This window comes from Acidimicrobiales bacterium (assembly GCA_035546775.1).
Lineage (GTDB): Bacteria > Actinomycetota > Acidimicrobiia > Acidimicrobiales > JACCXE01 > JACCXE01.
Map to the genome: position 1 here is coordinate 1 of DASZWD010000014.1, position 114724 is coordinate 114724.

The following is a 114724-nucleotide window of genomic DNA, read 5'->3' on the forward strand; positions in this document are numbered from 1 at the left end:
AGGAGCTTGGCGGGATCGGGACTGTCGCCGGTCTGGTCGTAGGGCAGATCGGCCCCGGCGAGGCGCACGAGGCGCTCGTCGAGTGCGGTGATGCGTGCCAGCTCGTCGTCGGTGTAGCTCTCGAACCGGCGGATGTGCGGGCGGGAAAACGCGGTGTGCAACGCGATGCGGGTGCCGGGCGCGGTGCGCCCGCCGCTGCAGTGCCACGTGTGGCCCGTCCAGATCGCGATCGACCCGCGGGGCGCTTCGATGGCGACGGAGTCGTCGCGCCCTTCGCCCGGGCGCGGGTGACGGAACTTGTGGTGGCTGCCGGGGACGACCCGCGTCGAGCCGAGCTCGCCGCTGAAGTCGTCGAGGCACCAGATCGCGGTGGCGACGTGGATCTGGGGCGGGAACGGCTCGGGGAAGAACTGGTTGTCGGCGTGGATGTGGCCGGCGTTCGAGCCCTGGTGCAGCATGCTGCCGGTAATCGTGTTGACGACGTAGCCGGGGCCGAGCAGGTGCGTCATCAGCGCCACCAGTTTCGGCGTGAGGACGGCCTCGGCCACCGCGTCGTCGTGCGCCAGGAGCCGGTAGACCATCGACGTGTTGGGGCCGAAGTTGAACGGCTCCGAGCCGCGGGCGTGGTGCTCGTCGGTCACGCGGATGATCGCGGCGCGCAGCCGGTCGAACAACTCGATCGGCGCCGCGTTCTCGACGACGGTGTAGCCGATGGTCGCGAGATCCGACACGTTGCGCTCGAGCCCGAGCTCGGCGATCGCGGCCGGCATTGGCGTCAGCTCCGCGGGACCTGCGACCACGGCAGGTCCTTGTCGACGCGCGGGTCGCCGGGGAGTCCGAGGACGCGCTCGGCGAGGATGTTCTTGCCGATGTCCGCGGTGCCGCCGCCGATCGTGCCGCCCTTGGAAGTGAGGAACGCGCGCGCCACGTCGGGGTTCTCGTCGTTCATGGCTGATCCACCCATGAGCGTCGGTTGCACCATGTCGTAGTTGTCGATGAGCAGGCCGTCGGGTCCGAGGAACTCGAGAGCCAGCGCCCACGTGTCGTGCAGGATCGTGGTGTAGGCCAGCTTCACCACGGACCCTTCGGGGCCGGGCGTGCCCTGATCGCGCATCTCCTGGGCGCGGATGGTGGTGAGGCGCACCAGCTCGTTGTCGATCCAGGCGCGCACGAGTTCGTCGCGCGCCGCGTCGTCGTCGCGCCAGCGCTCCCGGAACAGGCCCATCGCCTCGCCGATGGCACCCGACCCACGCGGCGCGCGCGACAGGTGCCCGAAGGCAACGCGCTCGTTCATGAGCGTGGTGAGCGCGACCGCCCAGCCGTCGCCGACGTCGCCCACACGCAGTGCGTCGGGCGTGCGGGCGTCGGTAAAGAACACCTCGTTGAACTCGGCTTCGCCGTTGATCTGGCGCAGGGGCCGCACCTCGATGCCGGGCTGGCGCACGTCGATGAGGAAGTACGTGAGGCCGCGGTGTTTCGGCTGCTCCGGATCGGTGCGGGCGAGGATCATGGCCCAGTCGGCGATGTGGGCGAGCGTCGTCCACACCTTCTGGCCGTTGATGACCCACTCGTCTCCGTCGCGCACCGCCCGCGTCGCCAGCGACGCGAGGTCGGAGCCGGCGCCCGGCTCGCTGAAGAACTGGCACCAGATCTCTTCGCACGTGAACGCCTTGCGGAGGAAGCGCTGCTTCTGCTCCTCGGTCCCCCGGGCGACGATCGTCGGCCCCGCCATGCCGATGCCCATGAAGTTCACGTTCACGTTGCTCGGCGCGCCTGCTTCTTCGAGCCGGGCGTCGACGTCCTCCTGCAGCTTCGGGTCGAGCGCCAGCCCGCCGTAGCCGACCGGGAAGTGCACCCACGCCAACCCGAGGTCGTATTGCGCGCCCCAGAACTCCGCAGGTGGCGTCGTCGCCGGCGGGTGCTTGCGCAGCAGCTCGTCGATCAACTCGTCAATCATCAGGGGCTCCCTCGGCAGCCAGAATGTGAACCGTCATTAATGTAATCAGCCGATGTCGATCGTCGGGCCGGTGTAGTTGAAGCAGCCGCAACCGTCGTCGAAACGAACAAGTCGCGCCGCGCTCGCGCCGTCGTGGCGGCCGGGACCGAACGTGTCGGCGATCGAGTACACCGGCTGGAACGACGTGCCCATCGACTCGACCGCCGTCCGCAGGGCGGCGGCGTCGAAGCGGCCGGCGCGCTCAACGGCCGCCTTGAGGAAGAACAGGGCGTCGCAGAACCGCGCGATCGAGGTGTTCTGCGCCGCCTGGTAACACAGCTTCGTGGCGTCGTTGGGTGGCGGCAGCTGGGCTGGATACACGTCGCTCGGCGGCGACCAGCCCACGGCGAGCGCGCCGTGCAGCTGACCCGCCGGAGCCTGATCGGTCACGAAATACGGGATGTCGAGCGAGTTCATGGCGTAGCGCGGCTTGAATCCCTGGGCCTGCGACGCGCTCATGAACAAGAAAGGCACGGCGCCGCCGGTCGGTACGAACAGCACGTGATCGACCCGCTCGGCGCGCATGCGGAGGATGGCGCTGCCGATCTGCGCGCCGACGTCGGCCGCTTGCGCCGCCGAGTCGGGGTGGTTGAGGGCCACCTCGTCGACCACGTTGACGTGATGTGCGGCCAGCCGGGGCCGCAACACGTTGGCCACGAAGCGCGCGTGCTGGTCGAGGTCGTAACGCACGATGGCGACGCGCGCACCGGCGTCGAAGTAACCGCCGGACGCCAGGACGTCGACGTAGAAGCCCATGCGGTCGGCGTTCACCGAAAAGGGCATGTACAGGTAGGGCAGGTACTGCTTCCACTGCTGGCCGTCGACGACGTAGTGGTAGTCCCAGATCAGCGGAACGTGCTTCTTCGACAGACAGTCGGCGGTGACGATCGTCGGCAACACCGCGCCCGAGATCACCGCGAAGACGTGGTTGTCGTCGGCGAAGTCGGTGCACGTCGCCTGGCCCTCGGCGTCGAAAGAGCCGTCGAGCGGGTTGCTGAGGTGGAAGACGGGATCGATCTTGCGCCCGGCGATACCGCCGTGGTCGTTGATCCAGTTCACGAGGTTGCGCACGTAGGGCGTGGAGTCGGGTGGGGCGTTCTTCGCTCCGAGCGCGGTGTAGGCCGCGCCGAGGTCCTTGCTCAAGTGGAAGCCGATACGCACGGGCGCGCTCGTCGCGCGTCCGGCGACGGACGTCGCGCTCTTGCCCTTGACCGTCGACGCCGTACCCGCGGCCGCCGTTGGCGCTGTCGTGTTGCCGGTCGCAGTGTCGCCGGCCAGCGCACTCGTGGCACTGGCAGATGCTGCACTCGAGCTCGTCGACGTCGTGGCGTCGTTGCGCAGCAGCGCGTTCACGTCGACGCGCCGGCCGCCGCCGGTCGAGCACGCCGACGCAAACAGCACGAGCGTCGCCGCGGCCACCACCAGCGGTGTACGTCCCTTGTCGCTCATTGTGAGTTGTAGTTAACTTCTTTTCGCTGGGCTGCGCCGGACGAAAGGGGTCGACTGTGACCTACCGCATGGGGATCGCCGACGGCTATCCGATCATCGACGCTGATACGCACATCACCGAACCTCCGGATTTGTGGACGTCGCGCTTGCCGAAGAAGTACCTCGAGCAGGCGCCGCGCGTCATCGACGGCCTGCACGGTGGCAAGGCGTGGGCGATGCCGAACGGCAACACCATGTCGCTCAGCATCCTGATCAACACCGCGGGTCAGCACCCCATGGACTGGGAGATGATCCCGAAGGACGGTTTCGACCGCATGCGCAAGGGCGCGTGGGATCCCGCCGAGCGCATCCAGGACATGAACATCGACATGGTCGACGTGCACCTGATCTTCCCGTCCTACGCGTTCATGATCATGGGCAACGACAAGGATCACGACGCCTACCTGGCCAACGTGCGCGCCTACAACGACTGGATGGCCGAGTTCTGCTCGTACGCCCCCGACCGCTTGTACGCCTACGCCGCGCTGCCCCACAGCGGCGTCGAGGACGCGATCGCCGAGGCCAAGCGCATCCGCAAGTACCCGTGCTTCAAGTCGGTCGTGCTGCGCACCTGGCCCAGCGGGGCGACCGTCGCCAAGCACCCCGTCGACGACCCGTTCTGGTCGGCGATGGAGGATCTCGATCTCGGCGTCGCCTGCCACGTGGGCTTCAACATCGGTGGCGAACTACGCGATCCGGACGTCCTGCTCAATATGGCGACGCTGCCGTTCATCAACCAGGAGAAGCTCGCGATCTCCGCCATGCCGGTGCTGTCGGAGATGGTGCTCGGCGGCGCGCTCGAGCGTCACCCGCGGCTGCGCTTCGGGCTGCTCGAAGTGGGCGTCGCGTGGGTCCCGTTCTTCATGGAACAGTCCGACGACAACTACATGCGTCACCGCTTCTGGACCAACTCGCACTTGTCGATGCCGCCGTCGGAGTACTGGAGCCGGCAGTGCTTCGCCAGCTTCCAGGTCGACACGTACGGGCTCGCCAACCGCGACCGTGTCGGCATCGACACCATCATGTGGACGAGCGACTACCCCCACGCCGGTTCCGACTGGCCCTACGCCCGTGAGCGCATCAACATGCAGCTCGGCCATCTGCCCGAGGACGAGAAGCGCAAGATCCTGTGTGACAACGTGGCGCGCTTCTACGGTCTCGACGCCTCCGACCTGGCGCGGGCGACGGGCGCGAGCACGAACGAGGCGAAGCCCAAGCGGGCGGCGAAGGCGCCCGTCAAGGCCCGGGCCTGACGCGCTACGTTATTTCCCGTTCACATCGCGCCGGGTAGCTGAGCTCCCGGGAGAGGAGCCAGTTGCGGGTGGTGGGGTCCCCAAACCGGGCACGCGGCCTTCGTTGGTGGCGCGTCCTACTGGTGCTCGGTGTCGTGCTCGTGGCGCTCTTCCCCGCGACGCGCGGCCTGGCGGACGCACCGGCGCAGCAGGGCTGGTGGTACCGCCTGCACAGCGGCAGCATCGCCGCGCCGGCGCCCCCTGACGCACCCGACGGCGGGCTCTACGTCGCCGCCGATCCCGCCGGTCCGTTGGCGGTCGCCGCGCTGCGCTTCCGCGCCGCGGTGCCGGGCACGCTCACCCTGAAACTCGCGGACAGCACGGCGCCGGCGAGCACGTCGGTCGCGCTGTCGCCGGCGACCAAGGCGTGGACGGCAGTCCAAGACGGCGACTGGGCCAAGGCGCCGACCTACGACGCGTCGGTGTCGATCGCCGGCAAAGCCGCGGCGGACGGCAAGTCGATCACGTGGTCGCTACCGGCGACGTTCCCGCTCCGAGATGGCGCCATCGACGTCGTGCTGCTCCAGACCGGTTCGGGCCTGGCGTCGACGCCGCTGGTGAAGCCGGGTGGCGACGCCTACCAACCGACGGCGCCGCCCGTGACGGCGTCGACGGCGCCCGAAGTGGCGGTCACCGACGACGGCGCTGCCTTCGCCCCTGACGAGTTCGCCGGCGACATCGTTTCCGGCGACACCGTGCCGACCGACGACACGGTCGTGACCGAACCCCCGGCGCCCGCCGGCGGCACGTTTGCCGAGCCGGGCAAGACCTTCGCCAGCGGTAGCGTTGGCAGCGGCAAGTCCGCCGGCGGCCTGCACCACCTCGAGTTTCCGTTCCCGGTGCTGGTGCTGGGCGCCATCACCGGCATGACCTACGGCATCCTCGCCGTCGGTCTGGTGCTGATCTACCGCTCGAACCGCATCATCAATTTCGCCCACGGCGAGATCGGCGCGTTCGCCGCGGCGGTGCTCGGCGTCACCGTCACGCGCTGGCACGTGCCGTACTGGATCGCGTTCCCCGGCGCGCTCGCCATCGCGGCGGGGATCGGAGCGCTGAGCGAAGTCGTCGTGGTGCGCCGCCTGCGCAAAGCGCCGCCGGTGATGAGCATCGTCGGCACGCTCGGCCTCGCCAGCTTCCTGCTGGTGTTCTCGTTGGTGGTGAACAGCCAGGCGAGCGCGGGCCGGTTGTTCCCGCAGCCGGCGTTCCTCCCCGAGTTCGACATCGGCGCCCTTCGAGTCACCCGGGCGTACTCGGCGATGCTGTTCATCACGCCGCTGCTCGTCGCCGGCCTCGTCGTGTTCCTGCGCAAGAGCCGGTCGGGCCTCGGCATCCGCGCCGCGGCGGCCAACCAGGACGCGGCGCGCCTCGCCGGCGTCTTCGCGGCGCGCATGTCGACGCTGGCATGGGCGATCGCCGGAGCGGTGTCGGCCTTCACCGCCATCCTCGTGTTGCCGACACGCGGTTTCGCCAACGCGCAGTTTCTCGGTCCGGGCCTCCTGCTGCGTGCCCTCGCCGCCGCGGTGGTCGCGCGGATGGTCAGCCTGCCGATCGCCCTGTTCGTCGGCATCGCCGTGGGCATCGTCGAGCAGATGCTGTTGTGGAACTACCCGCGCGGCGGCCTCGTCGAGGCGGTCCTGTTCATCGGCATCCTGGCCGTGCTCGTGTTGCAGCGCAGCCGCGGGCTCACCCGCGACGAGGAGAAGGGGAGCTGGGCCGCGGTGCAGCCGTGGGAGCCGCTGCCCGAGAAGCTGCGCGAGATCTGGCCGATCCGCAACCTCGGCCTCATCATGGCGGGCATCGGCCTCGCCGTCGCCTTGTTGATGCCGGTGTTCTCGACGAACGCCACGTCGGTCACGCTCGTCGTGATCATGGCCTTCGCCATCGTCGGCCTCTCCGTCGGCGTGGTCACGGGCCTCGGCGGTCAGCTGTCGCTCGGTCAGTTCGCACTCGCGGGCGTCGGTGCCACGGTGTCCTACGTCGTCACGTACCACACCGGCAACTACTTCCTCGGCTTCCTGTGCGCCGGTCTGGCCGCGGCTGCGGTGTCGCTAGGTATCGGGATTCCGGCGCTGCGCATCCGCGGGCTCATGCTCGCCGTCACCACGCTCGGCTTCGCGCTGGCCACCCAGGGCTGGCTGTTCCAGCAGTCCTGGATGCTCGGCGAGGGCATCGATCCCGGCCGGCCGATCATCGGCCACACCACCTTCGACACCGGCAAGAAGTACTACCTATTCGCGCTCATCCCGCTCGTGCTGACCGTGTGGCTGGCGCGCAACATCTGGACGAGCGGCGTGGGCCGGCGCCTGCGCGCCATCCGCGACAACGAGGCGGCGGCGCGGGCCTTCACCATCCCGTCCACCGCGGTGAAGCTGCAGGGGTTCGTGCTCGCCGGCTTCCTCGCGGGCGTCGGCGGCGCGGTGTACGGCCACGCACTGTCGCGCCTGTCGTCGACGGCGTTCCCGATCGGTGCGAGCATCAACGTCGCGGCGATGACCGTCCTTGGTGGCATCGGCGTGCTCGCCGGCCCGCTGATCGGCGCGTTCTACATCATCGGCATCCCACAGTTCCTCCCGCTCGACAATGCAGGGCTCGCGGCGACGTCGCTCGGCTGGCTCGTACTCATCTTGTACTTCCCGGGTGGCATCGCGCAGATGCTCAAGGGCGTGCGCGACCGGGTGATCGACTTCATCGCCCGGCGCGCCGGCGTCGACCCCGTCGCGATCCGCGCCGAAGAGGACGCCGCCGACGACGCCGTGCACGCGGCCGGACCGCTGGAGCTCACGCGCCACATCCCGCGCCACGTCCCCGAGGAGGGGCCGCTGCTCGAAGTGCGTGACATTGCCAAGTCCTTCGGTGGCGTGCGGGCCGTCGACGGCGTCAGCTTCGACGTGCGGCCGGGTGAGACGCTCGGGCTCATCGGCCAGAACGGCGCCGGCAAGACGACGCTGTTCGAGCTCATCGGCGGCTTCACCAAAGCCGACGCCGGCCAGGTCATCCTCGCCGGCAAGGACATCAGCAACTTCGGCCCCGAGGCCCGCGGTCACCTCGGCCTCATTCGCTCGTTCCAGGACGCGGCGCTGTTCCCGACGATGACGGTGCTCGAGACGGTGATGCTGTCGCTCGAGCGCGCTGAACCGACGCGGCTGCCGCTTTCACTCGTCGGGCTCGGCCGCACGGAGCGGCGCAAGGAGGAACGCGCCCGCGAACTCATCTCGGCGATGGGCCTCTACGCGTTCCGCAACAAGCAGATCGCCGCGCTGTCGACGGGTACGCGCCGCATCACCGAGTTGACGTGCCTCGTCGCCCTCGAGCCGACGCTGTTGCTGCTCGACGAACCCGCGTCGGGCATCGCGCAGCGCGAGACCGAGGCGCTCGGTGACCTGCTGGCGCGCCTGAAGCAGACCCTCGACATGACGCTGATCATCATCGAGCACGACATCCCGCTGATCATGCGACTGTCCGATCGCGTGGTGGCGATGGAGTCGGGCCGCGTGATTGCGGACGGGACGCCCGACGAGGTGCGCAACAACCCACTCGTGGTCGAGTCGTATCTCGGCGGCGACGTGCGCGCCATCGAGCGTTCGGACGCACTCGTGGGGGTGGGGAAGTGATGCGCCGCCTTGCCTTTGTCCTCGTGGTGTTGACGCTGCTGCCGGCGTGCGCTGTGAGCGGACTCGGCTTCTCGAACGACCACCGCGTTGACATCGTGGCGCCCGACAACCGCGCCAAGGTCGACCTGCCGGTCACCATCAAGTGGCGGGCGCCGGGCATCACGCACGCCGCCGACGGCACGCCGTTCTTCGTCGTGTTCCTGGACCGGGCGCCGATCCGTCCCGGACAGACGCTGCGTGCCGTGGCCGACGACAGCTGCAACCGGACGCCCGGCTGCCCGGATCTGGCGTACTTGCGCGACCGGTACGTCTTCGTCACAAAGAAGACTTCGCTCACGCTCGCCGTCGTTCCCAAGCCCACCGGTCAGCGGACCGGGGCCAAGGAGTCGCATGAGGCGACCATCGTCCTCGTGAACGCCGACGGCCGTCGCATCGGCGAAGCCGCCTACACCGTCGACTTCACGGTCAAGTCCCGATGACGACGACGTCGCGACGCACCAAGAAGACGGAGAAGCAAATGGCTGCGACCGTTGAACATCTCACCGAGATCCACGAGGCGGAGGCCGCCGTCGACACCCTCGAGTTGAGCCAGGACCGCCTGCGCGAGCGGGCGCGCCAGGTCATGGGCATCACCGGTGAGAAGGATGAGTCGACGCTCGTGCGGTTGCGCGACGGGATCGCGCAATCCAAGACCGGGTGGTACCCGCTGATCGCGCTCGGCGCACTCATCATCGTCGACCAGTTCCAGGGATTCGCGTTCTCGATCCTCGGCCCGGAAATCAGCCGCTCGCTGGGCGTGAGCAAGGGGCTGCTGGCGTTCCTCGTCCTGATCAAGACGATCACGATCACGTTCTCGTCCCTGCCGATCGCCGCCATCGTGCAGGGCAAGCCGCGCCGCGCCATGGTGGCCAAGGTCAGCGGCGCGGTGTGGAGCCTCGCCACTCTGGCGTCGGGCTTCGTCATCAACGTGTGGGGTCTGCTGCTCGTGCTGGTGGCCGACGGCGCGTCGACGGCGTCGGTCGAGTCGGTACACGCGCCCCTCATCATGGACAGCTACCCGACGAACGTGCGCGTGCGCGCCCTGTCGGCGTATCGCGGCGCCGTCGCCATCGGCACCGTGGCGGCGCCGCTGCTCGTCGGTCTCGTCACCGGCGTGTTCGACAAGACGTGGCGCTTCGTGTTCGTATCGATGGGCATCATCTGCTTGATCGCCGTGGCGGTTGCCTCGCGGTTGAAGGACCCGGGCTTCGGCGTGTTCGACACGGAGAAGATCAAGCAGGAAGTGCACCGCGACGCCGGCAACGGCACGGCGGAGGCGGCTCCGGACGTCGAACTCGGCTTCTTCGAGATCGTGCGGCGCGTCATGCTCATCCCGACGATCCGACGCCTGCTCGGAGCGTGGGCGGCAATCGGCGTGATGCTGTTCCCGTTCTACACGTTCCTCTTCTTCTTCCTCGACGAGAAGTGGGGCATGGGGCCGGGCGCCCGCTCGGTGTTCTTCGCCTTCGTGTGGGCCTGCGCCGTGCCGGCGCTCGCGTGGTTCGGCCGGCGCGGCGAAGCGATGTTCCGGGAGGACCCGGCCAAGCTGACGCGCTTCGTGTCGTTGCTCCTCATCGGTGTCGTCATCGGCCTCGCCGTGGGCGTCGCGTCACCGGTGTTCCCCCTTATGGTCGCGGGCTTCGCCCTTGTGTTCCTGATGGCCACGATGCTCACCCCCGCCGTGAGCATGATCGTGCTGTCGGTTGTCCCACCGAAGATGCGACCGCACACCTCCGCCCTGCTCGGCATCTTCCTCGCCGGAGTCGGTGGCATCGGCGGGCTGCTGCTGCTGAGCGGGATCGACCGCCGCTTCGGCCTCGCGGGCGCCATCGTGTCGCTCTCGGGCCCGATCCTCATTGCTGCCTTCGTGGTCTACCGCACAGCGCCGCAGGTGCCGCTCGACCTCGATCGCATGATCGACGAGATCGTCGAGCGCGAAGAGCTGCGCGTCATGCAGAGCCAGGGCGTGCACCTGCCGATGCTTGCGTGCCGCCACATCGACTTCGCCTATGACCGCCTGCAGGTGCTTTTCGACGTGAACTTCACCGTCGACGACGGCGAGATGGTGGCCCTGCTCGGTACGAACGGCGCCGGCAAGTCGACGCTGCTGCGGGTCATCTCCGGACTCGGCCTGCCGTCGAAGGGCAGCGTGCACTTCCGCGGCGCCGAGATCACCTACCTCGACGCCGAGCGAAGGCTGCATCACGGCATCACCCAGATCCCGGGCGGGCGCGCCGTGTTCGGCCCGATGACGGTCCTCGACAACCTGCGCGTCTACGGCCACAGCCTGGGACGCCGGCCGAGCGCCGTCGATGCCGGAATCGACAAGACCTTCGACGCTTTCCCCCGCCTCGCCGAGCGCCGCAACCAACTGGCCTCGACGTTGTCGGGCGGCGAGCAGCAGATGCTCGGTCTCGGCAAGGCGTTCATCCTCGAACCCCGCCTGCTGCTCATCGACGAGTTGTCGCTCGGTCTCGCGCCCAAGATCGTCGGCGAATTGCTCGAGATGGTGCGCCAGATCAACGCCCAGGGCACCGCCGTCGTCCTCGTCGAGCAGTCGGTGAACATCGCGCTGTCGCTCGTGAACCACGCGTACTTCATGGAGAAGGGCGAGATCCGCTTCGACGGGCGGGCCCAAGACCTGCTCGACCGCCCCGACTTGCTGCGCTCGGTGTTCCTCGAAGGCGCGGCGAAGGGCCTCGGCCACTGACCCCAGGAGAGTCATGACGTACAAGAACGAAACCATCCTCGTCGACATCGACGGCGGCGTGGCCACGGTCACGCTGAACCGTCCCGACGCCCACAACGCCATGGACGCGGCGATGCTCGACGAGTTTCACGCCGCGCTGCGCGGCCTCGACGCCGACCCCGCCGTGCGCGCCATCGTGCTTACCGGCGCCGGCAAGTCGTACTGCGCCGGGGTTGACATCTCGAGCGGGGCCGATGCCTTCCACCAGGACGAGAACAGCGCCCTCGAAGCCGACGCGGCGATGGTCGTCGACAACTTCTCGCTGTGGCGCCTGCGCACGCCCCTCATCGGCGCCATCAACGGCGCGGCGATCGGCGCCGGGCTCACGCTGGCGTTGCTCGTCGACATCGTGTTCGTGGCCGACGACGCCAAGCTCAGCTTCCGCTTCAGCCGCCTCGGCATCCTGCCGGAGGCCAACTCGCTGTGGCTGCTGCCGCGCCTCGTCGGCATCCAGCATGCGCTCGACCTGTTGCTGTCGGGCCGCGACTTCTCCGGCGCCGAGGCCGCGGCGATCGGTCTTGTCAAGCAAGCGGTGCCCCGCGCCGAACTGCTGGCGACGGCGCAGGCGTACGCCCGCGACATCGCCGACAACGCATCACCGATGTCGACGGCGCTCATCAAGCGCCTGACGTACCAGTACCTCCAGGAGACCGACCGCGGCGCGGCCATGACCGAGGAGACCGACTGGACGTGGTGGACGGGAACGCAGCCCGACATCGTCGAGGCCATGACGGCGCGCATGGAACGCCGGGCGCCGCAGTGGATCACCACCAAGCTCGACGTGCCCGACAAGCTCCCGCCGCGCGACTGACGTGAGTGCCACTCCGCTCACCGTGAAGGACGCAGCCGCGGCGCTACGCGCCGGTGAGGTCACGAGCGTCGCGCTCACCCAGGCGGCGATCGATCGCGCCGAGCGGCTCGACAAGGAACTCGGCACCTACATCGTCCGCGGTGACGACGCGGCGCTCGCCGCCGCGGCGGCCGCCGACGCCAAGTTCGCCGCGGGCGTCGACGACGGCCCGCTGCAAGGCATCCCCGTCGGCGTGAAGGACATCGTCGCCACCGCCGACGCGCCGACCACGTGCCAGAGCCTGGTGATGGACCCGGAGTGGTGCGCCGGAGAGGACGCGCCGGTCGTCGCCCGCTTGCGCGCCGCCGGTGCGGTGATCACCGGTAAGACGACGACGATGGAGTTCGCCATCGGTACGCCCGACTTCTCCAAGCCGTTCCCGATCCCGCGCAACCCTTGGAACACGGAGTGCTGGGCCGGCGGGTCGAGTTCGGGTACCGGCAACGGCGTCGCCGCCGGACTGTTCTTCGCCGGTATCGGCACCGACACCGGCGGCAGCATCCGTATCCCGTCGGCGTTCTGCGGCGTGACCGGGCTCATGCCGACGTACGGGCGCGTGCCGAAGTCGGGCGTGTTCCCGCTCGGCTACTCGCTCGACCACACCGGCCCGCTGGCGCGCGGCGCGTGGGACTGCGCGGCGATGCTCGACGTGCTCGCCGGCTACGACGCCACGGACCCGTACTGCTCGCAACGTCCCGTCGACGACTACGTCGGCGCGCTTACCGGATCCGTCGACGGCCTGCGCATCGGCGTGGTGCGCGCTTTTCACTTCGCGCCCGACGACGACCCCTCCGTCGTTGCCGCCTTCGACGCCGCCGTCGCCCAGTTGGGCGACCTCGGTGCGCGCGTGACGGAGATCGTGTTGCCGTACTACCTGGAGATCACGGCCGCGATGCTCGTCACGATGTGCGCCGAGGCGTTCGCCATTCACCGCCGGGATATGGCGAGCCGCTGGGACGACTACTTCGAGAACACGCGGCAGATCGTGGCGCTGGGCGCGCTGTTCAGCGGTAGCGACTACGTGCAGGCGCAGCGCGTGCGCCGCGTTGCGCAGCGCGCGCTGGCGGGGTTGTTCAGCGACGTCGACGTGATCCTCACGCCCACGGCGACCGTGGGGTCTCCGACGTATGCCGCCATGGAGGCGAGTGGCCCGCTCGGCCTGCTGGCCAAAGTGCACACGGGATACTGGGACGCGGTCGGCAACCCGGTGCTCGCGCTGCCAATCGGCTTCACCTCCGAAGGCCTGCCGCTGAGCATGCAACTGGCGGGTCGACCCTTCGACGAGGCCACGATCCTGCGCGCCGGCGACGCGTACCAGTCGGCCACCGACTGGCACGTGCGTATCCCGCCCATGGCCCAGGAGGTGCAGGCATGACCGACGAGGAGAAGGTCTCGGTGCTGTTCGCCGCGGCCGGGATCTCCCCGCACGCCGAGGAGCTGACGTTCTTCGCCAACGCCTACCCGATGATGCGGATGATGGCCGACATGCTCTACACCGTCGACGCCGCCAAAGACGAGTCTCCCGGACTCGTCTTCGAGCCCGCGCCGTGATCTTGGGCGTCGCGCGCGGACTGCTGTGTTTCGCGCTCGCGAGCGTGCTCGGTATCGCGGCGTTCGCTCCCGCGGCGGGCGCGTCGGACCCAAACGCGTACACGTTGACGCAGACGTACATCGCGTCGAGCAACGGTGTGAAGTTGCACACGGCGGTGTTCCGTCCCGCAGGTGCCGGGCCTACCGCGAAGACCCCCGTCATCCTCACCGTCAGCCCGTACTTCACGAGCGGCATGACACCGCTCGGTCCCTACGACCCCTCGGGCAACCCGACGCCGACCCCGGGGAGCTTCGCCGAGCGCGCGTCGGTCTTCGCCCACGGCTACAGCGTGGTGCAGGTGGCCTTGCGCGGCTACGGCGCCAGCACGGGTTGCTACGACGAGGGCGGCCCGGGTGAGCGCCAGGACGTGAAGCGCGCCGTCGAGTGGGCGGCGTCGCAGCCGTGGTCGACGGGCAGGGTCGGCATGGTCGGCCACAGCTACGACGCGCAGACGCAGTTGATGGCGCTCGGCATGCACCCGAAGGGACTTGCCGCGGTCGTGCCGTCGGCGGCGCCCGCGGGCTACGCCAACTTCTTCTCCGCGGGCGTGAGCACGGTGACGGGCCGCGCCTTCGGTGCCTTCTACGGCGTCAGCGACCTCCTGCCGCCGAGCACCAAGGCGCCGGCGTCACAACAGGTGAACGCCGCGCACGGTCCGCTGTCGTACCCCACGTGTTATGCGACCACGCCGGTGGGCACCTACTCCGATCGCGCCGACAGCCGGTACTGGCGCGACCGCGACCTCGGCGCGCTGGCGGCGGGCACCACCATCCCGGTGATGGCGGAGCAGGGCTTCGACGACTTCAACGTGCGGTCGTCGAACTTCACCGCGTTCTGGTCGGGCCTCAAGGGCCCCAAGCGCGCCTTCCTCGGTCCGTGGGATCACGGCCTCAGCCACGACGGGCCGGGCAACACCTTCGAGACGCTGCGCTGGCTCGACGCGTGGGTGAAGAACGACCCCGCAGCGCAGGCCTACGAGCGTGCCGCGCCGCCGATCACGGTGCAGGACATCGACGGTCGCTACCGGGCCGAGGAGACGTGGCCGCCGGCCGATGCAGTGGGGAAGGCGTTCCGCATCCGCAGCGGCGACTACCTCGACAGTGCCGTCAACTTCAGCGAGAACGGGCTGCCGCCCGCGGTGACCGGCGCCGCCGGACTCAAGAAAGCGCCCACGCCGCTGCCCACCGGCGTCGGCACGTGGACGTTCTCGCAGCCGCTGGCGCAGTCGCTGCGCATCTCCGGTCAACCGTCGGCGCGCGTGCACGTTCGCAGCGTCGCGCCCCGCACGACGCTGATCGCCCTGCTCTACGACGTGGCGCCGAACGGCAACGCCAAGTTCGTCGGCCGCGGCGGTCGCCTCCTGCGCGCCCGCGGCGAGCAGACCGTCACCGTCACGCTGTACCCGAACGACTGGGAGTTCGCACCCGGCCACCGCGTCGGTCTACTGCTCACCGGTTCTGACGGCGTGTGGCTCGAGACCGGCAACACCGGCACCGTCGTCCACGTCATCGGCGGCAGCCTCGTCCTACCGGCGCTCACCCAGCCGCGCACCGCGTTCTTGCCCGGTGGCCCCTATCCGGTGCTGCCGCAGATCCCGCCGTTCCGCATCAGCCCGCAGACGATCCGCCAACGCAGCTAGGCGTTCAGGCCGAACCAGAGCCCCCGGGGGCGTCGTCCGCTACCGCGGCGAGGAACTCGCGCACCGCGCGCTTGGTGCGCAAGACGTGCAGCGTCACTCGATCGGCGTGGGTCTCCAAGACCCGGAGTTCGAGCGCAGGCTCCGAGTTGCGAACGCGCCAGATCCGGAAGACGAGCCACCACTCGTCCTTCATCCGGCGCCAGGCCGAGTCGACGCATCCGTCGGGCATTTCGGTTCCCGCCGGCCGCCGAATCCCGCGCACGAACGCCCGCGCGGAGCAGACCCACCACGGGGTGTCGAGATACACGACCGTGTCGGCGCGCTCGACCCGCAACTCGAGGGTCTCGTGATAGTTGCCGTCCGCGATCCACTCGTCGCCGGCGAGCAGGGCACGCTGCTTCTCCCGCCACGCTTCGGCCGAAGGTTCCACCCAGCCAGGCCTCCAGAAGTGGCGATCGAGGACGACGAGGGGAAGGCCGGTCTTGGCCGCCAGCGCGCGCGAGAAGGTGCTCTTGCCGGCGCCGGCCAAACCCGACACCACGACGCGTCGCCCCACTCGAGTCGCCGGCGCGTTCGTCGTCATAGCAAGCGAGCCTTAGAACGGCAAAGGTGGGAGCACCATCGGACCGGGCTCGGGCTGGATCGGGAGAGTCACGTAGCTGGGGTGCTCGGCGTCGTGGAACAACGCGGTGTGGGCGACGGGGCCCGAGGCGTCGTCGCCGACCGAGTTGCCGGTGTTCATATTGCGGTCGAGGTGGGGGAACGCGCTCGACGTGATCTGCAAGCGCACGGACATGCCGGGTTCGAAGCGGTAGCCGCAGGGACCCAGCTGCACTTCGATGCCGTAGACGGCGCCGGGTTCGAGCAGTGACGGCGTCGTGTACCCGTCGCGGTAGCGGGCGCGCACCGCGCCGTCGGCCAGGTTGATCGACGTGCCGCCGGGCCACACGACGCACAGCTTCACGACGAAGTCGGTGTCCTTGACGTCGGTGCTGAACCACAGGTTGGCGGTGATGTCACCCACGAGTTCGGTCGGCTCGGTGAAGGGCGGCGACGTGTAGCAGAGGACGTCGTCGCGCTGCTCGACGCGGGTTTGCTCGTACGGTCCCGCGACCGTGGTGCCGCCGGTGTACATGACGCGGAAGCCCCACGACGGCGCTGGGTCGTGCGGGTTGTACTCGTAGCAGTCGGGTGACTCGCTGGACACGGGTTCGGCGCGGGACAGAACACCGTCGCCCGCGGCCGAGTTCGCACGGCCGCGGGAGTGGAGGTACCAGCGCTGGAACTCGGTGCCGGGGATCGGCCAGGCATCGGCCTCCCGCCACTCGTTGACGCCGAGCACGAAGTAGCGCACCGGCGCGATGTCGACGTCGGCGCCGCGGAGGTGACGGTCGTAGTACTTGAGGTGCAGCGCGGCCACGCCGGAGCCTTCGGCCGAACCCAGCCCGCCGACGCCGAGACAGCCGACGAAGTTGCCGGCGAAGTTGTGCGTCCACGGACCGATGATCATGCGCGTGTCGTTGCGGGCCACTTCGGTGGCCGACGTCTCGCGCATCAAGTTGAACTGGTCGGCCCCGCCCGCGTTGTCGTACCAGCCCCACGTCCATAGCGCCGGCACGTGGAACAGCTTCTCCTGATGGCCACCCTTGAGCGTCACCACGTTCTCGACCATCTCGACCGTGTCGGTGTAGCGCGGCATGCCGGCGCTGCGCAGCGTGAGCAAGTCTCGTAGTGGCAGCGTCTGTGACGCCAAGTCGGGACGGGTCATGGCGTTGAGCAGAGTCGTGAGGTCGGCCGGGTCGGCGCCTCCCGTCGGCAGCAGCTTCATCACGCGGTCGATGGCGAGGCCCGACATCCAGCCGATGGTCATCGACTCGAGCGGCAGACTGCCGTGGCCGATCGCCCGCACCGGTCCCATGCCCATGAGCGACGGGGCGATGGCGCGCAGGTGCGGCGGGTTGCTCATGGCCGCCGCGATCTGGGTTTCGGCGACGTACGAGCCGCCCGCCATGCCGACGTTGCCGTCGCTCCAAGGCTGCGACGCCACCCACTCGATCGTGTCGTACCCGTCGTCGACGTTGGCGGCGGTCAGATCCTTGAAGTCCCACTCGCCCTCGGACGCGAAGCGGCCGCGGATGTCCTGCAGCACGTAGGCGTAGCCCGCCTGCGCCGCGGTCCACGGCGGGCAGTACCGGTTCGTGGCGAACTGGACGCCCTTGTTGTACGGCGTGCGCGACACGATCGCCGGCACCTTCGCGTTGATGTCGGGGCGCACGACGTCGGCGCGCAGGATGACGCCGTCGCGCGTCTTCATCTCGACGTCATAGTCGATGCGGATGCTGTGAGGCATTTGCGCTACCAGCCTTCGGTGAGGACGCGGTCGAGCGTGTCGACCACGCGGTCGGCGTCGTCGAGGGTGAACATCATCGGCGGCTTGAACTTGAGCACGTTGTCGAAGCGCGCGTTGGGGTAGGTGATCACGCCGAGGCGCATCATGCGCTCGCTGATCAGATACGCCTGGCGCGTGGCGGGTTCTTTGGTGGCGCGCGACGTGACCAGTTCGACGCCGGCGTAGAGGCCCTTGCCGCGCACGTCGCCGACCAGTTCATGGCGGTCCTGCAACGCCGTCAGCCGGGCGACGAAGTGCGAACCGACGACCTCGGCGTTGTGCTGGAGGTCTTCGTCGTCGAGCACGTCGAGCACGGCGTGGGCGATGGCGCACGAGACCGGGTTGCCGGCGAAGGTGTTGAAGTAGCGCATGCCGTTGTCGAAGGCGTCGGCGATCTCGCGCGTGGTCGCTACCGCGGCGATCGGGTGACCGTTGCCCATTGGCTTGCCCATCGTGACGATGTCGGGCACAACGCCGTGGTCCTCGAAGCCCCAGAAGTTGGTGCCGAGGCGGCCGAAGCCGACCTGCACTTCGTCGCTCACGCACAACCCGCCGGCGGCGCGCACGGCGGCGAACACCGCGGCGAGGTAGCCGTCGGGCAGCACCACCTGGCCGGCGGTACCCATCAACGACTCGGCGAAGAACGCGGCGGGCGGTCGGTTCGCGGCCACGAGGCGATCGACGACCGCGACGGCGTCGGCGGCGTAGTGCTCGCCCGCGCGCGCGTCGTCGTAGCCGTACGCGCCGCGGTAGCGGTCGGGCTGGGCGAAGGCGTGAGTCGTCGCCGGCGCGCCCGTACCCCCGGGACCGTCGTAACGGTTCGGGCTGATGCCGGTGACCGCGATGGTGTTGCCGTGGTACGCGGCGTCGAGCACGTACACGTCTTCGCGCTGCGTCGTCGTGCGCGCCATGCGCAACGCCAGGTCGTTGGCCTCGCTACCGGTGCACACGAAGAACAGCACGTTCAGCGGATCGGGCAGCCGGGCCGCCAAACGGTCGGCGTAGGTCGCCAACGCTTCGTAGACGAAGCGGCTGTTGGTGTTGAGCCGCCGCATCTGGCGAACACCGGCGGCGACGACGTGGGGGTGGCAATGGCCGACGTGGGTCACGTTGTTGACCGCGTCGAGATACTGGAGGCCGTCCTCGTCGGTGAACCACGCGCCGCGGCCGCGCACGAGGTTCGGCGGGCGCTGGTAGTACGAGCGCTGCGAACGGGCGATGCGCTGCTCGCGCACGCGCAGCACGTCGTCGACGCGCAGCGCTGTGGACGCATGGGGGGCGACACCGAGAAGCTGCGTGGGATCGAGCGCGACCCCGCGCCAGAACTCGCGCTCGCTGGCGCGCACGCGGCGGGGCACGGCGGTCGGCAGGCACAGGACCTGCACGTGTAGAGCTGCGGTGGCCGTGCCCAGCGTGTCACCGGCCGCGAGCGCGGCCACGGCGCTGGGCGCGAGGCCGCGGACGTGCGTCCAGAACGTGACGCCGTCGCCGGTCGCGTGTCGTAGCACGAGGCCGTCCCCGTCGCGTGTCTCCACCATGCCGGCGAAGGGCGCGTGGATCGTCGTGCCGGCGGGGCAGAACACGTCGACGCCGAGGCTGATGGTGGCGGGTTCGACGGCGCCCTCGCCCCGCGGCGCGGCGTCGCCGAAGCGCGCCTCGTCGTAGCCGGCGTAGACCGCGCCCGCCGAGCCAAGCGCCGCGGGTTCGTCCGGGCCGTCCCAGCGTTCCGACGCCGGGGAGAGATCGACGTAGCTCACCGGAGCGTCGCCGAGCAGCGGGGCTGTGTTCGCGGTCGCGAGCCATGCGGCAACCCGGGACGCGGCGCCCACCGCCACCCGCCCGCACGCGTGGCGCAACCGCGCCTCGGCGACGCGCGGTTCGATCAGTGCCAGGTGCTCGATCACCGGAAAGGTGTGGCGCATGCGGGCCCGGCCGTACTCGTTGGCGCCGTCTTCGGCTTGGCGCCGGGACCAGGTCGTCGCGTTGGCGCACAAGCGCACGGCCGCGAGCGGGAACACCACCGCGAGTTCGTCGTCGCTGAGCGGGCGCACGTCGTCGAAGCCGCGCACGACTTCGCACGCCGCGGCGAGCGGATCGGGCTTGCGCAGCATGGCGTAGGCGACTGCGATCGCGAGTTCGGCGACCTGCACGGTGTGCAGGGCGTCGCTCGGGTCGATCACGCCGCTGACGTGCGCCGTGCCGTCGGGCGCGTGCGTGACGAGCACGTTGAAGTCGTTGAGGTCCTGGTGGACGATCCCCGTCGGAAGGCCGTCGAGCTTGGGCGTCACGTACTCGTCGAACCAGCCGACGATGCGGTCGATCGCGCCGCGCCGCGCCGCGTCGTCCACGAAGCCGACGCATTCGCGTACCGCTTCGGGGGCGCGCCGCATGTCCCAGTGGTGGGTGCGCGCTGCGGCCGGATCGTCGAAATCGGACAGCGCCTCCGTGAGCCGGGCGGCGGTCGCGCCGACCTCGCGCAACAATTCGGGCCGATGCCACGGCAGTGACGACAGCAGCGTGCCCGGCACCCAGGTCAGCAGCCGCGCCAGGTGCTCGCGGCCGCCGAAGCTCGTCGCGGCCACGTACTCACCGGTCACCGTCGGCAGCGCGCGCGGTACTCCGAAGGGCAGTTCCTTGCCCGCCAGGTGCTCCAGCAGGCGGACTTCGAAGTCCAACTCGGCGCGCGACGCGCCGGCGCGCGCCACCTTCAGGACGTAGCGCCGGGCGTCGTCCGTTTCCACGAGCACGTTGCGGTCGGCTTCGCCGTGCAGCACCTCTTCGGTGACGGCCATCTGCGCAAAGGCGTCGCGCGCGAGACGGACGGCGTCGCCGGCCGCGAGTTGCGCGCTGCCCTGCGTGCTGCGCTCGTACGGCGCGGCGCCGCTCACCGAACCACGCGTCCGTCGAGGCTCCCCACGCGACGAGCCTAGCGGTGCGCCGGGAACCGGGACCGGAACAGCGGTTAACCTCCGGGCGATGCGACTCCGGGGGATCACAGCGGTCCGGATCGTCACCGCCGCGTGCGTCGCGTTGTTCTACGGGGGCCTCGTCGGCCTCGCGGTCAGCGCGACGTTCGGCCGCGACGACGCCCGCACGGGCCCCGTCGGCGGGACGGCGCTGGCGCGCCGCGACGTCGGCCTGACGGTGCCGAGCGAAGGTGACGCCTCCGTACCCGACGCGGCCACGATCGCCGGCGCGCCGACCACGTCGAACCTCGGCGTGAACGCGGTTGCAACCGCGAGTCCGCCCTCGACGCGCCCCACGAACCCGGCGGCAATCAAGTCGGCGGCGGCGCGGCCGATCCAGGTCGGGATCCAGTTCAACGATCCGAGTTCGGACACGGCCTACAACGTGCTCGGCGTCAAGGGCACGACCACTGGCGACGGCAAGGGTGCGTACCAAGCGCTCATCGCCGACATCAACGCGCGCGGAGGTCTCGGCGGGCGCAAGGTCGTTCCCGTCTTCTATTCGAACAACAACACGCAGGGCACCTTCGACTCGCAGAGCCAGGCGGCGTGCTCGGCCTTCACCGAGGACAACCGGGTGGAGCTCGCGGTCGTCACCGGCACGGCGAGCCGGCTGCTGCCCAGTTGCATGGCGGCGCACCACGTGCCGACGCTGCCGGTGGGCAACATCATCCTCGACGACACGCTGATGTCGCAGTGGGCGCCCTACGTCTACTGGGAAGGCATGCTGAGCCTCGATCGGTGGGCCCCGTGGATCGACCTGCTCGCGTCCAACGGCTACTTCGACCCGGGCGCCCGCGTCGGGCTCGTCGCCTACGACACGGCGATGCACCACCGTGTCGTCGAGCGCGTGATCACTCCCGCGCTGGCGCGCGTAAAGCACGCACCGGTCGACGTGGCCTACGTCGGCGAACCGCAGTCGGTCAGCGGCCTGGGCTCGAGCGCGACGGAGTTGAGCAACGTGATCCTGCGCTTCCGCAGCCAGCAGATCGACCACGTGATGTTCGTGGCGACGCAGGGCGCGGTGCCGTTCCTGTGGATGCCCGAAGCCGATTCACAGGGGTACCGCCCGCGGTACGGGCTGACGACGGCCGACTTTCCCTACGTCGTGCAGGCGAACGCGTCGGCGAACCAGATGCGCGGCGCGCTGGGCATGGGGTGGACGCCGGTGCGCGACGTCAACTACGCGCAGGACCCGGGCGGCAATCCCGCGGCCACGCGCTGCGAGGCGCTTATGGCCAAGGCCGGGAACGCGTCGTCGGATCGTTCGGCGGATTGGCAGTCCCACATTGCGCCCTGCGAGGCGATGTTCTTCTTCGAGGCGGTCATGGCGCACGGCGGCGAAGCGGGTGGCGCCGCGTTCCGATCGGGCGTCGACCAGCTCGGCACGTCGTACGAGTCACCGCACACGTTTGCCACCCGCTTCGTGTCCGGTCACTTCGACGGCGCGTCGAAAGTGCGACTCCTGCGCTACGACCAGGGGTGCGCGTGTTTTTCCTACGCCGGCCCGCTCGTGGACGTCCCGTAGCCGCCTAGCCGAAGCGGTGCGTCACGTAGTCGTGGCGCGACGGTGGTCCAGCGGTGAGATGCAGCGCGGGTTGGCCCGCGAGTGTCATGACGACCGAGTAGAAGGTGAAGCCGCGATCGCCGCCCGTGCCCCGGCACAGCGGCGGCTCGCGCAGGAACGCCGCGGCGTCGGCGACACCGATCGGCCCGACGGAGTTTTCGAGGTGCTGGCGGATCGCGTCGAGGCGCTGCTCGGAGTTGGTGACGTGCCCACCGCTCGTTCCGTCGACGGCCGCCGCGCCGATCGGGTGATTCGTGTGGGCCAGCCACGGCGACGTGCCGGTGACGTCGCGCACGCCGCCGGCGCCGCACTCGAGGTCGGCGACGCCGTCGGGCGAGCCGACGATGTAGTTCTGCCCTGACGCGTGCGGCACCGAATTCACCACTGCTACGGCATCGGCGAACGAACGCTGGTCCGCCATTAAGCGGATAACGAAGGCGACCGGCAGCCCGTGCGCGTCCGTCGGCAACTGGTCGAGGGTGTTGACGCACACGCCGATGCCGTGTTCGTTGAGTGCGTTGGTCGCGACCATCCCGGCATACGACGGCGCCAGCACGCGCGGGCCGCGGCTCGGCCGGACGTCGAGCAGCACCTGCAGCCCGTCGAGCCACGAAGGCAGATCCATGTTCTGACCGATCACCGCGTCTTGCGCGGGACCGGGCTGCACGCCGAAGCCGCTGCACGCCTCCGCGCGGATGTTGGCCGCCCGCGTCCACCAGTCCTCGTCGAGCAGGTTGAGCGCCCACACGGTGCGCACGTCGACGCCCGACGCGCGGGCAACGCCCTCGAGTTCTTCCACGAGCCACGGTGTGCGGGCGCGGGCCGTCGCCTGGAAGCCGCCGTGGTCGACCAGCGCCGCGAGGTGGTCGGCCCAGTGCTCGCCGACGTCGTGACGCCACCGTTGTGCCGCTTCGACGATGAGATCGCGCGCCTGCTCCCCGTGCGCCTCACCCCGGGCCGCGGGCTCGCCTTCGAGCAGCAACGTCCGTGTCACAGTCACGGCTTACCAGCCGCGCGGTTCAGAAGGCGTACTTGCGCATGCGGCGCCGCGTCATCTCGTAGACGCCGCCCATCGCGGCGAGCGCCGCGAGGATCGCCACGATCTGCCACGTCCAGTTCGACGGAGGTTCGGTCGCGACCGCGGCCACCGCCGAGTTCGTCGCCTGCGGCGCCGGCGCGGTCCGTGCGCCCTGGCGCGCCACCGTCTTCTTCGCCGACGGGCCGATCCACTGGAACGTCGGGCCCGCGGCGGGCGCGGCGTCGTCGATTACTTCCTCGGCGCCGTCGGCGACCGACTCGAGTTGGTACGCGAGCAGGCCGCCGATGTGGGGCAGCTTCGTCGCGCCGCTCGCAGGGAACGCGACCTGGAACGGGAGCGTGGGATCGGGAACCTTGAACGGCGTGATGGCGATCCCGAAGTTCTCCGCGCCATCGGCCCACGCTTCCATGAACGGACCGAGGTCGACGCGGAACTTGCCGCCGCCGTAGGACAGCGGGCTCGACGTGCCGCAGTCCATCTTCGGTGCGGTGGCGAGCGATCCTCCGACTTGATTGTGGAACCCCGAGGTTGCGAGGCACGCCTTCATCTGGGCGTTCTCGGGCTTGATCGTGCCCGCCGTCGGACGGGTGTCGACGGGCAACGTCAACTCGCCCTCGGAGACCTGCGCGCCGTCCGGCAGTGAGGACAGGTCCAGCTTGATGTAGGTCCGTGCCGTCTCGACCGCTCCGATGAAGCCGACGTGGAGCGAGTCGGCCGGATACGGGCTGACCGCGGGAACGTCGAGGGGCACGGCGCTGGGCACCGTCGGCATCGTGTTGAGCTGCGCCAGCAGACACCCGGCGGGCGTACCGCACGTGTTGACGCCAGTGAGTTGGTACCAGGCCTCGACCACGGTGCCGATGGTGAGCTGCGTCGGTTCGACGTCGGGCACTGCGGGCGCGTCGGGAATATCGGCGGTCACGTCGTCGGCGGTCGCCGTGCCGGCCGTAATCAGCAGGGTCGTCATGAAGACAGCCGCCGCCAGTGCCGCCATCCGCCGTGTACTTCGCATTTCGCCCTCCCCTCGGCTGAGAGGCCAACGAATTAACCGTCGTTTTCTCGCGTGGGCCGCGGGCGTCGCGTCAGGCGGCCTCGTGGAGCGTCCGTGCCGTGATCCGCGGCGTCTGTGGCGTCCGCGGCATGAGCACCCGGTACATCGTGAGGAAGGCGACGACCGCCGCGGCCGTCGCGTAGGCGCCGAAGAGGACGAGGTTGCGGTGATCGGCCCCGGCAGTGAAGCCGTGGGCCGTCGCCAGCACGAACCCGCCGAAGCTCGCCGCGTGCACCCGCCGCCACAACCGGCGCGGCAGGCGCTTCATGAGCAACGACGTCGCTTCGACCGCCAGGGAGCAGTAGAACGCCAGCACACCGAGCGCGACGGGAAGCGGTTTCCAGTGGCTGGCGAAGGGCACCAGGATGTCGGCGCGACCGAAATGGACGTAGCCGTCGGCGACGATCGTGGCGAGGTGCAAGCCGAGGAAGACGACCGACAGTCCACCGAGGAAGCGGTGCAGGTCGAGCAACCACTTCGGCGCTGACCGTTTGCGCACGAGGCGCGTCGACAGCAGCAGGCCCCAGATCACCGACGCCGACAGCAATCCCCACGCGACGATGCCCGTCGCGCGCGCCAGATACCACCACGCCTGCGGATTCACGCCGCCAACTCCACAAGATCTTGGGAGCCGATCAGCGAGCCGTCGCCGCGCACGGCGATCACCGATGCGTTGCTGGCGACGCTGGTGTCGCCGGCCACCATGACTGCGGTCGCCAGCGCTTCAGCCCACCAGCCGTCGCCGGCGACGACGGTGGCGGCGACGAGATCATGGGTTGCGGGCGCGCCGCTCGAGGGGTCGACGATGTGGTGCCAACTGCCGTCCGGGCCCCAGCACCGGCGCAGCCGGCTGCTGGTGGCGACTGCGCCATCGGTCAGCGCGAGATGCACGAGCGCGGACTTGCCGAATGGGTCGGCGATATCGACCACCCAGCGCCCGGCCGCGGGACCTTGTCCGGCGCAGCGCACGTCGCCACCGAGGTCGACGAGCACGCCCTCGGCGCCGCGTGCCATCAGTTCGGCCACGAGCATGTCTCCGGCGAGGCCCTTGCCGATGCCGCCCGGATCGACGCCGACGCCAGGTGGCAGGAGCACCGTGCTGGCGTCGGCGTCGAAACTGATCGCAGCGCATCCGGGCGCGGCGGCTGCCACGGAGCGGGGTGTCGACGTGGCCTCGAGGTCGCCAAATGATCGGTCGTATCCGTTGGCCGCGACGGCGTCGAGCACGGTCGGGTCGTAGCGGCCGGCGGTGGCGCGCCAGGCGGCGCACGCCGTTTCCACCAGCCGGTACGTGTCGGCCGTCACCGCAACCGGGGCGCCGTTCGCGCCGCGCAGACGGCTGATCTCGCTGTCGGGCCGGAAGCGGCTCCAGCGCGACTCGAGTTGCTCGACGCGCGCGGCGGCATAGGGCAGCAGGCCGGCGTCGCCCTGCACCGCGACGAGACACGACGTGCCCATCGCGTCGAAGCGCAGTTCAGCTGGCACGGCTGGCCGTTGTCGGCGGCGACGATGGCGGTGCCGCGATCACGACCGGCGGGGGCGCCTGCTGGGCGGTGGGCGGTGCAGGTGGCGTTGTTGCCGGCTGGGCCGCGGGGGCGGGGGGAGCGGCCGCAGCCGGCGGACGTGACGCGACCGGCGCAGTGGCCCCTGCGACGGGGGGCGCGGCCGGTCGCGTCACGACGACGTGGATGACGAGCGGTTCGGGCGCGGTCGTCGTGGTTGGTGCGGCCGCCGACACAGTCGCGGTCGTGGCACCCGACTCCGCGAGGAGCGAGGCGATGGCCGCCACCGCGGCGGCGCTGAGGCCGAACACGATGCGCCGGCTGGCGCCGGCGGCGTGCGGCCGCTTAGTCATCGCCCTGGTGCGGATCGGTCGTCGCGGTGGTGTCGGGGTGGTCGTCGTGGTGGTCGAAGCGGGCCGTTGTCGAGGTGGTCGCGGCGAACATCGTGGTGGTCGTCGTCGACGGCCACGAGGGTGTCGTGAGGTCACCCGACGGCGCCTGTGTCGCCGCGACAACCGAGCCATAGGTCACCGGGGTTGTCGGCGCGGTCGGGGCGGACGCCGCGACGTCGTCGGTCGGCGTCGCCGGTTCCTCGTCGTAGACGTACTCGACCGGGCGGGGCGGGGCGGCAGACGTCACGCTCAGCCGGCCGACGTTGTCCTTGCCGGGATGAGTGACGAGGTTCGTCGCCGCGTAACCGAACGAGCCGACGACCATGGCCAGAGCGGCACCCGAAGACGCGAGAAGAGCCATCCGTCGATCCATAACGGCACGGTACGAATCGGCGGATGAGGCGCGGCTTCGTGCAGGGTTAGCCGACGGTAAAGGTTGCGCGCCCTTTCTCCTCAGGCCGGACGAATCGGGCGCGTGACCCGGAGCGTCACGACGGCGTCGATCCCGCCGCCGTCGCGGGCCAGCAGTTGCGCCGTGCCGCCGCAGCCGTTGGCGAGCTGCCCCACGATGGCCAAGCCGAGTCCCGTGCCGCCGGGAGACGCGTCGGGGCCGCGCCAGAACCGGTCGAAGGCGCGCGCCCGCTGGTCGGCGTCGAGGCCGGGGCCGCGGTCGGCGACGTGCAGCACGGCGTGATCGTCGACCACGTCGACGGACACGGCGACGACCGACGCGTCGGGGGCGACCTCGAGGGCGTTGTCGATCAGGTTGTCGAGGATCTGCTCGAGCGCGTCGGTCGTCGCCAGGACCCACACGTCGTCCGGGGTCACCAGCGAGATCGAGACGCCGACTTCTGCGGCGACGGACTGCCACGTGTCGACGCGGGCGCGCACCACGGGTGCCAGCGCCACGGGAGCGACGGCCGAAGTTGTTTCCGGTACCCGCGCCAGCGTGAGCAGCGTGTCGGTGATGCGCGTGAGTCGGGCCGTCTCTGACCGGGCCGCGGCGAGGTCGCCCTGCAATTGCGCGGGCGCGCGCGACTCGATGTTCTCGAGTTGTAGGCGCAGCGCGGCGAGCGGCGTGCGCAGCTGGTGCGAGGCGTCAGCCACGAACGCTTGCTGCGCATCGAGTGCCGCCTGCACCTGCGCCGCTGAGTCGTTGAACACCATCGCCAGCTCGCGCAGTTCGGGCGCGCCGCTGTCGGTCGGCGCGCGGGCGCCGAGGTCGCCTGCGGCGATGTGCCTGGCCGCTGTCTTCAACCGCTCCACCGGCGACGTGACCAGCCGCGCCAGCCCGAAGCCGATGGCGGCGGCGATGGCGACCACGATCACGCCGAGGCTGGCCAGCGCAATCCACAGGTTGCGGATACGCGTGTCGAGGGTCGAGCTCGGATACGTCACCCGCACGGCCCCGTGGACGACCCCGCTCGAGGCCACCGGAATGGCGACGAAGAGCAAATCCCCGTTCAGGGTCTTCGAGTGGCGCTGGCCTTCGGCCAGCCTGCCGCGCAAGGCGGCGCGGATCTCGGCGCGGTTCGTGAAGTCGACACCGAGGTTCGCCGGTTGTTGCGAGTCGGCGACGCTGTGTCCCGAAGTGTCGACCACGACGATGCGACCGCCCGGGTTCTTGGCGTAGCGGGCCAGGGTCGCGTCGATCGGCGGCTTCGTGTGTTGCTCGAGCGCATCCTCCGACAGCGTCGCGATCACTTGGGCGTCGTGTTCGATGTCGCGGAAGAGCTGGTCGCGCTCGCGTGACGAGAACGTGTGGCCGAGCGGCCAGGCGAGCGCCACCACCACGAGCACTGTCAGCACGACGTAGCTCAGGACGAGCCGGCGCGTCACGCTGTCGTCTCGAAGCGGTAACCGACGCCGCGGATGGTGCTGATGAGTTCGGGGCGGCCGAGCTTCTTGCGCAGTGAGGCGACGTGGACGTCGAGCGTCTTGGTGGGTCCGTACCAGTGCGGGTCCCACACTTGATCCACGATGTCTTCGCGCGTCCGGACGACGCCGGGTTGCTCCATCAGCATCGCCAGTAGTTCGAACTCCTTCGGTGTCAGTTCGAGTTCGGCCCCGTCGACGAAGACCCGCCGGGCGCCGCGGTCGACCCGGATGGGGCCGACGGTCTGCACCGAGGCCGGCGGCGCCGCCGCGCCCGACGTGCGGCGCGTTACCGCCGTGATCCGCGCCACGAGCTCGCGGAACCCGAAGGGCTTCACGATGTAATCGTCGGCTCCGAGTTCGAGCAGCACGACGCGGTCGATCTCGTCGCCGCGGGCCGTCACCACGATGATCGGCACGCTGCTCGCCTTACGAATGTCGCGGCAGACCTCCTTGCCGTCGATGTCGGGGAGCCCGAGGTCGAGCAGCACCAGGTCGTGTTGCGCCGCGGCGTCGACCGCCTCCCGGCCCGTCGTCACGTGATCGACCTGGTAGCCGTAGCGGACCAAACCCTCGGCCAGCGGGTTGGCGATGCTCGGGTCGTCCTCGACGATCAGGAGGCGCACGAGAGGGATCTTCTCATCCCGTAGATTCGGGCCATGCCCGAAGACGTCGCCTACCAGTCGCTCTACCGGCGCTTCCGGCCCCAGACGTGGTCGGCCGTGCGGGGCCAGGACCACGTCACCGTCGCCCTGCGCAACGCCGTACGTGACGACCGCGTCGGCCACGCCTACTTGTTCAGCGGACCGCGCGGGACGGGCAAGACGACCTCGGCGCGCATCCTGGCCAAGGCGCTGAACTGCGAGAAGCCGATCGACGGCGAGCCGTGCGACGCGTGCGAGAGCTGCATGGCGATCGCCGGCGGCACGTCGCTCGACGTGCAGGAGATGGACGCGGCGTCGAACAACGGCGTCGACGCCATCCGCGACCTCGTCAGCCGCGTCGCCCTGGCGACGCCCGGTCGCTGGAAGATCTACATCATCGACGAGGTGCACATGCTCTCGCCGGCGGCGTCGAACGCGCTGCTCAAGACGCTCGAGGAGCCGCCGCCTCACGTCGTGTTCGTGCTGGCGACGACGGACCCGCAGAAGGTGTTGCCGACGATCCGGAGCCGCACGCAGCACTACGAGTTCCGCCTCATCTCCGCCGAGACGCTCGCCGACCTCGCGCGCGACATCGCGGCCGAGGCGGGGCTGCCCGTCGACGACGCGTCGATCGACGTGGTCGCCCGCCGCGGTCAGGGCTCGGCGCGCGACGCGCTCTCCGCTCTCGACCAAGTGGCGGCGTCGGGCGGCGCGGCCGTCGAGGAGGCCGACCCGACCGTCGACATCGTGGCTGGGCTTGCCGCCCACGACGCCGGGGCGACGCTGGTGGCCACGGCGCGGGCGCTGGCCGCGGGGCGCGACGCCCGCCGTCTCGGCGAAGCGATCCTCGCCCGGCTGCGCGTCGGGTTCCTGGCGCTGCTGGCGCCCGACCTCGACGTCGACGCCCGCGACGCCACGATCGAGGAGCACGCCCGCCAGCTCGGCGCCGCCGGCATCACCCGCGCCCTCGAAGTCGTGGGCGACGCCGTTACGTCGATGAAGGAGGCGGTCGACGCCCGCGTGGCACTGGAGACGGCGCTGGTGCGCCTCAGCCGCACCGACCTCGACGTCGCTCCGTCCGCGCTGCTCGAACGCATCGACCGCCTGGAGCGCCGACTCGGCAACGAGGGCCGCGCCGGCGCAGCCGAGCCCGCCGCCGGCGAACCGGCCAAGGCCGTGGCCCCGCCGCCGGCGCGCCCGACCGCCGCCGCGGCCGCAGCGCGGCCGTCCCTGCGCATGGAGAAGCCGGCGGCGCCCAAGCCGACCAAGGCTCCGGCGGCGGCACCGGACACCGAGGCGGCGGCGTCGCCCGCCGCGCCGCCGTCGCTCGCTCCCGGCGAGCTGCCCGACCGCGAGACGCTCACCCTGGCGTGGGCCGACTCGATCCTCGACACCCTCAAGCCCGGGGTGAAGGCGAAGTTTCGCGGCGGGCGCTGGGTCGACGCGCCCACGCCGACGTTCGCCCTGCCGACCGACATTCACCGCAAGCGCTGCGACGAATTCCGCACCGAGGTGCAGGAGGCGCTGAGCAAGCACTTCGGCGTGAAGGTGCCCCTCACGCTGGTGACCGACGGCTCGACGCTGGCGCGTTCCGAGCCGTCGCGCGCTGTCGACGCCGCGCCCGACGACGTCGTCGAAGACGTCGGCGACGTGGCCGATTTGGAGGACGCCGGGCCGGTAGCCTCGGGCGCGGCCCGACTGCTCGAAGCATTCCCGGGCGCAGTGGAGGAAGAGTGAGCGACGACGACGCACCGCAGCCGCAAATGCAGATGCCCGACATGGGCGAGTTGCTGCGCCAGGCGCAGGCGATGCAGCAGCAGCTGGTCGACGCGCAGAACGAGATCGCCGACCAAGAGGTCGAGGGCGAGTCGGGCGGCGGGGTCGTCCGCATCGTCGCCACCGGCGGCGGCGAGTTCGTCTCGGTCCACATCGACCCCGAGGTGTTCGCCGACGGCGATGCCTCGATGGTCGAAGACCTCGTGCTCGCCGCGCTGCACGACGTCGCCGACAAGGTGCAGGAACTCAACGCCAACGCCTTGGGCGGTCTGAGCGGGCTCACCGGCCTGCTCGGCTAGCGGTGTCGGTTTATGCCCAGAGCGTCCAGCAGCTGATCGACGAGCTGGGCCGGCTACCGGGGGTCGGGCCGAAGTCGGCGCAGCGCATCGCCTACCACCTGCTGCGATTGCCGAAGGAAGACGCGCACCGGCTGGCCAGCAGCATCGAAGAGGTCAAACGCCGCATCACGTTCTGCCGCCGCTGCTTCGACATCGCCGAGACCGACGGCACCGGCGCCAACGACGACGTGGAGTGCGGGCTGTGCCAGGACCCGCGGCGCGAAGAGCACGTCCTGTGCGTGGTCGAGGAACCCAAGGACGTCGTCGCTGTCGAGAAGACGAATCGCTACCGCGGGCGCTACCACGTCCTCCAGGGGCACCTCGACCCGATCCGGGGTGTCGGCGGCGACCAACTGCGGCTGGCGGAGCTGATCAAGCGCATCGACGCCGAAGCGATCACCGAGATCATCGTGTGCACCAACCCCAACATCGAGGGTGAGGCGACGGCGCTGTTCGTGGCCAAGGAAGTACGCGAGGGTCATCCCGACGTGAAGGTCACCCGCATCGCGTCAGGTCTGCCGGTCGGCGGCGACCTCGAGTACGCCGACGAGCTAACCCTCGGCCGCGCGCTGGAAGGCCGCCAAACCATCTGAACCTTGCGTTCTGTGAAGGGTTTTCCGTGCTCTGCACGGAAAACCCTTCACAGAAGCGTGGTTAGAGCGTCTTGACGATCAGGGCGTCGCCCTGGCCGCCGCCGCCGCAAAGGGCGGCGGCGCCGGTGCCGCCACCGCGGCGCTTGAGCTCGTGCAGCAGGTGCAGCGCCACGCGGGTGCCGGACGCGCCGATCGGGTGACCGAGGGCGATGGCGCCGCCGTTCACGTTGCAGATCTCGTCGGTGATGCCGAGGTCGTCCATCGACGCGAGGCCGACGGCGGCGAAGGCCTCGTTGAGCTCGAACAGGTCGACGTCGCTGACCTGCTTGCCGATCTTGCCGAGCGCCTGCTTGATCGCCCGCGCCGGCTGGGTCAGCAGCGACGGGTCGGGACCGGCCACTTGGCCGTAGGCGAGGACCTCGCCGAGCGGGTCGACGCCGAGCTTCTCGGCCACGGCCTTGCTCACCACGATGACCGCGGCGCCGCCGTCGCTGATCTGCGACGCGTTGCCGGCGGTGATGGTGCCTTCCTTGTCGAAGGCGGGACGCAGGCCACCGAGGCTCTCGGCGGTCGTGCCGGGACGCACGCCTTCGTCGGTGTCGACGATGACCGGATCGCCCTTGCGCTGCGGGATCTCGACGTTGACGATCTCGGCGTCGAAGCGGCCGTCCTTCATGGCGGCGGCGGCGCGCTCGTGCGAATTGGCCGAGAACGCGTCCTGCGCCTCACGGCTGATCTTGCCCGCCGCGTAGCGCTCCGTGGCGAGGCCCATGGCGCAGTGGTCGAACGAGCAGGTGAGCCCGTCGTGCATCATCGAGTCGACGAGGGTGCCGTCACCGAGCTTGTAGCCGGAGCGGGCACCCGGGAGGAGGTGGGGCGCCTGGGTCATCGACTCCATGCCGCCGGCCACCACGATGTCGGCTTCGCCCGCCTGGATCATCAGGTCGGCGAGGTAGATGGCGTTGAGGCCCGACAGGCAGACCTTGTTGATCGTCGCGGTCGGCACGTCCATGCCGATGCCGGCGTTGACCGACGCCACGCGCGACGGGTTCTGCCCCTGCCCCGCCTGGAGCACCTGGCCCATGAAGACGTACTGCACGCGGTCGGGCGTCACGCCGGCGCGCTCGAGCGCCGCCTTGATGGCGATGCCGCCGAGATCCATGGCGGTCAGCGATGCGAGCGCACCGGAGAGCTTGCCGATCGGGGTACGGGCACCAGCGACGATCACGGACCCGGCCATGGGTCAACCTCCAAGAAGACGTGTTGTTAGGAAGAGATCAGCTTACTAACCGGTAACGTCGATTCCCGCGGCCTTGGCGATCACGGGTAGCTCCGAGACGATGTTGTCCAGCAGATCCCACAGGTCGGGGATCAGCTCCCGGCAGCTGACGAGGCCCCAGTCGAGCGAGTCGCGGTAGCTCTGCACGGTGATGTTGAGGCCCTGGCCGTCGAGGATCGTGGAGACGGGGTAGTAGTGCAGCAACTCCGCGCCGGCCATGTAGAGCGAGTTGCGCGGGCCCGGCACGTTGGAGACCGTCACGTTAGCCGCCGGGTTCAGCCGCTCGCCGAGGCGCAGCCGGGTCGACAGGCGCGTCGCCTGGGCGAACACCGCGGGGGGTGAGAACTGGGTGAAGTCGGTGAGCGTCTCGGCGGGCACGGCCATGAACAGGTCCTTGGCCTCGTTCATCGACTCGTGCACGAGCCGGATGCGCTCGAGCGGGTCGGCCTCGTTGGTCGGCAGCGCCGCGAGCAGGCCCGACACGCGATTGGTCCACTTGTGCTCTTCGAGACCCGTGCGGATCGAGACGGGCACCATGGCCACGAGGGGATCGTCGGGCAGCACGCCGTGGTTCTCGAGGTAGGTGCGTAGGCCGCCGGCGCACATCGCCATCACCACGTCGTTGACGGTGGCGCCGATGGCGTTCTTGACCGTCTTCACGTCGGCGAGCGACGACGAGCGGAAGGCGAAGCGGCGGTGGGCGGTGATGGTGGCGTTGAACGGCGTGCGGGGCGCGCTCAGGTTCGCCATCGCCGGCGGTCGCTTGAGGCCTTCCTCGCGCGGCCGGCCGAGGTTCAGCAGCGTGCCGACGGGGCCGCGCAGCTGGGCTCGCACCTGCCGCGCCGTGGTGGCCAGCACCGGGTTGCGCGTCGCCTCGCCGAGTTCACGCGCCGCGCGCGCCGCCAACAGGACGAATCGTCCAGGCTTGCGCGCCAGGCTGGCGGCGGTACGCGCCAGCACGTCGGCCTGTGACGGTGCCGGCTCGGGCCGCCAATCGTGGTCGGGCGGTGGGATCTCAGCGCCCTCCGGCGTGTCGTCGAGCATCATCGTCAGCAACTCGGCGCCCGACGCACCGTCGACCGTGGCGTGGTGGACCTTGGTGAGGATGGCGAACTGCCCGTCCTCCAACCCTTCGATCACGTAGGTCTCCCACAGCGGGTGATGCCGATCGAGGGGACGGCCGATGATGCGGGCGATCACGTTCGCCAGCTGGTCGGGGCCGCCCGGGGGCGGCACGGCGGTGTGGCGCACGTGGTAGTCGAGGTCGAAGTCGGGGTCCTCGATCCAGAACGGGTGGTCGAGGCCCAAGGGCACCTCGACGAGGCGGCGGCGCAGCGGCTCGAGCAGGTGCAGGCGCTCGGCGATGCTCGCCTTCCAGGCGTCGTAGGGCGAGTAGGCCGGATCGTCGGGTCGGCGCAGGATCGACAGGCCCGACACGTGACCGAACTGCTTGTCGGTCTCGACATACAGGAACGTTGCGTCCAAACCGGTCAGCTGTTGCATACGGGCGAGAGTACGCCCCGCTGAAAGTGAATGCGCCTGTGTACACCGGTAGCTTGTTCGCTCTATGGGAAAGACCGTTCGTGCCTACGCCATCGCCACCGACGCCATCGCCGCTGAGAAAGAGCGCGCCGGCACTACCGACGACATGGACATCACCAACGTCGTCCACCTCGACAAGCTCGAGTTGCGCGACGTCGGTCCGAACGACGTGCGCTTCAAGGTGCTCGCCGTGTCCGCCGAGCACAACATCAACCACGCGGCGCTCGCCGACACCATCAACATCGCCGAGGCCCGCGGCGGCAAGATCTACCCGGGCAACTCGGCGCTCGGTGAGGTGGTCGAGGTCGGTGGCAACGTCACCAAGTTCACGCCCGGCGACATCGTCATCACGCACTGCAACGGCGAGCCCGACGAGTACGGCTATCCGCTGCGCATTTGGGCCTACGACCAGCCCGAGTCGATCGGCTGGTACGGCGAGGAAGCCGTCGTCGGCGACTGGCAACTGATCAAGGCGCCGCTCGACTGCGGGCTCAACCTGTGGGAGATGGCGGCGCTGCCGCTGCGGGCGCCGACGGCGTACCACCTGTGGCGTCGCGCCATCGGCATCTATCGCGTCAAGGTGCCCTACGAGCGCCGCGCCACGATCAACGTGCTCGGCTTCGGCGGCGGCGTGTCGGAACTATTCCTGCAGCTCGCCAAGGCCGAGGGCCACAACGCCTACTTCTGCTCCGGCTCGCCCGAGCGACGTGAGGCGCTCGAGAAGCAGGGCATCGTCGGCATCGACCAGAAGCAGTTCAACCGCTTCGCGTCGAAGGACGACATCAAGGCGTTCCGCAAGCACTGCTCGCAGATCACCGGCGGCGAGGACTTCCACGCGGTGTGCGACATGCTGCGCGGCCCGGTGTTCGAGGCGGGCCTCGCCGTGGCCGCCCGCATGGGCGTCAACGTGTCGGCGGGCTGGCAGCTCAGCCAGGTCGTCACCTACAACTCGACGGTCATGTCGGTGAAGCAGGTCACGATCGACCACACGCACTACGAGACGCCGCTGGGTTGCGAAGCGGCGACCGAGCTGTACGGCAAGGTCTTCCGCCCGACGGTGCACAAGGAGATCTACTCGTTCGAGGATCTGCCCCGTTGCTTCAAGGAGATGCACGACAACACGCAGACGGGTATCCCGATCATCCGCATCGCCGAGGAGATGCCCGACTCGGTGAAGGGGTTGCTGTAGATGCTGCTGACCGAAATCGACCACGTCGCCATCGCCGTCAACGACCTCGAAGCCGCGATCAAGTACTACCAAGACGCCTTCGGCGCGACCGTCGACCATCGTGAGGTCGTCGAATCCGACGGCGTCGAAGAAGCGTTGCTGAAGGTGGCCGAGAGCTATATCCAGCTGCTCACGCCCACGCGCCCGGACTCGCCCGTCGCCAAAGCGATTGAGAAGCGCGGTGAGGGCCTGCACCACGTCGGCTACCGCGTCGACGACTGCGCCAAGGCACTCGAGGCCATCGTCGCCGCCGGTGGCACCGGCATCGACAAGGCGCCGCGTCCTGGCTCGCGCGGCACGACCGTCGCCTTCGTGCACCCCAAGGGCTCCTTCGGCACGCTCATCGAACTCGTCCAGGAGTAACCGGCGTGGACATCGGGGGGGATGTCGCGCCGGGTTTCGAGCCGGTCCGCGACGCGTTCGTCGCCAACTTCGCGCGCGGCGCTGAACTCGGCGCGGCGGCGGCGATCTTCAAGGACGGCGTGAAGATCGTCGACGTGTGGGGTGGTGTCGCCGACAAGGACACGGGCGCCCCGTGGAACGACGACACGCTCCAGTTGGTGTTCTCGACGACGAAGGGCGCGACGGCGGCCTGCGCCGCGTTGCTCATGCAGCGCGGCTTGCTCGACGTCGACGCGCCCGTCGCGGAGTACTGGCCCGAGTTCAAAGCCGAGGGCAAGGACCGCATCCCGGTGCGCTGGCTGCTGTGCCACCGCGCCGGGTTGCCGGCGCTCGACGAGCCGCTGACGCCCGAGCAGGTGTGCGCCTGGGATCCCGTGGTCGACGCGCTGGCGGCGCAGAAGCCGTGGTGGGAGCCCGGAACCAAGCACGGCTACCACGCCTTCACCTACGGCCATCTCGTGGGCGAAGTGGTGCGGCGCATCAGCGGCAAGTCGCTCGGGCAATTCTTCGCGGAGGAGATCGCCAACCCGATCGGCGCCGAATTCTTCATCGGTTTGCCCCAATCGGAAGAACACCGCGTCACCAAGTTGGTGCAAGGCGCGCCGCCGGCGGGCAACGTCGCCATGACCGACGACATCAAGGAACTCGTCGCGGGAATCATGGATCCGACCTCGTTGATCTCCCACACGTTCAACTTCGCCAAGCCGGCGCTCGATCTCGATTCGCCCGCGGTGCACGCGGCGGAGATCCCCGCCGCGAACGGCATCTGCACTGCCCGGGGCCTCGCCCGCTTCTACGCCAGTCTCATCGGCGAGGTGGACGGTGTGCGCGTGCTCGACCCGTCCACCGTGGCGACCGTCACCACCGAGCAGTCGAACGGCAAGGACGAGGTGTTGCGCAAGATCACCCGCTTCGCCCTGGGCTTCATGCTCGACGGGCCCGACGTGCCGTATTTCGGTTCCGGCTCGTTCGGCCACGACGGCGCCGGCGGCTCACTCGGCTTCGCTGACCCCGAATCGGGCATCGCGTTCGGCTACGTGATGAACCAGATGAATCAGGGCATCAACGCCGACCCCCGCCCGCACGCAATTATCCAAGCATTGAAGGGATGTCTGTCATGACGGAGATTCACGGCGAGGTCGCCCCGGGTTTCGAGCCGGTGCGCGACGCGTTCCAGGCGAACTTCGATCAGCACGGCGACGTCGGCGCCGCGTTCGCGCTGTACAAGGACGGTGAGAAGGTCGTCGACCTGTGGGGCGGCGTCGCCAACCAGGACACGGGCGCGGCGTGGAACGAGGACACGCTGCAGCTGGTGTTCTCGACGACGAAAGGCGCTACCGCCATTTGCGCGCACCTGCTGGCCCAGCGGGGCGATCTCGACTTCGACGCGCCCGTCGCCGAGTACTGGCCCGAGTTCAAGGCCAACGGCAAGGAAAACGTGCCGGTGCGCTGGCTGCTGTCGCACCGCGTCGGCCTGCCGGTGCTCGACTCGCCGCTCACGCCCGAGGAGTACTACGCCTGGGAGCCGGTGGCCCAGGCGCTGGCGGCCAAGAAGCCGGAGTGGGAGCCGGGCACGAAGCACGGCTATCACGCCGTGACCTACGGCAATCTCGTGGGCGAGGTCGTCAAGCGCATCAGCGGCAAGTCGCTCGGCACGTTCTTCCGCGAGAACGTGGCCGAGCCGCTCGGGCTCGACTTCTGGATCGGCTTGCCCGCGTCGGAGGAGCCGCGGGTGACCAAGCTCATCTCGTTCCAACTCGGCGCCACCGAAGAGCAGCGCTCGATGTTCAAGGACTTCGACATCTCCGCGTTGCCCGAAGAGATGCGTCCGATCGTGCAGGCGTTCATGGACCCGAACTCCCTGTCGAACCGCGCCCTCACCGGCGTCACGCAACCGGCGATGGACTTCAACTCAAGGGCCAATCACGCGGCGGAGATTCCCGCGGCCAACGGCATCACGACGGCGCGCTCGTTGGCCAAGATGTACGCCGCCCAGATCGGCGAGGTCGATGGCGTCCGTTTGATGAACGACGAGACCGTGGCCAACGCCATCGTCGAGCAATCCAACGGCCCCGACGCCGTGCTCATGATCCCGACGCGCTTCGGCCTCGGCTTTTTCCTGGAGTCGGACTTCTCGCCGCTGTTCGGGCCCCGCTCGTTCGGTCACGCCGGCGCCGGTGGCTCCCTCGGATTTGCCGACCCCGACGCCGGCATCGGTTACGGCTACGTGATGAACAAGATGTCGACGAACCTGTCGGGCGACCCGCGCACGATCGGCCTCGTCGACGCCATCAAGTCCTGCCTGTAGCTCCCACCTCTCCGAACTGGTCCTGTCCAGAACCGGAAACCGGTGCTGGACAGCACCAGTTCGGCTTGGGAGTTCCAGTTGGAGGCGTCGTGCTTGGCCACAGCCGAACGTTATGGTCCGAGCCCGATGGCGTTTAACGGTCCCGGTTTCGTCGACCACCACACCCACCTGCTGCGCGTCTGCGCGCAGGTGAAGCCGCCCTACGACTACACCTCGCCCGAGTCGATCGCGCAATACCACCGGTCGTTGGTCGCCGCCGGGCAGACGCCGATGGACGCGGCGGGTGAGTGGCTCGACGAGAGGCTCGACGCGCAGTTGATGGCGGGACTCACGCGCGCCGCGGAACTGGGCATCTGCCAGATCACCGAAGCCGGCATGCACGACTGGGAGTATTTCGACACACTGCTGCGCCGCCGCGACACCGATCGTCTCCCGTGCCGCGTGCGCGTCCTCGTCGCCAGCGGGCTGGCGGCCGAAGGCATGCGCGACCGCACCAAGGATCCGGACCTCGACGTGATCGGCGTCAAGTTCTACGCCGACGGTTGGGTGGGCCCCCGCACGTGCGCGCTGTGTGCGCCCTTCGCCGACGTGCACCCGAAAGACGACGGCGTGCTGTTCTGGGAACCGCTCAAGTTGGCCCGCGCCGCCGCCCCGCTGGCCGAAGCCGGCTGGACGATCGCCACCCACGCCATCGGCGACCGCGCCGCCATCGCCGTGCTCGACGCCTACGAGATGATTTTCGACGGCGACAAGGACGCGGCCCTCGCCAACGGGGCGCGCATCGAGCACGCGCAGGTGCTGTCGCCCGCCATCATCGACCGCTTCGCCGATCAGGGCGTCACCGCATGCATCCAGCCGAGCTTCGCCGTGAGCGATCGCGAGTCGGCGGCCGCCGCCCTCGGCGACGAGCGGTGGAAGCGGTCCTACGACTGGCAAGGACTGCTGCGCGCCGGCGCCCGCGTCATCTGCGGCAGCGACTACCCGATCGAGACGATGGACCCGCTCGTCGGCCTGCGCGACCTCACCACCGCCGTGACGCGGGGCTCCAAGCTCGACGTCAAGACCGCGTACGAACTGATGACCGACGAGTCCGTCGGGGTGACGACGCTGAACCAGGACCCGCGCGAGATCGACGAAGCCGACATCGGCGACCTCGAAGTCCTAGGAACCCACCCCGCCTGATGTCGTGTGCGGAGTTGCTCCGGCTTTCGCCGGGGCAACTCCGCACACGGCTAGCGCGCGAGGTCCGCTGGCGTCCAGAAGCCGGGGGATGGGTGAACCGCCGCGCCGGTGGCGTAGGACGCCAGCCGCGCGATGTGGGCGTCGTCGACGGTGGAGATCACGTCGAAGACCGCGCTCGGTCCGGCGGAGCGCAGCACCGTGTCGCCCTCGCTCGGCCGCCTCGGCAGGCCGGGGGTGAGCAGCACGACGCGCACGTCTTCGAGGCGGCCGTGGCAGGCGCTGGCGACGCCGAGGGCGCGCCACACTGCGTCCATCGTCTGCAAGCCGGGGCGGTGGGACGTGTTGGCGCCGGGCACGTCGAACAGCCACTCGCGTCCGGTGCCGTCGAGGGCGCGGAAGTCGACGATGACGCCGGCCTTCGGCACGCGGTAGTTCTCGTGGGTGATGGTGAAGCCCGACGACGCCAGCACCTTGTGCGCCAACTGGTGGGCGTTGACCTCGCCCGCAACGTCGGGGATCCGCTCGGTATCGGCGAGCCGGGCGCGGGCGACGTCGAGGTACGTCGCGTCGAGGTCGTAGCCGACGTAGCGCCGGCCGAGTCGCTTCGCCGCCACCATCGCCGAGCCGCTGCCGACGAACGGATCGAGCACGAGGTCGTCCTCGTAGGTGAACAGCCGGATGAGTTGCTCGGGCAGTTCGACGGGGAACGGCGCCGGATGCCCGACGCGCTTGGCCGACTCCGGAGGGATCGTCCACACGTCGAGTGTGAGGTTCATGAAGTCGTCGGTGCTCACCGTGTTGACGTGCGGTAACCCGGCGGCGGCGCGTTGCTTGGCGTTCAACGCGCGATCGAAGCGGCCCTTGCTGGCGATCACGACGCGCTCGGTCACGTCACGCAGGACCGGGTTGGCCGCGCTGCGGTACGAGCCCCAGGCGCACGAGCCGCTGGCGCCCTCGCTCTTGCGCCACACGACCTCGCCGCGCAGCAGCAGGCCGAGCTCGTCCTGGAGGATGCGGATGACGTCGGCCGACAGGCTGCGGTAGGGCTTGCGGCCGAGGTTGGCGACGTTTACCGCGATGCGACCGCCGGGCTCGAGCTTGCGGGCGCACTCGGCGAACACGTCGGTCAGCAACTGCAGGAATTCGAGGTAGGAACCGGGCACACCCTCGCGTTGCAGTTCTTCCTCGTACTGCTTCCCGGCGAAGTACGGGGGCGAGGTGACGACAAGCGCGACCGATCCGTCGGCCACCGCGTCCATGTGACGGGCGTCGCCGTGCACGAGGGGCTCGGCGACCGGAAGGGGCGGCAGCACGCGATCATCGGTCGACACTTCGGGGGAGCGGAAGCGGCCGTAGAAGCCCGATGCGTCGTGGTTCTCGCGCTTGCCGACGCCGAAGTTCGACGTGGTCGTCCCCTTCTTCGGCTCCACGCTGCGTAAGGCTACGGCCTCGCCATGAAACTCGGGATCCTCACGCCGGTTTTGACCCTCGTGCCCCGCGGCCACGCCCGCTGGGAGCGCGATGGCACCATCGACGACGTCGCCCGCATCGCCGAGGCCGCCGACCGCCTCGGGTACGACCACCTCACCTGCAGTGAGCACGTGGCGGTGCCCGCGGCCGCGGTCGCCGTGCGCGGCGGGCGCTACTGGGATCCGCTGGCCACCTTCGGTTTCCTGGCGGCGCGCACGACGCAGATCCGGTTCGCCACCGACGTGCTCGTGCTCGGCTACCACCACCCGCTGGCGATCGCCAAGCGGTACGGCACGCTCGACCGCGTCAGCAACGGCCGGCTCGTGCTCGGCGTCGGCGTCGGCACCCTCGAAGAGGAGTTCGCGCTGCTCGACGCGCCCTTCGACGATCGGGGCCCGCGCGCCGACGACGCGCTGCGGGCGTTGCGCGTCGCGCTGTCGGATCCGGTGCCGGCGTACCACGGCGACTTCTACGCCTTCGAGGACATGGTGCTCGACCCGACGCCGGTGCAGGGGCACGTGCCGTTCTGGATCGGCGGACGTTCGGCCCGGTCGCTGCGACGCGCCGTCGAACTCGGCGACGGCTGGTGCCCGTTCTGGCTGGCGCCAGACAAGGCGGCCACGTGGTTGGCGCGCCACGACCTCCCGATGAACTTCGAGGTGGTCTTACAGACTGATGTGCCCGTCGATCCCGTGGGTGCGCCCGACGACGCCCGCGCCGCCGCCCAGCGGCTGATCGACGCCGGCGCCACGGCGTTGTCGCTGCGCTTCGTGCACCACTCCGTCGACCACTACATCGAGCAGCTCGACGCGATGCAGCAGTTGCTAGGGGAGTGATCGTGTCCAGTCGAAGGGTGTGAGGCTGACGAAGGGGGCGGCGAACCGCACGGGCTGGGTCAGTGCGTCCGACAACGCGGCGCCGACGGCAACGGGATCACCGTCGAGGTAGCAAACGGTCAGGTGGCGACCCGTGGTGTCCACGAGACGCTCGTGGAAGCGAGCGCCGATGTACCGCCACACGCCGGCAACACCATCGAGTGCGGGGACCGCGACGGGTTCGTCGCTCACGATCAGATACGCGCCCCGATTGGGCCGGAACGGCAGAACCTCCGGTCGCACTACCGCCGAAGTGGCGCCGGCGAACGCATACCCCGCCAACTCGACCGGCGGCAGTCGCAGCGGCATGCGACCGGCCTCCCGCAACTCGGCGCCGAGGGTGAAGAAGCGCTCGAGCGAGCCTTTGTCGGCGAAGAGGTACTGCACCACGTGGTCGGCGGCGTCGAGCGAACCGTCGCCGGTGGCGCGGGCGGAGCGGCACTCGGGCGTCGACACCCAGCGCTGACCGAGCACGAGCGAGCGCATCGAGTACTGCTCGGGCAGGTGATCGAGGCTGTGCCACGCGAGGTAGGCGGCGTCGTCACCATCAGGCGAGCGTTCCGACAACGACAACACGCAGAGTCGTACGGACGCGGCCACGCGTCCGAGCCTAGGTTTCAACCCGTGACGTATTCACTCGTGGTGCGCGACGCCGAGACGGGAGCCTTCGGCGTCGCCGTGCAGTCGCACTACTTCTCCGTCGGCTCTGTCGTGCCCTGGGCGCGTCCCGGTGTCGGCGCGGTGGCGACGCAGGCGATGGCGGAGATCAGCTACGGCCCGCGCGGGCTGCAGCTGATGGCGGCCGGCGAATCGGCGGCCACGGCGCTGGCGTCGTTGCTCGCCGAAGACGCCGGGCGCGAGACGCGCCAGGTGGCGATGGTCGACGCCGACGGCGTGGCGGCGGCCCACACCGGCGCCTTGTGCATCGCGCACGCCAGCCACATCGTCGGTGACGGCTGGACGGTCGAAGCCAACATGATGCGCAACGCGGGTGTGCCCGAGGCGATGGCCGAGGCGCTCGCGGCGGCCGAAGGTGCACCGCTCGCCGACCGGTTGCTCGCTGCCCTCGACGCCGCCGAGGACGCCGGCGGGGACGTCCGCGGCAAACAGTCCGTGGCGATGTTGATCGCGCCGGCGGAAGGCGAGCCGTGGGCCCGCGACCTCGACCTGCGGGTCGAGGACCACGTCGACCCGCTCGCCGAGATGCGCCGCCTCCTCGCCGTCCACCGTGCGTATCGCGGCGGCGACGCCGGCGTGCTGGGCGAGAACTTCGAGCTGCGCTTCTGGCAGGCGATCGCGCTCGCCGTCAGCGGCGACGTCGACGCGGCGCGCGCCGAGATCGCGGCGGCGTGTGCCGTCGAACCCGGCTGGGGCGAGCTACTGCGGCGCCTACCGGCGGCGGGCGTCTGGCCGCTCGAAGTCGAAATCATCGAGCAACTGCTCGCTTGAAGCGCCTCGTCGCCACCGTCGTCGCTGCGGTGGCACTGGCCGCCAGCGCGTGCAACGCCGGCGTCGATCGCTACAGACCGAAGTTCGCCGCCGCCGAGAAGATCGCTGCGCCCAACGGGCCGGTGGTGTTCACCGTTGGCTCGCACGACGAGATCGTCTACGGCGAGTTGCGCACCTTCGACCTGTATTCGCTGAGGATCGGTGGCGCGCCGACCCTGCTTCGGCACTTGCCGACCAAGCCCGATTCGTTGACCGTCGACCAGCACGGCGTCGTCTACGTCGCCGCACGCGACAACCGCCACCACCTCGCGATCACGCGCTACGCCAACGGTGGCGAGCCGACTGACGTATGGCGCAGCGGCGCGTCGCGTTTCGCCGCTCACGTCGCCATCGCTCCCCACGGGCCGCTCATCGTCGGGTGGCATGATCGCCTCCTCAGCCTCAACCCGCGGGGATCGGCGACGCAGGTTGGCGCGCGCGTTTCGGACGGTTGGACCGACCCCGTGTTCAGCTTCGGCCGCGGGAACCGGATCTGGGTGACCGACAACGCTCTGCCCCTCGGAAAGGAACGCGCGGCGCGCGGTCGCGACAAGAGCATCAAGCACCGCAACCGGTTCGCGGCGGTTATGCCGCCCTACACCAATCCCTCGGGTGTGGTGCTGGTGAAGGACGAACTGCTTTTGTGCAGCCGCACGCACCACAAGGTGTACCGCCTCCACATCGGCATCGACGACGCCCCGCACTGGCGCGGCCTCATGGCGGGGCTGTACTGCGACCGCGACATCGGGTTGCTTTCCGACGGCTCGCTGATCACCGCGCAAACGAACGCCCTGTACCGCTACCCTGCGCGCTGATGGATCCTGCCGCGGTCACCGAGCACGCCAAGCGCATCGAAGAGGATGGCTACACGATCGTCGAGAACGCCGTCGACCTCGACGTCGTCGACGCCATCGCCGACGACCTCGCCCGCCTCGAACGCGACCTCGACGTCAAGCCGTCGACCAACAGCTTCGAAGGTCTCCACACGCTGCGCGTCTACAACCTGCTCAAGTACGGCCCGGTGTGGGAGCAGATCCCGGTGCACCCCAACGTGCTGCCGATCGTCGAGCAGGTGCTCGACCCGGGGTGCCTCGTGTCGTCGTTGTCGTCGATCAACATCGGGCCGGGCGAAGTGGCCCAGCCGATCCACGCCGACGACCAGCTGATCCCGATCCCCAAGCCGCACCCGCCGACGGTGTGCAACTCGATGTGGGCCATCACCGACTTCACCGAGGCCAACGGGGCGACGCGGCTCATGCCGGGCACGCACCTGGTCGACCACAGCCCGAACTACGGCCAGGCCTACGACACCATTCCCGCCGAGATGGCGAAGGGTTCGGTGCTCGTGTGGCACGGCTCGCTGTGGCACGGCGGCGGCGCCAACACGACCGACGGGCGGCGCATCGGCATCGCCATGAACTACTGCGCCGGCTACATCCGCCAGCAGGAGAACCAGCAGCTTGGTCTGCCACCGGCGCTGGTGCGCACGTTCGCGCCGCGGCTGCAACAACTCGTGGGCTACGGGATCTACACCGGCCTCATCGGCCACATCGACAAGCAGTCGCCGGCCAAGGCGCTGTTCGGGGAAGGCGGCGATCAGATGCTGTGGGACATAGTCGGATGAGCGTCTTAGGGGCGTGGGAGGCGTACGGGACCTACGTGCAGGCGCCGATGGGCGAGGTGTTCTACGCCGACATCCACGCCGAGGCTGACGCCGGGCTCGACCCGATCCTCGTCATCCACGGTTACCCATCGTGCTCGTATGACTGGCACGGCTGCCTGCCCACGTTCACGGCCCGCCGCCGCGTCGTGCTCGTCGATCTGCCCGGCTTCGGCCTGTCGGCCAAGCCCGACGTCCGCTACTCGATCCGCCTGTACGCCGACGCCGTCGAAGCGGTGATGGACGCCACTGGCATCGAGAGCGTCGCCCTCGTCACCCACGACATGGGCGACACCGTCGGCGGCGAGATCCTCGCCCGCGACATCGAAGGCGCGCTCGACTTCGCCATCAGCGAGCGCGTCATCACCAACGGCTCGGTCTACATCGACATGGCGCAGCTCACCAATGGCCAGCAGTTCCTCCTGGCCGCGCCCGACGCGTTGCTCGACGAAGGGTGGGGCGGCGATGGCTCGGCGTTCCAGGCCTCGCTGGCCGCTATCTGCTCACCGACGAACCAACCGGCGGCCGACGACCTCGCGGCACTGTGGGCGTTCATGTCGCACAAGCAGGGCGAGCGGTTGCTGGCGCGCACGATCCGCTACATCGAGGATCGCCGCGCCGAAGAGTCGCGCTTTACCGGTGCCATCGAGAAACACCCGTCGCCCCTCGGCGTGGTGTGGGGCGCCCTCGACCCAGTCGCCGTCTACCCGATGACCGACAAGCTGCTCGAGGCGCGGCCGGACGCGCGGCGCATCACCTTCGACGACGTCGGCCACTTCCCGATGCTCGAGGCGCCGCAGCGCACCGCCGAGGCCATCGTCTCGCTGCTCTCGTGATCCGCGTTCATCTCATCGACGGAACGTACGAACTGTTCCGTCATTTCTACGGCCAGCGCGACGAGTCGACGCGTACCGGCACCGCCGCGGTGCGCGGCGTGCTGTCCACGGTGCTGCAACAGATCCAGGACGGCGGATCGCACATCGCGGTGGCGACCGACCACGTCATCGAAAGCTTCCGCAACACGCTGTGGACCGGCTACAAGACGTCGGCCGGCATGGATCCCGAGTTGCTCTCGGTGTTCGGCCTGCTGGAGGACGCGCTGGTGGCGATGGGCGTCGCCACCTTCGCCATGGTCGAGCTCGAAGCCGACGACGCGCTGGCCACGGTCGCCGCCGTCGCGGCCGAGGACGAGACCGTCGAGCAGGTGGTCATCTGGACGCCTGACAAGGACCTCGGCCAGTGCGTGCGCGAGGACGAGCGCGTCATCCAGGTCGACCGCCGCGCCGGCAAGGTCATCAATGCCGACGGCGTGCGCGAGAAGTTCGGTGTCGATCCGGCGTCGATCCCCGACTACCTCGCGCTGGTCGGCGACAGCGCCGACGGCTTCCCCGGCCTGCCCGGTTTCGGGGCCAAGACGGCGGCCGCGCTCCTCAAGCACTACAAGCACATCGAAGCGATCCCCGACGCGCCCGGCCAGTGGGAAGTGACGGTGCGCGGCGGCGGCACGCTGGCGTCGACCCTCGCCACCCATCGCGACCTCGTCGGGCTGTTCAAGGAGCTGGCGACTCTGCGCGTCGACCGCACGCTGCTCGACGACGTGAAGGACCTCGAGTGGCAGGGCCCGACACCGGAACTGGCGTCAGTCGCCACGCAGTTCGACGGCGCGGCGATAGTCGCTCGCGCCCACAACCTCGCCAGCTAGAAGACGAGGGCCAGCGCGGCGGGCAGGCACGTGGCACCGGGCAACGCGGCAAAGGCGGCGACGCCGGGTTCGACCGTCGAGGCCACCTGCGTCTCGCCGGCGAGCACCTGGTCGCGGTGCGGGCCGTAGACCGGCGCCAGCGTGTCGAAGCCGCGCTGCTCGAGTGGGTGCAGCACGGCGATGGCGGTGTTGACCTGATCGGCGTGGGCGTCGAGTTGCTGGCCCCCGGCGATGATCATCGGGCCGAACAGCGGGAACGCCGGCGCGAACGCCGGCACCATGGCGAACGCCTCGGGAGAGAACGGCCCGAACGCCGGCACGAGGGTGACGAGGTTGGCGAGCCCCGCTTGCTGCATCGGCACGGGCAGGCCGAGCTCGCAGGCGGCGAGCGCCACGCTGCCGCCGCGGCTCGAGGGCGCGGGCGGGGAGTCGGGTGCGCTCGGCGCGGGCGCGCGGGTGCTCAGCGCGGGCGCGTCCAGCGCGGCGCCCAAGACGGCCGGCGCCGGTTCGGGCAACGACGCCGCGATCGGCTGGGCCAGTCGCGGCGTCGTGATGCCGAGCGAGCCGTCGGGCACGCGCACTCCGTCGCGACCCGGGCGGTAGGCGCGGGCCAGCAACGCGAACGTCGCCAGCGCCACGAACGCAATCACGATGACGACGACAGCAACGGCGCGCGTGCGCGTCGCGGTCACTTGGCAGCGGTCATTTCGGCGGTCATTTCGGCGGTCATGTTGGCCTCGGCGCGCTTGAGGTCGACGATGCGCAGCCCGACGTTGTTGCACTCCTCGCACACCTCTTCGGGCACGATGCCGAAGCGCATGAGGATGCCGAAGATCTTGCAGCCGAGGCAGTAGCCGACGAAGGCCTCGAGCGACGCGGCGAACACGAGCAAGCCGAGCACGACCTGGGCACCGAACCAGTGACCCGTCAACGCCAGCAGCAAGGCGGTGCCCGAGAACGTCACACCCATCGCCTGGGCAAACCGCTTCGGCGGTCCGGCGACGAGCTTCTCCTTGAAGGGCAAGCGCGGCGTGATCTGGCGCGTCACGAGCTGGCCGAGCGGGCTGAGCTTGGGACCCGTCAGCACCCGGGCGACGAAGCCGTAGAAGAGCACCGGCAGGAGCCACTGCGCGTCGAAGACGATCGCGGCGACGGCCATCAGCACGACGCCGGTCGCAACCAGCCGCGCCGACACTTCGTTGACCGGATTGGGAAAGCCGATGAGATTGGGCACGGAACCATCCTCCTGAGCGGATCGCCAGACAAGTAACGCTGCGCCGATCACGAGGATTCCGGGCAGCACGAAGAACCACGGGAACAACCAGAACGGCGGGAGCGCGACGACGGCGTTGAAGTTGTCGAGGTTGTCGGCCATCGCGGCGATCATTGGCGCCATCTGGCCCGACTGCTTGGGCCACTCGGCGCTCAGCGCGCTCGCCGCCGGCAGCGCGTGACCAGCCGCCGTCTCGGCCGGCACCACCTTGTTGCGCAGGTCACCCTCGGCGAGGCCGATGGTGAGGAAGTAGCCCTGGACGTGGGTCACCTTGGCCGGGGTCATCAGCGGCTTGAAGTCGTTGATCATCTCGGCGCCGTGCGGGGCGCGACTGAACATCTGGAACATGGCCGGGGCGGCGATCAGTCCGACGCCGAGCAGCGCCAGCGCGGTGAGCCGCGCGCGTTTCACGCCGCCGAACAACAGCCACGCGGCGACGGCCGCGATCATCACGCCGGGCAGCACGAAGAACCACGGGAACAACACGAACGGTGGCAGGGCGGCAACCCCGTCGTACTTCGGGATGTCGCCGCGCATCGTCGTGAGCATGTCGGTCATGTCGTGGTCGATGGCCGGCCACTGCCGGTTGAGCGCGGCGACGCCGGGATATTTCGCCGCGTACGGGGCGACCTCCGTGTTGGCCTTGTCGATGTCGCGCATGAAGCCCGAGAAGCTGTCGATCTTCTGCGCCGTCATGTACGGCCCGAACGACGTGATCATGTCGCCGCCCTTGGGCGCCCGCGTGAACATCTGAAACCCGACCGGGGCGAGCGCCAAGCCGACGCCGATCGCCAGCGCGGTCAACGTCGGGCCCTTACGCGACTTCGTGCGGGTTGTGGAACGGCGGTGTCCCGTAACCCGCATGAAGTCGTCGGGGTCGTTGTCGGGGTCGTCGGTCCGTGTCGGCACCAGGAGGGTGACAGCGGCGCCCACGCCGAGGATCGACGTCAGCACGATGAGCCACGCCGGCGGCAGCCACCCCTTCGCTTTGACCGCACCCACGAGTTGCGTGCCGCCGCCCGACGCGGCGGGCGGCACGGTGTTGTCGGTCGCCGCCGCCTCGACCTGTGTCGGCAGGGTCGTGGCGGTGATCGCGTTGTTCGTCTTGGTGCTGCCCGCCGCCGCGGCTTTGCCCGGTGTCGCCCCGCCCGACGTCGCGGCCGCCGCGCCCGCCGCCCGGAACGTGCCGGTCAGATGCCACACGCCGGTGAAGTCGTTGAACGGCCCGCCCACGACCGTGCTCGCCCACTCGAGAACGAACGCGCCGCTGGAGGCGTCATAGGTGCCGTGTGCTGCGGTCGTGAGCCCCGGCGCCGAGCCGTCGGGCTTGGGTGCGCCCTGGTTGAAGTCCTGCTTGTTCCACGTGGCCGCCCAGGCCCGCAGGTCGCCCGAGAGATGACCGGACGCGTCGGCCCGCAGCGACAGCGGCGGCACCGACTTGCCCGTCTGGCGGTCGGTCGGGTCGGTGGAGAGGCCGAACTGCACGCCGAAGAACGTGGCCGGCACGACGATGCGCGTCGCCAGGCTGTTGCCCGACCCGTCGAAGGCGGGCGACGGCGTCGGCTGGTAGGCGCCGGTCACGAAGCCGCCGTCGGAACCCGGGGCGGCGAGGGTGTAGGTCTGGTCAGAGCACGTCGAGTCGCCGTTGGCGACGAAGGGGCCGTTCTGCACCGACCCACTCGGCTGCACCATGCGGAAGTAGCTGCCGCTGGGCGCGCCCGACGCGCAGGCGCCGGGCGTCAGGCGGAAACTGCCGACGAGGTCATCTGTTTCCGCCCCGGCTGGCCGGGGCAAGCCGAGGATGACGGCGAACGCGACGAGGCAGACGGCGGCTCGGCGCAATTCCCGACTAAACACATCATAATTCTAGGGTCACGCTCACCCCAATGACAATTGGGGCCGCTCGATCGCCTCGCGGAGGCGCTCCAGATACTCGCGCCGGGGGACGTTGACGCACCCGAGCGACATCAGATGCTGGGTCTGCCACTGGCAGTCGAGCAGCACCCCGCCACCGGCCGCGAGTCGTTCGACCAGACCGACGAGGGCGACTTTCGAGGCGTCGGTGCGCCAGTGGAACATCGACTCGCCGGCGAACAGGCCGCCGACGGCGACGCCGTAGAGCCCACCGGCGAGTTCGCCCGTGGCGACCGTCCACGCCTCGACCGAGTGCGCCCAGCCGAGGCGGTGCAACTCGCCGTAGGCCTCGGCGATGGCGCCGTTGATCCACCCACCGGCGCGGCGTGGGTCGGCGCAGGCCCGCACGACCTCGGCGAAGGCGGTGTCGACGCGGATGTCGAAACGCGCCGTCGCCTTGCGCAGTGACCGGCTGACGATGAGCCCGTCGAGCGGGATGACGCCGCGGGGATCGGGTGACCACCAGCCGATGCCGGTCCGGTGGCCCTCGCCGATCGGCATGGGGAACAGGCCGCGGCGATAGGCGGCGATGAGCGTCGACGGCTCCAGATCGGCCCCGACCCCGGCGAGGCCGACGTGATCGGTGTCGGTCGGATCGGGCAGTTCCCACCGGCACGGCCCGGGATCGACCGGTTCTCGGCTCGTTGTCGACACGACTCCATCTTCTACGCTCGCCGCATGGAACATCCGATGTCGGAGCGCCTGGAGGATCTCGCGGCGCGAAAGGAAGCGGCCCGCAACCCCGCCGAACCCCGCCAGCTCGAGCGCCAGCACAGCAAGGGCAAGATGACGGCGCGCGAGCGCGTGGAGTACCTGCTCGACCCCGATTCGTTCCAAGAGCTCGACATGCTGGCGCGCCACCGCGCCAGCGGCATGGGTATCGAGAACACGCGGCCCTACACCGACGGCGTCATCACCGGCTTCGGCACGATTGACGGCCGCCGGGTGTGCGTCTTCTCGCAGGACTTCACGCTTTTCGGCGGCGCGCTGGGCGAGGTCTTCGCCGAGAAGATCCACAAGGTGATGGACCTGGCGGCGTCGGTCGGCGTGCCGATGATCGGCATCAACGACGGCGCCGGCGCCCGCATCCAGGAAGGCGTCGTGTCGCTTGCCATGTACGGCGGCATCTTCTTCCGCAACGTCACGGCGTCGGGCGTCATCCCGCAGATCTCGGTGATGATGGGCCCGTGCGCCGGCGGCGCCGTCTACAGCCCCGCGATGACGGACTTCATCTTCATGGTCAACGGCACGTCGCACATGGCGATCACCGGACCCGACGTCGTGAAGTCGGTGACGGGTGAAGACGTCACCCTCGAAGAACTGGGCGGCGCCATGACGCACGCCACGAAGTCGGGCGTCGCCACCTTCGTGACGCCCGACGAGAAGGCGTGCCTCGACCAGGTTCGTTACCTGCTGTCGTTCCTGCCGACGAACAACCTCGAAGAGCCGCCCTACTTCACGCCCGGCGACGCGCCCGATCGTCGCTGCGACGATCTCGTCGAAATCCTGCCGCCGAACTCGAACCAGCCCTACGACATGAAGAAGGTCATCGCGTCGGTCGTCGACGACGGTGAGTTCTTCGAGTACCACGCGCTGTGGGCCAAGAACATCGTGTGTGGTTACGCCCGCATCGACGGCCACGTGGTGGGCGTCGTGGGCAACCAGCCTCAGATCATTGCCGGCGTCCTCGACATCGACTCGTCGGAGAAGGCCGCCCGCTTCGTGCGCACCTGCGACGCCTTCAACATCCCGCTCGTCACCTTCGTCGACGTGCCCGGCTTCCTGCCCGGCACCGAGCAGGAGTACGGCGGCATCATCCGCCACGGCGCCAAGCTGCTCTACGCGTACTGCGAGGCGACGGTGCCTCGCGTACAGATCGTCACCCGCAAGGCGTACGGCGGCGCCTACGTCGTCATGAACTCCAAGTCGATCGGCTGCGACCTCGCCTACGCGTGGCCGTCGGCGGAGTTCGCGGTCATGGGCCCATCGGGCGCCGTCGACCTGCTGTACCGCCGCGAGCTGGCCGCCGCCGAGGACCCGGTCAAGCGCAAGGCCGAGCTGGTCGACGACTACGTCGAGACCTACGTCAACCCGTACGGCGCGGCGGAGCGCGGCTACGTCGACGACGTGATCGACCCCGCCGAGACGCGCATCGTGTTGTGCCGGGCCCTCAACCTCCTGCGCTCCAAGCGCGAGGAACTGCCCAACCGCAAGCACGGGAACACGCCGCTGTAATGCCGATTTCAGAGCCGACCTCTGACGTGCTGGCGGTGATCGTGGCGGCGGTCGACGCGGTGTGGCCCCGGGCCGTCGTCGTGACAGGTCCGCGGCGCAAGGAGAACGAGGCGCCGTCATGGCGTTTCAGCGGCCGGCACTGGAACGCGCCGGTTCCGGTCAACCGCGCCCGCCCGCGGTTCTAAGTTGGCGCCTCTATGGCGCCTGAACTCACCACGGTCTCAGAGTCGACCGCCGTCGTCTTCGACGGCACCGAGGTCACCCGGTACGACGACCTGGCGTCCGACGCAGCGTTCGACTTCGACGGCGTCGTGGGCCGCACGCTGCCGCACCCGGGCGGCGAGTTGCTGTGCCGGTTCGCCACCGTCAACGACGTGCACTTCGGCGAGACGGAGTGCGGCGTCATCGAGGGCATGGACCTCGGCCCGATCCTGTCGGTGGACGAGGGGGAAACGCCGTACCCCGAGACGATGAACACCTCAGCGGTCGCCGAGATCGCCGCCATCGATCCGGCAGCCGTCGTGGCCAAGGGCGACCTCACGACCCACGGGTCGATCGCCGAGTACGACCAGTTCATGGCCTGCTACGGCCACGCCTTCGGCGACAGGCTCGTCCACGTGCGCGGCAACCACGACGGCTACTTCGGCGAGACCTTCGCCGCCGACGCGCCGATCGAAGTCGTGCTGCCCGGCGTCACTCTCGCCGTGCTCGACACCGTCATCCCGCGCCACAGCACCGGCCAAGTGTCGCTGGCGCAGCTCGAATGGCTCGACGAGTTGGCAGCGCGCACCGATCAGACCGTCCTCGTCTTCGGTCACCATCACGTGTGGTCGCCGGCGTCGAAGACGCGCGAGCCGACGTACTTCGGCATCTCGCCCGACGACTCCGAGCAGCTGGTCGACGTCTTCACCCGTCATGCGAATCTGCGCGGCTACTTCGCCGGTCACACCCACCGCAACCGCGTGCGACTCATCCCATCGACCGATCAGGTGCCGTGGGTCGAAGTGTCGGCCACCAAGGACTTCCCCGGCGCGTGGGCCGAGTACCGCGTCTTCGAAGGCGGCATCCTCCAGGTAATGCACCGCATCGCGTCGTCCGAGGCACTGGAGTGGACCGAGCGGACGCGGGCGATGTTCGGCGGCCTGTACCCGCAGTACTCGTTCGGCGAGATGAAGGACCGCTGCTTCGTCGTCTGCTGACTAGAAGCGCCACGCGGCGGGCACGCGTGTTCTATGGCAGTGCCGCTGAGCCCCGCTCCCGTCACGCAGCCCGACGGTGACCTACTCCCGGCCTATCTGAGCAACGGCGTGGTCGGGTTGCGGGTGCGCGACGTCCCGCTGCGTGCCGGCTTCGCGACGCTGAGCGGACTCGAGGGCGAACACCCCGAAACCGGGATCGCCTGCGTCCCAGCGATCCCGTACCCACTCGCCGGCGACATCCAGGTCGACGACTTTCGCCTGTCGCACCACGGCGGGCGCGTCGAGATCGTCGACCAGCGCTACGACTTCTCCTGTGGCGAACTGACGTCGCGTTTGCGCGTGCGCGCCGGTGACGCCGAAGTGCGCGTCGAGGTGCTGACGTTTTGCTCGCGCACGCAACCGTCCGTCGTCGCCCAGGAGACGACAGTGTCGGTCGACCGCGACGCACGCGTGGCGCTCACCGCGACGATCGATCCGAGTGGCGTTCCGGGCAGCTGGTACTACCGGTCGACGTCGGTTCCGGGCGCGGGCGACGACTCGGTCGACGGCGTGATGCTGTGGTCGACCCTGGGTGAGTTGGCCACGTGCGGTCTGGCGATGTCGACGGAGTGTTCGAACCCGTTCGCGCAACAGACCCGCGACGAGAGCCGGAACCGCCCGCTGCGCACGACGTATGCCACCGACCTGTCGGCCGGTGAGCCACTTACGGTGCGTCACCTCACGGCCGTCGTGCCGAGCGCCAACCATGCACAACCTCACCGTCAGGCGGTGCGGCTGGTGGCCACGGCCCACCGACGCGGGTTCGAGCAATTGCGCTCCGACAACCGCGCCGCGTGGGCCGACTTGTGGTTGGCGCGGCCGTTCCTGAGCGGCGCCGAGCGGCGCTGGCAGGAAATGGTCGACGCCGCGTTCTTCTACGTCCACACATCGACGCATCCCGGCTCGCTCAGCACGCACCCGTTCGGCCTGGCGCAGTGGTACGGCTACCACTACTACTACGGCCACGTGATGTGGGACGTCGACACGTTCATCGTCGCGCCGCTCACCCTGACGTCACCACCCGCCGCCCGGGCGCTGCTCGACTTCCGCTCCCGCTGCCTCGAAGCCGCGCGCGAGAACGCCCGCCTCGGCGGGTACACCGGGGTGCAGTTCCCGTGGGAGGCCAGCCCGTCACGAGGCGAGGAAGCCGCGCCAGCGCTCGGAACGGCGTCGGCCTACGAGCACCACGTGTCGGCCGACGTCGCCCACGCCTTCGCCCAACTCGCGCATGCACGGGGCGACGACGTGTTCTTGCGCGACAAGGCGTGGCCGGTGCTGGCCGGATGTGCCGACTGGTTGGTCAGCCGCGCGGTGCGTACCAGCCGGGGCTGGGAAATCCGTGAGGCGATGGGGATCGCGGAGCGCAAGGAGCCGGCGGACAACAGCGCCTTCGTGAACATGAGCGCGACCGTGGCGCTCGACGACGCGCTGTGGTGCGCCGAGCGCCTTGGCGTCGACGCGCCCGCCGCGTGGCGCTCGATGCGCGACGGCCTCGTGCTGCCCGTGCGCGACAACGTCGTCGTGGACCACGACGGCTACGACCCCGACGAGGAAAAGGGGGCGACTCCGGCGGCGCTCGCTGGCGTCTTCCCGCTCGGTTACACGTTGCATCCCGAGGTCGAGGCGGCGACCCTGCGCTTCTACCTCGACATGGCCGACGAGTACGTCGGCAGCCCGATGCTCTCCGCGCTCCTCGGCGCGTGGGCGGCGCGCGCCGGCGACCGGGCGGAGGCGACGCGCCTGTTCGACGAGGGCTACGCCAAGTTCTGCTCGTCGCGGTTCAACGTGATGCACGAGTACCGCCACGACCGGTTCCCCGAACAACCCGTGAGCGGACCGTTCCTCGCCAATGCGGCTGGCTTCCTCATGGCGTTGCTCTACGGCTTGCCCGGCATCGCGGTGGGTCCCGGCGAACCGGCGTCGTGGTGCGCGCGACCCGTCGCCATGCCCGACGCGTGGGACGGCATCGAAGTGGAGCGTCTGTGGGTGCGCGACGCCCCGATGTCACTGCACGCGTGCCACGGCGACGCGCGCGCCCGCCTTACGCCGGCGTGAACTCGATGACGGGGATGTCGCGGTCGGTCTTTTCCTGATAGCCGGCGTAGCCGTTGTACGCGGAGGTGATGCGCGGCCAGATCGCTTCCTTCTCCTCGTGCGAGAGGATGCGGGCCACCATCGGCTTGGTGTCGGTGCCGTGGCGTGTGATCTCGACGTTGGCGTTGGCCTGAAGGTTCAGGAACCACATCGGGTGCTTGGGCCCGCCGCCCCAAGACGCGACAAGGTAGATCGTGTCGCCGTCGACGATGGGCGCCGTCAACATCGTCTGACGCTTCTCGCCGGTCTTGCGCCCGGTCGTCGTAAGGACCACGGCCTCCATGTTCATGACCTTGCCGCCGACCTTGCCCCGCGTCGCGGTGAACAAACTGCGGTGCAGGAAGTTGACGACTTTGGCGGCGGGGTCTCGGCGGTCGGCCATGGCGGCAGGTTAGGCGCCCAACGACGCCCGACAACAGGCCGTTCGGCCCTATCTCGTGAGCGTCCGCACGGCGTTGGCTGGGTGCATGGAAGCGAACGCGCAGAACGCCTATCCCGCTCGCCTCGACGCCCGCCTGGACAACCCGGGACGCTGGTTGTGGCTCGTCAAGTGGATCCTCGTGATCCCGCACGTCGTCGTGCTCTTCTTCCTCTGGATCGCAGTGACAGTGCTCACGATCGTCGCCGGCGTGAACATCCTCTTCACCGGGCGCTACCCGCGCAGCATCTTCGACTTCAACCTCGGCGTGATGCGCTGGAGTTGGCGGGTGTCGTACTACGCCCTCAGCGGGTTCGGCACCGACCAGTACCCGCCGTTCTCGCTCCAGCCCGATCCCGACTATCCCGCCGACTTCACGGTCGACTACCCCGAGCACCTGTCGCAGGGACTCGTGCTGGTGAAGTGGTGGCTGCTGGCCCTCCCGCACATCCTGATCGTCGCCGTGCTCGCGGGCGGTTGGGGCTTGGGCTGGAACGGAGGGTGGCGCGCCGCCAGCGGTGGGGGACTCATTTCGTTGCTGTCGCTCGTCGCCATCGTCATCAACGCAGTGAAGCGCGAGTACCCGCAGTCGCTGTTCGACCTCATCATGGGCCTCAACCGCTGGTGTTTCCGCGTGCTGGCCTACGTCTCACTGATGCGCGACGAGTACCCGCCGTTCCGCCTCGACGGCGGCGGCACCGATCCCGGAACGATGACACCACCGCCTGCGACCGGAGGCACGAAGTCGTCACTCGCGGCGTAGTTATGGACCGCCGGCGGGCGCATCCTGCGCGCTAGGCGGCGTTGGTGGCGCGGTACTTGGCGACGAGGTCGACGACTTCGCCCATCATCTCGGCGAGTGCGTAGTCCTTCGGCGTGTACACCGCCGCGACGCCGTTCTCGAGCAGCTTGGCGGCGTCCTCGTCGGGGATGATGCCGCCGACGATCACGGGCGCGTCCACGCCCTCGGCGCGCAGCAAGCGCAGCACTTCGGGAACGAGTTCGAGGTGACCGCCCGACAGGATCGACAGACCGACCACGTCGACGTCTTCGTCGCGGGCGGCATCCGCGATCTGCTGGGGGGTGAGGCGGATGCCTTGGTACACGACCTCGAAGCCGGCGTCGCGCGCGGCCACGGCCACCTGCTCGGCGCCGTTGGAGTGGCCGTCGAGGCCGGGCTTGGCGACGAGGAACCGCGGCGGCCCGCCGGCGAGCGCCTTGACCTTGGCGACGGTCGGGGCCATCTCCTCGCCGCGGCCGCCGACGGCGCCCGCCACGCCGGTCGGGGCGCGGTACTCGCCGAACACCTCGCGCAAAGCGGCGCCCCACTCACCGGTGGTGCCGCCGGCGTGGGCCAGTGCGATCGTCGCCGGGAGGATGTTCTCGTCGGTGGCGGCGACGCGCTTGAGCTCGGCCAGCGCGGCTTCGACGGCCGCGTTGTCGCGCGCCGCCTTCCAGGCCTTCAGGTCTTCCTTGGCCGCGACTTCGACGGCCGGGTCGACCTTCAAGATCGCGCCCTCGCCTTCAAGCGGGGAGTCCGCGGTTTCGGTGAAGCAGTTCACGCCGACGACCTTTTGCTCGCCGACTTCGATGCGGCGCGCCCGCGCCGCTTGTGACCGCACCAGGCGCGCCTTCATCTCCTCGATCGCCTCGAAGGCGCCCCCGAGGGCGAGGATCTCGTCGAGTTCGGCGGTGGCAGCGTCGACCAATTCCGTCGTGCGCGCCTCGATCACGTGCGAACCGTTGAAGATGTCGTCGTACTCGAGCAGGTCGGTCTCGAAGGCGAGGATCTGCTGCATGCGCAGCGCCCACTGCTGATCCCACGGCCGCGGGAGGCCGAGGGCCTCGTTCCACGCCGGCAGCTGCAACGAGCGCGTGCGGGCGTCCTTGGACAGCGTCACGCCGAGCATCTCGAGCACGATGCGCTGCACGTTGTTCTCAGGTTGCTGTTCGGTGAGGCCGAGCGAGTTCACTTGCACCGCGTAACGGAAGCGACGCGCCTTGGGGTCCTCGACGCCGTATCGCTCCCGCGTGATGCGATCCCACAAGATGCCGAAGGCGCGCATCTTGCACACCTCTTCGATGAAGCGGATGCCGGCGTTGACGAAGAAGCTGATGCGCTCGACGACCTTCGGCAGTTCCTCTTCGGTCACCTGACCCGACTCGCGCACGGCGTCGAGCACGCCGATCGCCGTCGCCATGGTGAAGGCCAGCTCCTGAACGGGCGTCGCTCCCGCCTCCTGCAGGTGGTAGCTGCAGACGTTGATCGGGTTCCAGCGCGGCACGTGGCGCACGGTGTAGGCGATGGTATCGACGGTGAGCCGCCGCGACGCCTCGGGCGGGAAGATGTAGGTCCCGCGTGACAAGTACTCCTTGATGATGTCGTTCTGCGTCGTGCCGCCGAGCACCGCCGGGTCGATGCCGCGGTTCTCCGCATTGGCGACATACAGCGCCAGCAGCCACGACGCCGGCGCGTTGATCGTCATCGACGTGGTCAGCTCGTCGAGGGGGATCTGGTCGAACAGCTGCTCCACGTGTCCGAGGTGGACGACGGGGACACCGACCTTGCCGACCTCGCCCGTGGCTTCGGGGGCGTCGGGGTCGTAGCCGGTCTGTGTAGGCAGGTCGAAGGCGACGGACAAGCCGGTCTGGCCCTTCGACAGATTGGTCCGGTACAACTCGTTCGACGCCTTGGCCGTCGAGTGACCGGAATACGTGCGCATGACCCAGGGGCGATCGGCCATAGCCAATATTTTCACTTTTCTGTACGCTTGCCCGTATGCGCAGTACGGGTCGGGTCAAGATGGTCGTCCGGGGACTGGCGGTTGCCGCCGTCGCGGCGTCACCACTGGCCGCCCTCGAGGCCGACGCCGCCGTCAACACCGGCACCGCCACTGCGAGCGGGCCGGGCATTTCGATCGAGAACACCGGCGGCAACGTCGAGTACGGCGTCGGGCACAGCGAGTCGAAGGTCGTCCTGGGCGATGGAGGCGGCGCCGCCCCCGCGATCGCGGCGCCGAATGCTCTGTCGACGAAGGCCGCACCGGTTGTCGACCCCGCTGCCAGTGCACGAGCACGCGCCAAGGCCATGGCCGACGCCGCCAAGGCGCGGGCGCAGGCCGCCGTCGACGCCGCCCGGCTGCGCGCCGAGCAGGCGGTGGAGCAGGCGCAGCAGCAGGCCGATCAGGCCAAGGCGCACGCCGCCCAGCAGTCGCAGGACGCCCAGACGCGCGCCGAGACAAATTCGGCATCGGCGTCGTCGTATTCCTCCGCCGACTAGTCCCGCTACTACTCTTCGCCGCCATGCAGTGGCTCAGGGAACGTATTCATTTCGGTTGGGTCGGCGGCGCCGCTCTCGCCATGATCCTGGCGTACTTCGCCACCGGGACGCCGACGCTGTCGTTGTCCAACGCCGCGACCGACCAGCCGGCGATGCCGACGATCCCGACGGTCACGCAGCCGACGACGCCGACGATCCCGCCGACGTCTATCCCGAGCACTCCCACCACTCAGCCCCACGTCGACACGCCCGAGCCCCCCGATGTCAGCGGCGCCGTGGGCGACGCCCAGGACCAGGCCGACCAGGCTCGTCAGGCGGCCGAAGAGCAGCGTGAGGAGGCCGAGGCCGACGCCGCGCAGCAGAAGGCCGACGCCGAAAAGCAGGCGGCCGACGCCCGCGCCGATGCCGAGCGCCAGCGCGCCGAGGCGCAGCGCCAGGCCGACGCCGAGCGCGCCGCCCACCCCCACTGACCTTCTGTGAAGGAATTCCCGTGCACAGCACGGAGACTCCTTCACAGAACGTGCATTAGTAGGTGTAGAAGCCCTCGCCCGACTTGCGGCCGAGACGCTCCGCGCTCACCAGGCGACGCAGCGTCGGCGCTGCCGCGTAGTTCGGGTCCTTGAACTCGGCGTAGAGGGCGTCGAGGATCGACAGGCTGGTGTCGAGGCCGACGAGGTCGAGCAGTGCCAGGGGACCCATCGGGAAGTTGCAGCCGCCCTGCATCGCCGAGTCGATGTCCTCGGCCGAAGCGACGCCGCGCTCGAGCATCTTCACCGCGTTGTTGAGGTACGGGAACAGCAGAGCGTTGACGATGAAGCCGGCCTCGTCCTTCACCGTGACCGGTGCCTTGCCGCACTTCTTGGCGAACTCGAGCGCCTCGGCGATCGTCTCGTCGCTCGCCGTCAGGGGGCGCACGACCTCGACGAGCTTCATCGCCGTGGCCGGATTGAAGAAGTGGATGCCGCACACGCGCTCGGGCCGGCCCGTCTCCATGGCGAGGTCGATGACCGACAGCGTCGACGTGTTGGTAGCGAGGATGGCGCTGTCCTGCACGAGGCGGTCGAGCTCGTTGAACAGTTCCTTCTTGACCGCCAGGTCCTCCACGACGGACTCGATCACCAGATCGCAGTCCTTGAGCGCGTGCAGGTCAGACGTGGCGGTGACGCGCGCCAGCGTGGCGTCGCGGTCCTCGGCCGTGATCTTCTCGCGGTCGACCTGCTTGGCCAGCGACTTCTCGAGTGACGCCACCATGGCGTCGGCCGTCTCCTGCCTGCGGCTGCGCAGGATCACCTCGTGGCCGGCTTTGGCGGCCACTTCGGCCACCCCCGAGCCCATGATTCCGGAACCGACAACACCGACACGATTGATCGTCATGGCGGCAGACGTTACTCGGCGGTAGCTAGCTTCCCCGGGGTGGATCACCCCCGCATCGACCCCGGTGTTCGCCGCGAACGGCTGGTGGCCCGCGCCCGCGGCCGCACGCTCGAACTGGGCGAGCCCCGCGATTGGCTGACCAACTCGGACCTGCCGCTGCACGCGTACGACACCGTCGTGTCGGTGCTGGAACTGTGCCGTGTCGACGACGTGTACTCGGCGCTGCTCCGGGTCAAGGAGCTGCTGGCGCCCGACGGGCAATTCCTCGCGCTCGAACACGTGCGGGCGACGGGTTGGCGCGGCCGCGTGCAGGACGCGGCGTCGCCCGCGTGGCGGCGGGTGGCGCGCCAGTGCCACCCCGACCGCGACATCGTCGACGTCCTGCGCAAGAACGGCTTCGCCATCACCGACTGCGACCGGTTCGCCCTCGATGGCGCGCCGCCCCTGCTGCGTCAAGCAGTATCGGTCGTGGCAATTCGCAAAGTGCGCAACGAGGTGGCGTCGTGACGACTGGTTGGCTGGCGTTGGTGGGCGGTCAGGAATGGACCGACGGCACGCGTCCGATCGACGAGTTGTTGCTCAAGGAATCGGGCGCCAAAGAGGTGCTCGTGGTCGCGACGGCCGCCGCCTACGAGCAGCCGCAGAAGGTCGTAGCGGCCGCCGCCGCATACTTCGGAGAACTCGGAGCGAAGGTGAAGTCGGCCGACGTCTACGGGCGGAGCGCGGCGATGGACAAGGCGGCGGTCAAGGCAGTGCGCGCCGCCAAGCTCGTCTACTTCGGCGACGGCTCCCCCCTGCACGCACGGTCGGTGTTCAAGGACACGCCGTGGTGGGACGCGCTGGTCGAAGCGTGGAACGACGGTGCGGCCGTCGCCGGCACCGGTGCGGGCGCCATGATCCTCGGCGACCCGATGGTCGATCCTCGCGGCGGCGCCTTCACCCTGGGACTCGGGCTTATCCCGTCGCTGGCGGCGATGACCAAGACGCAGGACTGGCACCACGAAACCAAACGACGGACGATCCAGCTGGCGACCAAGGGACTGCCGCTGGTCGCCGTCGACGAGGCCACCGCCGCGCTGCGTTCCCCGACGGGCGAGTGGTCGGTGCTCGGCGTCGGCGCCGCCACCGTCTACGTCGACGGCGCCGAAGTGCCTCTCAGTCGGCTTCCGTGATCCGGATGGAGTTGATCTTGACTTCTTCCTTCGGGGTGCCGGAGCCCGTCCCCAGGTCGTTGATCGTCTTGACGACGTCGAGGCCCTGGATCACCTGACCGAACAGCGAGTACTGCGGTGGCAGGCGAACACCGTCTTGGCCGCTGATGATGAAGAACTGCGAGCCGTTCGTGTTGGGGCCGGCATTCGCCATCGCCAGCGACCCGAGCTCGTAACGCCCGGCGGGCGGCAACTCGTCGTCGAAGCGGTAGCCGGGCCCGCCGCGCCCCGATCCCTCGGGGCAGCCCCCCTGGAGCACGAAGCCGGGGATGATGCGGTGGAAGTTGAGCCCGTCGAAGTAGTTGTGGCGGGCAAGGAACACGAACGAGTTGACCGTCTTCGGCGCGCGCTCGGGCGCGAGGGCGACGGTGATGTCGCCCTTCGACGTCGAGATCACCGCGGTGTAGCGCTTGTTGGGGTCGATGCCCATGGGCGGCTCGGCGGAGAACTGCGTCGTCCGCTCCGAAAGGTGGTCGGCGGGAAAATCGGACATCGCTACTCCTCGGTGATGGTGACGGAAATCATGTGGTGCTCGACATTGGGTTCGCCGCTGCCCGAGCCGTCCTTGTTGATCTTCTTGACGACGGACAGGCCGGCGGTCACGTGGCCGAACGGCGAGTACTTGGGTACCCCGCCGACCGCACTCAGCAACGTCTGGGCGCCGTTGTCCGACGCCACGAGGAAGAACTGCGAGCCGTTGGTGTTGGGGCCTGAGTTCGCCATGGCGACGTCGCCGTCGGTGTAGACGTAGCCGTCGGGGATCTCGTCTTCGAACTGATAGCCGGGGCCGCCCGTGCCGTTGCCCTGCGGGTCACCGGTCTGGTCCATGAAATCGGGGATCACGCGGTGGAAGATGATCCCGTCGAAGAAGTGGTTGCGGGCCAGGAACACGAAGTTGTTGACCGTCTTCGGCGCCGCCTCGGCGTTGAGGTCGACGGTAATCGTGCCGGCGTCGGTCTTGATCGCGGCCGTGTACTTCTTGGCCGGGTCGATGCACATGATCGGCGCGTGGTCGAACACGGTGAAGCGCTTCGCTGTGCCCTTCGCCGGAGGACACACGTCGGCGTTGCCCTTGAGTGGTTTTGCTGTTGTCGTCGTCGTGGCGGTCGCCGTCGAGTTGTTGTCGCTGCCGCCGCCCTTCATGGCGTAGGCGAGCGCGGCGCCGACGAGCACGACCGCCACGACGGCGACGATGATCTGAGTCCGGCGCTTCTGTCGTTGCGCGGCCGCGGCCATCGCCTGCTGGCGGGCCCGGGTGTTTTCGCGCTGGCGCTGTCGTTTGTCGCTGGGCACGGCGTCGAAAGCTAGCCGACGCTCAAATCGACTTCGAAGGCGGGCCCGGTAGGCCGGTAGCCTTAAACCCCATGTCTTTGGTCGTCCAGAAGTACGGCGGCACCTCCGTCGCCGATCCCGAGCGCATTCGCGAGGTGGCGGAGAACGTCGCCCGCACGCGCCGGCAGCACGACGTCGTCATCGTCGTGTCGGCCATGGGCAAGGAAACCGACGACCTGCTACGCCTCGCCCGCGAGGTCGCCAAGAAGCCGTCGGGCCGCGAAATGGACATGCTGATCACCGCCGGTGAGCGCAAGGCCACGGCGCTGGTGACGATGGCGCTCGAAGAGATGGGCTGCCCGGCGCAGAGCTTCACCGGCAGTCAGGCCGGCTTCATCACCGACACCGAGCACCAGAACGCCAAGATCCTCGAGGTCCGCCCCGAGCGCCTCGTCGAGGCGATCAGCTCCGGGCGGGTGCCCGTCGTCGGCGGGGCCCAGGGCATGTCGACGGCCCGCGAGATCACGTTCCTCGGCCGCGGCGGCTCGGACACGACGGCTGTCGCGCTGGCGGCGTCGCTCAACGCCGACTCCTGCGAGCTGTACACCGACGTGTCGGGCGTGTTCACCGCCGACCCGCGCATCGTCCCGTCCGCGCGTCGGATGCCGCGCCTGAGCTTCGACGAGATGCTCGAGATGACGGCGACGGGTTGCCCCAAGCCGGCCATGCGTTCCGTCGAGTTCGCCCGCACGCACCACGTCCCGCTCCACATCCGCTCGGCCTTCACGTGGGAGCCGGGCACCTGGGTCGCCGAGGAGGACCCCACCATGGAACACGCCATCATCACCGCCGTCACCCACGACCTGTCCGAAGCCAAGGTCACGGTGAATGCGGTGCCCGACGCCCCCGGCATCGCGGCGCGGCTGTTCCGGGCCCTCGCCGACAACGGCGTGAACGTCGACATGATCGTGCAGGACGTCAGCCACGACGGCACGACCGACATCTCCTTCACGACGCCGGCCGAAGACGTCGACACCGCGTTGAAGGTGGCCAACGACGTCGCCGCGGCGGTCGGCGGTGGCGACGTCGCCGCCGATCAGCAGATCGGCCGCGTGTCGCTGATCGGCGCCGGCATGAAGACGCACCCCGGTGTGGCGGCGACGATGTTCGAGACGCTGGCGGCCAACGACATCAACATCGAGATGATCTCGACCTCCGCCATTCGAATCTCCTGCGTGGTGCGCCAAGATCAAGTGGAAGATGCAGTGGTGAAACTGCACGAAGCCTTCAAACTGGACGTGGCGTAAATGGCGCGGATCGGCATCCTCGGTGCGACGGGCCAGGTCGGCACGCTCGCCCGCAAGCTCGTGGCCGAGCGCAACTTCCCGGCCGACGAGATCCGGCTGTTCGCCTCGGCGCGCAGCGCCGGGCGCAAGCTCACCGTCGGCGACACCGAGTACACCGTCGAAGACGCCGACACCGCCGACTACACCGGCCTCGACTTCGTGCTGTCCTCGATCGGCGCCACGGCGTCGAAGCAGATCTCGCCCAAGGTCGCGGCCGCCGGCGCGATCGTCATCGACAACTCGTCGGCGTACCGCATGGACCCTGACGTGCCGCTCGTGGTCGCCGACGTGAACGACGACGCGCTGGCGTCGATCCCGAAGAACATCGTGGCCAACCCGAACTGCACGACCATGGCGGCGATGCCCGTCCTCAAGGCGCTGCACGTCGAGGCGGGCCTGACGCGCTTCGTCGTGTCGACGTACCAGGCGGTATCGGGCACCGGCCCCGCCGGCGTCGCCGCTCTCGAGGAGCAGGTGACCAAGCTCGGCCCGGCGTCAGCGGCGCTCGCCTTCGACGGCGACGCCCTGGAGTTCCCCGACTTCGGCCCGTACCTGGGCCCCATCGCGTTCAACGTGCTGCCGATCGCCGGTTCGCTCGTAGACGACGAGACCAACGAAGAGAAGAAGTTCCGCGACGAGAGCCAGAAGATCCTCGGCATCCCGGATCTGCTGGTCAGCTGCACGTGCGTGCGCGTGCCCGTTTTCACCGGCCACTCGATGACGATCAACGCCGAGTTCGCACGCGAGCTCACGCCGGAGCGGGCGCGGGAGGTCCTGGCCAACACCACCGCCGTCGAACTCGTCGACATGCCCACGCCGCTCATGGCGGCCGGCAAGGACCCGACCTACGTCGGCCGGGTGCGGCGTGACCCCGGCGGGCGCAACGGCATCGCGCTGTTCTTGAGCAACGACAACCTGCGCAAGGGCGCGGCGCTCAACGCCGTGCAGATCGCCGAGCGGCTGGCCTCCCGGTAGCGCGATAGTTCGCCGTATGGCGAACGTGGCGCTCTCGTATGACGACAACGGTCACCGCGGGACTCCCGCGTACCTCTTCGTGCACGGCTGGACGTGCGATCGCTCGTTCTTCAAACCGCAGTACGACCACTTCGGCGCCAACGCCCGCGCCGTCGCCGTCGACCTGCGCGGTCACGGCAAGAGCCCGCTCGCCGAGGACGGTGACTATTCGATCGCGGCCTTCGCCGGCGACCTCGCGGCGCTGATCGACGAACTCGGCCTGGCCCCGGCGATCGTGGTGGGCCACTCACTCGGCGGCGTGATCACGTGCGCGCTGGCGGCGAGTTATCCCGACAAGGTCGCCGCCGCGTTGATGGTCGACCCAGCCCCGTTCGTGTGGCCCGAGTCGATCCGCTCGATCCTCGAGGCGACCTTCAGTGCCGTCAACTCGCCCGACGGAGCCGCGGCGCGCGCCGGGCTAGTCGACATGATGTTCATGGCGACCGACGACGCGGCGCGCAAGGCGGCGATCGCCGAAGCGATGGCGGTCGCGCCGCAGGAAGTCGCCGGCCCGGCGATCGCCAGCCTCCTCGACTTCGACGGCCCCGCCGCGCTCGCCGCCGTGCAGTGCCCGATCGCGTCGATCGGCTCCGACGGTCCCGTCAACGACGCGCTCGAAATGAAGCGCATCAACCCGAACGTCCTCATCGGCCAAACGCTCGGAGCCGGACATTTCAACCAGCTCGAGGTGCCCGATCAGGTGAATGCCATGCTCGAGCGCTTCGTACGGATCAGTCTGTAACCGTGAAGAAGGCAGCGGTCCTCATTGCAGTAGCTCTCGCGACGGTCGGGTTGGCGGCGGCGGCCCGGGCCACCTGGATCGAGGTGCCGCCCGGCGGCGGTCCGCACGTGCGGACGTTCTCGCCCAACGGCGACGCGATCGGTGGCGGGTTCTTCGCCTACGACCCCGGCTTCAGCGGCGGCGTGTCCGTCGCCGTGGGTGATGTCACCGGTGGTCCGGCCCCCGAGATCGTCACCGGAGCGGGCCCCGGCATGGAGCCGCTCGTGCGCGTGTGGTCGACCGACGGGCAGCTCCTGACCCAGTTCGACGCGTACAGCCAGGGCTTCCGCGGTGGCGTGTCGGTCGCCGTGGCGAACGTGACCGGCGGGGGCAACGGCAACATCGTGACGGGCGCGGGCTTCGGCGGCGGGCCGCACGTGCGGGTGTTCGACGGAGCGGGCAACGTGCAGCGCGAGTGGATGGCGTATGACCCCGGCTTCACGGGGGGCGTGCACGTCGCCGCCGGCCAACTCAACGGCGCCCTCGGTGCCGCCAGCGTCGTGACCGCGCCGATATTCGCCGGTGGTCCGCACGTGCGCGTGTTCGACGCGTCGGGTCACGTGCAGCGGGAGTGGATGGCGTATGACCCGAACTTCACCGGCGGCGTCAACGTCGCCGTGGGCAACGGCCACATCGTCACCGGGCCTTTCACCATGGGCGGCCCGCACGTGCGCGTGTTCGACCCCAACGGCAACGTGACCGCCGAGTGGATGGCCTACGACCCGAGCTTCAGTGGCGGCGTCACCGTCGCCGCGGGCACGCTCGGGTTGCAGCCGGCGGTCGTGACCGGCGCCGGCCCCGGCGGCGGCCCGCACGTGCGCGTGTTCGACCAGAACGGCGCGGCGCAGGGCGGCGGGTTCTTCGCCTACGACCCGGGGTTCGGCGGCGGCGTCAACGTGGCGGTCGGCAACAACAGCATCGTGACGGGCGCCGGGGTGCCGCACTTCATCCAACAGGTGCTCGGGGTCGGCAGCTCCGGCGCGGACGTCGCCGCGCTCCAGCAGCGCCTGCTCGACATGGGCTTCTGGTTGCCCGGCGTCGACGGAAGTTTCGGCTCGACGACGCAGCAGGCCGTGTGGGCGTTCCAGAAGGCCAATGGCCTGCCCCGTGACGGCAAGATCGGCCCCGAAGACCTACCCGCGCTCAACCGCGGCGCGCGCGTGACCGCCGCGAGCACCTCCGGAGACCTGGTGGAAGTCGACAAGGCGCGACAGTTGCTTCTCGTCATCCGCGGCGGCCGCGTCCTGTGGGCCTTCAACACCTCGACGGGCAGCAACGGGCACTACAGCTACGGCGGCCACACCTACACGGCGTACACGCCCGAAGGGCATTTCACCTTCGACCGCCAGATCGACGGCTACCACACGTCGCACCTCGGCGAGATGTACCGGCCGAAGTACTTCACGGCCGAAGGCCACGCCATCCACGGCTCACCGTCGATCCCGCCGTATCCGGCGTCGCACGGCTGCGTGCGGTTGTCGAACTCCGCGATCGACTTCATCTGGAACGCGGGGCTCGCGCCATTGGGTTCGGCGATCTGGGTGCATTCGTAGGGCCGTCGAACGACAGCGGGGCGACGTACACGCCGCCCTGGCCCCAGCCGCAGTGGGTGATCCAGGCGCTGCCGTTCTCATCGACGACGACCTCGGACGCGTGCGCCGCGATCTCACCTACGCAGTCGGCGCGGTCGAAGTGCAGTGGGTCGTCGCTGGCGAGCACGATGGTGGACGAATAGGCCGTCGCCCAGTCGACGCGCCGCGCCATCGCCGATGCGAAGTCGGCGGGCCCCATGAAGAGGTAGTACATGCCGTCGCGGGCGACGACGAAGGGTGACTCGGTCGGCCCGCCGCCAGTGCCGACGAGTTCGTCGCGGTACACGACGTGGCGGCCGCGCCATTGCAGCAAGTCGTCGGACTCGGCAGCGATGACCACGTGGTGGCCGCCGCCGGGTTCGCTCGTGGCGGTGTAGTACATGACCCAGCGGTCGTCGACGTGCAGCACCATCGGATCGCGCGCCTCGTAGCCGTCGACTACCAGTGGGTTGGCCGCGTGACGTGTCCAGGTGAGACCGTCCTCCGACGTTGCCAGTTGGATGCGGTATGTCGCAGGTCCTTCGGTGCTGCCGCCGCACACGAACATCCAGTAGCGGCCCTCGTGGTCGATCACGTGCGGCGCCCACAGGTGCTTCTCGCCCAGTGCCGGATCGGCCGTCAGCACCGGCGGGTGCTTGGTCCACGGCCCGAGCAGCGATGGCGCGGAGGCGTGGCACAAGTCCACTTCCTCGAACGGCTTGAACGGCTCCGCATGCGTGATGCCGATGAGATGCCACGTACCGGAACGATCGCGGAACACCGTGTGGTCGTTGACGTACCACTGCTCCGTTTCGCCGACCGAGGGGTCGTAGATGTGCGTCCACTCGCCCGCGACCACGCGTCGGGATGTATTAACCATGGTGCGTGCGCGTAGCCATCCTCGACGACTGGTTCGACACGCTGCGGACCCTACCGAGCTTCGCCAAGCTCGCCGGCCACGACGTCACGGTGTGGAACGACCACGTCGACGACGTCACCGTGCTCGGCGAGCGGCTGGCGGAGGTCGAAGCGCTCGTGCTCATTCGCGAGCGCACCGCCATCACCGCCGAGCTACTCGACCGCTTGCCGAATCTGCGCCTAATCAGCCAGCGCAGCGTGTATCCCCACATCGACATCGCGGCGTGCACCGCCCGCGGCGTCGTCGTGTCGTCGAACATGCACGCCGACTCACCGTCGTTCGCCACCGCCGAGCTCACGTGGGCGCTGATCCTCGCCGCCATGCGCCAGTTGCCCCAGCAGGTGCACTCGCTCAAGGTCGGCCGCTGGCAGGCGGGCGTGGGCTCGACGCTGCGCGGCAAGCAGCTCGGGATCTACGGCTACGGCCGCATCGGCAAGGTCATCGCCGAGTACGCCCGCGCCTTCGCCATGCCCGTCGTGTTCTGGGGTCGGGAAGAGTCGCGGGCCCGCGCCGCCGCCGACGGCTTCGACGTGCCCCCGTCGCGAGCGGCGTTCTTCGCCGGCAGCGACATCGTCACCCTGCACCTGCGCCTCGTCGACGCCACCCGCGGCATCGTGTCCGCCGACGACTTGGCGCACATGAAGCGCAGCGCGCTGCTGGTCAACACGAGCCGGGCCGGGCTCATCGTGCCCGGCGCGCTCGTCGCCGGGTTGCGCGCCGGTCGGCCGGGCATGGCGGCGGTCGACGTGTTCGAGCACGAACCGATGACCGACGTCGACCACCCGCTGCTGTCGATGCCCAACGTCGTCGCCACGCCCCACATCGGCTACGTCACCCGCGAGGAGTGGGACCTCCAGTTCAACGACATCTACGACCAGATCAACGACTTCGCCGCCGGAACGCCTTCCAACGTCGTCAATCCCGAGGCATGCTGAGCCGATGGCGACGTTCGTTCTCGTCCACGGCGCATGCCACGGTCCCTGGTGTTGGGAGTCGGTGACGCCGCTGCTCGCCGAGCGCGGCCACGCCGTCGTCGCGCCCGAGCTGCCCTGCGACGATCCGTCCGCCGGGCTCGCCGAGTACGTCGAGGTCGTCCTGGGTGCGATCGATCCGGCCGCCGACGACGTCATGCTCGTCGGTCACTCGCTCGGTGGGCTCACGGTGCCGGCGGTCGCGTCGCGCCGCGCTGTGCGCGCCGTCGTCTTCCTCGCGGGGATCGTCGGCATGCCGGGCAAGTCGCTGGCCGACCTGGCGGGACTCGACGCCGACCGCGACGCGCCGCTCGAAGACGGCGATATCGAAATGCAGGAGAACGGCACCTTTATCTTCAGCGAGCAGTGCGCGCGCCGAGCGCTGTATCACGACTGCGCCCCCGACGTCGCCGACGCTGCCATCGCCCGGCTGCGTCCGCAGCGGTCGCTGTGGGCCGATGTCAGTCCCGACGCCGCGTGGCCCGAGACGCAGTTCGCGTCGGTCGTTGGCGCGCACGACCGCATCGTGAACCCGGAGTGGTCGCAGCGCATCGCCCGCGAGCGCCTCGGCTGCGGACCGATCACGATGGATTCGGGTCACAGCCCGATGCTGTCGCACCCCGAGACGCTGGCGGACATCCTCCTTCGTCTCGCCCCGTGACGCACGAGCCCGAACTCACCGAACCCGTCGACCTGTGCACGCCCGACGGTGCCGCGCTCAATCCCGCCGCGCGGGGCTGGTCGCGCCGGCCGTTGCACCGCTGCAATCTCGACGGCGCGTTCGGCCGCAACAAGCGCTGGGACTACTGGGCCGTCCTGGCGGGCGATCTGATCGTCTCGACGGTGTATTCGAACGTCGACTACGTGGGGCTCGCCGACGTGTACTGGTGCGACCTCGCCACCGGCGAGCGCGGCGGTGGCGCGACCGGCGCGCGCGGCGGCGAGGGGTTCGTGCTGCCCGAGGTGCCGGGCACCGCGCCGCTCGTCATTGCGCACGAGCACTTCGAGCTCGCATTCACCGACGACGCCGCTGGCACGCGACTGTTCGCGCACTGGACCGAGCGCGACGGCCGCGCCGGTCACCTCGACGTTCTCGTGGCGCGGCCCCCGGATCACGAGTCGCTGAACGTGGTCATCCCGTGGAGCGACGACACGTTCAACTTCACCTCCAAGCACCAGGCGCGGCCCGCGACCGGTGAGTTGCGCGTCGGCGATCGCACGTGGGTCATCGGCGACGACGCCGACGCGTGGGGCGTGCTCGACGTCGGCCGCGGCCGCTGGCCATCCGAGATCGTCTGGAACTGGGGCGGGGGTGCCGGCCGCGCTGGCGACTTCGTCGTCGGTCTCCAGTTCGGCGCCAAGTGGACGCAAGGCACCGGCTTCACCGAGAACGGCGTCATCGTCGACGGTCGCCTGTCGAAGCTCGGCAACGAGTTGGCGTGGGACTACAGCTGGGACGAGCCGATGCGGCCGTGGCGCGTCCACGATCCAGGCGGCCAACTCGACGTGACGCTGACGCCGCGGTTCGACAAGCACTCGGAATCGGTGGGTCGCAAGCGCGGCAGCGAGACGCATCAGGTATTCGGCACGTGGGCCGGGCGTGTCGTCACCGACGACGGCGTCGCCGTCGAATTCGCAGGTCTTCAGGGGTTCGCCGAGGAGGCGCGCCAGCGCTGGTGACCATCCCCAATGGAAATGGTTGCTTGTGCTAAGGCACACTTGGAGGCGTGGGGACCCCGACCCATCACTTCCCTAGACCTTCGCGCGCGGGCGCGACCATCGGCATCGTCGCCGCGCTGTTGGTCGTAGCCGTGCTCCAGCCCGGTTCGGCCGGCGGCGGTGCGCACGCCCTCGAGCCGCGCGCCAACGCCGCGGCGTTGATCGCCACGACCACGACGACGCTGTTTCCCGTCGCTCACCCCGACGCCTCCATCCCGCCGGTGGAGGCCGGCCTCGCGCCGGTGATATCGCGCATCAAGACGACTCAGCCCGTCGTGTTCCTCACCATCGACGACGGCTTGGTGAAGCAACCCCTCGAGCTTGCGCTGCTGCAGCAGAACCGGGTGCGGGCGTCGCTGTTCCTCGCCAACTTGTTCATCCACAACAACCCGGGGTTCTTTGTCGACTTCACGCGTGCGGGCAGCCTCGTCGAGGACCACACGGTGACGCACCCGAACATGCGCACGCTCACCTACGCGCAGCAGAAGCAGGAGATCTGCGGCATGGCCGACCTCGAGCAGCAGGAGTTCGGCCGCCGCCCGATCCTGTTCCGCCCGCCGGGCGGCGCCTACAACACCGACACCCAACGCGCGGCAGCCGCCTGCGGCATGCGCGCCGTCGTGAACTGGATCGCCAAGGTCGACGGCGGCGCCGTGCAGTACCAGCTGGCCCCGCACCTGCGGCCCGGCGACATCGTGCTCATGCACTTCCGCTCGACGTTCGCCGCCGACTTCGCCGCCTTCGTCAACGCCATGCAGGCCGCGGGTTTGCACACCGAACTGCTGGAGGACTGGGTCTCTCCGCCGCCGAAGAATTGGTCGGGTGGGGGAGATTTGAACTCCCGACCTCTGCGTCCCGAACGCAGCGCTCTACCAAGCTGAGCCACCACCCGGTGTGGGGCCGACAGAGTAGCCGCAGACGGCGGCGAGCCCTACTTCGATAGGACGGGATTGGGCGTATGCGCCGTGTCCTCGTAGCTCCCGTCGGCGAGGAGCGCGGCGACGGCGCGGCGCAGCTTGAGCGGCGATAGCGGCTTGACCAGGAACCCGTCGGCGCCGGCGCGGCGGGCCATGAACACGTCGGCGCGGCGGTCGAGCAGCAGGAGGACGGCGACGTGGCCGATGCGGCCGGCGCCCTCCTCGAGGCGGATGTCCATGGTGGCGGCGATGCCGCCCATCGAGCCCATCTGCATGTCGGCGATGACCAGGTCGACGTTGTATTGCTCGAGCGCCGGGCGCACGTCGCGGCCGCCGCCCACGGCGATGACTTCGTAGTCGCCGGCGAGCGCGGCGATGACCTCGTCGCGGACGAAGGCGGCGTCGGAGGCAACCAGGATCAGTGGCACGGGCTGGATCGTAGGGCCTACAGGTGGGCGCGGACGGCGTCGAGACCCGACAGGTCGTGCACGTCGCCCTTGAAGATCGGCACGTGGGCGACGGGTGCGCCCTGGGCGGCCGCTTCGAGCGCGCCGAGCTCCTTGTGCTCGCTCTGGGCGAGGGCGGCGAAGTCGTTGCGGTTCCGCGCCAGGAGTTGCAGCGCCTCGGAGGCGTTCTCGGGCAGCCACGGATCGCGCTCGCCGAAGGCCGGTTGCATGCGGTTGACGATCACGGCGTCGACGCCGAGGCCCGACTCCACCAGCTTGTCGGCGAAGAACACCGCTTCCTGCGTCGCGTCGCGGCGGGGCGAAGCGACGACGACGAACGCGGTGGCGTCGTCGGCCAGCAACGCCTGCACCGCCTGGGCGCGGTCGCGGAAGCCCTGCTCCATGCCTTCGAACGCTTCGAAGAAGGCGACGGCGTCGTCAACGACTTCGGCGCCCACGACGCGGGCGATCGTGCGCAGGATGCGCTGGGTCGCCGCGCTCACGGCGCGCAGGTACGACGTCGTCGGCATCACGAGCAGACGGAAGAGCCGGTTGTCCAAGAAGCGCGTGATACGGCGCGGCGCGTCGAGGAAGTCGAGGGCGTTGCGCGTCGGTGGCGTGTCGATCACGATCACGTCGAAGCGTCCCGTCGAGTGGAGCTCGTGCAGCTTCTCCATCGCCATGTACTCCTGCGTGCCCGACAGCGCTCCCGAGATGTTGCGGTACAGCCGGTTGGCGATGATGCGCTCGGCTTGCTCGGGTGACGACGCGTACTTCGCCACGATCGCGTCGAAGGTCGTCTTGGTGTCGAGCATGAGCGCCCACAGCTCGCCCGGCCAGTCGCCCTGCACCTGGCGCGGCTCGTTGGTCAGTTCGCCGAGCCCGAGCGCGTCGGCGAGCCGGCGCGCCGGGTCGATGGTGACGACGCACGCCCGGCGCCCGCGCGCCGCGGCTTCGACCGCCAGCGCGGCCGCGGTGGTCGTCTTGCCGACGCCGCCGGAGCCGCAGCACACGATCACGTTGCGCTGCGTCGCTAGGTCGTGGACCGAACTCATGCCGCGCCGACCGCGGGAAGGTGGGCCACCTGGTCGGCCATTGCCGCCGCCAGCGTGCGGAGCTCGGTCGGACCAAGCGCCGAGGTGAACAGCTGGGGCAGCACGAGTTGCGGCAGCGGCAGCGCGTCGCGCAAGCGCGTGATCTGCTCGGCCTGCAGCGCCTGGCGGTGCAGCCGGAACTCCGCCGCGGCGCGCAGGTTCTCGGCGTCGCTGCCGTCAACGCCCTCCCGGGCGATCGCTCCCATGTCGAGGTCGAGCACCGGATACACGCCGTTGACGACCAGCGGCGCCAGCTTGATGCCGACGCGATCTTCGAGGGCGAAGGCGGTCTCGACGACCTCGTTGACCGGTGTCTCCTCCGGCAGCGTCACCAGGATCACCTGACACTTGCCGGCGTCGGTCAGCATGTCGTTGACGTCGCGTGCTTGGTCGACGATGGGCCCGACGCGCACCGCGTCGAGCAGCCCGCGCGCCGACGCCAGAAACGTGATGGCGTGTCCGGCGGCCGGGGCGTCGACGATGATCACGTCGGCCGGATCCTCACGGGCGAGCGCCTTCACCTTGCCGAGCACGAGGATGTCCTTGATCCCCGGTATCGCCGACGACACCACCTCCAGCGCGCCCGACTTCGCCAGGCGCTTGCCGACGCGGCGCAGCCCGTGGTCCTCGAGGTACTCGATCAGCGCGAAGTCCGGCGTGACGGTGCGGGCCCGGATGTTGGGCGCCAGCTCCCGCTCCTCGTAGTCCAGGGCGTCGGAACTGCCGAAGGCGGCGCCCAGGCCGCTCTTGCCTTCGATCTCGACGACGAGGGCCCGCAAACCGGCATCGGCGGCCATTTGTGCGAGGGTCGCGGCCACCGTGGTTTTGCCGACGCCGCCCTTCCCGGCGACGATGAGCACTCGGGCCTGTTTGCAGAACCCGGCAGTGTCCACTCGTTTCCTTTCAGACCGTCTCAGGAGATCGCATGCGCAGGGTAGTCGGAGCGTTGCTAGCCGCAATTGCCCTCTTGCTACTTGCAGTACCCGCGCGGGCCGAGACGAACCGGCCCGTGGTGCGCGTCATCCAGATCTCGGGACTGTTCGACCGCGTCCAGGCCGACTTCTTGCAGCACTCGATCCGCGACGCCGAGCACGAGCACGCGGCCGCACTCGTGATCCAGTTGAGCTCGTCGCGCGCCATCGCCGATGACGTGCTCGATGGCGCCGACGTTCCGGTGGCCATCTGGGTCGGCCCCGGTAAGTCCGCACGGGTCGCGCCGTCGGTCGCGCCGGTGCTGGCGCTGGCCGACGTAGTCGGTGCCGCCCCCGGCGCGCACGTCCCCGCGGGGACGCACGTGGACCTGCGTTCGCCGACGCTGGGCGACTTCATCATCGGCCTCGACGGTCACGCCGGCATCACGATCCCGACCAAGGTGGTGCACCCCAAGGGCGAGAAGACGCCGCACCGCGAGCCCGTCATCACCGTGCGCTTCGCCAAGCCGTCGCTCACCGCCCGCACGATCCACGGCGTCACGAGTCCCGGCCCGGCCTACGCGCTGTTCGTGTTCGGGCTGCTGCTGGCGCTGCTCGAGTTCGCCACCGCCGGTGTCGGCCTCGCCGCGGCCACGGCCGCGATCTTCCTGGCGCTGGGCGCCCTCGGCCTCGGCGGCCTCCCCCTCCACGGTGTCGGTGTCGGACTGCTCACCTTCGGCGTGTTCGGCTTCGCCATCGACGTGCAGGCCGGCGCCCCCCGCGCCTGGACCGTCATCGGCTCGGTCTGCTTTCTCGCCGGCTCGATCGACTTGTACCGCGACGGCATGAGCGTGCCGTTGCCCTGGCTCATCGGCGTCGTCGGCCTGACCGCGGCGTTCGTGCTCGCCGGCTTGCCGTCGCTGATCCGCGCTCGCTTTTCGAGCCCGACGATCGGCCGCGAGAGCTTCATCGGCGAGCTCGGTACCGCGGTCGGGGAACTGGCGCCCGACGGCGTCGTCAGCGTGCGCGGCGGCACGTGGCGGGCGCGCACGAACCGGGCCACCCCGATACCGGAGGGCGGCGCCATTCGGGTGATCGGGATCGACGGGCTCGTGCTGGACGTCGAACCGGAAGAAGGCGGTGCGAAAGACTATAGAGAGCGTTCAAAGTCATCGACATGAGGCCTTGTAACGACGGTATCTGGGGTTTAGCTTCATGGCCCTACGCAGTTCCGGTGTGGCTAAGGGGGGTTCCGAACCATGAGCACCGCGATTCGAACCGAAGAGACATGGCAAGACAAGGCTGCTTGCCGCGGGCCGCACGCCACGGTGTTCTTTCCGCCTGACTCTTTCGAACGCAAGGAGCAGAAGGAGTACCGGGAGGCGCGGGCCAAGGCCATCTGCGCCCAGTGCTCGGTGCGCGAGCCGTGCCTCGAGATGGCGATCCGGATCCGTGAGCAGCACGGCATTTGGGGCGGTTTGAACGAGGTCGAGCGCAAGGCCGCGGCCGGCATCTAGCTGCACCCTCGGGCGTGCGACACTGACGCCCGCATGCTCCGGCGTTTCGGCAAGACGGTTTCGGTCCTCATCCTCGGCGCGCTCACGATGCCGCCGACGGCGGTGGCCACCGTCGTGCTGTCGCTGATCTTCCTGCCCCTACCGATCAATCTGCCGCGGGCCAACGCCAGCGCCGTGAGCAGCATCAGCCACGTCTACGACGCCAACGGCACCGAGATCGCCGTGCTGCGCGAGTTCGACCAGCACATCAGCGTCAAGAAGTCCGACATTCCGCTCCAGCTCAAGCAGGCGGTCGTGTCGTCGGAGGACAAGAACTTCTACAAGCACTCGGGTATCGACCTGCGCGGCTCGGTGCGGGCCCTGGTGGCCGACCTACGGGGGCGCCGCGTCGAGCAGGGCGGCTCGACGATCACCCAGCAGTACGTCAAGAACGTCTACACGAACCGGGCGCGCACCATCACCCGCAAGGTCCGCGAGGCCATCCTCGCCAACCAGGTCGACCGCAAGTACTCCAAAGACGAGATCCTCTACCGCTACCTCAACACGATCTATCTCGGCGACGGCGCGTACGGCGTGGGCGCGGCGGCCGAGACGTACTTCCACAAGTCGGTCAAGGACCTGACGCTGTCGGAGAGCGCCATGCTCGCCGGCATCATCCCGGCGCCGTCGGCCTTCGAACCCCGTGGCAACCCCGAGTCGGCCAACACGCGGCGCCTGCACGTGCTCGACCTGATGTTGAAGGAGCACTACATCACCCAGGCCGACCACGACGCGGCGGCGGCGCAAACGGTGTGGCCCGTCACCAAGGGCAAGCCGACGGGGCCCGTCACGCTCATCCAGTCGCCGGTCAAGGAGTACCGGAAGTACCCGTACTTCGTCGACTACGTCGAGAAGTACCTCCAGGCCCGCGGCTACCAGCCCGACAAGGCGGGTTTCAAGATCTACACGACCATCGATCCCGCGGCGCAGAAGGCGGCCGAAAAGGCGGTGTCGGACTCGCTCAGTGGCACGCAGGATCCCATCGAGATGGCGCTCACGTCGGTCGAGCCGCCGACGGGTTTCGTCCGAGCGATGGTCGGCGGCCGCGACTTCTACAACGGCCCCGTCGCCAACGTGAACCTGGCGCTCGGTGGCTGCCCCAAGAAGGCCGTTCTCGGGTCGGGCGTGCCGTTGCGCGACGATCAGATCAAGGTGGCGGCGTCGTGCTGGACGGACCCGACCGCCGAGATCTCCGGCGGCGGCCCCGGCCGACAGACCGGCTCGGCGTTCAAGCCCTTCACGCTCGCCACCGCGCTCGAGCAGGGCATCCCGCCAACCAAGGTGTACCCGGCGCCGCGGGTGTACCACGTGCCCAACTGCAAGCCGATCCCGGGCAACGACTGCACGATCGGCAACGCGGAAGGCGAAGGCGGCGCCCCCCAGACGCTGCGCACGGCCATCGCCGAGTCGACCAACACCGTGTTCGCCCAGCTCGAGCGCGACGTCGGCATCGACAACCTCGTCAGCATGGCCAAGCGCCTCGGGATGAGCAGCGCGTACTACGCCCCGGTCAACCAGGGCTACGCCGGCGTCACCCTCGGCGTGCTCGACGTGTCACCGCTCGACATGGCGTCGGCCTACAGCGTGTTCGCCAACCGCGGCCTGCGGGCGCCGGCGACGCCGATCGTCAAGGTGGTCGACGCCGCCGGCAAGACGATCATCGACAACACCAAAGCGGCCGAGAAGGCCAAGCGGGTGATCGCCGAGCCCGTCGCCGACAACGTCACCGACATGTTGCGCGGCGTGATCGACCATGGCACCGGCACTGCCGCGAACATCGGCCGTCCCGCCGCCGGCAAGACCGGCACCGGCCAGAACTTCACCAACGCGTGGTTCGTCGGCTACACGCCCACCCTGTCGACGGCGGTGTGGATGGGAAACGCCCTCAAGCTCGAACCGCTCGTGCACATCAAGGGCGTGTCACGCGTGTTCGGCGGCACGATCCCGGCGCGCACGTGGAAGGCGTTCATGAGCGAGGCGCTCAAGGACGTGCCGGTGACCGACTTCAGCCAACCGGCCCCGATCCGCTCCGTCGCCGACGACCTACGCCGCGCCGCGCGTCAGGGCTTCGACCCCGGTAACCGCCGCGAGCCCTCCGACATCACGAGCGGCAGCAAGTTCGAATACGACGTCACCCCGCCCACGGCCGTCGCCCCCGAAACCACCACGACCACCGAACCGCCGACCACAACCACCACCAGCGCCGGCGGCATTACCTTCCCCTAGGGATCCGCAGAAATACGTGACGCCGTAGGATCCGGCTTTGCCGGTCCGGAGGCTCTACCGACGTAACCCGCGGGTTTGGCTCGCCGCCGAACCTTTGGTTCGGTGGCGATGGACTAGCGCTTGTTGCCGGCGCCGGTGACGGCGTCGTTGGGGCACTTCAAGACCTTGTCGCAGGCGTCGCGGACCTGCGGGGCCCACCACACACCGTCGGACGTGAATCCCAGCGGAGCGAAGCTGCGCGAGCTGATGCCGACGACCTTGCCGTCGCTGTCGACCAGCGGGCCACCCTGGAAGGCGGTACCGATCTGGGCGTCGTGCTGGATGCCGGGGCTCGACACGTCGGCCACGAAGCCCTGCGTCGCCGCGCCGCCCTGAGCGCCGAGACCCGACAGCGCGAACACGCGCTCGCCCGTCTTCACCGATCCCTTGTCGGCGAAGCTCATCGTTGGCACGCCGCCCTTTTGCAGGATGATCAGCGCGATGTCCTTGGTCTCGTCCCACGTCCACAGCGTCGACTTCACGACCTGATCGCCCTGGCGCACCTCGACAGCGGGGCCCGGGCGGACGGTGGCGGCGCGCACCGTCGAGTAACTCGTGAGCACGAAGGTCTGGGAGCTGTCCGAGGCGACGGCGAAGCCGGTGCCGACGCTGGCATTGCCCTGCTCGTCGAGCGACCGGACGAAAAACAGCGAGGGTGCGGCCTTCTTGACCAGGGTCTCGAGCGTGTCGCCCTCGGCCTGGATCCGCTTGAGCGGCTCGATCTGGGCCTGGATCTCCGCCTTGGCGTTTTCCGTCTCGGCCTGGATCGCCTTCTCGGCCAGCGAGAAGCGCTGCTTGTACTGCTTGACGAAGGCGTTGGCGTTCTTCTCCGCCTCGGTCTTGCGGTTGTCGTAATAGGTGTAGAGGACGGCGCCCGACAGCGACGCGCCCATCGAGAAGGCGACGAGGACCGCCACCATGCCCTTGACGCTGCGGGGCACGAAACGAGCGACGCTGTCCACCGCGCCCCTCACGCCGCCTCGATCAGCCATCCGCTGCAAGTTAGTAACTTCGACCGCGTGACGGACAACGCACCTCTGGTTCCGCGTGACGCCGCCACGGTGATGCTCGTACGCGACGGCGAGCGTGGCATGGAGGTCTGCATGCTGCGCCGCAATCTCAACTCCGACTTCGTCGGCGGCGCCTACGTCTTCCCCGGCGGCGCCGTGGATCCCGACGACAGCAGCGCGGCGGTGCAGGCCATCTGCCGCGGCCGCACCGACGCCGACGCCTCCCGCCAGCTCGGCATCGAGTCGGGCGGTCTGGCGTTCTGGGTCGCCGCGGTGCGCGAGTGCTTCGAGGAATCGGGTGTGCTGTTGGCGGTCGACGGCGACGGCGACGTCGTGTCGATGGCGGATGACGCCTCGGCCGACCGCTTCGCCCAGTGGCGCCACAAGGTCAACAACGACGGCACCTCGCTCGTCGAGGTATGCGCCGCCGAAGGACTCGAGTTGATGATGGGCGACATCTACTACTTCGCCCACTGGATCACGCCGGTGGGCCCGACGCGGCGCTACGACACCCGCTTTTTCGTCGCCGCCGCCCCGCCCGGACAGGTGCCGGCCCATGACGACCGCGAGACCATCGCGACGGTGTGGATCCGTCCGCAGGACGCGCTGGCGCAGTTCGAGGCGGGCCGGTTCGACTTGATCTTCCCCACGATTCGCAACCTCGAGGCGATCAGCCGCTTCGAGAAGTCGGCCGACCTGCTCGCGGCCGCCGCCTCGATCGACGAGGTGGTCACGATCCTGCCCCGCGTCGTCAACGACGATCACGGGCTGCGCATCCTGCTGCCGGGCGACCCAGGCTACGACGAGGTGATCGAGTCGCACACCGGCGAGCCGCTCGACGTGCGAGATTTCAAGCGGTGACGCTGGCGGCGCCGGTGGTCCACGGCAAGACGGTGCGCCTGTCCAAGCTCGTGCGGCGCATCACGTGCAACAACCCCGGCGTGTTCACCGGGCCCGGAACCAATACCTATCTCATCGGTGCGCCGGCGTCGGGTCGCACCGTCGTGCTCGACCCGGGACCCGACGACCCGAAGCACATCAAGGCGATCGCCCGCGCCGGGCGCGACTCGATCAAGACGATCGTGGTCACCCACACGCATCCCGATCACTCGCCCGGTGTGACGCTGCTCAAGGAACTCACGGGCGCGACGGTGATCGGCTTCGACTCGCGCGACGGGTTCGCCGCCGATATCGACGCCGGCGACGGCTACGTGGTGAAGCAGCGCGGCGTCACGCTGCACGCCGTGCACACGCCGGGGCACGCGTCGAACCACCTGTGCTGGCATCTCGCCGAGGAGAACCTGCTCTTCTCGGGTGACCACGTGATGGCGGGCTCGACCGTCGTGATCTCACCCCTCGACGGCGACATGCAGCAGTACCTCGACAACCTCGAGAAGGTGCGCCGCCTGCGCGTCGACGCCATCGCCCCGGCGCACGGCCCGGTGCTGACCGACCCCGACGCCGTGCTCAGCTGGTACGTGGCCCATCGGCTCGAACGCGAACGGCTTGTGCTGCTTGCCCTGGCGCGCCGCGGCACCGCGACCGTCGACGAACTCGTGAAGGACGTTTACACCGACGTGCCGAAGGATCGGTATCCCATCGCGCAGTTCTCGCTGTGGGCCCACCTGCGCAAGCTCCGCGCCGACGGATTCGCCGCCACCCGCAAGCCCGACGACCTAAACGCATCGTGGCAAATCAAATGGGGGAGCTTGCGCCGCGTGAAATAGCGTCAATCGCTATGGCTCCCATCGTCGACGCGCGCGGCGTCACCAAGGTGTACCGGACCGGCGCCGACGAAGTTGCAGCGTTGCGCGACATCAATCTCAGCATCGAGCCGGGCGAGTTCGTGGCGGTCATGGGGCCGTCGGGCAGCGGCAAGACGACGCTGCTGAACTGCCTCTCGGGCCTCGACGACATCGACGCCGGATCGGTCTTCGTCGAAGGCGACGACATCCACAAGATGGCCGACGCGGCGCGCACCGAGCACCGCGCCGGGCGCATGGGTTTCATCTTCCAGAGCTTCAATCTCATCCCGGTGCTGAGCGCCGTCGAGAACGTCGAGTTGCCGCTGCTGCTCAGCGGTACGAAGGCGGCCACGGCGCGCGAGCGGTCGATGGCGATGCTCGAACGCGTCGGCCTCGGCCACCGGCCCAAGCACAAGCCGAACGAACTTTCGGGAGGCGAGCAGCAGCGCGTCGCCGTCGCCCGCGCGCTCGTGACCGAGCCGGCGATCGTGTGGGCCGACGAGCCGACGGGCAACCTCGACTCCACCATGGCCGTCGCGGTGCTCGACCTGCTGCAAGAGGTCAACTCGCACGGCCAGACGATCCTGGTCGTCACCCACGACGACGGCATCGCGGCGAGCGCTCGTCGCCTCGTGCGCATGGCCGACGGCGCCGTGGTCGCCGACGGCGCCACGGCCAAGTTGCTCGGCAAACGCGACGGCGTCGCCGCTCCGGGAACCCGCGTCAGCAAACCGCGCACGCGCCGCACGCCGCTGAAGGCGAAGTAATGCAGATCGTCATCGTCGCGCTGCTGCTCGTCAGCATCGTCGACGCCATCCGCAACCCGACGATCCGTCGTCTGGCGCTGCGCAACGTGACGCGCCGGCGCGGCGAGGCGGTGCTGGTGATTGTCGGGTCGCTGCTCGGCACCGCCATCATCACCGCGGCGTTCATCGTCGGTGACACGCTCGGCGCGTCGGTGCGCGATCAGGCGCGTACCGATCTCGGTCCCATCGACGAGTCCGTGCGCGCCGTGGGTCTCGGGCGCTCCGACGAAGTGCTGCGCAAGCTCCAGACGCCGGCCATCGCCGGCGTCGACGGTTACCTCAAGCTGACGGCGGCCGGCGTGTCGATCGCCAGCGTGGGCGCCGACCGCCGCGCCGAGCCCTTCGCCGCCATCGACGAAGTCGACTTCGACGATGCGCGCGCCTTCGGTGGCAACGCCGGCGCCACCGGCATGGCCGACGCCGGCGCGACGCCGACGGGCGACCAGGCCGTGCTGTCCAACGCCTTGGCCAACAAGCTCAAGGTGCGCGCTGGGAACCAGATCGACGTGTTCGGCTATGGCCATTCGCACCGGTTCACCGTGCGCCAGATCATCGCTGACAAGGGCATCGCCGGCAGCGCGTGTTTCGTGCCTCTCGGCACGGTCGCCGCCCTCGCCGCGCCTACCAATGCGGTCGGCTTGCTGCCGGCCGCGGTCAGTGGCCAACCGCCGAGCTCGACCGTGCTCGTGTCCAACACCGGCGGCGTATTCGACGGGGCGGAGCGCACCGACGCCGTGACCGCGGCACTCAAGCAGCGCCTCGCGGGCACGAGTTCGGTCGAGGTCTTCACGTCCAAGCAAGACCTGCTCGACACCGCTGACTCGGTGTCGAAGCAGTTCCGCACGATCTTCAGCGGTATCGGTGCCTTCAGCGTCATCGCCGGCATCCTGCTGCTGGTCAACATCTTCGTGATGCTCGCCGACGAGCGGAAGAGCGAGCTCGGCATGTTGCGGGCGATCGGGCTCAAGCGCAATCAGTTGGTGCGCGCCTTCGGCATGGAGGGCGCCATCTATTCGATCGTGTCCGCCGCCTGTGGCGTCGTAGTCGGCATCGGTGTGGGCCGCCTCGTCGCCGTACTCGCCGGCAGCCTGTTCAACCGCAACCGTGGCGGCGGTCGCGGCATCGCGCTGCAGTTCTCGCTGCGGCCCTCCAGCCTGCTGCTCGGCTTCATGATCGGCGCGTTCATCTCGCTCGTCACGGTGTGGGGTACCAGCGCGCGGCTGGGTCGCCTCAACGTGATCCGTGCCATTCGCGACATCGCTGAGGCGCCGGCCAACCGGGCGCGCCGGCTGCGGTCCTACGTCGTCGCCGCGCTGGGCATCGTGATCGGCCTCGTCATGTTCCAGGTCGGCGTCGTGCACCAGGGTTGGTTCGGGGTGCTCGTGGGCATCCCGCTGGCCTCGGTGTCGTCCATCACGCTGTTGCGTCGGTTCGTGCCGCGGCGCATCGCCGTCGCTATTGGCTGTGGCGTGTCGCTGGTGTGGGGCATCGCCGCCTTCTCGCTGTTCTCGAAGGCGTTCTCGAACACCGAGTTCTTCGCCTTCGTGATGCAGGGCGTGATCCTCGTCGGCAGCGCGACGGCGATCGTGGCCACCAACGACGACGTCGCCATCAAGGCCGTGTCGAAGCTCGGTGTGTCCAAGCGCACGCTGGCGGCGCGCCTCGGCTTCGCGTATCCGCTGGCCCGCGTGTTCCGCACGTCGATGCTGCTGGGCATGTACGCCATCGTCGTGTTCACCCTGACGTTCCTGTCGGTGTTCAGCCACTTGTTCAGCGCCCAGGTGCCGAAGTTCGCCCGGGAGAACGCCGCGGGCTACCAGGTGCTCGTCGACTCCAACTACTCGAACCCCGTGCCCGCATCGGTGCTCAAGGCGCAGTCCGGCGTGACCGGACTCGCGGCGATCGACCGCGCCGCACCGGAGTGGACGACGCCGATCCACCACGACCGCGAGCGGTGGACGCTGTCGGGCTACGACGACTCCCTGCTGGCGCGGGGCGTGCCGACGTTGGGCAAGCGCTTGCCGCAGTTCCACAGCGACCGCGAGGTGTGGGAAGCCGTCGAGCACGACCCGAGCCTCGTGATCCTGCCGAACATCTTCCTCGAGCGCGGTGGTCCGCCCTCGGGAGCACTCGATCCGGGCGAGAAGATCACGGCGTACGACACGCTTTCGGGCAAGACGGCGCAACTGACGATCGCCGCCAAGATCGACAGTGACTTCATCTTCGCCGGCCCGTTCGTCGGCAAGACGTTCCTGCACTCGTTCACCAGCGATGCGACGCCGAGCCGCTACTACGTCGGGGTAGCACCCGACGTCGACGCCACCACGTTTGCGGCGCGCCTCGAAGGTCGGCTGCTGGACTACGGCGTGCAGGCCGATTCGTTCCCCGATCACATCGCGCAGCAAATGTCCCAGCAGAACGGGTTCCTGAGCTTGATGCAGGGCTACCTCGGCCTCGGTCTCATCATCGGCGTCGCCGGCCTCGGCGTCGTGATGGTGCGCGCCGTGCGCGAACGCCGCCGCCAGATCGGCATGCTGCGGGCGATGGGCTTCCCGAGCCGCATGGTGCGCCAGATGTTCCTCACCGAGGCGTCGTTCCTGGCGGTGCAGGGCATCGTGCTCGGCACCGGTCTGGCGCTGATCACGAGCTACAGCCTGCTCACGCACTCGAGCACCTTCGGCGGCCAGGGCATCGGCTTCCAGATACCGGTCGTCAACATCATCGTCGTCTCGGCCATCGCCCTGGTGGCGTCGCTGGCGGCCAGCGCGTTCCCGGCGACCCAGGCGGCGAAGATCCGGCCGGCGGTCGCCCTGCGCATCGCCGATTAGGAGTCAGTAGCTTCTAACGGTGATGTCACAGCCGACCCTGGCGGGGAAGGTCGCACTGATCACGGGGGGAGCGTCGGGCCAAGGCCGTGCCGCGGCGCTGCTGTTCGCGGCCGCCGGGGCTGAGGTGGCCGTCGCCGACATCAACACCGTCGGCGCCAACGAGACGGTGAAGCTCGTCGAGGACGGCGGCGGTGCCGCGCTGGCCATCGAAGCCGACGTGGCGCGCCGCGCCGACAACGAGTCGATGATCGACGCGACCGTCGAGCGCTTCGGTCGCCTCGACGTGCTCTACAACAACGCCGCGGTGCAGATGTCGGGTCACTTGCTCGAGTGTCGCGACGAAGACTGGGACGTCACGATGGCGACCAACCTCGACGCCGTGTTCTTCGCCTGCCGCGCCGCCATCCCGCGCATGATCGACGGAGGGGGCGGGTCGATCATCAACACCGCGTCGGTGCTCGGCCTCATCGGTTCCGCGGGCTACTGCGCCTACGGGGCGGCCAAGGCCGGTCTCGTCGCCCTCACGCGCCAGATCGCGGTCGAGTACGGACCGCATGTGCGGGCCAACGTCATCGCGCCGGGTTCGATCGATACGCCGCGGTTCCGCCGCGTCGCCGACGACATGGGCATCGCCCGCGACGACTTCCTCGAGATGCTGCACCGCAACATCCCGCTGCACCGGCTCGGCACCGCGGACGACGTCGCCGGCATCGCGTTGTTCCTGGCGTCGGATCAGTCGGCGTACGTCACCGGCGCGGTGATTCCCGCCGACGGTGGGTTGGCGGCGTTGCGATGACGGCGGTAGCCATCGTCACCGGTGGGGCTTCGGGCCTTGGTGCGGCGATCTGTGGCCGCTTGGCCTCCGACGGCTATCACGTCGTGGTCGCCGACTGCGACGGCGCCGGCGCGTCGCACGTCGCCGAAGCCGTCGGCGGCACCGCCGTCGAAGTCGACGTGCGTGATCGCCGCCACGTCGAGTCGATGGCGGCCACCGCCGCGGCGCTGGGTGACATCAAGGTGCTCGTGTTGTCCGCGGCGATCGAGACGCGCACGAGCATCGTCGACACCACCGACGAGATGTGGCGTGACGTCCTCGACACCAACCTCAAGGGGCCGTTCCTGTGCATGCGCGAGGTGGTACCCCGCATGATCGGCGCCGGCGGCGGCTCGATCATCGCCCTCGGCTCGACGCTGGGCCAGATCGTGGCGCCGGGCTACCCGGCATATTGCGCCAGCAAGTTCGCACTCACGAATCTGTGCAAGCAGGTGGCGATCGAACAGGCGGCCGCCGGTGTGCGCGTCAACGTGATCGCGCCGAGCGCGTGCGACACCGGCCTGTTTCTCCGCATGGCGGAATCGACTGGCGACCGCGCTGGCATCGAGCGCATGGTGACCTCCAACGTGCCGATGGGTCGCCTTGGCACGGCGCGCGAGGTGTGCGACGCGGTGGCGTTCTTCGCGTCCGATGCGTCGTCGTACACGTCGGGCACCGTGCTGCCCCTCGACGGGGGCCTCGCGGCGAGGCGCATGTGATCGGCGGCGGGCGCAAGGTCGCCGACGCCGACGGTCACGTAATCGAGCCCGGTGGCTTGTTCTCGCAGTGGACCGGTGAGCGGTTACCACTCGACTTGCCGCCCACGACGCCGATGACACCCTGCGGCAGCTTCGAGCTCTTGCAGGACCAGTTCGACCACGGCTTCGATACGGCGTCGTACCTGCGGGCGATGGACGCGCAGGGCATCGACGTCGCTGTCGTGTATCCGTCGGTCGGGTTGTTCGCGCCGTTCCTCCCCGAACTGAGCGCCGCCGAATCGGCCGCTGCCTGCCGGACGTACAACGACTGGATCGCCGGCTACTGCGACGCCAGCGGCGGCCGCATCTTCGGTGCGGGCATCCTCCCCCTGGCCGACGTCGGAGCAGCCACCAAAGAGGTGGCGCGCTGCGCCGGCGACGGGCTCGTGGCGATGATGGCGCGCCCCAACTTTCTCTACGGCCGCAACCTCGGCGATCCGACGTACGACCCGATGCATGCGGCGATCGAAGAACTCGACCTCGTGCTCGCGGTGCACGAAGGGCTCGGGCTGCGCGGCCAACCGACGATCGGCGGCGACCGCTTCTCGGGGTTTGCGGCGCGGCACGCGTTGAGCCACCCGATGGAGCAGATGGCGGCGATGACGAGCCTGATGTTCGACGGAGCGCTGGACCGTCACCCGAACCTGCGCGTGGCCTTCCTCGAGTCGGGCGCCGGGTGGCTGCCCTACTGGCTGCACCGGCTCGACGAGCACGCGGAGTGGATGGCCGAGACCGAACTCGACTGGCTCGAACTCATGCCGAGCGAGTACTTCGCGCGCCAGTGCGCCATTAGCAGCGAAGCCGAGGACGCCCTCGCGGCTTCCGCCATCGCGGCGGTCGGCGACGCCCGCGTCATGTGGGCGTCGGACTTCCCGCATCCCGACGCGGTGTTCCCCGACTCGGCGCGCGCGTTCGCCGGCAACCTGTCCGTGCACGGCGCGACCGACGAGCAGATCGACGCCGTGCTCTGGTCGACGCCGCTCGGCTTCTACCGCATCCGCGACCGCATAGGAGGTTCCGCGTGACGATCGACTTCGACTCGATGGCGCAGTTCACCGACACCGTGGCCGGTGATAATCGCGATCCGTATCCGGAGTTGGCGGTGAAGCGGCGCGAGACGCCCGTCGAGCTGAAGGTCCAGCTGGGCTACGACCTGTCGGAGCGGCTGACGGCGACCGTGTACCAGTACGACGACGTCGCCACCGTGTTGCGCGACAACGAGACCTACTCGTCCGGTGCCATCCGCGACCTCATGGCCGTCGTGATGGGGCCCTATGTCCTCGTCGGCATGGACGAGCCCGAGCACAAGCGGCACCGCCATCTTGTCTCACAGGCCTTCCGCGCCAAGACGCTGGCGCACTGGGAAGAAGACTTGATGGGCGACGTCATCGACGAGCTCATCGACAACTTCGCGGCGCGCGGCACCGCCGAGTTGGTCCGCGAGTTCACGTTTCGCTTTCCTGTGCAAGTGATCGCGGAAGTGCTCGGCGTCCCGCGCACCGATCACGCGCAGTTCCACGAGTACGCCGTGCAGATCATCAACGTCGCCGCTGACCCGGAGAACGGCATCAAGGCGGGCGCGGCGATGCGCGAGTACCTCGTCGATCACGTCGAAGCGCGGCGCAAGCAACCGGGCTCCGATGTCATCAGCGATCTCGTGGCCAGCGAGATCGACGGCGAGAGGCTCGACGACGAGGAGATCTACTCGTTCCTGCGCCTGCTGCTCCCGGCCGGTGCCGAGACGACGTATCGCGCCGCGGGCAACTTCATCTTCGGTCTGCTCACGCACACCGACCAGCTCGAGATGTTGCGCGCCGACCGTTCGCTGATGCCCCAGGCGATCGAAGAGGCGATCCGGTGGGAGACGCCGCTGCTCATCACCAACCGCCGCTGTCTGCGCGACACGGAGTTGCACGGTGTCGAGATCCCCGAAGGCGCGGACGTCATCCCCCACGTCGGCTCGGCCAACCACGACGAGACGCGGTGGGACAACCCGGAGCAGTTCGACATCACCCGCGAGCCCCAGCCGCAGATCGCGTTCGGCCTCGGTCCGCACATGTGCCTCGGGATGCACCTGGCCCGTCTCGAACTTAAAGTCGCGGTCAACCGCCTGATCGACCGGCTGCCGAACCTACGGCTCGATCCGGCCGGCAACGATCCGCACATCCACGGCGAGCGGTTCCGCTCGCCGACGTCGCTGCCCATACTGTTCGGTTGATGGCCGCCTTCGAGATCACCGTCGACCGCGAGCGCTGCATGGGTTCGGGCAACTGCAGCTTCTGGGCGCCCAACACCTTCGACCTCGACGACGAGGGCCTGTCGATCGTCACCAACCCCGAGGGCGACGACGCCTCGAAGATTCAGAACGCGGCCAACGGGTGCCCGACCCAGGCCATCAGTCTGCGGGCAGTAGAGCTTCCAGCGCCGTAACCGCGCTGCAACCGGCGTCGATGGGCGGCAGCGCGTCGTCGACGAGGACGTCGAGCAGTTCCTTGTAGGCGAGCGCCGCCGGACCGTCACCCAGCACCGCCGGCTCTCCCTGATCACCGGCGGCCGCCACGGCAGCGTCGAGGGGCAACTGCCCGAGCAGTGGCACGCCGAGCTTGGCGGCCAACCGTTTGCCGCCGCCCTCGCCGAACAAGGGGTACGACTCGCCGTCGGGCGCCACGAACGCGCTCATGTTCTCGACCACGCCAACCACGCGCAGGTAGCCCTTGCGCGCCATGTCCGCTGCGCGGGCGGCGACCTGCTGCGCCGCGATCGCCGGTGTCGTGACGATGAGGACCTCCGTGCGCGGCAGCATGCGCGCCAGGCCCATCTGGATATCGCTCGTCCCGGGCGGCATGTCGATCAGCAGGTAGTCGACGTCGCCCCACGCCACGTCTTCGAGGAAGTGCTGGAGCGCGCGGTTGAGCATCAGGCCGCGCAGCATGACGGCTTCGTCTTCGGCCGCGCCTTCGATGGCGCCCATCGACACCACCCGCAGCAGCCCGTCGCCAATCTGCTTCTCGATCGGGTTGATGCGCACGCGGTCGCCCTCGACCTTCTCGGCTTCGACCTTGGCGTCGACGCCGAGCAGGCGCGGCATGGAAAAGCCTCCGATGTCGGCGTCGAGCACGCCGACCTTGAACCCCCGGGCCGCGAGACCGACGGCGAGGTTGGCCGTCACCGTGCTCTTGCCCACGCCGCCCTTGCCCGACGCGATCGCCGCGACGCGCGCGGCGGGCGACAGGTCCATGGTGACCGTCGAGCGCTCCTGCGCCTTCCAGCGGGCGCGGTCCATGAGCGAGCGCTTCTGCTCGGCCGTCATCTCGCCGAACTTCACGTCGACCTTGGACACGCCGACCAACCCGCCCACGCGGGCGCGCACGTCCTTCATGAACTGGGCGCGCAGCGGGCACCCTGCCGTAGTGAGCGCGACGGTCACGGTGACGTGCTCGCCGTCGATGGCGATGTCTTTCACCATGCCGAGATCGAGGACGGAGTCGCCGAGTTCTGGGTCGATGACGCCGGCCAGCGCCCCTCGAACCTGTTCGTCGGTGACCGTCACGATGTAATTCTACCGGTTTCAAGCAGTAATATTCCTGGCGTGGACCGACTCGGCGTCTTCAAGGCGCTCGGCGACAACACGCGCTACGCCATCTATCTCGAGTTGGCGCGCAGCGAGACGCCGCTCGCCACCGCCGAGATCGCCGAGTTGCTCGATCTGCACCCCAATACCGTCCGCCCACACCTCGAGCGCATGCGCGAGGTGGGACTGCTGGACGTCGACGCCGACAATCGGGGCACGGTTGGCCGGCCGCAGAACCGCTACCGGCTCGCCGCCGACGCTCCGTCGCTCGGCCTTGAGTCGTCCTCGATGCGCTTATTGGCCAACATGCTGGCGGCGGCCGCCATCATCGGCGGGGTCGATCCCGAGGCGGCGGCCGAGGCCGGCCGGCTCCAGGGCGAAGCGAGCGCGGCGCAGGCCGAGATGCAGCGACGCACCGAACCCGGCCACTGCGTGGCCGCCCTGGTCGACGAGCTGACGTCGCTTGGCTTCGACCCGGCAACCGTCGACGACGGTGCCACCGCCACGATCGCCTTCACGCGCTGCCCGTTCCAGGAGCTGGCGCAAGCCTTTCCCGACCTGGTGTGCCACCTCCACCGAGGAATGATCGAGGGGTTCGTCGACGTTCCCCTAGCTGTGCGCGTGGCTGCGTTTCACACCCTGGCCGACCGGGATCCGTGCCGGGTCGACCTGGCCCTGCGGTAACCTGTAAACACCGAATTCGAAGGAGTTTCGACAATGAGCATCACCGAGACCACGCAAGGCGCTGGCATCACCCTCACCGACGCCGCCGCGGCCAAGGTGGCCGAGCTGCTCGCCCAGGAGGGCGACGAGCGCCTCGCGCTGCGCGTTGCCGTGCGACCGGGCGGTTGCTCCGGCTTCTCCTACGAGATGTTCTTCGACGCCGAGACCGACGAGAACGACGAGCTCACCACGTTCGGTGCCGTCAAGGTCGTCGTCGACAGCACGTCCAAGCAACTGCTGGTGGGCGCCACGCTCGACTACAAGGACGGCCTCCAGGGCGCCGGCTTCTCGATCAACAACCCCAACGCCACCAAGACCTGCGGCTGCGGGTCCTCGTTCAGCTAAGCGCCGTTGCGCTGCCCGAACGACGGCGAGACCCTCGTCGCGGCGACGCTTGACCGCGTCGAGGTCAACGACTGCCCCAAGTGCGGCGGCATCTGGTTCGAGCGCGACGCGCTGACCCGCGCCAAGGACAACGCCGACGACTTCGTCCGCTGGATCGACAGCGACGTGTTCGCGGCGGCTGAAGCGTCCGACGACGAGACGACCAAGGCGTGCGCGCAGTGCGGCGAGCCGATGCGGACGTTTGTCTATCCGCACTCCGATGTGCGCGTCGAAGCATGTGTGGCGGACCACGGTGTGTGGCTCGACAAGGGTGAGTTCGACAAGATCGTCAGCGAACTCGACGGCATGACGAATGCGATGTCGGTGGGCGACTACGCGCACGCCACCGTCGACCAGTTGAAAGAAGTGTTCCGGCCCCACGAGTCGCGGTGGTCGGAAGTGAAGGACTTCTTCGCCGTCTTCAAGCTCCTCGAGGCGCGCTTCGGCACCGAACACCCTGGCGTCGCCGCCGCCGTCAACGCCGCCTCCCGCATCGGGCTGTAGCCGCGGCCGCAGGTGAACCTGCTCGGCCACATCCAGGTCGCCCGGACCCAATCTGACCAGCCGGCGTTCTGGCTCGGATCGGCGCTGCCCGATCTGGAGCGGGAGGCCGGTGTCGCGCTCGGCGACGTGTCGGTCTGGCCCGCCGAGGTCCGGGCCGGCATCGCCTGCCACCACCGCGCCGACGCGAAATTCCACGATCTCGCGGCCTTCCGCACGCAGTCCGTCGCGCTCACCCGTGCGTTGCTCGACGCCGGCGTGCCCCGGGGCGCGGCGCGCGCCGTCGGCCACGCCGGTTGGGAGCTGCTCTTCGACGGCGCGTTGCTGACCCGTGACGACGCGCTGGTCGACGCCTACCTGGCCGCGATGCGCCATCCCGTCGCCGACGACGCCTGGGCGGCGGCCCTGCGCCGGCGGGTCGCGCGCGGTTCGCCGTGGTTCTACGCCGACCCCGACGCCGTGACCGAACTGCTGCGGCGCGTGCTCAGCCGGCGCCGTCTCCTGGCCTTCGACGCGGCCCACGCGCCCGCTGTCGCCGCCGCGCTGCGCGCCGCGCAGCCAACCATCGCCGACTCCGTCGACGAAATCCTCACCGCCCTCAGAGGGTGAGGGCGGGAGCTAGGCGAGGAGGCGCTGGAGGGCGTCGGCGGCTTCGGTCTTGTCGAAGGGGCCGTTGAAGCGTTCGGTGACGACGCCGTGCTTGTCGGCGAGGTACATCACCGGTTCGGAGTCGGTGTGGAAAGCGGCGAAGGCCGGGCTCAGCGTCTTGCCCGTCATGTCGCTGTAGACCTCGACGTGGACGATGTTGAGCTTGTCGCGCACGGCCTCGGAGTCGGCCATCAGGATTTCGAGCACCGGGCCGCAGGTGGCTGACTGGCACAGCGCGGGCGTCGCCAGCAGCGCGACGGTCGGCTTGCCGTTCTTGCCGAGCACGGCGTCGAGGCTCGTCGTGTGGAACGGGCAGGTGCCGTCGGCCCGGGTGCAGATCGGGTTGACGTCCATGGTGTTGTCAACGGTCGGCGTCTGTACGGCGAAGAGCGGCTTTCCGGGCACCGGCCACTCGACCTTGGCCGGGTCGTTGATCGTGAGCGCAGCGTCTCCTGGCGTCTTGCCGTCGACCGTCGCCCGCAGGCCCCAGTTGCCTGGCTCGTCGAAGGTGTAGTGGACCATGTAGTAGGGCCGATCCTCGATCCCGGCCGACTTACGCTCGGCCTCGATCGGCTCGCTGAACTCGTTGGTGCCGGGCTTCTGGAACGCCACGTGGACGGCGCTGTCGGCACCAACCAGCGTGGCCGGGACGCCCTGGAACAGGGCGAACGTCACCCGCTCCTGGATGCCGGCGAGCAACATCGAGCCGGCGAGCACGGTCGACAGTTCGTTTTTCTGCCCCTGCGTGGTCGACGTGTGCCCGACCTTGATCGTCTTGTCGCTCTTCTTGCCGCACGCGGCCATGAATGCGAGGGCGGATCCGCCGAGAAGCACGGCGCGGCGCGACAGCAGTTCAGACATCGCACCCAACGTAGTTTGAGAAGGTGCCGGTTTTGTTCCGCCTCGACGGGCAAGAGGTCACCGTCGAGCGCGACGGGGTGAGCCTGCTCGACGCGTTGCGCGACGAACTCCGGGTGCACACCGTGAAGGACGGCTGCGCGCCGCAGGGCCAGTGCGGGTGCTGCACGGTGTGGGTCGACGGCTCGCCGCGGGTGGCCTGTGTGACGCCGGTGCGCCGCGTCGCCGGCCGCGACGTCACCACCGTCGACGGCCTCGACGCGGCGGTCCGCCAGCGTTTTACCGACACCTTCGTCGCCACCGGTGCCAGCCAGTGCGGGTTCTGCACTCCCGGCATCGTGATGCGACTCGCCGCCCTCGGCGCGGGCGACGATCCCGAGCGCGCCCTGCTCGCCCACCTGTGCCGCTGCACGGGCTGGCAGACGATCGAGGAAGCCTTCGCCGGCGGGAATGCCGCGCCGGCAACCCGCGACCTCGACGCCGCGGCCCGGCGGGCGACGATCGAAGGCCGCTCGCCCCAGCACGTCGGCCCCGAGGTCGTGCTCGGCCACGGCGGCTTCGCCGACGACACCGCGCCGCCCGACGCCCTCGTTGCCGTGCCCACACTCGACGGGCAGTGGGTCGTGGCCGAGACGCTGAGCGAGGCGCGCGCCGCCGCAGGGAAGGTGCAGGGCCGGCGCACGACCATCCCGCTGCGGCACCCGCTCGAACTCCCTCCGGGCGACTGGGACCTCACTCTGCGCACGACCTGGGTCGAACCGGGCTACCTCGAACCGGACGCGTCGTGGTGCGCGCCGGGCGGCGAGCCGGCGACGCCGCTCGCCAACGGCGGCGCGTTTGGGGGCAAGGCGACGTCGATCGCACCGGCCGTAGCTCAGCGACTGGCGAACGAACACGGGCGCGCCGTGCGCGTGGTGCTGGCGCGCGAGGACGTCGTCCGCCTCGGTCCGAAGCGTCCGCCGATCGCCGCCGGCCTGCGCGCCGACGGCACAGGCGTCATCCGTGTCGTGCGCACACCCGGTATCACCGAGGCGATGCGGGCGGTGCTACCCGACGTCACCGTCGAGGAAGTCGACGTGGCCGGACCGCCGACGTCGCTCGACGTGCGCGCCGCCGGATACGCCGAGGCGTCGGTGCTCAAGGCGGCGCTGACCGGCGACGCCCGTGTTGGCGTTGCTGCGGCGCGCATCGGCGACGACGGCACGGTCTACGTCACCGTCGACGCCGGCGACCCGCTCGACGGGATCGTGCTGCGCTCCTACTGCATCGGCGCGGCGCACATGGCGCTGGGGTGGGTGCGCAGCGAAGGCGTCGCCGTCGACGAAGCCGGCGTCGTGCACGACCTCACCATCCGCAGCTTCGGCATTCTGCGCGCCGTCGACACGCCACGCATCGAGGTGACGGTCACGCCGAGTGACGGACCGCCGGTGAACGCGTCGGACGACGTGTTCGCCGCCGTCGCCACTGCGGCGTGGATGGCCGAGCGCCGGCCGACCGACTGGCCGACACAACGTAGGGTGCAGGCATGACCGCCAAGCCGCTGGGTCCGTACACACCGGTTGTCCGTTCGGGGGAGTGGATTGTCTGTTCGGGTCAGCTCGGCCTGCGCGACGGCGTGCTCGCCGGCGGCGGCGTCGCCGACGAGACGACCCAGGCGATCGACAACCTCACCGCGCTGCTCGCCTCTGAAGGCGCCGCGCTCACCGACATCGTCAAGACCACCGTGTTCCTCACCGACATGGCCGAGTTCGCCACCATGAACGAGGCCTACGTCGCCGCCTTCGGCGACCACCGCCCGGCGCGTTCGACCATCGGCGTTGCCGCGCTACCCGTCGCAGGAGCCGCCGTCGAAATCGAAGCCTGGGCGCGGAAGGGGTAAGAATCTTCCAATGATCGGTGCGCTCATCATCGCCCTGCTGATCACGATCGGCATCCCCGTCGCCTTCATGGTGATGGGCATGCTCGTGTCGTTGCTCTTCGGCTGGACCCTCGGCGACACCGCCGAAGCCGACCACCCCGGCAGCGAACTGATCGACACCAACTACTAGCCATCGGTGCCGAACCAAAGGTTCGGCACCGAGCTTGATCGACGCCGCCTGCGGCGGCGGCCTGTTTTCGCCTACCGGCCGAACAAGTCGGTCCCTTCGGCAGCTGCTGCCCTCCTCGCGGCAACCAGAGTGGGCGAAGGACTACCTCACGCCGTAGGGGCGTTAACCCCAGCGGGATTGCCCGAAGCGGTAGCCGACGGACCTGACGGTCTGGATCAGGTTGGCTTCGTCGTCGAGCTTGGCGCGGAGGCGGCGGATGTGGACGTCGACGGTGCGGGCGCCGCCGTAGTACTCGTAGCCCCACACCCGCGACAGCAGCGTCTGGCGGGTGAAGACCTTGCCGGGGTGCGTGGCCAGGAACTTCAGCAGTTCGTATTCGAGGAACGTGAGGTCGAGCGGCCGGCCGTTCAGTGCCGCCTGGTACGTCTCGGTGTTCAGCACCAGCGAGCCGTACTCCACGAGTTCGGGACGCGTGCCGCGACCCGTCCGCCAGAACAGGTGCTTCAGCCGCGCTTCGAGTTCGCGGGGCTGGAACGGCCACAGGCAGAAGTCGTCGAAGAGGTCCTCGCGCAATTCGAGGCGGTCGAGATACTGCCCGCCGACGAGCACCAGCAGCGGCTCGAGCGGTTGGTCGCGCTTGCGCAGCGCGCGGCACAACGCGAACGCGCTCTCGGCGTCGGCCGCCGCGACGATGACCGCGCCTGCCCATCCGTCGTCGGGTTCGTCGATGACCGCGGCTTCGGGCGACGAGATCGCTTTCCACGGATAACCGGCAAGGTCGAGCGCCTGCACCAATTCGGGCGGTGCCGGATCGGGGTAGACGAGGAGGGGTTCCACTTACAGCCCCGAGAAGTAGCGCTCGAGTTCGAACGGCGTCACCTGCGTCTTGTAGTCGGCCCACTCGGCGCGCTTGTTGCGCAGGAACCATTCGAAGACGTGATCGCCCAGCGTCTCGGCGACGAGCGACGAACCTTCCATCACGTCGAGGGCTTCGGACAGCGAACCGGGCAGGGCGTCGATGCCGGCTTCGGTGCGCTGCGTGTCGGTCATGGCGAACAGATTCGTCTCGGCCTCGGGCGTCAACTCGTAGCCCTTCTCGATGCCCCGCAGGCCCGCGGCGAGCACGACGGCGAACATCAGGTACGGGTTGCACGCCGGATCGGGCGAGCGGTATTCGATGCGCGTCGGATCCGGACGGCCTTCCTTGGCGTGGGGCACGCGGATCAACGCCGAGCGGTTGTTGCGCGCCCAACTGACGTAGACGGGTGCCTCGTAACCGACGACCAGGCGCTTGTAGCTGTTGACCCACTGGTTCGTGATCGCGGTGATCTCGCGCGCGTGCGTCAGCAGGCCGGCGATGAACCCCTTGCCGACCTCCGACAGGTGCACCGGGTCGTCGGCGTCGTAGAAGGCGTTGGTGTCCTCGTTGAAGAGCGAGAAGTGCGTGTGCATGCCCGACCCCTGCACGCCCGCGATCGGCTTGGGCATGAACGTGGCGTGCACCCCGGAAAGCGACGCAATTTCCTTCACGATGAGACGCGTGGTCATCACCGCGTCGGCCATCGACAGCGCATCGGTGTGGCGCAGGTCGATCTCGTGCTGGCTGCTCGAGTCTTCGTGCTGGCTGTACTCGACGGGGATGCCCATCTCCTCGAGCGTGAGCACCGTGTGCTGGCGCAGCTCGCTCGCCTTGTCGGCGACGGTCAGCTCGAAGTAGCTGCCGCTGTCGAGCGGGCGCGGCCCGCCGGGCGCCAGCGGGTCGCTGTTCTCGAAGTAGAACCACTCGAGTTCGGGGGCGGCGAAGAAGGTGAAGCCGGCGTTGCGCGCCCGGTCGAGCGTGCGGCGCAGCACTTGGCGCGGATCACCCTCGAAGGGCGTTCCGTCGAGGTTCTGGATGTCGCAGAACATGCGGGCGACGGCCGGGTCGCGTCGCAGCGGCAGGATCTGGAACGTGCGCGGGTCGGGCACAGCCAGCACGTCGGACTCCTGCACCCGGGAGAAGCCGTCGATGGCGGAGCCGTCGAACGTCATGCCCTCTTCCAGGGCGTTCTCGAGCTCGGCGGGCGTGATGTTGAACGACTTGGCCGTGCCGAGCACGTCGGTGAACCACAGTTGGATGAACCGGATTCCGCGTTCTTCGACCGTTCGGAGGACGTAATCCTGCTGGCGCTCCATGCACCAGTGTCGCGTGCCGCTCCGCAGGCTCGTCCAGCCGAGCGACGTAGTTCACAAAGCGTTCACACTCCTGAGAAGGTCCCGAGACTCTTCTCCCGGTAACTTTTCGTTCATGAGCTATCAGGCTGAATACATCTGGATCGACGGCACCGAGCCCACGGCCCTGCTGCGCTCCAAGACGAAGATCCTTGCCGACGGCAAGGAGCCGGACATTTGGGGCTTCGACGGTTCGTCGACCAACCAGGCCGAGGGTCACTCTTCGGACTGCGTGCTGCAGCCTGTGTGTGTCGTGCCGGATCCCATCCGCAAGGGCGACAACAAGCTGGTGCTGTGCGAAGTCCTCAACACGGACATGACGCCGCACCCGTCGAACACCCGCGCCAAGCTGCGCGAGGTCTACGACAAGTACAAGGACCAGGATCCGTGGTTCGGCATCGAGCAGGAGTACACGCTGTTCAAGGGCGCCCGCCCGCTCGGCTTCCCCGAGCACGGTGGTTACCCGGGCCCGCAGGGTCCGTACTACTGCGGCGTCGGCCAGGACGACATCTACGGCCGCCCGCTGGTCGAAGAGCACATGACGGCGTGCCTCGAGGCCGGTCTGCTGATCTCGGGCATCAACGCCGAGGTCATGCCCGGCCAGTGGGAGTTCCAGATCGGCGCCGGCGACCCGCTGACGGTCTCGGACCACCTGTGGCTCGGCCGCTGGCTGCTGCACCGCATCGGTGAGGAGCACGACATCTCGGTCACCCTCGACCCCAAGCCGGCGCGCGGTGACTGGAACGGTGCGGGTGCCCACACCAACTTCTCCACGGGCAAGATGCGCGAGGACTACGACGCGATCATCGCGGCGTGCGAAGCGCTCGGGAAGAACGCCGACGAGCACGTGGCCAACTACGGCTTCGGCATCGAGAACCGTCTGACCGGTGCGCACGAAACCGCCCCGTACGACCAGTTCTCCTACGGCGTGTCCAACCGCGGCGCGTCGGTGCGCATCCCGTGGCAGGTCGCCATCGAGAAGAAGGGCTACATCGAGGACCGCCGGCCCAACGCCAACTGCGATCCGTACGTCGTGACCCGTCTCATCGTCAACACCTGCTGCTCTGCCCTCGCCTAAGCAGCAACCGAACTCCGAGCGAAGGGCGGCCTCCCGGCCGCCCTTCGTCGCGCTTGTCAGCGCGCTCGTAGGCTGAACGACGATGCAGATAGCTGCCTGCCAGCTCAACCCCACGGTGGGGGCGATCGACGCCAACTGCGACGCCATCATCGGGGCGTTCAAGGCCGCGGTGGCCGACGGGGCCCACGTGGTTGCCTTCGGCGAACTCGGCATCTGCGGGTACCCGCCGGAGGATCTGCTGCTGAAGGACGCGTTCGTCGACGCCGTCGAGGCGGGCCTGCGGCGCGTCGCTGCAGTCACCGCCGACGCGCCGGGCGTGCTGCTGATCGTCGGCGCGGTGGAGCGGCGGGGTGAGCGCCTGTACAACACCGCCGCGCTGTGCCGTGACGGCGAAGTCGTCGCGCAGCACCACAAGCGCCACCTGCCGAACTACGCGGTGTTCGACGAGCACCGATGGTTCGACGAAGGCGAAGAGCCCGTGCCGATCGTCGAGGTCGACGGCGTACGCGTCGCGGCGGTGGTGTGCGAGGACGTGTGGGTCGAAGGCGGGCCCATGCCCGGCGCCGCCAACGACGGCGCCGACCTGATCGTCGTGGTGAACGGTTCGCCGTACGCCCGCGGTCGCATCGACGAGCGGCTGGAGATCCTGCGGACCCGCGTCGCCGAGTGCGGGCGGCCCGTCGTGTACGTCAACCAGGTCGGTGGCCAAGACGAGTTGATCTTCGACGGCGGGTCGTTCGCGCTCAACGCCGACGGCGCGATCGCAGCGATGGCTCCCCAACTCGTCGAGCACACCCTGACCGTGACCTTCGACGACGACGGGGTCCTGCACGGATCGGTCGCCGAGCGATTGAACGAGCTCGACGAGGTCTACGACGCGCTGGTCCTCGCCACCCGCGACTACATCGACAAGAACGGCTTCGGTGACGTGGTGCTGACGCTTTCCGGCGGCATCGACTCGTCGCTGGTCTCGGCGATCGCGGCGGACGCGCTCGGACCCGAACGCGTGCACGTCGTGGCCATGCCTTCGCGCTACTCGTCACCCGACTCCGAAGGTGACGCCGAGAAGCTGGCGCGCAACTTCGGTATCGACTTCCTGACGATTCCGATCGAACCGGCCCACGCCACCTTCATGGAAATGCTGGCGCCGACCTTCGGCGACCGCGCGCCCGACCTCACCGAGGAGAACCTGCAGAGCCGCATCCGCGGCGTGCTCGTCATGGCGCTGTCGAACAAGCTCGGCTGGACGGTGCTCACGTGCGGCAACAAGAGCGAGTCGGCCGTCGGCTACTCGACGCTGTACGGCGACACCGCCGGCGGCTTCGCCGTCATCAAGGACTGCCTCAAGCTGCTCGTGTACCAGCTGGCGCAGCGCCGCAACGAACGCGCCGGCTTCGACGTCATCCCGGCGAACGTGCTGGCGAAGCCGCCGTCGGCCGAACTCCGGCCGGGGCAGCGCGACGACCAGAGCCTGCCGCCGTACGAAATTCTCGACCCGATCCTCGAGCGTTACGTCGAGCACGACGCGTCGCTCGCCTCGATCGTGGGCGATGGGTTCGACGAAGCCGTGGTGCGCCGCATCGTCGGCTTGGTGGATCGCTCGGAATACAAGCGGCGTCAGACACCGCTCGGCCCGCGCATCACCGGCAAGGCGTTCGGCCGCGATCGGCGCGTGCCGATCACCAACCGCTTCTCGGGGTGAGCGAACGACGCGCGCAGTTCGGCGTCGTCGGCGCGGCGCTGCTGTTCGGCTCGACCTTCGTCGTCATGCGCGACTCGGTGAAGGCTGCTGCCCCCACCGCGTTCTTGTGTGCGCGCTTCGGCATCGGCGCGATCGCGTTGTTGTTGCTGGCGCGCCGGCGCGGGCCGATGCCGAAGGGCACGCTGGTCCCGTCCGTCATCACGGCCAGCGCGTTGTTGACCGGCTACGTGTTGCAGACGGTCGGTTTGCAGTACACGAAGACGTCGACTTCCGCGTTCATCACGTACTTGCTCGTGGTGCTCGTGCCGGTGTTCGCCGCGATCCAACACCGCGAGATGCCGCCGTTCATCGTGGTGATCGCCGTCGGCGTCACGACGTGCGGGTTGTGGTTGTTGACCGGAGGCGTCGACGCCATCGGTAAGGGCGAGTTGCTCACCCTCGGCTGCGCGGCGGCGTACGCGTTGCACATCCTCCTCATCGAACGCTGGACGGCGCGCGTCGACGTGCTGTGGTTCATGGGCATCCAGCTCGGCGTCGTGAGTCTCGGCTGCTTTGTGCCCGGACTCGTGCAGGGCGGCTACGGCTTCGGATGGCATGCCTGGTGGGGCGCGTTCTACACCGGCATCGGCGCGTCGGCCGTGGCGCTCACGCTCCAGGCGTGGGGCCAAGCGGTGCTGCCGCCGACGCGCACCGCGCTCTTGCTGATGCTCGAACCGGTCAGCGCGGCGTTCATCGGCTACGCGGTTGGGGAGCGCATCGGAGCCCACGGCGTCCTGGGCGCGGTGCTGATTCTCGTCGGTGTCACAGTCGCCGAAGTCGGGGATGCGCGAAAACTCAATGAATACAAGGCAGAATGGCCATCCAACGACCCCATACAGGGAGGAACCACGTGAACCGTCGCGAACTCGTCGCCGCTATTGCTGAGGCTTCCGGCGAGGACAAGAAGACTGTCGACGCCATGCTCAAGACCACGGTCGACGTCATCACCGAAACCGTCCAGAAGGGCGACCCCGTCGTGATCAGCGGCTTTGCGAAGTTTGCCAAGGTGCAGCGCGCCGCCCGCATCGGCCGCAACCCGGCGACCGGCGCGGAGATCAAGATCCCGGCCAAGACCGTCGCCAAGATCACCATTCTCAAGGGCTTCAAGGACGCCGTCCTCGCCAAGCCGGCGAAGAAGGCTCCGGCCAAGAAGGCCGCCGCCCCCAAGCGGTAGCTCAACGGATTGCGAAACTGCCCGTCGCCCGGTCGCTTGGCCGGCGGCGGGCTTTTTCGCGTGCGGACTATGGTCTGGCCAGTTTCGGACAAGGAGTGTTGACCAGTGGGGGATTCGCGCACGCCGCGTGCACCGTTTGCGCCGTGGGACCGGCGTGAGCTGCCGGGCAGCTTCGACGTCGAAGAGACCGCTCGCCGCGTCGGCAACTACAAGTGGACCGAGATGCGGCTGTTCGAAGCGCTCGGTGGGTGGGTGGCGACGGTCCCCGAACTCGACGTGAAGCTGCGGTTGGGGACGCACTGCTATCACCACGCGTGGCACGCCGAGCTGTGGCACAAGCGGTTGCCCGAGCTGCGGGAGATGAACCAGGACCGCCTGACGCTGCCGGCCAACGACGAGTTCGTCACCTTCATGGACGCCGTCACCGAACCCGGCGATCCCGACCAGACGATCGAGAAACTCGTCGGCGTCTATCGCGTGCTCATCCCGCACAAGATCGCGGCCTACACGTACCACCTCAACAACACGTCGACGATCACCGACGCACCGACGATCCGGTCGCTCAAGTTCGCGCTCAACGACGAGATCGAGGACTGGCGCGACGGCGAGATGATGATCCAGTCGCTGCTGCGCGACGAGGACGACGTCGCCCGTGCCGCCGCACACCAACAAAAACTCGAAACACTGATCATGAAGGCTGGGGGTATCACCGGGCCGGGTTCCATCGGTGATCCGTATGACATTGGAGAAGGTCGATGAAGAAGTTCATTGCTCCTGACGAACTCGCCCGTGACGCGCGCTTCGCCCGCGTGAACATGGTCGACCGGTTCGGCGACAAGCGCGTCGCCAAGCGCGGCGACGACCGCGTCGGCGGTAGCGGCGGCGGTGGTTCGTACGGCGGCGGTGGCCAGATGCGCCTGTCGCCCGACCTGCCGGGCGCCGCCGACCAGGCGCGCTCGCTGATGCACGGCATCTTCGTGGGCGAGATCCAGGCCCTCGAAGGCGCGGGCCGTACCTGCTTCGACTTCGAGGTCGGTGCCGGCGCGGACAACGTGCCGTTCGAATTAAAGCTCGACATGGCGCGCCAATGCTGGGACGAGAGCCGGCACTGTGAGATCAGCATCAAGCTGTCGGAGTGGATGGGCACCGAGATCGGCGAGTTCTCCGAGTCGACCTTCCTGTTCGAAGCCGCCTGCAACCCCGACGCCGCGTTGCGTCTCACCGGCGTCAACCGGGCGCTCGAAGGCCTGGCGATCGACGTGTTCAACACCATGCGCGAGTTCGGCCGCAAGGCGGGCGACCCGGTCCTGGAGTTCTGCGAGGACTGGATGCTCGCCGACGAAGTCACCCACGTGAAGATGGGCTCGGACTGGCTGCGCAAGCTCACGGCGTCGGACCCTGAGCGCCGTGAGCGTGCCCTCGAGTTCCAGCGCGTCGTCGACAAGATCTTTTCCCTCGGCGGCGCCCGCGGTGAGAACGACGACAGCCCGATCCGCCTCGCTCGCCGCTTCCGTGAGCTGGCTGGCTTCACCGAGGAAGAGGTCGACGAGATCGCCGGGCTGGCCAAGGAAGCCGCCGACGAGATCGCGGCCCGCCGGGCGGCGTCGTAGCGCCGATGGCGAAGGTTTCCGTCGAACCCACCGAGTTCCACTACGTCAACTTCGACGCCGCCGAGATCACGCGCCTGGTGGGCGAGGTCGCCGACCTGGTCGGGCTGGCCGACGCCACGATCGAGATCAAGATCGACGAGTCGACGCCGCTCGGGCGTGCCGTCGTCACCTCGCTCGACCCGATCGTGATCGAAGTCGAAGGTGGCGCGTTCGAAAACGCCAAGGCGCCGCGGCAGCTGAGCGACCGCAGCGTGCGCGACGTGCTGTCACGTCTGCTGTTCAAGGTGTCCGACCGCCGCTCGGGGCGCTTCGCCAACGCGCCCGCCGAAGGGGAAGTGCCGCTGCCCCATGCGGTGGCGTGGGACGTCTACGCCGTGGGCCGCGCGTCGCGCGCCGGCATAGACGTGTCGAAGGCGCGGCGGCTGTACCACTTCCGCAACCGTCACGGCTTCAACGACGTCGCCGACGCCGCGTTCGAAACCTTGTGGAACGCCGACGACCTCACCTGGGACGAACTCAGCGCCCTGGTCGACGACGTCGCCGCCGCCAAGACGCCGGCCTAACCACTTCTGTGAAGGCTTTTCCGCCCTATGGGCGGAAAAGCCTTCACAGAAGTGGGTCGTGCGGGCTTACGCGGTGACGGGGTTGGCGCGCAGCTTGCCCGGGCTCGTGGGCGGCACGCGCTGCTCGCGGGGCGCGATCTTGGCGATGGCGACGCAGAACGCCGCGATCCACAGGATGGCCACTCCGGTGAGGAGCGTGAACACGCCGTCCTTCAGCGCGTTGCCTCCGCCGTGGGTCTCGCGCAGCAGGTACTTCGGTTCGGGCTGAAACTTCATCGTGCGATCGACGAAGGGGATCTCGGGCTTGTGAATCTCGGCGTCGCCCGGCAAGTAGAGCGGCACCGCCATCATCTTGTTGCCCGTGTGGAGCCGCAACAGCGCCTTCCACTTGCCGTACACCGGCACGCGGTCGGTGCTCACGTAGTGGCCCGGCGCCCCGGACGGCTTCATGTCGGCGAGCACGAGCCCACCGCCCTGCCACGAACCCGCCTGGAAGAAGCGGGCGTGCGCGGCGGCGTTGGCCGGCGTCAGTTGCACGCTCACGTTGGCGTAGCCGCCCACCGTGCGCCCGACGTGCACCGCGGCGGTCACGTCGCCGGTATGGCGCGGCATCGGCAAGGCAAGACACACGAGGATCACGAGACCGGCCACCGCGGCGACGGGCCCGCGCACCGGCGGCGCGTCTTCCTGGCGTCCCGCCGACCGGGCGAACGCCGTCGCCAAAATCGCCGACGCAATGCCGACGACGAGCCCAAATCCCACGGCGCCGCGCACGAGATTGTGGTTCCACGGTTGGTACGCGTGGTGGGCGTTCCACCAGAAGTCGCCGGCGAGCCCCAACGTCGCGACGCCGACGCCTGCTGCCACCGCGAAGCGGATTCGTCGCTCGGTGCCGAAGAGGAATGCGGCGATCTCGACGGCCAGCGCCGAGGCCACGTAGAGGCCGACGACGCGGGTGTGGATCGGCGCGTCCTTGCCGGAGTTCAACAATCCCGTCGCCGTGACCCAGTTGAACGCCGCGATGGCGAGGCCCCACCACCGGCCGATGACGAGGCGGATGGCGACGAACGCGAACGCACTCGCGATGACGAGGATCATCGGATGGAAGATCTGCTGGAACTGCGGGACGCCGAAGGAGAACTCACCCAGCGGGGCGATGAGGCCTTGGAACGTGAGCCACGCGGCGACGACGTGAATGCCCATCGACCAGCGCGAGTCGTGGGGCTTCACGCCGGCGTCGGCGAGCACCAGCCACGCGGCGATGCCGACGAACGACGCGCCGAGGATCATCAGCATGTGCGTCGGGCTCCACATCGTGACGTCGACGCCGTACTTGGCATGCCACAAGTCGTCGAGCGGGAAGCCGGTGACGGCGGCGGCGCCGAGCGCGAGGAGCGGCAGCGTCGACCACGGGATGCGCACGGCGCGCCACCGCAGCGCGGTGTCGACGCCCTGGAGCGACGCGAACAGGACGCCGATGATCCCGGAGAACAGGATCAGTCCCAGGCCGATCACGATTCCGGTGTGTGGTGCGGTGAACAGGTTCTTGTCGCGACCGAGCGCCACGTGCCAGGCGACGTCGTTGTAGAACCCCTGGCCGGCGACGAGCAACGAGAAGAACGCCAGACCGACCGTCGCCGCCGCCCAGCCAGGGACGTGCACGATCCGTTCGAGGCCGTCGGCGATGCGCAGGTTGACGGCGGCGAACGGCGAGCGCGTGTCGCCCGAACGGCCGAAGGCGACGAGCCCGACCACGATGGCGGCGAACGCGCCGAGCAGCAGGTACAGCGGCGTCCAACTCTTGAGCACCTGGCCGGTGTGGTCGACGACTGCGAGCAGGTTCATGACTGTTCTCCCCATTCTCCGTTGAAGCCGTGCGTGAGAAAATCGGCGACGTACGCCACGAGACGGGCGCGAGGCATCGTCTGGCGATCTACCCACCAGTCACCCGCGGCGTACACGAACGCCACCACGCCGCGCGCGATCACCTCGGCGCCGCCCGAGTCCCGCCCGACGGCGCGCTGCTGCTCGCCGATCGCGATCGCGACGGTGGCGCCGATCTGGTCGAGGAATCCGCTCAGGTCGACGTCGGCGCCGCGTCCGGGCCGGACGAGGAAGCGATACAGCGCAGTGTCACGCTCGATGTAGGACAAGAACGCGTCGATGGTGCGTACCAGCAGTTCGTGCGTGTCGTTCGTGACTTCCGTGATCGCGCCCAGAAGGTCGCGCCGCAACTCGGCGGCGAAGCGGTCGCCGATCGCGTCGACGAGCCCGGCCCGGTCCCCGAAGTGGCGGTACAGGATCGGTTTGCTGATGCCGGCCTTCGCCGCGAGCTGCCCCATCGACGCCGTCGGACCGTGCTCGCGAATCCCCGCGATCGCGGCGTCGAGCAACTCTTCGCGACGATCCGTCCGACCCATCGTTACCGACGGTAACGTTACCGTCGGTAACAGTCAAGCAAGATCGTGCGCCGAAATGTTGTCCCACAAGTCGATGACGGGCGGCCGGGCGAGCAGCCCCCGGCACGCCTCGGCCATCTCGACCATGGCCGGCGAGTCGAAGTGGCCTCGCTGGGCGTCGGGTGACTCCCATTTTTCGACGAGCAGGTACCGCCAAGCGTGGGTCACCGATGCCACGAGGTCGATGTTGCGACAACCCTCGTCACCTCGGGCAATAACCACATATTTGGCCAGCACACCGAGCAATTTCGCCGCCGTGGCTTCGTCGGTGGCCTCGAGGGTGAGCGTCACCATGGTCAGTTCGACATCGTCGGGCACGATCGGCCACGCTATGCCGCCCCGGCGGTAGGAAGCGGGTACTGCGATACCGAATAATTGTCAACAGTTCCTGGCGAACCTAAGGACCTATTGACATGGTCCGTATGGTGAACAGGTTCCTCAAGTAGGGGAACAAGCAGCGGGAATACATACAGCCTGGGGCGGCGTTGTATCTAGGCCTGGATTGTGTGACCAGGACCTCTAACAACGACAGCACACACAAAAAGGATTGCGCGTGGCGAAGGAACGAGTGGAGCGGGACGAGGAAGACCTCGTCCGCCTGTACCTCACCGACATTGGTCAGTATCCGTTGCTGACCAAGGACGACGAGGTCCGGCTGGCACAGGCCATCGAGGCCGGTGTTGCTGCGCGCACTGAACTCGAGACGACCAAGGCAAAGGACCTCACCGCCGCCCGCAAGCGCGAGCTGCGCCGCGGCGTGCGTCAGGGTGACGAAGCCCAGCGCACCTTCGTGCAGTCCAACCTGCGCCTCGTCGTGTCGATTGCCAAGAAGTACCAGGCGTCGGGTCTGCCGCTGCTGGACCTGATCCAGGAGGGCAACCTCGGCCTCATGCACGCCGTCGAGAAGTTCGACTGGCGCAAGGGCTTCAAGTTTTCGACCTACGCCACGTGGTGGATTCGCCAGGCGATCACCCGCGGCATCGCCAACACGGGCCGGACGATCCGCCTGCCGGTCCACGCCGGCGACACCCTCGCCCGTCTCCAGAAGGCGCGCTCGCGCCTCGAGCTGAAATACGGCCGGCCGGCCACGCTGGCTGAACTGGCTGTCGAAGTCGAGATGCCCGAAGAGAAGGTCACCGAGGCGCTGCGCTTCGCCGCCGAGCCGCTGTCGCTTTCCGAGCCGCTGCGCGAAGACGGCGACGCCGAACTCGGCGATGTCGTCGAGGACAAGACGGCGGAGTCGCCCTTCGAGATGGCGGCCACCTCGCTGCTGCCGGAAGAGATCCAGCGCCTACTGGGTCCGCTCGACGAGCGCGAGCGCGAGATCCTGCGGCTGCGCTTCGGCCTCGACCGCGGCGAGCCCCGCACGCTCGAAGAGGTGGGCGAGCACTTCAACCTCACCCGCGAGCGCATCCGCCAGATCGAGGCGCGCGCCATGAGCAAGCTGCGTCACCCGAGCTCCGACACCGGAGCTCGCGACCTGCTCACCGGCTGAGGCGCAACTCGGTACAAAAACAAGAAAACGCCCGCCTCCGAGGAGGCGGGCGTTTTGCTGTGTCGGTCTACAGGCCGAGGTCGTCCGGCAAGCAGAGGTCGACGATCTGCGTCTGGTTGTTGTTGAGCGACAGATGGATGCGCAGACCGCTGCAGGGCTGACCAGCGGCCGCGTCTGCCGAGGGCGCCACGAAGGCGGCGACGCTCAGAAAGCCGAGAACGGCGGCCGCCGCAAGTGCGAGTCGTTTCATTGGAACTCCCTTTTCCCGAAGCACGTATACCGATAACGACCGGGGACCGCTGTCCTTACGCGGCCCGATGCCGTTGTCGCTGCTGCCAGGCGAACCAGGCGGCCACCGCGGCCGCCACCACGCCGGCGGTCGCCGCGGACGACTTGGCCGAGGGCACTGGCATGCGGTCGCGCAGCCGCACCGGGTGCGTGAAGTTGAGAATCGGCCAGCCCCGTTCCTTGGCGATGCGCGCCAGTACCCGGTCCGGATTGACGGCGAAGGGGTGGCCGACGGCCTCCATCATCGGCACGTCGGTGGCCGAGTCGCTGTACGCGTACGAGGCGTTCAAGTCGATGTCCATCTCGTGGGCCATCGCAGCCATGCACACCGGCTTGTAGGGCCCGGCGCAATACACGTCGATGAGGCCGGTGTAGTGGCCTTCGTCGTCGATACGGGCTCGGGTGGCCAGCACACGGTCGACCCCGAGGAACTCTCCGAGCGGCGCCACGATCTCTTCGGGCGAGGCGCTGACGAGGGCGACCACCCGACCGGCTGCCTTGTGCTCGGCGATCAGGTCCGCCGCTTCGGCGTAGATGATCGGCTCGACGACGGTGCGCAACGTCTCGCGCACGATCTGCTTGACGCGCTCGTGATCCCAGCCTTTGGTCATGGCGAGGGCTTTCTCGCGGACCTCTTCGAGCTTCGCCTCGCTGGCGCCGAGATGCTGGTAGACGAAGTGCCCCCAGACCGCGCTGGCGATCGTGCGCCGGGAAATGAGGCCTTCACGGTAGAAGTCGCGGCCGAAGGCAACCATCGACGCCTTGGCGATGACCGTCTTGTCGAGGTCGAAGAACGCCGCTTCCACGCCTAGAGGCTTCCACAAACTGGGTCTTGTGGGGTCCTCCCCGCGGTGCTTTCATGCGTTCTTCGCCGCTTCCCCTTCGGCTCGCAACACGCGCGTAACCGTCGTTCCTGCTGAGGAGGCACGCGATGCTCACGGCCTGCTGGTCCGTGAAGGGAGGAAGCGGCACCACTGTGGTCGCCGCCTCGCTGCTGCTCACCGCCGCCGCGGCAGGGCGCCATGTCGTCGGCGCCGACTTCGCCGGCGACCTCGCGCTGGCGCTCGGGCTGCCCGAGCCCGCCGGACCCGGGCTGCTGGACTGGATGGCGGCGGGGCCCGATGTACCGCCCGACGCGCTCGGTCGCATCGCGCACGACACGTCCCACGGCATCACATTGATCCCGCGGGGCGCCAGCGCGGCGGCCGACGCCGACGCCGGGCGGCGACTGGCGAAGGCCCTCCGCGGCGTGCGCGCGGGTGGACCGGTCGTGGCCGACTGCGGCCGTGTCGCGTCGCCCGCCGTCGAGGCGTTCGTCGCGGCGGCCGACCGGTCGCTGCTCGTCCTGCGTCCCTGTTACCTCGCGCTCCAACGGGCGAACGACGCGCCGCGACCGACAGCGGTCGTCCTCATCGCCGAGCCGCAGCGTCACCTGGGCCGACGCGACGTCGAATCGATTCTCGGCGTGCCCGTCGTCGCCGAGATCGCGTGGCAGGCGCAGATCGCCAACGCCGTCGACGAAGGTCTGCTGCGGCGTGGCCTGCCGCGGCCGCTGGCGCACGCAATGAAAGCGGTGGCGGCGTGACCGACGCGATCGCGCAGCGGGTGCGGGCGCGTCTCGTACGCGACGTCGACCCCGCCACCACCGTCGACGCGACGCTGGTCGCGCGCTTCGTGCGCGACGAAGCGCCCTTGCTCGACGCCGCGCTGGCCGACGCCGCAGTCGCCGACGTGCTGGCCGACGTTCTCGGCTTGGGCGCGCTCGAGCCGCTGCTGCGCGATCCCGAGGTGAGCGAAGTAATGGTCAACGGGCCCGGCCGGGTGTGGGTCGAGCGCGCCGGTGCGCTGGAGCCGACGCCCGTCACGCTCGACACCCGCCAAATCGAGCACATCATCGAAAAGATCGTCGGGCCCCTCGGCCTGCGCGTCGACCGCTCGTCGCCCGCGGTCGACGCGCGGCTGGCCGACGGCTCACGCGTGCACGCCATCGTCCCGCCGCTGGCCGTCGACGGTCCGTATCTCACCATCCGTCGCTTCCGGGCACGGGTGGTGGAGCTCGCGGAGTTCTGTGACCGTACCGAGGTCGTGACGAAGCTGCGGGAGGTCGTGGCGGCGCGCCGCAACGTCATCGTCTGCGGCGGCACCGGGTCGGGCAAGACGACGCTGCTCAACGCGCTCGCGAGTGCGATCCCGTCGGGGGGCCGCATCGTGACCGTCGAAGACGCCGCCGAACTGCGGTTGCACCAAGACCACGTCGTGCGGCTCGAAGCGCGTCCGGCCAACGCCGAGGGGGTCGGCCGCGTCACGATCCGAGAGCTGGTGCGCAACGCACTGCGCATGCGCCCCGATCGCATCATCGTCGGCGAGTGCCGCGGCGCCGAGGCGCTCGACATGTTGACGGCGATGAACACCGGCCACGAGGGGTCGATGTCGACGTGTCACGCCAACAGCCCGCTCGACGCGCTGCGCCGCCTCGAGACGATGGTGCTCCTCGCGGGTGAAGGCCTCCCGCTCGACGCCGTGCGCGACCAACTCCACGCGGCCATCGACGTCGTCATCGAAGTCGCCCGCGGGCGCGACGGCCGCCGCCGCATCCGCTCCGTCGTCGAAGTCGCGGAACCCGGCAGCACCGGCCCGCGCGTGCGGCCCCTGGAGATCGCGTGAGCACGTTCGGCCTCGTGTTCGCGTTGCTCGGCGCCACCGGTGTTGCCTTCACCCGGGCGTACCGCGCTCAGCGGCGCGTCGTCGTGATCGGGCGCGTATCGGGGGAGGTGCCGCCCCGCAGCCCCCGAAACGTCCGATCCCGTACGTGGCGCACGCCGCCCGCCCGCCTGCGACGCGAGCTGGCATCGCTCGACCTCGCTCTCGACGCAGCCCGCGTATGGCGGATCTGGCGTGGGTCGACGGTGGCGGCCGCACTGATAGGCGTCGTGGTGGTCGGTCCGGTGTTCGGCGTGTTGCTCGCTGCGCTCACAGGCGCGGCGCCGGTCATCGCCTGTCTCGTGCTGCGCAGCCGCGCCGAAGCCGCGTACGACGCCACCCTCGCATCCGCGCTCGACGCCGCCGCGCGCGGCGTGCGCTCCGGCGGATCGCTACCCCAAGCCGTGGCGGAGGCGGCGGTGAGTGTGCGCGGCCGTGTCGCTCACGACCTGTCGCGCGTCGCGGCCGGGGTCGAACGCGGACGCCCTTTCGCCGACGCGTTGCGCGCGTGGCGAACGCAGCGCGACCGTCCCGCAGTGCGCTTGGCCGTGGGCGCCCTCGTGCTCGCCACGCAAACCGGTGGCCCCCCAGCTCGCGTGATCGAGGACGTCGCTTCCGCCATCCGCACGCGCCAGCAAGTCGCGCGCGAGGCGCAGGCGCTGGCCGCGCAGGCGCGGCTGTCCGCGCTCGTCGTCGGCGTTGCGCCCATCGGCTTCATGTTGGTGACCTGCCTCACCGACTCGCGCAACAGCCACATGCTGTTCGGCACACCGATCGGGGTCATGTGCGTGGTGACGGGCTTACTGCTCGACGCCGTTGGCGCCTTCTGGATGCACCGGATGAGCGCCACGGTGGCGCCGTGAGCGGGCCGACGCTGGTTGCTCTCGGGTGGGCGGCAGTGTGCACCGGCTGGCTGGCACGCGCCCGACCCTCCGCCGCAGCCCGCGCCCTTGACCTCGCACCCCGTTCCGGTCCCGGCCCACGGCGTCTACCGGCCATGACCGCGCTGCCTTCGCCGCGTCAGGCGGGCGCCGTATTGATTGGCGCGCTGGCGTGCGCCGTCGTGTTCCCGCCCGCCGGCGTTGGGTTGCTCGTCGCGTTCGGCGTCCGGCCGCTCCTGCGCCGACGGCGCGAACAACGTGCGCGCGCCGCGGCCGTCGAGCGCGACCTCGCCGACGTCGTGGCACTCGTCGGCCTGGCGGTCAGCGCCGGCACAAACCTGACGGGTGCCCTCGGCGCCGCCGCCGCCCACGCCGAGGGGCCGCTGGCCGAAGCGATGGCCGCGGCGGTGGTCATTGCCCGCCGCGGCGGTCGCATCGCCGACGCGCTCGAGGAGTTGCCCGAGCGCCTGGGCGAATCGGTGCGGCCGCTCGTGGCCGCGCTCGTGGCGTGTGACCGCTACGGCGCGCCGCTCGGTCCGACCCTCGACCGGCTCGCGCTCGACGTTCGTACCGCGTCGCGCCAGCGCGCCGAAGCCGCCGCGCGCCGCCTTCCCGTGCGCCTCCTCTTCCCCCTCATCAGCTGCATCCTGCCGGCGTTCGCCCTTCTCACGGTGGCGCCGCTGATCGCCGGGTCCTTCCGCGGACTCGGCCTGTGACTCTCGAGCCCGAGACTCCGAGAAAGGGAGCTTCCATGTTCATGCTGTTTCCGCTGTTCTGGCTGCAACTCAACGCAGCTCGCGTCGCCCGGCGCGTGAGCCGAACCGACCGTGGTCAGGCGACTGCCGAGTACGCACTCGTGCTGCTCGGCGCGGCGGCTGTCGCCGTCCTGCTGATGGGCTGGGCGGCTAAGTCCGGCAAGATCGGCGACCTGTTGAACGCCGTGTTCGACACCGTCACCCGCAAGGTCAAGTGAACACGCGGCAGCGGCTTGGCCGTCGCGAGCGCGGCCAAGCCGTTGTCGAGCTCGCCCTCACCATTCCTTTCGTCGTGCTCCTCTTGCTCGGCACGATCCAGGTCGGACTAGTCGTTCGGGATGAGATCCTCACGGTCCACGCCTCGCGCGAAGCGGCGCGGGTCGGCGCCGTCGATCCCGATCCCGAAGCGGCGCGTCACGCCGCCTCGGCGTCGACCGGGCTCGATCCGCGGCGAATGTCCGTATCTGTCAGTCACCGAGGCGGGCCAGGTTCGACACTCACCGTGACCGTCCATTACGCTTCGCCAACAGAAGTACCTCTTGTCGGGGCATTTCTCCCTGATGTTCGGCTACGGGCGGTGGCCGCCATTCGGGTCGAAGTGTGACGGAACGTGGGATTTTCCGCCACGCTGCGAGAAAAAAAGCAGGAGATCTGCAGAAACACGCGGAATTACTGGTCTAGACAACATTGCGTGGTCACAATGTCGTTGCCAGCAAGGAAGCACCACACGACGGGCTAGTCCCGGGGAGAGGAACCAACAACACATGCGTATTCGCTCGCTAGCTCCGCTTGCGGTCGCGGTAGCCATGGGTGGCGCGCTCGTCGCGACGCCGGCCCACGCTGCTTCCACCGTGACCGTGAAGCCCGAGACGTTTGCTGGCGGCGCTGTGGCCCGTGCGCTCGATCTGAGTGTGCTCGGCCAGCAGCTTTCGCTCGGCGACACCGTCGCCAACATCGTCAAGGGTGTCGACGACTCCGGCAAGTCCACCTACCTGGCCAAGGCGGTCGGTGCTGGTGAACTGCTCAAGAGCCTCCAGACCACAGCCGATTCCACTGCTTCGTCGACCGTCACCAACGACGGTTCGCAGAACGTTCCCGCCAAGTGCGCGGCGCTCGACCTACCGGCGCAGATCCAGGCGATCCTGAGTGTCGGCCTCGCTTGCGGTTCGAGCTCGGCTTCGCTGAACAACGGCCTGCTGCACTCGGTGGCCGGTGGTCAGGTCGGCGACATCGAGTTGTCGGTCAACAGCCTGCTTCACACCCTCGGCCTCGACTCCACGGTCCAGGGCGTCGGTCTCCAGGTCGGTGGCCTGGTCAACACGCTGCTCGGCGTCACCCAGCAGCTCGGCCTGCCGGTCGACTCCAGCACCATCCCCAACGTGGGTGACCTGCTGAGCGACGTGCTGTCGAGCGTGGTCAACACCAAGACGCTGAGCGTCACCATCGGCGACGCCAAGTCCGAGGTCGTCAACACCGTCGACACCGTCACCGCCAAGGCGCACTCGTCGGCCGTCGACATCAAGATCCTGCCGACGCCGACCATCGGCGGCGTGCTCCAGAGCACCCCGCTCGTCGAGATCATCGTGGGCGAAGCCAACACGGCCGCCACCTACGACCGCATGACGGGCAAGCCGATCGGCGACCCGACCTTCGACCCGGCTCTCGTCCGGATCAAGGGCCTCGTCCCGAGCCTGCTGCTCCACGCCGGCCCCGAGGGCCTGGCGATCCCGGTCGGCCAGGACATCACGCTGCTCGCCGGTACGCCTCTTGAGAGCCATATTGCGGTCGCCGCCGGCAAGATCGTCGACGACGGCACCTTCGGCAAGAAGGCCGTGGCCGACGGCGTCAGCATCGAGCTGCTCAAGGGCATCTCGGGCGGCATCGTGCTCGACCTGGCGCACGCCGAGGCGGGTGCGATCTCGAACCTGGCCCAGACCAAGGTCCTCGACACGCCGAGCCTCGACATCGCTCGTGGCGAAACCTCGCTGCCCCGCACGGGTGCCGAGACGGCGCTGCCGCTGGCCTTCGCCGGTATGGCTGTCGCCATCGTCGCCGTCCGTCGTTACCGCCTGGCGGGCGCCGCCAAGTAGCAACACGGTTCGAAAGAACTTCGGGGGCCCGGGGCAAAAGCCCCGGGCCCTTCGTTTACCCTGGGCCTCGGTCCGTCCGCTGTTCTTCCCCCTTCAATGAGGTGTCGCGTTGGAAGCCGTCTTCCAGTTCTTTCGCCGGAATCGTCTGGCGTACCAGGGGCTGTCGGTGCTGCTGCTCGTGCTCGTGATCTCCGCCGTTGGTCTCCTCGGCTTTCCCGTGTACACGAACTTCGAGCAGGGTCGTATCCAGGACAAGAAGGCCAAGGAGTTCACGACCCAGGCCCTCAAACAGAAGTACGAGGACCGTCAGGTCAAAGAGGGCGACCCGATCACGCGCATCCGTATCCAGAAGATCGGCGTCGACGTGGTCGTCGTCGAGGGCACGACGCCCGCCGCGCTCAAGGCGGGCGCGGGGCACTACCGCGGCACGCCGTTGCCGTGTGAGATGGGCAACGTCGCCATTGCCGGCCACCGCACCACCTACGGCAAGCCGTTCAACCAGCTCGACCGGCTCGCGCCCGGCGACAAGATCGAGCTCACCACGCCGGTCGGCTCGTGCGAGTACGTGGTGACCGATCGGGGCGCATCGCCCAACCCGTTTGTCGTGGATCCCTCGAACATCTCGATCGTGGCCAACACGCCG

Annotated in this window: 115 protein-coding genes and 1 tRNA gene (1 of these 116 cut by a window edge); 74 read left to right on the forward strand and 42 right to left on the reverse strand. The window is 69.1% G+C overall.

The features are described from left to right. The 3 genes from VHC63_02255 to VHC63_02265 all read right to left on the reverse strand — a co-directional run. Positions 1-770, reverse strand: a 770-nt coding sequence (locus VHC63_02255; GenBank protein HVV35397.1) for a phytanoyl-CoA dioxygenase family protein, incomplete at its 3' end; no start/stop codon positions are given. A 5-nt stretch (positions 771-775) separates the two neighbouring features. Then, the gene (locus VHC63_02260) at positions 776-1957 is read right to left on the reverse strand and encodes an acyl-CoA dehydrogenase family protein (GenBank protein HVV35398.1); all 1182 of its coding nucleotides are present in this window, start codon (positions 1955-1957) and stop codon (positions 776-778) included. A gap of 45 nt (positions 1958-2002) precedes the next feature. After that, complete coding sequence (locus VHC63_02265; protein HVV35399.1) at positions 2003-3445, reverse strand: ABC transporter substrate-binding protein; 1443 nt, start codon at positions 3443-3445, stop codon at positions 2003-2005. Positions 3446-3501: 56 nt separating this feature from the next. On the opposite strand from VHC63_02265, the gene VHC63_02270 reads away from it, so the two are divergent. The 8 genes from VHC63_02270 to VHC63_02305 all read left to right on the forward strand — a co-directional run bounded on the left by VHC63_02270 (position 3502) and on the right by VHC63_02305 (position 15255). Beyond that, positions 3502-4737 (forward strand): amidohydrolase family protein, encoded by a 1236-nt coding sequence (locus VHC63_02270; GenBank protein HVV35400.1) that lies wholly within the window; start codon positions 3502-3504, stop codon positions 4735-4737. 122 nt (positions 4738-4859) lie between these two features. Further along, positions 4860-8387, forward strand: coding sequence for an ATP-binding cassette domain-containing protein (locus VHC63_02275; protein ID HVV35401.1), 3528 nt, complete (start codon positions 4860-4862; stop codon positions 8385-8387). After that, a complete protein-coding gene (locus VHC63_02280; protein HVV35402.1) occupies positions 8387-8866 on the forward strand; it encodes a hypothetical protein in 480 nt (159 codons plus the stop codon). Before VHC63_02275 ends, VHC63_02280 begins: the two co-directional genes overlap by 1 nt. Before the next feature lie 38 nt (positions 8867-8904). Then, the gene (locus VHC63_02285; protein ID HVV35403.1) at positions 8905-11136 is read left to right on the forward strand and encodes an MFS transporter; all 2232 of its coding nucleotides are present in this window, start codon (positions 8905-8907) and stop codon (positions 11134-11136) included. A gap of 13 nt (positions 11137-11149) precedes the next feature. Continuing rightward, on the forward strand, positions 11150-11986 hold the full coding sequence (locus VHC63_02290) for an enoyl-CoA hydratase-related protein (protein ID HVV35404.1): 837 nt from the start codon (positions 11150-11152) through the stop codon (positions 11984-11986). A gap of 1 nt (position 11987) precedes the next feature. Beyond that, a complete protein-coding gene (locus tag VHC63_02295) occupies positions 11988-13400 on the forward strand; it encodes an amidase (protein ID HVV35405.1) in 1413 nt (470 codons plus the stop codon). Beyond that, positions 13397-13576, forward strand: a complete 180-nt coding sequence (locus VHC63_02300) for a hypothetical protein (GenBank protein HVV35406.1) — start codon at positions 13397-13399, stop codon at positions 13574-13576. The genes VHC63_02295 and VHC63_02300 overlap by 4 nt, the downstream gene beginning before the upstream one ends. Continuing rightward, complete coding sequence (locus tag VHC63_02305) at positions 13573-15255, forward strand: CocE/NonD family hydrolase (protein ID HVV35407.1); 1683 nt, start codon at positions 13573-13575, stop codon at positions 15253-15255. Before VHC63_02300 ends, VHC63_02305 begins: the two co-directional genes overlap by 4 nt. A gap of 4 nt (positions 15256-15259) precedes the next feature. Here the strand turns inward: VHC63_02305 and VHC63_02310 are convergent, their stop codons facing one another. Genes VHC63_02310 through VHC63_02320 form a run of 3 tightly spaced genes read right to left on the reverse strand, consistent with a single transcriptional unit; the run spans position 15260 to position 20532 of the window. Next, positions 15260-15838 carry a hypothetical protein gene (locus VHC63_02310; protein ID HVV35408.1) on the reverse strand — a complete coding sequence of 193 codons (579 nt, stop codon included), beginning with the start codon at positions 15836-15838 and terminating at the stop codon, positions 15260-15262. Positions 15839-15850: 12 nt separating this feature from the next. Beyond that, entirely contained in the window at positions 15851-17605 is a 1755-nt protein-coding gene (locus tag VHC63_02315; GenBank protein HVV35409.1) for a CocE/NonD family hydrolase, read from the reverse strand. A 5-nt stretch (positions 17606-17610) separates the two neighbouring features. Further along, positions 17611-20532 carry an aminotransferase class III-fold pyridoxal phosphate-dependent enzyme gene (locus VHC63_02320; GenBank protein ID HVV35410.1) on the reverse strand — a complete coding sequence of 974 codons (2922 nt, stop codon included), beginning with the start codon at positions 20530-20532 and terminating at the stop codon, positions 17611-17613. An 88-nt stretch (positions 20533-20620) separates the two neighbouring features. Here VHC63_02320 and VHC63_02325 point away from each other — a divergent pair, with 88 nt between their 5' ends. Further along, positions 20621-22138, forward strand: coding sequence for a hypothetical protein (locus tag VHC63_02325; GenBank protein HVV35411.1), 1518 nt, complete (start codon positions 20621-20623; stop codon positions 22136-22138). Positions 22139-22142: 4 nt separating this feature from the next. Here the strand turns inward: VHC63_02325 and VHC63_02330 are convergent, their stop codons facing one another. From VHC63_02330 to VHC63_02365, 8 genes are all read right to left on the reverse strand, one after another. Next, positions 22143-23171: a C45 family peptidase gene (locus tag VHC63_02330; protein HVV35412.1), complete on the reverse strand. Its 1029-nt coding sequence runs from the start codon at positions 23169-23171 to the stop codon at positions 22143-22145. A 25-nt stretch (positions 23172-23196) separates the two neighbouring features. Next, entirely contained in the window at positions 23197-24183 is a 987-nt protein-coding gene (locus VHC63_02335) for a hypothetical protein (protein HVV35413.1), read from the reverse strand. A gap of 115 nt (positions 24184-24298) precedes the next feature. Beyond that, entirely contained in the window at positions 24299-24871 is a 573-nt protein-coding gene (locus VHC63_02340) for a hypothetical protein (protein HVV35414.1), read from the reverse strand. After that, positions 24868-25752, reverse strand: a complete 885-nt coding sequence (locus tag VHC63_02345; protein HVV35415.1) for an FAD:protein FMN transferase — start codon at positions 25750-25752, stop codon at positions 24868-24870. The genes VHC63_02340 and VHC63_02345 overlap by 4 nt, the downstream gene beginning before the upstream one ends. Then, positions 25742-26122 (reverse strand): hypothetical protein, encoded by a 381-nt coding sequence (locus VHC63_02350; protein ID HVV35416.1) that lies wholly within the window; start codon positions 26120-26122, stop codon positions 25742-25744. Before VHC63_02350 ends, VHC63_02345 begins: the two co-directional genes overlap by 11 nt. Beyond that, a complete protein-coding gene (locus VHC63_02355) occupies positions 26115-26522 on the reverse strand; it encodes a hypothetical protein (GenBank protein HVV35417.1) in 408 nt (135 codons plus the stop codon). Before VHC63_02355 ends, VHC63_02350 begins: the two co-directional genes overlap by 8 nt. A 92-nt stretch (positions 26523-26614) precedes the next feature. Further along, a complete protein-coding gene (locus tag VHC63_02360; GenBank protein HVV35418.1) occupies positions 26615-28000 on the reverse strand; it encodes an ATP-binding protein in 1386 nt (461 codons plus the stop codon). Further along, positions 27997-28662, reverse strand: coding sequence for a response regulator transcription factor (locus VHC63_02365; GenBank protein ID HVV35419.1), 666 nt, complete (start codon positions 28660-28662; stop codon positions 27997-27999). Before VHC63_02365 ends, VHC63_02360 begins: the two co-directional genes overlap by 4 nt. A 33-nt stretch (positions 28663-28695) precedes the next feature. On the opposite strand from VHC63_02365, the gene dnaX reads away from it, so the two are divergent. Genes dnaX through recR form a run of 3 tightly spaced genes read left to right on the forward strand, consistent with a single transcriptional unit; the run spans position 28696 to position 31387 of the window. Continuing rightward, entirely contained in the window at positions 28696-30417 is a 1722-nt protein-coding gene (dnaX, locus tag VHC63_02370) for a DNA polymerase III subunit gamma/tau (GenBank protein ID HVV35420.1), read from the forward strand. Beyond that, positions 30414-30755 carry a YbaB/EbfC family nucleoid-associated protein gene (locus VHC63_02375; protein ID HVV35421.1) on the forward strand — a complete coding sequence of 114 codons (342 nt, stop codon included), beginning with the start codon at positions 30414-30416 and terminating at the stop codon, positions 30753-30755. Before dnaX ends, VHC63_02375 begins: the two co-directional genes overlap by 4 nt. A 2-nt stretch (positions 30756-30757) precedes the next feature. After that, a complete protein-coding gene (recR, locus tag VHC63_02380; GenBank protein ID HVV35422.1) occupies positions 30758-31387 on the forward strand; it encodes a recombination mediator RecR in 630 nt (209 codons plus the stop codon). Positions 31388-31448: 61 nt separating this feature from the next. On the opposite strand, the gene VHC63_02385 is transcribed toward recR, so the two are convergent. Beyond that, a complete protein-coding gene (locus tag VHC63_02385) occupies positions 31449-32627 on the reverse strand; it encodes an acetyl-CoA C-acetyltransferase (GenBank protein HVV35423.1) in 1179 nt (392 codons plus the stop codon). A 45-nt stretch (positions 32628-32672) separates the two neighbouring features. Beyond that, complete coding sequence (locus VHC63_02390) at positions 32673-34169, reverse strand: wax ester/triacylglycerol synthase family O-acyltransferase (GenBank protein ID HVV35424.1); 1497 nt, start codon at positions 34167-34169, stop codon at positions 32673-32675. A gap of 64 nt (positions 34170-34233) precedes the next feature. On the opposite strand from VHC63_02390, the gene VHC63_02395 reads away from it, so the two are divergent. The 5 genes from VHC63_02395 (at position 34234) to VHC63_02415 (ending at position 39328) form a co-directional block, all read left to right on the forward strand. Next, on the forward strand, positions 34234-35397 hold the full coding sequence (locus tag VHC63_02395) for a zinc-binding dehydrogenase (protein ID HVV35425.1): 1164 nt from the start codon (positions 34234-34236) through the stop codon (positions 35395-35397). Then, positions 35398-35799 (forward strand): methylmalonyl-CoA epimerase, encoded by a 402-nt coding sequence (gene mce / locus VHC63_02400; GenBank protein ID HVV35426.1) that lies wholly within the window; start codon positions 35398-35400, stop codon positions 35797-35799. A gap of 5 nt (positions 35800-35804) precedes the next feature. Further along, entirely contained in the window at positions 35805-36959 is a 1155-nt protein-coding gene (locus VHC63_02405) for a serine hydrolase domain-containing protein (protein HVV35427.1), read from the forward strand. Next, positions 36947-38146, forward strand: a complete 1200-nt coding sequence (locus tag VHC63_02410) for a serine hydrolase domain-containing protein (GenBank protein ID HVV35428.1) — start codon at positions 36947-36949, stop codon at positions 38144-38146. Before VHC63_02405 ends, VHC63_02410 begins: the two co-directional genes overlap by 13 nt. Before the next feature lie 126 nt (positions 38147-38272). Then, positions 38273-39328 (forward strand): amidohydrolase family protein, encoded by a 1056-nt coding sequence (locus VHC63_02415; protein ID HVV35429.1) that lies wholly within the window; start codon positions 38273-38275, stop codon positions 39326-39328. A gap of 50 nt (positions 39329-39378) precedes the next feature. Here VHC63_02415 and VHC63_02420 read toward each other — a convergent pair whose 3' ends face one another. Then, positions 39379-40758, reverse strand: a complete 1380-nt coding sequence (locus tag VHC63_02420) for a site-specific DNA-methyltransferase (GenBank protein HVV35430.1) — start codon at positions 40756-40758, stop codon at positions 39379-39381. 24 nt (positions 40759-40782) lie between these two features. Here VHC63_02420 and VHC63_02425 point away from each other — a divergent pair, with 24 nt between their 5' ends. Beyond that, entirely contained in the window at positions 40783-41634 is an 852-nt protein-coding gene (locus VHC63_02425; protein ID HVV35431.1) for an LLM class F420-dependent oxidoreductase, read from the forward strand. On the opposite strand, the gene VHC63_02430 is transcribed toward VHC63_02425, so the two are convergent. Next, a complete protein-coding gene (locus tag VHC63_02430; protein ID HVV35432.1) occupies positions 41623-42273 on the reverse strand; it encodes a hypothetical protein in 651 nt (216 codons plus the stop codon). The genes VHC63_02425 and VHC63_02430 overlap by 12 nt on opposite strands. Positions 42274-42297: 24 nt before the next feature. Here VHC63_02430 and VHC63_02435 point away from each other — a divergent pair, with 24 nt between their 5' ends. From VHC63_02435 to VHC63_02455, 5 genes are read left to right on the forward strand one after another with little or no spacing between them, the layout of a single operon-like run. Beyond that, positions 42298-43122 carry a DUF1028 domain-containing protein gene (locus tag VHC63_02435; protein HVV35433.1) on the forward strand — a complete coding sequence of 275 codons (825 nt, stop codon included), beginning with the start codon at positions 42298-42300 and terminating at the stop codon, positions 43120-43122. Further along, positions 43119-43976 carry a hypothetical protein gene (locus VHC63_02440; protein ID HVV35434.1) on the forward strand — a complete coding sequence of 286 codons (858 nt, stop codon included), beginning with the start codon at positions 43119-43121 and terminating at the stop codon, positions 43974-43976. Before VHC63_02435 ends, VHC63_02440 begins: the two co-directional genes overlap by 4 nt. Beyond that, a complete protein-coding gene (locus VHC63_02445; protein HVV35435.1) occupies positions 43976-44785 on the forward strand; it encodes a phytanoyl-CoA dioxygenase family protein in 810 nt (269 codons plus the stop codon). The genes VHC63_02440 and VHC63_02445 overlap by 1 nt, the downstream gene beginning before the upstream one ends. Continuing rightward, positions 44782-45657 carry an alpha/beta hydrolase gene (locus VHC63_02450; GenBank protein HVV35436.1) on the forward strand — a complete coding sequence of 292 codons (876 nt, stop codon included), beginning with the start codon at positions 44782-44784 and terminating at the stop codon, positions 45655-45657. Before VHC63_02445 ends, VHC63_02450 begins: the two co-directional genes overlap by 4 nt. Further along, complete coding sequence (locus tag VHC63_02455; GenBank protein HVV35437.1) at positions 45654-46523, forward strand: 5'-3' exonuclease H3TH domain-containing protein; 870 nt, start codon at positions 45654-45656, stop codon at positions 46521-46523. The genes VHC63_02450 and VHC63_02455 overlap by 4 nt, the downstream gene beginning before the upstream one ends. Here the strand turns inward: VHC63_02455 and VHC63_02460 are convergent. Genes VHC63_02460 through aat form a run of 3 tightly spaced genes read right to left on the reverse strand, consistent with a single transcriptional unit; the run spans position 46520 to position 50364 of the window. After that, a complete protein-coding gene (locus VHC63_02460) occupies positions 46520-47215 on the reverse strand; it encodes a hypothetical protein (GenBank protein ID HVV35438.1) in 696 nt (231 codons plus the stop codon). The genes VHC63_02455 and VHC63_02460 overlap by 4 nt on opposite strands. Further along, positions 47212-49653 carry a DUF4395 domain-containing protein gene (locus VHC63_02465; protein ID HVV35439.1) on the reverse strand — a complete coding sequence of 814 codons (2442 nt, stop codon included), beginning with the start codon at positions 49651-49653 and terminating at the stop codon, positions 47212-47214. The genes VHC63_02460 and VHC63_02465 overlap by 4 nt, the downstream gene beginning before the upstream one ends. 21 nt (positions 49654-49674) lie before the next feature. Continuing rightward, positions 49675-50364, reverse strand: coding sequence for a leucyl/phenylalanyl-tRNA--protein transferase (gene aat / locus VHC63_02470; GenBank protein HVV35440.1), 690 nt, complete (start codon positions 50362-50364; stop codon positions 49675-49677). Positions 50365-50388: 24 nt separating this feature from the next. On the opposite strand from aat, the gene VHC63_02475 reads away from it, so the two are divergent. From VHC63_02475 to VHC63_02490, 4 genes are read left to right on the forward strand one after another with little or no spacing between them, the layout of a single operon-like run. Then, positions 50389-51945: an acyl-CoA carboxylase subunit beta gene (locus VHC63_02475; GenBank protein HVV35441.1), complete on the forward strand. Its 1557-nt coding sequence runs from the start codon at positions 50389-50391 to the stop codon at positions 51943-51945. After that, on the forward strand, positions 51945-52130 hold the full coding sequence (locus VHC63_02480; GenBank protein HVV35442.1) for a hypothetical protein: 186 nt from the start codon (positions 51945-51947) through the stop codon (positions 52128-52130). Before VHC63_02475 ends, VHC63_02480 begins: the two co-directional genes overlap by 1 nt. A 12-nt stretch (positions 52131-52142) precedes the next feature. Further along, the gene (locus VHC63_02485) at positions 52143-53144 is read left to right on the forward strand and encodes a metallophosphoesterase (GenBank protein HVV35443.1); all 1002 of its coding nucleotides are present in this window, start codon (positions 52143-52145) and stop codon (positions 53142-53144) included. 33 nt (positions 53145-53177) lie between these two features. Continuing rightward, complete coding sequence (locus tag VHC63_02490) at positions 53178-55238, forward strand: hypothetical protein (GenBank protein ID HVV35444.1); 2061 nt, start codon at positions 53178-53180, stop codon at positions 55236-55238. On the opposite strand, the gene VHC63_02495 is transcribed toward VHC63_02490, so the two are convergent. Then, positions 55225-55659, reverse strand: coding sequence for a nitroreductase/quinone reductase family protein (locus tag VHC63_02495; GenBank protein ID HVV35445.1), 435 nt, complete (start codon positions 55657-55659; stop codon positions 55225-55227). The genes VHC63_02490 and VHC63_02495 overlap by 14 nt on opposite strands. An 85-nt stretch (positions 55660-55744) precedes the next feature. Here VHC63_02495 and VHC63_02500 point away from each other — a divergent pair, with 85 nt between their 5' ends. After that, entirely contained in the window at positions 55745-56458 is a 714-nt protein-coding gene (locus tag VHC63_02500; protein HVV35446.1) for a DUF4389 domain-containing protein, read from the forward strand. Between the two features lie 31 nt (positions 56459-56489). Here the strand turns inward: VHC63_02500 and VHC63_02505 are convergent, their stop codons facing one another. Beyond that, positions 56490-58439 (reverse strand): protein meaA, encoded by a 1950-nt coding sequence (locus tag VHC63_02505; protein HVV35447.1) that lies wholly within the window; start codon positions 58437-58439, stop codon positions 56490-56492. A gap of 35 nt (positions 58440-58474) precedes the next feature. Here VHC63_02505 and VHC63_02510 point away from each other — a divergent pair, with 35 nt between their 5' ends. Together VHC63_02510 and VHC63_02515 are read left to right on the forward strand one after the other, a co-directional pair. Continuing rightward, positions 58475-58975 carry a hypothetical protein gene (locus tag VHC63_02510; GenBank protein ID HVV35448.1) on the forward strand — a complete coding sequence of 167 codons (501 nt, stop codon included), beginning with the start codon at positions 58475-58477 and terminating at the stop codon, positions 58973-58975. 23 nt (positions 58976-58998) lie between these two features. Next, positions 58999-59445 (forward strand): hypothetical protein, encoded by a 447-nt coding sequence (locus VHC63_02515; GenBank protein ID HVV35449.1) that lies wholly within the window; start codon positions 58999-59001, stop codon positions 59443-59445. Between the two features lie 55 nt (positions 59446-59500). Here VHC63_02515 and VHC63_02520 read toward each other — a convergent pair whose 3' ends face one another. Beyond that, positions 59501-60349 (reverse strand): 3-hydroxybutyryl-CoA dehydrogenase, encoded by an 849-nt coding sequence (locus tag VHC63_02520; protein ID HVV35450.1) that lies wholly within the window; start codon positions 60347-60349, stop codon positions 59501-59503. A 39-nt stretch (positions 60350-60388) separates the two neighbouring features. Between VHC63_02520 and VHC63_02525 the strand changes: the two genes are divergently transcribed. Both VHC63_02525 and VHC63_02530 read left to right on the forward strand, forming a co-directional pair. Continuing rightward, on the forward strand, positions 60389-60856 hold the full coding sequence (locus VHC63_02525; GenBank protein HVV35451.1) for a hypothetical protein: 468 nt from the start codon (positions 60389-60391) through the stop codon (positions 60854-60856). Further along, the gene (locus VHC63_02530) at positions 60853-61521 is read left to right on the forward strand and encodes a Type 1 glutamine amidotransferase-like domain-containing protein (protein HVV35452.1); all 669 of its coding nucleotides are present in this window, start codon (positions 60853-60855) and stop codon (positions 61519-61521) included. The genes VHC63_02525 and VHC63_02530 overlap by 4 nt, the downstream gene beginning before the upstream one ends. Here VHC63_02530 and VHC63_02535 read toward each other — a convergent pair. Together VHC63_02535 and VHC63_02540 are read right to left on the reverse strand one after the other, a co-directional pair. Then, complete coding sequence (locus tag VHC63_02535; GenBank protein ID HVV35453.1) at positions 61505-62053, reverse strand: peptidylprolyl isomerase; 549 nt, start codon at positions 62051-62053, stop codon at positions 61505-61507. The two genes, VHC63_02530 and VHC63_02535, sit on opposite strands and share 17 nt — an antisense overlap. A gap of 2 nt (positions 62054-62055) precedes the next feature. Beyond that, on the reverse strand, positions 62056-62853 hold the full coding sequence (locus VHC63_02540; GenBank protein HVV35454.1) for a peptidylprolyl isomerase: 798 nt from the start codon (positions 62851-62853) through the stop codon (positions 62056-62058). Positions 62854-62924: 71 nt separating this feature from the next. On the opposite strand from VHC63_02540, the gene VHC63_02545 reads away from it, so the two are divergent. The 4 genes from VHC63_02545 to VHC63_02560 are packed head-to-tail and all read left to right on the forward strand — an operon-like array spanning position 62925 to position 67526. Then, positions 62925-64139 (forward strand): aspartate kinase, encoded by a 1215-nt coding sequence (locus VHC63_02545; GenBank protein ID HVV35455.1) that lies wholly within the window; start codon positions 62925-62927, stop codon positions 64137-64139. Then, positions 64140-65153, forward strand: a complete 1014-nt coding sequence (locus tag VHC63_02550) for an aspartate-semialdehyde dehydrogenase (protein HVV35456.1) — start codon at positions 64140-64142, stop codon at positions 65151-65153. A 16-nt stretch (positions 65154-65169) separates the two neighbouring features. After that, complete coding sequence (locus tag VHC63_02555) at positions 65170-65934, forward strand: alpha/beta hydrolase (protein HVV35457.1); 765 nt, start codon at positions 65170-65172, stop codon at positions 65932-65934. Between the two features lie 2 nt (positions 65935-65936). Next, positions 65937-67526 carry a L,D-transpeptidase family protein gene (locus tag VHC63_02560; protein ID HVV35458.1) on the forward strand — a complete coding sequence of 530 codons (1590 nt, stop codon included), beginning with the start codon at positions 65937-65939 and terminating at the stop codon, positions 67524-67526. Here VHC63_02560 and VHC63_02565 read toward each other — a convergent pair. Beyond that, a complete protein-coding gene (locus VHC63_02565) occupies positions 67471-68403 on the reverse strand; it encodes a family 43 glycosylhydrolase (GenBank protein ID HVV35459.1) in 933 nt (310 codons plus the stop codon). The genes VHC63_02560 and VHC63_02565 overlap by 56 nt on opposite strands. Positions 68404-68429: 26 nt before the next feature. Between VHC63_02565 and VHC63_02570 the strand changes: the two genes are divergently transcribed. Genes VHC63_02570 through VHC63_02580 form a run of 3 tightly spaced genes read left to right on the forward strand, consistent with a single transcriptional unit; the run spans position 68430 to position 71114 of the window. Further along, positions 68430-69398, forward strand: coding sequence for a D-2-hydroxyacid dehydrogenase family protein (locus VHC63_02570; protein ID HVV35460.1), 969 nt, complete (start codon positions 68430-68432; stop codon positions 69396-69398). A 4-nt stretch (positions 69399-69402) separates the two neighbouring features. Then, entirely contained in the window at positions 69403-70095 is a 693-nt protein-coding gene (locus VHC63_02575) for an alpha/beta fold hydrolase (GenBank protein HVV35461.1), read from the forward strand. Further along, the gene (locus tag VHC63_02580; protein HVV35462.1) at positions 70092-71114 is read left to right on the forward strand and encodes a DUF2804 domain-containing protein; all 1023 of its coding nucleotides are present in this window, start codon (positions 70092-70094) and stop codon (positions 71112-71114) included. The genes VHC63_02575 and VHC63_02580 overlap by 4 nt, the downstream gene beginning before the upstream one ends. Here VHC63_02580 and VHC63_02585 read toward each other — a convergent pair. The 5 genes from VHC63_02585 to VHC63_02605 form a co-directional block, all read right to left on the reverse strand. Further along, complete coding sequence (locus VHC63_02585) at positions 71078-71926, reverse strand: hypothetical protein (protein HVV35463.1); 849 nt, start codon at positions 71924-71926, stop codon at positions 71078-71080. The two genes, VHC63_02580 and VHC63_02585, sit on opposite strands and share 37 nt — an antisense overlap. Positions 71927-71968: 42 nt before the next feature. After that, a tRNA-Pro gene (locus tag VHC63_02590) sits at positions 71969-72045 on the reverse strand. A gap of 39 nt (positions 72046-72084) precedes the next feature. Then, positions 72085-72498, reverse strand: coding sequence for a response regulator (locus tag VHC63_02595; GenBank protein HVV35464.1), 414 nt, complete (start codon positions 72496-72498; stop codon positions 72085-72087). A gap of 17 nt (positions 72499-72515) precedes the next feature. Continuing rightward, entirely contained in the window at positions 72516-73571 is a 1056-nt protein-coding gene (locus VHC63_02600; protein ID HVV35465.1) for an ArsA-related P-loop ATPase, read from the reverse strand. Continuing rightward, the gene (locus tag VHC63_02605) at positions 73568-74470 is read right to left on the reverse strand and encodes an ArsA family ATPase (protein ID HVV35466.1); all 903 of its coding nucleotides are present in this window, start codon (positions 74468-74470) and stop codon (positions 73568-73570) included. The genes VHC63_02600 and VHC63_02605 overlap by 4 nt, the downstream gene beginning before the upstream one ends. A 149-nt stretch (positions 74471-74619) precedes the next feature. On the opposite strand from VHC63_02605, the gene VHC63_02610 reads away from it, so the two are divergent. The 3 genes from VHC63_02610 to VHC63_02620 all read left to right on the forward strand — a co-directional run bounded on the left by VHC63_02610 (position 74620) and on the right by VHC63_02620 (position 78303). Next, the gene (locus tag VHC63_02610; GenBank protein HVV35467.1) at positions 74620-75702 is read left to right on the forward strand and encodes an NfeD family protein; all 1083 of its coding nucleotides are present in this window, start codon (positions 74620-74622) and stop codon (positions 75700-75702) included. 78 nt (positions 75703-75780) lie between these two features. Beyond that, positions 75781-76038, forward strand: coding sequence for a WhiB family transcriptional regulator (locus VHC63_02615; GenBank protein ID HVV35468.1), 258 nt, complete (start codon positions 75781-75783; stop codon positions 76036-76038). A 33-nt stretch (positions 76039-76071) separates the two neighbouring features. Continuing rightward, the gene (locus VHC63_02620; GenBank protein HVV35469.1) at positions 76072-78303 is read left to right on the forward strand and encodes a transglycosylase domain-containing protein; all 2232 of its coding nucleotides are present in this window, start codon (positions 76072-76074) and stop codon (positions 78301-78303) included. A gap of 113 nt (positions 78304-78416) precedes the next feature. Here the strand turns inward: VHC63_02620 and VHC63_02625 are convergent, their stop codons facing one another. Then, on the reverse strand, positions 78417-79334 hold the full coding sequence (locus VHC63_02625) for a serine protease (protein HVV35470.1): 918 nt from the start codon (positions 79332-79334) through the stop codon (positions 78417-78419). Positions 79335-79361: 27 nt separating this feature from the next. Between VHC63_02625 and VHC63_02630 the strand changes: the two genes are divergently transcribed. The 9 genes from VHC63_02630 to VHC63_02670 are packed head-to-tail and all read left to right on the forward strand — an operon-like array spanning position 79362 to position 88733. Continuing rightward, positions 79362-80213 (forward strand): hypothetical protein, encoded by an 852-nt coding sequence (locus tag VHC63_02630; GenBank protein ID HVV35471.1) that lies wholly within the window; start codon positions 79362-79364, stop codon positions 80211-80213. Beyond that, a complete protein-coding gene (locus VHC63_02635; protein HVV35472.1) occupies positions 80210-81079 on the forward strand; it encodes an MBL fold metallo-hydrolase in 870 nt (289 codons plus the stop codon). Before VHC63_02630 ends, VHC63_02635 begins: the two co-directional genes overlap by 4 nt. An 11-nt stretch (positions 81080-81090) precedes the next feature. Next, entirely contained in the window at positions 81091-81864 is a 774-nt protein-coding gene (locus VHC63_02640; GenBank protein HVV35473.1) for an ABC transporter ATP-binding protein, read from the forward strand. Then, on the forward strand, positions 81864-84731 hold the full coding sequence (locus VHC63_02645; protein ID HVV35474.1) for an FtsX-like permease family protein: 2868 nt from the start codon (positions 81864-81866) through the stop codon (positions 84729-84731). The genes VHC63_02640 and VHC63_02645 overlap by 1 nt, the downstream gene beginning before the upstream one ends. A gap of 22 nt (positions 84732-84753) precedes the next feature. Further along, on the forward strand, positions 84754-85527 hold the full coding sequence (locus tag VHC63_02650; GenBank protein HVV35475.1) for an SDR family NAD(P)-dependent oxidoreductase: 774 nt from the start codon (positions 84754-84756) through the stop codon (positions 85525-85527). After that, complete coding sequence (locus tag VHC63_02655) at positions 85524-86264, forward strand: SDR family oxidoreductase (GenBank protein ID HVV35476.1); 741 nt, start codon at positions 85524-85526, stop codon at positions 86262-86264. Before VHC63_02650 ends, VHC63_02655 begins: the two co-directional genes overlap by 4 nt. After that, positions 86261-87328 carry an amidohydrolase family protein gene (locus tag VHC63_02660; GenBank protein ID HVV35477.1) on the forward strand — a complete coding sequence of 356 codons (1068 nt, stop codon included), beginning with the start codon at positions 86261-86263 and terminating at the stop codon, positions 87326-87328. The genes VHC63_02655 and VHC63_02660 overlap by 4 nt, the downstream gene beginning before the upstream one ends. Beyond that, positions 87325-88521 (forward strand): cytochrome P450, encoded by a 1197-nt coding sequence (locus VHC63_02665; GenBank protein HVV35478.1) that lies wholly within the window; start codon positions 87325-87327, stop codon positions 88519-88521. The genes VHC63_02660 and VHC63_02665 overlap by 4 nt, the downstream gene beginning before the upstream one ends. Beyond that, positions 88521-88733 (forward strand): ferredoxin, encoded by a 213-nt coding sequence (locus tag VHC63_02670; protein ID HVV35479.1) that lies wholly within the window; start codon positions 88521-88523, stop codon positions 88731-88733. The genes VHC63_02665 and VHC63_02670 overlap by 1 nt, the downstream gene beginning before the upstream one ends. On the opposite strand, the gene VHC63_02675 is transcribed toward VHC63_02670, so the two are convergent. After that, positions 88699-89853 (reverse strand): P-loop NTPase, encoded by a 1155-nt coding sequence (locus VHC63_02675; GenBank protein HVV35480.1) that lies wholly within the window; start codon positions 89851-89853, stop codon positions 88699-88701. The two genes, VHC63_02670 and VHC63_02675, sit on opposite strands and share 35 nt — an antisense overlap. Positions 89854-89892: 39 nt before the next feature. Here VHC63_02675 and VHC63_02680 point away from each other — a divergent pair, with 39 nt between their 5' ends. Genes VHC63_02680 through VHC63_02695 form a run of 4 tightly spaced genes read left to right on the forward strand, consistent with a single transcriptional unit; the run spans position 89893 to position 92091 of the window. After that, positions 89893-90558 (forward strand): helix-turn-helix domain-containing protein, encoded by a 666-nt coding sequence (locus VHC63_02680; protein ID HVV35481.1) that lies wholly within the window; start codon positions 89893-89895, stop codon positions 90556-90558. Positions 90559-90591: 33 nt separating this feature from the next. Then, positions 90592-90942 carry an iron-sulfur cluster insertion protein ErpA gene (gene erpA / locus VHC63_02685; protein ID HVV35482.1) on the forward strand — a complete coding sequence of 117 codons (351 nt, stop codon included), beginning with the start codon at positions 90592-90594 and terminating at the stop codon, positions 90940-90942. Positions 90943-90948: 6 nt separating this feature from the next. Next, the gene (locus tag VHC63_02690) at positions 90949-91485 is read left to right on the forward strand and encodes a zf-TFIIB domain-containing protein (GenBank protein HVV35483.1); all 537 of its coding nucleotides are present in this window, start codon (positions 90949-90951) and stop codon (positions 91483-91485) included. A gap of 12 nt (positions 91486-91497) precedes the next feature. Further along, a complete protein-coding gene (locus VHC63_02695) occupies positions 91498-92091 on the forward strand; it encodes a hypothetical protein (protein HVV35484.1) in 594 nt (197 codons plus the stop codon). Positions 92092-92100: 9 nt separating this feature from the next. On the opposite strand, the gene VHC63_02700 is transcribed toward VHC63_02695, so the two are convergent. Continuing rightward, positions 92101-92991 (reverse strand): hypothetical protein, encoded by an 891-nt coding sequence (locus tag VHC63_02700; protein ID HVV35485.1) that lies wholly within the window; start codon positions 92989-92991, stop codon positions 92101-92103. A gap of 23 nt (positions 92992-93014) precedes the next feature. Between VHC63_02700 and VHC63_02705 the strand changes: the two genes are divergently transcribed. Genes VHC63_02705 through VHC63_02715 form a run of 3 tightly spaced genes read left to right on the forward strand, consistent with a single transcriptional unit; the run spans position 93015 to position 95036 of the window. Continuing rightward, positions 93015-94517: a 2Fe-2S iron-sulfur cluster-binding protein gene (locus tag VHC63_02705; GenBank protein ID HVV35486.1), complete on the forward strand. Its 1503-nt coding sequence runs from the start codon at positions 93015-93017 to the stop codon at positions 94515-94517. Then, entirely contained in the window at positions 94514-94867 is a 354-nt protein-coding gene (locus VHC63_02710; protein HVV35487.1) for a RidA family protein, read from the forward strand. The genes VHC63_02705 and VHC63_02710 overlap by 4 nt, the downstream gene beginning before the upstream one ends. Before the next feature lie 10 nt (positions 94868-94877). Next, complete coding sequence (locus tag VHC63_02715; protein ID HVV35488.1) at positions 94878-95036, forward strand: hypothetical protein; 159 nt, start codon at positions 94878-94880, stop codon at positions 95034-95036. Between the two features lie 162 nt (positions 95037-95198). Here the strand turns inward: VHC63_02715 and VHC63_02720 are convergent, their stop codons facing one another. After that, positions 95199-95873: a response regulator transcription factor gene (locus tag VHC63_02720; protein HVV35489.1), complete on the reverse strand. Its 675-nt coding sequence runs from the start codon at positions 95871-95873 to the stop codon at positions 95199-95201. Further along, positions 95874-97211 (reverse strand): type I glutamate--ammonia ligase, encoded by a 1338-nt coding sequence (gene glnA / locus VHC63_02725; GenBank protein ID HVV35490.1) that lies wholly within the window; start codon positions 97209-97211, stop codon positions 95874-95876. It lies immediately after the preceding gene. Between the two features lie 112 nt (positions 97212-97323). Here glnA and glnII point away from each other — a divergent pair, with 112 nt between their 5' ends. The 7 genes from glnII to VHC63_02760 all read left to right on the forward strand — a co-directional run bounded on the left by glnII (position 97324) and on the right by VHC63_02760 (position 103413). Next, positions 97324-98325, forward strand: coding sequence for a glutamine synthetase GlnII (glnII, locus tag VHC63_02730; GenBank protein HVV35491.1), 1002 nt, complete (start codon positions 97324-97326; stop codon positions 98323-98325). A gap of 82 nt (positions 98326-98407) precedes the next feature. After that, complete coding sequence (locus VHC63_02735; protein ID HVV35492.1) at positions 98408-100027, forward strand: NAD+ synthase; 1620 nt, start codon at positions 98408-98410, stop codon at positions 100025-100027. Next, the gene (locus VHC63_02740; GenBank protein HVV35493.1) at positions 100024-100920 is read left to right on the forward strand and encodes a DMT family transporter; all 897 of its coding nucleotides are present in this window, start codon (positions 100024-100026) and stop codon (positions 100918-100920) included. The genes VHC63_02735 and VHC63_02740 overlap by 4 nt, the downstream gene beginning before the upstream one ends. Continuing rightward, positions 100917-101240 (forward strand): HU family DNA-binding protein, encoded by a 324-nt coding sequence (locus VHC63_02745; GenBank protein ID HVV35494.1) that lies wholly within the window; start codon positions 100917-100919, stop codon positions 101238-101240. Before VHC63_02740 ends, VHC63_02745 begins: the two co-directional genes overlap by 4 nt. A 105-nt stretch (positions 101241-101345) precedes the next feature. Next, the gene (locus VHC63_02750; GenBank protein ID HVV35495.1) at positions 101346-101999 is read left to right on the forward strand and encodes a hypothetical protein; all 654 of its coding nucleotides are present in this window, start codon (positions 101346-101348) and stop codon (positions 101997-101999) included. Beyond that, a complete protein-coding gene (locus VHC63_02755; GenBank protein HVV35496.1) occupies positions 101996-102850 on the forward strand; it encodes a DUF455 family protein in 855 nt (284 codons plus the stop codon). Before VHC63_02750 ends, VHC63_02755 begins: the two co-directional genes overlap by 4 nt. 5 nt (positions 102851-102855) lie before the next feature. After that, positions 102856-103413: a hypothetical protein gene (locus tag VHC63_02760; GenBank protein ID HVV35497.1), complete on the forward strand. Its 558-nt coding sequence runs from the start codon at positions 102856-102858 to the stop codon at positions 103411-103413. Between the two features lie 66 nt (positions 103414-103479). On the opposite strand, the gene VHC63_02765 is transcribed toward VHC63_02760, so the two are convergent. From VHC63_02765 to VHC63_02775, 3 genes are read right to left on the reverse strand one after another with little or no spacing between them, the layout of a single operon-like run. Further along, complete coding sequence (locus VHC63_02765) at positions 103480-105258, reverse strand: hypothetical protein (protein HVV35498.1); 1779 nt, start codon at positions 105256-105258, stop codon at positions 103480-103482. Continuing rightward, complete coding sequence (locus VHC63_02770; protein ID HVV35499.1) at positions 105255-105833, reverse strand: TetR/AcrR family transcriptional regulator; 579 nt, start codon at positions 105831-105833, stop codon at positions 105255-105257. Before VHC63_02770 ends, VHC63_02765 begins: the two co-directional genes overlap by 4 nt. A gap of 33 nt (positions 105834-105866) precedes the next feature. Further along, the gene (locus VHC63_02775) at positions 105867-106190 is read right to left on the reverse strand and encodes an antibiotic biosynthesis monooxygenase (protein HVV35500.1); all 324 of its coding nucleotides are present in this window, start codon (positions 106188-106190) and stop codon (positions 105867-105869) included. Positions 106191-106425: 235 nt separating this feature from the next. Here VHC63_02775 and VHC63_02780 point away from each other — a divergent pair, with 235 nt between their 5' ends. Then, a complete protein-coding gene (locus VHC63_02780) occupies positions 106426-107367 on the forward strand; it encodes a sigma-70 family RNA polymerase sigma factor (GenBank protein HVV35501.1) in 942 nt (313 codons plus the stop codon). 67 nt (positions 107368-107434) lie between these two features. Here VHC63_02780 and VHC63_02785 read toward each other — a convergent pair whose 3' ends face one another. Then, the gene (locus VHC63_02785) at positions 107435-107617 is read right to left on the reverse strand and encodes a hypothetical protein (protein HVV35502.1); all 183 of its coding nucleotides are present in this window, start codon (positions 107615-107617) and stop codon (positions 107435-107437) included. A gap of 55 nt (positions 107618-107672) precedes the next feature. Next, the gene (locus VHC63_02790; GenBank protein HVV35503.1) at positions 107673-108461 is read right to left on the reverse strand and encodes an HAD-IB family hydrolase; all 789 of its coding nucleotides are present in this window, start codon (positions 108459-108461) and stop codon (positions 107673-107675) included. 125 nt (positions 108462-108586) lie between these two features. On the opposite strand from VHC63_02790, the gene VHC63_02795 reads away from it, so the two are divergent. The 8 genes from VHC63_02795 to VHC63_02830 all read left to right on the forward strand — a co-directional run. Further along, the gene (locus VHC63_02795; protein HVV35504.1) at positions 108587-109240 is read left to right on the forward strand and encodes a hypothetical protein; all 654 of its coding nucleotides are present in this window, start codon (positions 108587-108589) and stop codon (positions 109238-109240) included. Beyond that, on the forward strand, positions 109237-110319 hold the full coding sequence (locus VHC63_02800) for an ATPase, T2SS/T4P/T4SS family (protein HVV35505.1): 1083 nt from the start codon (positions 109237-109239) through the stop codon (positions 110317-110319). Before VHC63_02795 ends, VHC63_02800 begins: the two co-directional genes overlap by 4 nt. Next, the gene (locus VHC63_02805; protein HVV35506.1) at positions 110316-111218 is read left to right on the forward strand and encodes a type II secretion system F family protein; all 903 of its coding nucleotides are present in this window, start codon (positions 110316-110318) and stop codon (positions 111216-111218) included. The genes VHC63_02800 and VHC63_02805 overlap by 4 nt, the downstream gene beginning before the upstream one ends. A gap of 134 nt (positions 111219-111352) precedes the next feature. Continuing rightward, positions 111353-111952: a type II secretion system F family protein gene (locus VHC63_02810; protein HVV35507.1), complete on the forward strand. Its 600-nt coding sequence runs from the start codon at positions 111353-111355 to the stop codon at positions 111950-111952. Between the two features lie 35 nt (positions 111953-111987). Then, on the forward strand, positions 111988-112209 hold the full coding sequence (locus VHC63_02815) for a DUF4244 domain-containing protein (GenBank protein ID HVV35508.1): 222 nt from the start codon (positions 111988-111990) through the stop codon (positions 112207-112209). Then, entirely contained in the window at positions 112206-112595 is a 390-nt protein-coding gene (locus VHC63_02820; protein HVV35509.1) for a TadE family protein, read from the forward strand. Before VHC63_02815 ends, VHC63_02820 begins: the two co-directional genes overlap by 4 nt. 247 nt (positions 112596-112842) lie before the next feature. Then, positions 112843-114081 carry a hypothetical protein gene (locus VHC63_02825; GenBank protein HVV35510.1) on the forward strand — a complete coding sequence of 413 codons (1239 nt, stop codon included), beginning with the start codon at positions 112843-112845 and terminating at the stop codon, positions 114079-114081. Between the two features lie 109 nt (positions 114082-114190). After that, a protein-coding gene (locus VHC63_02830; GenBank protein ID HVV35511.1) for a class E sortase crosses the window boundary here: on the forward strand, positions 114191-114724 show its 5' portion. The gene runs 102 nt beyond the window's last position; the window shows 534 of its 636 coding nt (coding positions 1-534); it begins with the start codon at positions 114191-114193; its stop codon lies off the right edge, out of view.

What these genes read in the sequence shown, in the direction of transcription:
- VHC63_02260 (HVV35398.1), bottom strand. Translation starts at nt 1,957, where the DNA reads ATGATTGACGAGTTGATCGACGAGCTGCTGCGCAAGCACCCGCCGGCG.
- VHC63_02265 (HVV35399.1), bottom strand. Translation starts at nt 3,445, where the DNA reads ATGAGCGACAAGGGACGTACACCGCTGGTGGTGGCCGCGGCGACGCTC.
- VHC63_02280 (HVV35402.1), top strand. Translation starts at nt 8,387, where the DNA reads ATGCGCCGCCTTGCCTTTGTCCTCGTGGTGTTGACGCTGCTGCCGGCG.
- VHC63_02285 (HVV35403.1), top strand. Translation starts at nt 8,905, where the DNA reads ATGGCTGCGACCGTTGAACATCTCACCGAGATCCACGAGGCGGAGGCC.
- VHC63_02290 (HVV35404.1), top strand. Translation starts at nt 11,150, where the DNA reads ATGACGTACAAGAACGAAACCATCCTCGTCGACATCGACGGCGGCGTG.
- VHC63_02300 (HVV35406.1), top strand. Translation starts at nt 13,397, where the DNA reads ATGACCGACGAGGAGAAGGTCTCGGTGCTGTTCGCCGCGGCCGGGATC.
- VHC63_02310 (HVV35408.1), bottom strand. Translation starts at nt 15,838, where the DNA reads ATGACGACGAACGCGCCGGCGACTCGAGTGGGGCGACGCGTCGTGGTG.
- VHC63_02315 (HVV35409.1), bottom strand. Translation starts at nt 17,605, where the DNA reads ATGCCTCACAGCATCCGCATCGACTATGACGTCGAGATGAAGACGCGC.
- VHC63_02325 (HVV35411.1), top strand. Translation starts at nt 20,621, where the DNA reads ATGCGACTCCGGGGGATCACAGCGGTCCGGATCGTCACCGCCGCGTGC.
- VHC63_02335 (HVV35413.1), bottom strand. Translation starts at nt 24,183, where the DNA reads ATGACGACCCTGCTGATTACGGCCGGCACGGCGACCGCCGACGACGTG.
- VHC63_02350 (HVV35416.1), bottom strand. Translation starts at nt 26,122, where the DNA reads ATGACTAAGCGGCCGCACGCCGCCGGCGCCAGCCGGCGCATCGTGTTC.
- VHC63_02355 (HVV35417.1), bottom strand. Translation starts at nt 26,522, where the DNA reads ATGGCTCTTCTCGCGTCTTCGGGTGCCGCTCTGGCCATGGTCGTCGGC.
- dnaX (HVV35420.1), top strand. Translation starts at nt 28,696, where the DNA reads ATGCCCGAAGACGTCGCCTACCAGTCGCTCTACCGGCGCTTCCGGCCC.
- VHC63_02385 (HVV35423.1), bottom strand. Translation starts at nt 32,627, where the DNA reads ATGGCCGGGTCCGTGATCGTCGCTGGTGCCCGTACCCCGATCGGCAAG.
- VHC63_02390 (HVV35424.1), bottom strand. Translation starts at nt 34,169, where the DNA reads ATGCAACAGCTGACCGGTTTGGACGCAACGTTCCTGTATGTCGAGACC.
- VHC63_02395 (HVV35425.1), top strand. Translation starts at nt 34,234, where the DNA reads ATGGGAAAGACCGTTCGTGCCTACGCCATCGCCACCGACGCCATCGCC.
- mce (HVV35426.1), top strand. Translation starts at nt 35,398, where the DNA reads ATGCTGCTGACCGAAATCGACCACGTCGCCATCGCCGTCAACGACCTC.
- VHC63_02410 (HVV35428.1), top strand. Translation starts at nt 36,947, where the DNA reads ATGTCTGTCATGACGGAGATTCACGGCGAGGTCGCCCCGGGTTTCGAG.
- VHC63_02415 (HVV35429.1), top strand. Translation starts at nt 38,273, where the DNA reads ATGGCGTTTAACGGTCCCGGTTTCGTCGACCACCACACCCACCTGCTG.
- VHC63_02425 (HVV35431.1), top strand. Translation starts at nt 40,783, where the DNA reads ATGAAACTCGGGATCCTCACGCCGGTTTTGACCCTCGTGCCCCGCGGC.
- VHC63_02445 (HVV35435.1), top strand. Translation starts at nt 43,976, where the DNA reads ATGGATCCTGCCGCGGTCACCGAGCACGCCAAGCGCATCGAAGAGGAT.
- VHC63_02450 (HVV35436.1), top strand. Translation starts at nt 44,782, where the DNA reads ATGAGCGTCTTAGGGGCGTGGGAGGCGTACGGGACCTACGTGCAGGCG.
- VHC63_02475 (HVV35441.1), top strand. Translation starts at nt 50,389, where the DNA reads ATGGAACATCCGATGTCGGAGCGCCTGGAGGATCTCGCGGCGCGAAAG.
- VHC63_02480 (HVV35442.1), top strand. Translation starts at nt 51,945, where the DNA reads ATGCCGATTTCAGAGCCGACCTCTGACGTGCTGGCGGTGATCGTGGCG.
- VHC63_02485 (HVV35443.1), top strand. Translation starts at nt 52,143, where the DNA reads ATGGCGCCTGAACTCACCACGGTCTCAGAGTCGACCGCCGTCGTCTTC.
- VHC63_02490 (HVV35444.1), top strand. Translation starts at nt 53,178, where the DNA reads ATGGCAGTGCCGCTGAGCCCCGCTCCCGTCACGCAGCCCGACGGTGAC.
- VHC63_02495 (HVV35445.1), bottom strand. Translation starts at nt 55,659, where the DNA reads ATGGCCGACCGCCGAGACCCCGCCGCCAAAGTCGTCAACTTCCTGCAC.
- VHC63_02500 (HVV35446.1), top strand. Translation starts at nt 55,745, where the DNA reads ATGGAAGCGAACGCGCAGAACGCCTATCCCGCTCGCCTCGACGCCCGC.
- VHC63_02505 (HVV35447.1), bottom strand. Translation starts at nt 58,439, where the DNA reads ATGGCCGATCGCCCCTGGGTCATGCGCACGTATTCCGGTCACTCGACG.
- VHC63_02510 (HVV35448.1), top strand. Translation starts at nt 58,475, where the DNA reads ATGCGCAGTACGGGTCGGGTCAAGATGGTCGTCCGGGGACTGGCGGTT.
- VHC63_02515 (HVV35449.1), top strand. Translation starts at nt 58,999, where the DNA reads ATGCAGTGGCTCAGGGAACGTATTCATTTCGGTTGGGTCGGCGGCGCC.
- VHC63_02520 (HVV35450.1), bottom strand. Translation starts at nt 60,349, where the DNA reads ATGACGATCAATCGTGTCGGTGTTGTCGGTTCCGGAATCATGGGCTCG.
- VHC63_02535 (HVV35453.1), bottom strand. Translation starts at nt 62,053, where the DNA reads ATGTCCGATTTTCCCGCCGACCACCTTTCGGAGCGGACGACGCAGTTC.
- VHC63_02545 (HVV35455.1), top strand. Translation starts at nt 62,925, where the DNA reads ATGTCTTTGGTCGTCCAGAAGTACGGCGGCACCTCCGTCGCCGATCCC.
- VHC63_02550 (HVV35456.1), top strand. Translation starts at nt 64,140, where the DNA reads ATGGCGCGGATCGGCATCCTCGGTGCGACGGGCCAGGTCGGCACGCTC.
- VHC63_02555 (HVV35457.1), top strand. Translation starts at nt 65,170, where the DNA reads ATGGCGAACGTGGCGCTCTCGTATGACGACAACGGTCACCGCGGGACT.
- VHC63_02575 (HVV35461.1), top strand. Translation starts at nt 69,403, where the DNA reads ATGGCGACGTTCGTTCTCGTCCACGGCGCATGCCACGGTCCCTGGTGT.
- VHC63_02600 (HVV35465.1), bottom strand. Translation starts at nt 73,571, where the DNA reads ATGAGTTCGGTCCACGACCTAGCGACGCAGCGCAACGTGATCGTGTGC.
- VHC63_02615 (HVV35468.1), top strand. Translation starts at nt 75,781, where the DNA reads ATGAGCACCGCGATTCGAACCGAAGAGACATGGCAAGACAAGGCTGCT.
- VHC63_02620 (HVV35469.1), top strand. Translation starts at nt 76,072, where the DNA reads ATGCTCCGGCGTTTCGGCAAGACGGTTTCGGTCCTCATCCTCGGCGCG.
- VHC63_02625 (HVV35470.1), bottom strand. Translation starts at nt 79,334, where the DNA reads ATGGCTGATCGAGGCGGCGTGAGGGGCGCGGTGGACAGCGTCGCTCGT.
- VHC63_02640 (HVV35473.1), top strand. Translation starts at nt 81,091, where the DNA reads ATGGCTCCCATCGTCGACGCGCGCGGCGTCACCAAGGTGTACCGGACC.
- VHC63_02645 (HVV35474.1), top strand. Translation starts at nt 81,864, where the DNA reads ATGCAGATCGTCATCGTCGCGCTGCTGCTCGTCAGCATCGTCGACGCC.
- VHC63_02650 (HVV35475.1), top strand. Translation starts at nt 84,754, where the DNA reads ATGTCACAGCCGACCCTGGCGGGGAAGGTCGCACTGATCACGGGGGGA.
- VHC63_02655 (HVV35476.1), top strand. Translation starts at nt 85,524, where the DNA reads ATGACGGCGGTAGCCATCGTCACCGGTGGGGCTTCGGGCCTTGGTGCG.
- VHC63_02670 (HVV35479.1), top strand. Translation starts at nt 88,521, where the DNA reads ATGGCCGCCTTCGAGATCACCGTCGACCGCGAGCGCTGCATGGGTTCG.
- erpA (HVV35482.1), top strand. Translation starts at nt 90,592, where the DNA reads ATGAGCATCACCGAGACCACGCAAGGCGCTGGCATCACCCTCACCGAC.
- VHC63_02700 (HVV35485.1), bottom strand. Translation starts at nt 92,991, where the DNA reads ATGTCTGAACTGCTGTCGCGCCGCGCCGTGCTTCTCGGCGGATCCGCC.
- VHC63_02710 (HVV35487.1), top strand. Translation starts at nt 94,514, where the DNA reads ATGACCGCCAAGCCGCTGGGTCCGTACACACCGGTTGTCCGTTCGGGG.
- VHC63_02715 (HVV35488.1), top strand. Translation starts at nt 94,878, where the DNA reads ATGATCGGTGCGCTCATCATCGCCCTGCTGATCACGATCGGCATCCCC.
- glnA (HVV35490.1), bottom strand. Translation starts at nt 97,211, where the DNA reads ATGGAGCGCCAGCAGGATTACGTCCTCCGAACGGTCGAAGAACGCGGA.
- glnII (HVV35491.1), top strand. Translation starts at nt 97,324, where the DNA reads ATGAGCTATCAGGCTGAATACATCTGGATCGACGGCACCGAGCCCACG.
- VHC63_02735 (HVV35492.1), top strand. Translation starts at nt 98,408, where the DNA reads ATGCAGATAGCTGCCTGCCAGCTCAACCCCACGGTGGGGGCGATCGAC.
- VHC63_02755 (HVV35496.1), top strand. Translation starts at nt 101,996, where the DNA reads ATGAAGAAGTTCATTGCTCCTGACGAACTCGCCCGTGACGCGCGCTTC.
- VHC63_02760 (HVV35497.1), top strand. Translation starts at nt 102,856, where the DNA reads ATGGCGAAGGTTTCCGTCGAACCCACCGAGTTCCACTACGTCAACTTC.
- VHC63_02765 (HVV35498.1), bottom strand. Translation starts at nt 105,258, where the DNA reads ATGAACCTGCTCGCAGTCGTCGACCACACCGGCCAGGTGCTCAAGAGT.
- VHC63_02770 (HVV35499.1), bottom strand. Translation starts at nt 105,833, where the DNA reads ATGGGTCGGACGGATCGTCGCGAAGAGTTGCTCGACGCCGCGATCGCG.
- VHC63_02785 (HVV35502.1), bottom strand. Translation starts at nt 107,617, where the DNA reads ATGAAACGACTCGCACTTGCGGCGGCCGCCGTTCTCGGCTTTCTGAGC.
- VHC63_02795 (HVV35504.1), top strand. Translation starts at nt 108,587, where the DNA reads ATGCTCACGGCCTGCTGGTCCGTGAAGGGAGGAAGCGGCACCACTGTG.
- VHC63_02810 (HVV35507.1), top strand. Translation starts at nt 111,353, where the DNA reads ATGACCGCGCTGCCTTCGCCGCGTCAGGCGGGCGCCGTATTGATTGGC.
- VHC63_02815 (HVV35508.1), top strand. Translation starts at nt 111,988, where the DNA reads ATGTTCATGCTGTTTCCGCTGTTCTGGCTGCAACTCAACGCAGCTCGC.